The 115,343-nt window shown below is 50.7% G+C and carries 100 protein-coding genes and 1 riboswitch (1 of these 101 running past the window's edge); of the genes, 62 read left to right on the forward strand and 38 right to left on the reverse strand.

All coding sequences use genetic code 11. From position 1 onward, the window contains the following. Positions 1–157 precede the first annotated feature (157 nt). The 4 genes from ACNQKP_RS17870 (at position 158) to ACNQKP_RS17885 (ending at position 2,624) form a co-directional block, all read left to right on the forward strand. Positions 158–589 (forward strand): hypothetical protein, encoded by a 432-nt coding sequence (locus tag ACNQKP_RS17870; protein ID WP_417866596.1) that lies wholly within the window; start codon positions 158–160, stop codon positions 587–589. 80 nt (positions 590–669) lie between these two features. Then, positions 670–1,662: a hypothetical protein gene (locus ACNQKP_RS17875; protein ID WP_417866598.1), complete on the forward strand. Its 993-nt coding sequence runs from the start codon at positions 670–672 to the stop codon at positions 1,660–1,662. After that, a complete protein-coding gene (locus ACNQKP_RS17880; protein WP_038451051.1) occupies positions 1,662–2,051 on the forward strand; it encodes a hypothetical protein in 390 nt (129 codons plus the stop codon). Before ACNQKP_RS17875 ends, ACNQKP_RS17880 begins: the two co-directional genes overlap by 1 nt. A 114-nt stretch (positions 2,052–2,165) precedes the next feature. Beyond that, positions 2,166–2,624, forward strand: a complete 459-nt coding sequence (locus ACNQKP_RS17885; RefSeq protein WP_417866600.1) for a hypothetical protein — start codon at positions 2,166–2,168, stop codon at positions 2,622–2,624. 58 nt (positions 2,625–2,682) lie between these two features. On the opposite strand, the gene ACNQKP_RS17890 is transcribed toward ACNQKP_RS17885, so the two are convergent. From ACNQKP_RS17890 to nrdR, 5 genes are all read right to left on the reverse strand, one after another. Beyond that, complete coding sequence (locus ACNQKP_RS17890) at positions 2,683–3,528, reverse strand: pyruvate, water dikinase regulatory protein (RefSeq protein ID WP_417866602.1); 846 nt, start codon at positions 3,526–3,528, stop codon at positions 2,683–2,685. Next, entirely contained in the window at positions 3,528–4,082 is a 555-nt protein-coding gene (locus tag ACNQKP_RS17895; protein ID WP_417866604.1) for a GTP cyclohydrolase, read from the reverse strand. Before ACNQKP_RS17895 ends, ACNQKP_RS17890 begins: the two co-directional genes overlap by 1 nt. Positions 4,083–4,161: 79 nt before the next feature. After that, the gene (locus ACNQKP_RS17900; RefSeq protein ID WP_417866606.1) at positions 4,162–4,614 is read right to left on the reverse strand and encodes a hypothetical protein; all 453 of its coding nucleotides are present in this window, start codon (positions 4,612–4,614) and stop codon (positions 4,162–4,164) included. After that, the gene (nusB, locus tag ACNQKP_RS17905) at positions 4,614–5,021 is read right to left on the reverse strand and encodes a transcription antitermination factor NusB (RefSeq protein WP_038451055.1); all 408 of its coding nucleotides are present in this window, start codon (positions 5,019–5,021) and stop codon (positions 4,614–4,616) included. The genes ACNQKP_RS17900 and nusB overlap by 1 nt, the downstream gene beginning before the upstream one ends. After that, positions 4,960–5,544, reverse strand: a complete 585-nt coding sequence (nrdR, locus tag ACNQKP_RS17910) for a transcriptional regulator NrdR (protein ID WP_011163623.1) — start codon at positions 5,542–5,544, stop codon at positions 4,960–4,962. The genes nusB and nrdR overlap by 62 nt, the downstream gene beginning before the upstream one ends. Before the next feature lie 147 nt (positions 5,545–5,691). Between nrdR and ACNQKP_RS17915 the strand changes: the two genes are divergently transcribed. The 4 genes from ACNQKP_RS17915 (at position 5,692) to ACNQKP_RS17930 (ending at position 8,959) form a co-directional block, all read left to right on the forward strand. Further along, the gene (locus ACNQKP_RS17915; protein WP_417866609.1) at positions 5,692–6,324 is read left to right on the forward strand and encodes a hypothetical protein; all 633 of its coding nucleotides are present in this window, start codon (positions 5,692–5,694) and stop codon (positions 6,322–6,324) included. Beyond that, positions 6,321–7,508, forward strand: coding sequence for an RsmB/NOP family class I SAM-dependent RNA methyltransferase (locus ACNQKP_RS17920; protein ID WP_417866611.1), 1,188 nt, complete (start codon positions 6,321–6,323; stop codon positions 7,506–7,508). Before ACNQKP_RS17915 ends, ACNQKP_RS17920 begins: the two co-directional genes overlap by 4 nt. 62 nt (positions 7,509–7,570) lie before the next feature. Further along, positions 7,571–8,119 carry a hypothetical protein gene (locus ACNQKP_RS17925; RefSeq protein WP_417866613.1) on the forward strand — a complete coding sequence of 183 codons (549 nt, stop codon included), beginning with the start codon at positions 7,571–7,573 and terminating at the stop codon, positions 8,117–8,119. Between the two features lie 99 nt (positions 8,120–8,218). After that, positions 8,219–8,959, forward strand: a complete 741-nt coding sequence (locus tag ACNQKP_RS17930; RefSeq protein WP_011163627.1) for a hypothetical protein — start codon at positions 8,219–8,221, stop codon at positions 8,957–8,959. Between the two features lie 44 nt (positions 8,960–9,003). Here ACNQKP_RS17930 and ACNQKP_RS17935 read toward each other — a convergent pair whose 3' ends face one another. Further along, on the reverse strand, positions 9,004–9,759 hold the full coding sequence (locus ACNQKP_RS17935) for a hypothetical protein (RefSeq protein ID WP_417866615.1): 756 nt from the start codon (positions 9,757–9,759) through the stop codon (positions 9,004–9,006). Between the two features lie 83 nt (positions 9,760–9,842). Here ACNQKP_RS17935 and lgt point away from each other — a divergent pair, with 83 nt between their 5' ends. Both lgt and ACNQKP_RS17945 read left to right on the forward strand, forming a co-directional pair. After that, complete coding sequence (gene lgt, locus ACNQKP_RS17940) at positions 9,843–10,901, forward strand: prolipoprotein diacylglyceryl transferase (protein ID WP_417866617.1); 1,059 nt, start codon at positions 9,843–9,845, stop codon at positions 10,899–10,901. A 401-nt stretch (positions 10,902–11,302) separates the two neighbouring features. Further along, entirely contained in the window at positions 11,303–11,920 is a 618-nt protein-coding gene (locus tag ACNQKP_RS17945; protein ID WP_038451062.1) for a hypothetical protein, read from the forward strand. 86 nt (positions 11,921–12,006) lie between these two features. On the opposite strand, the gene hisS is transcribed toward ACNQKP_RS17945, so the two are convergent. Continuing rightward, positions 12,007–13,257, reverse strand: a complete 1,251-nt coding sequence (hisS, locus tag ACNQKP_RS17950) for a histidine--tRNA ligase (protein ID WP_038451063.1) — start codon at positions 13,255–13,257, stop codon at positions 12,007–12,009. 100 nt (positions 13,258–13,357) lie between these two features. On the opposite strand from hisS, the gene ACNQKP_RS17955 reads away from it, so the two are divergent. The 4 genes from ACNQKP_RS17955 to ACNQKP_RS17970 are packed head-to-tail and all read left to right on the forward strand — an operon-like array spanning position 13,358 to position 16,260. Further along, the gene (locus ACNQKP_RS17955; protein ID WP_417866620.1) at positions 13,358–13,807 is read left to right on the forward strand and encodes a DUF3299 domain-containing protein; all 450 of its coding nucleotides are present in this window, start codon (positions 13,358–13,360) and stop codon (positions 13,805–13,807) included. A gap of 17 nt (positions 13,808–13,824) precedes the next feature. Next, positions 13,825–14,322, forward strand: a complete 498-nt coding sequence (locus ACNQKP_RS17960) for a ZrgA family zinc uptake protein (protein WP_417866622.1) — start codon at positions 13,825–13,827, stop codon at positions 14,320–14,322. Then, positions 14,309–14,998 carry an ABC transporter ATP-binding protein gene (locus tag ACNQKP_RS17965; protein ID WP_011163634.1) on the forward strand — a complete coding sequence of 230 codons (690 nt, stop codon included), beginning with the start codon at positions 14,309–14,311 and terminating at the stop codon, positions 14,996–14,998. The genes ACNQKP_RS17960 and ACNQKP_RS17965 overlap by 14 nt, the downstream gene beginning before the upstream one ends. Further along, positions 14,998–16,260 carry an ABC transporter permease gene (locus tag ACNQKP_RS17970; RefSeq protein ID WP_417866769.1) on the forward strand — a complete coding sequence of 421 codons (1,263 nt, stop codon included), beginning with the start codon at positions 14,998–15,000 and terminating at the stop codon, positions 16,258–16,260. The genes ACNQKP_RS17965 and ACNQKP_RS17970 overlap by 1 nt, the downstream gene beginning before the upstream one ends. 62 nt (positions 16,261–16,322) lie before the next feature. On the opposite strand, the gene ACNQKP_RS17975 is transcribed toward ACNQKP_RS17970, so the two are convergent. Beyond that, positions 16,323–18,227, reverse strand: a complete 1,905-nt coding sequence (locus ACNQKP_RS17975) for an iron-regulated protein frpA (RefSeq protein WP_417866624.1) — start codon at positions 18,225–18,227, stop codon at positions 16,323–16,325. A 37-nt stretch (positions 18,228–18,264) separates the two neighbouring features. After that, a complete protein-coding gene (locus ACNQKP_RS17980) occupies positions 18,265–18,549 on the reverse strand; it encodes a hypothetical protein (RefSeq protein ID WP_417866626.1) in 285 nt (94 codons plus the stop codon). 315 nt (positions 18,550–18,864) lie between these two features. Between ACNQKP_RS17980 and ACNQKP_RS17985 the strand changes: the two genes are divergently transcribed. Next, positions 18,865–19,080, forward strand: coding sequence for a hypothetical protein (locus ACNQKP_RS17985; protein ID WP_417866628.1), 216 nt, complete (start codon positions 18,865–18,867; stop codon positions 19,078–19,080). Here ACNQKP_RS17985 and ACNQKP_RS17990 read toward each other — a convergent pair. Genes ACNQKP_RS17990 through ACNQKP_RS18000 form a run of 3 tightly spaced genes read right to left on the reverse strand, consistent with a single transcriptional unit; the run spans position 19,077 to position 24,347 of the window. Continuing rightward, positions 19,077–20,906 (reverse strand): adenylate/guanylate cyclase domain-containing protein, encoded by a 1,830-nt coding sequence (locus tag ACNQKP_RS17990; RefSeq protein WP_417866630.1) that lies wholly within the window; start codon positions 20,904–20,906, stop codon positions 19,077–19,079. The two genes, ACNQKP_RS17985 and ACNQKP_RS17990, sit on opposite strands and share 4 nt — an antisense overlap. Before the next feature lie 13 nt (positions 20,907–20,919). Beyond that, positions 20,920–22,506, reverse strand: a complete 1,587-nt coding sequence (locus tag ACNQKP_RS17995; protein WP_417866632.1) for a hypothetical protein — start codon at positions 22,504–22,506, stop codon at positions 20,920–20,922. Positions 22,507–22,535: 29 nt separating this feature from the next. Then, on the reverse strand, positions 22,536–24,347 hold the full coding sequence (locus ACNQKP_RS18000; RefSeq protein ID WP_417866634.1) for a hypothetical protein: 1,812 nt from the start codon (positions 24,345–24,347) through the stop codon (positions 22,536–22,538). Positions 24,348–24,483: 136 nt separating this feature from the next. Between ACNQKP_RS18000 and greB the strand changes: the two genes are divergently transcribed. From greB to ACNQKP_RS18015, 3 genes are all read left to right on the forward strand, one after another. Beyond that, on the forward strand, positions 24,484–24,960 hold the full coding sequence (gene greB, locus ACNQKP_RS18005; protein WP_417866636.1) for a transcription elongation factor GreB: 477 nt from the start codon (positions 24,484–24,486) through the stop codon (positions 24,958–24,960). A gap of 126 nt (positions 24,961–25,086) precedes the next feature. Continuing rightward, positions 25,087–25,596 carry a DUF3465 domain-containing protein gene (locus ACNQKP_RS18010; RefSeq protein ID WP_417866638.1) on the forward strand — a complete coding sequence of 170 codons (510 nt, stop codon included), beginning with the start codon at positions 25,087–25,089 and terminating at the stop codon, positions 25,594–25,596. A 2-nt stretch (positions 25,597–25,598) separates the two neighbouring features. Continuing rightward, positions 25,599–26,603, forward strand: coding sequence for a YheT family hydrolase (locus tag ACNQKP_RS18015; RefSeq protein WP_417866640.1), 1,005 nt, complete (start codon positions 25,599–25,601; stop codon positions 26,601–26,603). On the opposite strand, the gene ACNQKP_RS18020 is transcribed toward ACNQKP_RS18015, so the two are convergent. Beyond that, a complete protein-coding gene (locus tag ACNQKP_RS18020) occupies positions 26,547–27,248 on the reverse strand; it encodes a hypothetical protein (RefSeq protein ID WP_417866641.1) in 702 nt (233 codons plus the stop codon). The two genes, ACNQKP_RS18015 and ACNQKP_RS18020, sit on opposite strands and share 57 nt — an antisense overlap. Before the next feature lie 17 nt (positions 27,249–27,265). Here ACNQKP_RS18020 and ACNQKP_RS18025 point away from each other — a divergent pair, with 17 nt between their 5' ends. From ACNQKP_RS18025 to ACNQKP_RS18040, 4 genes are all read left to right on the forward strand, one after another. After that, positions 27,266–28,786, forward strand: coding sequence for a flippase activity-associated protein Agl23 (locus ACNQKP_RS18025; protein WP_417866643.1), 1,521 nt, complete (start codon positions 27,266–27,268; stop codon positions 28,784–28,786). 5 nt (positions 28,787–28,791) lie between these two features. After that, positions 28,792–31,011, forward strand: a complete 2,220-nt coding sequence (locus ACNQKP_RS18030) for a transglycosylase SLT domain-containing protein (protein WP_417866771.1) — start codon at positions 28,792–28,794, stop codon at positions 31,009–31,011. Between the two features lie 63 nt (positions 31,012–31,074). Next, entirely contained in the window at positions 31,075–32,655 is a 1,581-nt protein-coding gene (locus ACNQKP_RS18035; protein ID WP_417866645.1) for a LysM peptidoglycan-binding domain-containing protein, read from the forward strand. 200 nt (positions 32,656–32,855) lie between these two features. After that, a complete protein-coding gene (locus tag ACNQKP_RS18040) occupies positions 32,856–34,289 on the forward strand; it encodes a methyl-accepting chemotaxis protein (RefSeq protein WP_417866647.1) in 1,434 nt (477 codons plus the stop codon). Here the strand turns inward: ACNQKP_RS18040 and ACNQKP_RS18045 are convergent, their stop codons facing one another. Continuing rightward, complete coding sequence (locus ACNQKP_RS18045) at positions 34,290–35,153, reverse strand: LysR family transcriptional regulator (RefSeq protein WP_417866649.1); 864 nt, start codon at positions 35,151–35,153, stop codon at positions 34,290–34,292. It lies immediately after the preceding gene. A gap of 87 nt (positions 35,154–35,240) precedes the next feature. On the opposite strand from ACNQKP_RS18045, the gene ACNQKP_RS18050 reads away from it, so the two are divergent. Beyond that, on the forward strand, positions 35,241–35,561 hold the full coding sequence (locus tag ACNQKP_RS18050; protein WP_417866651.1) for a hypothetical protein: 321 nt from the start codon (positions 35,241–35,243) through the stop codon (positions 35,559–35,561). Here the strand turns inward: ACNQKP_RS18050 and ACNQKP_RS18055 are convergent. Together ACNQKP_RS18055 and ACNQKP_RS18060 are read right to left on the reverse strand one after the other, a co-directional pair. Continuing rightward, entirely contained in the window at positions 35,558–37,375 is a 1,818-nt protein-coding gene (locus tag ACNQKP_RS18055) for a hypothetical protein (protein WP_417866653.1), read from the reverse strand. The two genes, ACNQKP_RS18050 and ACNQKP_RS18055, sit on opposite strands and share 4 nt — an antisense overlap. Before the next feature lie 111 nt (positions 37,376–37,486). Continuing rightward, positions 37,487–41,965: a tail fiber domain-containing protein gene (locus tag ACNQKP_RS18060; RefSeq protein WP_417866655.1), complete on the reverse strand. Its 4,479-nt coding sequence runs from the start codon at positions 41,963–41,965 to the stop codon at positions 37,487–37,489. A gap of 221 nt (positions 41,966–42,186) precedes the next feature. Between ACNQKP_RS18060 and ACNQKP_RS18065 the strand changes: the two genes are divergently transcribed. Then, positions 42,187–43,254 (forward strand): branched-chain amino acid aminotransferase, encoded by a 1,068-nt coding sequence (locus tag ACNQKP_RS18065; RefSeq protein WP_417866657.1) that lies wholly within the window; start codon positions 42,187–42,189, stop codon positions 43,252–43,254. Positions 43,255–43,412: 158 nt separating this feature from the next. Next, a riboswitch (cyclic di-GMP riboswitch) is annotated at positions 43,413–43,495 on the reverse strand. Positions 43,496–43,931: 436 nt separating this feature from the next. Here ACNQKP_RS18065 and ACNQKP_RS18070 read toward each other — a convergent pair. Continuing rightward, positions 43,932–44,732 (reverse strand): Mrp/NBP35 family ATP-binding protein, encoded by an 801-nt coding sequence (locus ACNQKP_RS18070; RefSeq protein ID WP_088565891.1) that lies wholly within the window; start codon positions 44,730–44,732, stop codon positions 43,932–43,934. Between the two features lie 185 nt (positions 44,733–44,917). Between ACNQKP_RS18070 and ACNQKP_RS18075 the strand changes: the two genes are divergently transcribed. Next, positions 44,918–45,202, forward strand: a complete 285-nt coding sequence (locus ACNQKP_RS18075; RefSeq protein WP_417866659.1) for a hypothetical protein — start codon at positions 44,918–44,920, stop codon at positions 45,200–45,202. A 3-nt stretch (positions 45,203–45,205) separates the two neighbouring features. Here ACNQKP_RS18075 and ACNQKP_RS18080 read toward each other — a convergent pair whose 3' ends face one another. The 3 genes from ACNQKP_RS18080 to ACNQKP_RS18090 all read right to left on the reverse strand — a co-directional run bounded on the left by ACNQKP_RS18080 (position 45,206) and on the right by ACNQKP_RS18090 (position 51,086). Then, positions 45,206–50,083: a hypothetical protein gene (locus ACNQKP_RS18080; RefSeq protein WP_417866661.1), complete on the reverse strand. Its 4,878-nt coding sequence runs from the start codon at positions 50,081–50,083 to the stop codon at positions 45,206–45,208. 52 nt (positions 50,084–50,135) lie between these two features. Next, positions 50,136–50,582 carry an OsmC family protein gene (locus ACNQKP_RS18085; protein ID WP_417866663.1) on the reverse strand — a complete coding sequence of 149 codons (447 nt, stop codon included), beginning with the start codon at positions 50,580–50,582 and terminating at the stop codon, positions 50,136–50,138. Positions 50,583–50,648: 66 nt separating this feature from the next. Then, positions 50,649–51,086, reverse strand: a complete 438-nt coding sequence (locus ACNQKP_RS18090) for a hypothetical protein (protein WP_417866665.1) — start codon at positions 51,084–51,086, stop codon at positions 50,649–50,651. Positions 51,087–51,361: 275 nt separating this feature from the next. Between ACNQKP_RS18090 and ACNQKP_RS18095 the strand changes: the two genes are divergently transcribed. The 3 genes from ACNQKP_RS18095 (at position 51,362) to ACNQKP_RS18105 (ending at position 53,592) form a co-directional block, all read left to right on the forward strand. Further along, positions 51,362–52,147 (forward strand): TIGR02147 family protein, encoded by a 786-nt coding sequence (locus ACNQKP_RS18095; RefSeq protein ID WP_417866667.1) that lies wholly within the window; start codon positions 51,362–51,364, stop codon positions 52,145–52,147. Further along, positions 52,144–52,815: a hypothetical protein gene (locus ACNQKP_RS18100; protein WP_417866669.1), complete on the forward strand. Its 672-nt coding sequence runs from the start codon at positions 52,144–52,146 to the stop codon at positions 52,813–52,815. Before ACNQKP_RS18095 ends, ACNQKP_RS18100 begins: the two co-directional genes overlap by 4 nt. A 159-nt stretch (positions 52,816–52,974) precedes the next feature. Then, positions 52,975–53,592 (forward strand): hypothetical protein, encoded by a 618-nt coding sequence (locus ACNQKP_RS18105; protein WP_417866671.1) that lies wholly within the window; start codon positions 52,975–52,977, stop codon positions 53,590–53,592. 31 nt (positions 53,593–53,623) lie between these two features. Here the strand turns inward: ACNQKP_RS18105 and ACNQKP_RS18110 are convergent, their stop codons facing one another. The 4 genes from ACNQKP_RS18110 to ACNQKP_RS18125 form a co-directional block, all read right to left on the reverse strand. After that, positions 53,624–55,246 (reverse strand): right-handed parallel beta-helix repeat-containing protein, encoded by a 1,623-nt coding sequence (locus tag ACNQKP_RS18110; RefSeq protein WP_417866672.1) that lies wholly within the window; start codon positions 55,244–55,246, stop codon positions 53,624–53,626. Between the two features lie 159 nt (positions 55,247–55,405). Next, positions 55,406–55,819 carry a YbaN family protein gene (locus ACNQKP_RS18115; protein WP_417866674.1) on the reverse strand — a complete coding sequence of 138 codons (414 nt, stop codon included), beginning with the start codon at positions 55,817–55,819 and terminating at the stop codon, positions 55,406–55,408. Then, entirely contained in the window at positions 55,816–58,884 is a 3,069-nt protein-coding gene (locus tag ACNQKP_RS18120; protein ID WP_417866676.1) for an efflux RND transporter permease subunit, read from the reverse strand. The genes ACNQKP_RS18115 and ACNQKP_RS18120 overlap by 4 nt, the downstream gene beginning before the upstream one ends. A gap of 139 nt (positions 58,885–59,023) precedes the next feature. Then, positions 59,024–59,377, reverse strand: coding sequence for a photosynthetic reaction center cytochrome c subunit family protein (locus tag ACNQKP_RS18125; RefSeq protein ID WP_038451098.1), 354 nt, complete (start codon positions 59,375–59,377; stop codon positions 59,024–59,026). Positions 59,378–59,502: 125 nt separating this feature from the next. Here ACNQKP_RS18125 and ACNQKP_RS18130 point away from each other — a divergent pair, with 125 nt between their 5' ends. After that, positions 59,503–60,843, forward strand: a complete 1,341-nt coding sequence (locus ACNQKP_RS18130) for a glycine--tRNA ligase (RefSeq protein WP_011163664.1) — start codon at positions 59,503–59,505, stop codon at positions 60,841–60,843. A 94-nt stretch (positions 60,844–60,937) separates the two neighbouring features. Here the strand turns inward: ACNQKP_RS18130 and ACNQKP_RS18135 are convergent, their stop codons facing one another. Then, the gene (locus tag ACNQKP_RS18135) at positions 60,938–61,441 is read right to left on the reverse strand and encodes a hypothetical protein (protein WP_038451100.1); all 504 of its coding nucleotides are present in this window, start codon (positions 61,439–61,441) and stop codon (positions 60,938–60,940) included. Positions 61,442–61,596: 155 nt separating this feature from the next. Further along, a complete protein-coding gene (locus ACNQKP_RS18140; RefSeq protein ID WP_041583487.1) occupies positions 61,597–61,905 on the reverse strand; it encodes a hypothetical protein in 309 nt (102 codons plus the stop codon). Between the two features lie 290 nt (positions 61,906–62,195). On the opposite strand from ACNQKP_RS18140, the gene ppdK reads away from it, so the two are divergent. Continuing rightward, the gene (gene ppdK, locus ACNQKP_RS18145; RefSeq protein ID WP_417866680.1) at positions 62,196–64,907 is read left to right on the forward strand and encodes a pyruvate, phosphate dikinase; all 2,712 of its coding nucleotides are present in this window, start codon (positions 62,196–62,198) and stop codon (positions 64,905–64,907) included. Positions 64,908–65,165: 258 nt separating this feature from the next. Here the strand turns inward: ppdK and ACNQKP_RS18150 are convergent, their stop codons facing one another. Both ACNQKP_RS18150 and ACNQKP_RS18155 read right to left on the reverse strand, forming a co-directional pair. Then, positions 65,166–66,017, reverse strand: coding sequence for an MlaD family protein (locus ACNQKP_RS18150; RefSeq protein ID WP_417866682.1), 852 nt, complete (start codon positions 66,015–66,017; stop codon positions 65,166–65,168). Next, entirely contained in the window at positions 65,989–66,498 is a 510-nt protein-coding gene (locus ACNQKP_RS18155; protein WP_011163670.1) for a paraquat-inducible protein A, read from the reverse strand. Before ACNQKP_RS18155 ends, ACNQKP_RS18150 begins: the two co-directional genes overlap by 29 nt. 163 nt (positions 66,499–66,661) lie before the next feature. On the opposite strand from ACNQKP_RS18155, the gene ACNQKP_RS18160 reads away from it, so the two are divergent. From ACNQKP_RS18160 to ACNQKP_RS18190, 7 genes are all read left to right on the forward strand, one after another. Beyond that, on the forward strand, positions 66,662–68,149 hold the full coding sequence (locus ACNQKP_RS18160; RefSeq protein WP_417866685.1) for a catalase: 1,488 nt from the start codon (positions 66,662–66,664) through the stop codon (positions 68,147–68,149). A gap of 12 nt (positions 68,150–68,161) precedes the next feature. Continuing rightward, positions 68,162–68,644 (forward strand): ankyrin repeat domain-containing protein, encoded by a 483-nt coding sequence (locus tag ACNQKP_RS18165; RefSeq protein ID WP_417866687.1) that lies wholly within the window; start codon positions 68,162–68,164, stop codon positions 68,642–68,644. A gap of 265 nt (positions 68,645–68,909) precedes the next feature. Further along, on the forward strand, positions 68,910–69,425 hold the full coding sequence (locus ACNQKP_RS18170) for a hypothetical protein (RefSeq protein WP_417866689.1): 516 nt from the start codon (positions 68,910–68,912) through the stop codon (positions 69,423–69,425). A 277-nt stretch (positions 69,426–69,702) separates the two neighbouring features. Continuing rightward, positions 69,703–73,290 carry a chromosome segregation protein SMC gene (gene smc, locus ACNQKP_RS18175; RefSeq protein ID WP_417866691.1) on the forward strand — a complete coding sequence of 1,196 codons (3,588 nt, stop codon included), beginning with the start codon at positions 69,703–69,705 and terminating at the stop codon, positions 73,288–73,290. A gap of 222 nt (positions 73,291–73,512) precedes the next feature. Then, positions 73,513–75,060 carry a hypothetical protein gene (locus tag ACNQKP_RS18180; protein WP_417866693.1) on the forward strand — a complete coding sequence of 516 codons (1,548 nt, stop codon included), beginning with the start codon at positions 73,513–73,515 and terminating at the stop codon, positions 75,058–75,060. Between the two features lie 12 nt (positions 75,061–75,072). Then, a complete protein-coding gene (locus ACNQKP_RS18185) occupies positions 75,073–76,758 on the forward strand; it encodes a twin-arginine translocation signal domain-containing protein (RefSeq protein WP_417866696.1) in 1,686 nt (561 codons plus the stop codon). Between the two features lie 5 nt (positions 76,759–76,763). Then, positions 76,764–77,465: a hypothetical protein gene (locus ACNQKP_RS18190; RefSeq protein ID WP_417866698.1), complete on the forward strand. Its 702-nt coding sequence runs from the start codon at positions 76,764–76,766 to the stop codon at positions 77,463–77,465. A 190-nt stretch (positions 77,466–77,655) separates the two neighbouring features. On the opposite strand, the gene ACNQKP_RS18195 is transcribed toward ACNQKP_RS18190, so the two are convergent. Continuing rightward, entirely contained in the window at positions 77,656–78,297 is a 642-nt protein-coding gene (locus ACNQKP_RS18195; RefSeq protein ID WP_417866700.1) for an NAD(P)H-dependent oxidoreductase, read from the reverse strand. 156 nt (positions 78,298–78,453) lie between these two features. On the opposite strand from ACNQKP_RS18195, the gene ACNQKP_RS18200 reads away from it, so the two are divergent. From ACNQKP_RS18200 to ACNQKP_RS18225, 6 genes are all read left to right on the forward strand, one after another. Continuing rightward, a complete protein-coding gene (locus ACNQKP_RS18200; protein ID WP_041577192.1) occupies positions 78,454–78,867 on the forward strand; it encodes an RrF2 family transcriptional regulator in 414 nt (137 codons plus the stop codon). Next, a complete protein-coding gene (locus tag ACNQKP_RS18205; RefSeq protein WP_417866702.1) occupies positions 78,864–79,418 on the forward strand; it encodes a GNAT family N-acetyltransferase in 555 nt (184 codons plus the stop codon). Before ACNQKP_RS18200 ends, ACNQKP_RS18205 begins: the two co-directional genes overlap by 4 nt. Then, positions 79,408–79,617 (forward strand): DUF5522 domain-containing protein, encoded by a 210-nt coding sequence (locus ACNQKP_RS18210; RefSeq protein ID WP_080558984.1) that lies wholly within the window; start codon positions 79,408–79,410, stop codon positions 79,615–79,617. The genes ACNQKP_RS18205 and ACNQKP_RS18210 overlap by 11 nt, the downstream gene beginning before the upstream one ends. 182 nt (positions 79,618–79,799) lie before the next feature. Further along, complete coding sequence (locus tag ACNQKP_RS18215) at positions 79,800–81,296, forward strand: microtubule-binding protein (protein ID WP_417866705.1); 1,497 nt, start codon at positions 79,800–79,802, stop codon at positions 81,294–81,296. 12 nt (positions 81,297–81,308) lie between these two features. Then, the gene (locus ACNQKP_RS18220; RefSeq protein WP_011163683.1) at positions 81,309–82,214 is read left to right on the forward strand and encodes a hypothetical protein; all 906 of its coding nucleotides are present in this window, start codon (positions 81,309–81,311) and stop codon (positions 82,212–82,214) included. Continuing rightward, positions 82,215–84,599 (forward strand): FHA domain-containing protein, encoded by a 2,385-nt coding sequence (locus ACNQKP_RS18225; RefSeq protein ID WP_417866708.1) that lies wholly within the window; start codon positions 82,215–82,217, stop codon positions 84,597–84,599. Here the strand turns inward: ACNQKP_RS18225 and ACNQKP_RS18230 are convergent. Genes ACNQKP_RS18230 through ACNQKP_RS18240 form a run of 3 tightly spaced genes read right to left on the reverse strand, consistent with a single transcriptional unit; the run spans position 84,593 to position 86,669 of the window. Continuing rightward, positions 84,593–85,213, reverse strand: a complete 621-nt coding sequence (locus tag ACNQKP_RS18230) for a hypothetical protein (protein WP_417866710.1) — start codon at positions 85,211–85,213, stop codon at positions 84,593–84,595. The genes ACNQKP_RS18225 and ACNQKP_RS18230 overlap by 7 nt on opposite strands. A gap of 8 nt (positions 85,214–85,221) precedes the next feature. Next, positions 85,222–85,899, reverse strand: a complete 678-nt coding sequence (locus tag ACNQKP_RS18235) for a hypothetical protein (RefSeq protein ID WP_417866712.1) — start codon at positions 85,897–85,899, stop codon at positions 85,222–85,224. Next, positions 85,896–86,669 (reverse strand): TIGR02147 family protein, encoded by a 774-nt coding sequence (locus tag ACNQKP_RS18240; protein WP_417866714.1) that lies wholly within the window; start codon positions 86,667–86,669, stop codon positions 85,896–85,898. Before ACNQKP_RS18240 ends, ACNQKP_RS18235 begins: the two co-directional genes overlap by 4 nt. 164 nt (positions 86,670–86,833) lie before the next feature. On the opposite strand from ACNQKP_RS18240, the gene ftsY reads away from it, so the two are divergent. Both ftsY and ACNQKP_RS18250 read left to right on the forward strand, forming a co-directional pair. After that, positions 86,834–88,042: a signal recognition particle-docking protein FtsY gene (gene ftsY / locus ACNQKP_RS18245; protein WP_417866716.1), complete on the forward strand. Its 1,209-nt coding sequence runs from the start codon at positions 86,834–86,836 to the stop codon at positions 88,040–88,042. 101 nt (positions 88,043–88,143) lie between these two features. After that, positions 88,144–88,584: a hypothetical protein gene (locus tag ACNQKP_RS18250; protein ID WP_417866718.1), complete on the forward strand. Its 441-nt coding sequence runs from the start codon at positions 88,144–88,146 to the stop codon at positions 88,582–88,584. 9 nt (positions 88,585–88,593) lie between these two features. Here ACNQKP_RS18250 and ACNQKP_RS18255 read toward each other — a convergent pair whose 3' ends face one another. Both ACNQKP_RS18255 and ACNQKP_RS18260 read right to left on the reverse strand, forming a co-directional pair. After that, the gene (locus tag ACNQKP_RS18255) at positions 88,594–89,265 is read right to left on the reverse strand and encodes an oxidoreductase (protein ID WP_417866720.1); all 672 of its coding nucleotides are present in this window, start codon (positions 89,263–89,265) and stop codon (positions 88,594–88,596) included. Between the two features lie 32 nt (positions 89,266–89,297). Beyond that, positions 89,298–90,860 carry a hypothetical protein gene (locus ACNQKP_RS18260; RefSeq protein ID WP_417866722.1) on the reverse strand — a complete coding sequence of 521 codons (1,563 nt, stop codon included), beginning with the start codon at positions 90,858–90,860 and terminating at the stop codon, positions 89,298–89,300. Positions 90,861–91,022: 162 nt separating this feature from the next. On the opposite strand from ACNQKP_RS18260, the gene ACNQKP_RS18265 reads away from it, so the two are divergent. The 12 genes from ACNQKP_RS18265 (at position 91,023) to ACNQKP_RS18320 (ending at position 104,480) form a co-directional block, all read left to right on the forward strand. Further along, positions 91,023–92,657, forward strand: coding sequence for a hypothetical protein (locus tag ACNQKP_RS18265; protein ID WP_417866724.1), 1,635 nt, complete (start codon positions 91,023–91,025; stop codon positions 92,655–92,657). 147 nt (positions 92,658–92,804) lie between these two features. Next, complete coding sequence (locus ACNQKP_RS18270; RefSeq protein ID WP_417866726.1) at positions 92,805–94,040, forward strand: hypothetical protein; 1,236 nt, start codon at positions 92,805–92,807, stop codon at positions 94,038–94,040. After that, on the forward strand, positions 94,040–95,461 hold the full coding sequence (locus ACNQKP_RS18275; protein WP_417866728.1) for a hypothetical protein: 1,422 nt from the start codon (positions 94,040–94,042) through the stop codon (positions 95,459–95,461). Before ACNQKP_RS18270 ends, ACNQKP_RS18275 begins: the two co-directional genes overlap by 1 nt. Before the next feature lie 108 nt (positions 95,462–95,569). Continuing rightward, on the forward strand, positions 95,570–97,306 hold the full coding sequence (locus tag ACNQKP_RS18280; protein ID WP_417866730.1) for a L,D-transpeptidase family protein: 1,737 nt from the start codon (positions 95,570–95,572) through the stop codon (positions 97,304–97,306). A 13-nt stretch (positions 97,307–97,319) separates the two neighbouring features. Continuing rightward, complete coding sequence (locus ACNQKP_RS18285; RefSeq protein ID WP_417866732.1) at positions 97,320–98,333, forward strand: hypothetical protein; 1,014 nt, start codon at positions 97,320–97,322, stop codon at positions 98,331–98,333. A 108-nt stretch (positions 98,334–98,441) separates the two neighbouring features. Further along, positions 98,442–98,936, forward strand: coding sequence for a hypothetical protein (locus ACNQKP_RS18290; protein ID WP_417866734.1), 495 nt, complete (start codon positions 98,442–98,444; stop codon positions 98,934–98,936). A gap of 162 nt (positions 98,937–99,098) precedes the next feature. Beyond that, complete coding sequence (locus tag ACNQKP_RS18295; RefSeq protein ID WP_088566884.1) at positions 99,099–99,407, forward strand: cell division protein ZapA; 309 nt, start codon at positions 99,099–99,101, stop codon at positions 99,405–99,407. Between the two features lie 26 nt (positions 99,408–99,433). Next, positions 99,434–99,997, forward strand: coding sequence for a 5-formyltetrahydrofolate cyclo-ligase (locus tag ACNQKP_RS18300; RefSeq protein WP_417866736.1), 564 nt, complete (start codon positions 99,434–99,436; stop codon positions 99,995–99,997). A gap of 7 nt (positions 99,998–100,004) precedes the next feature. Continuing rightward, positions 100,005–101,570: a ribonuclease Y gene (gene rny, locus ACNQKP_RS18305; RefSeq protein WP_417866738.1), complete on the forward strand. Its 1,566-nt coding sequence runs from the start codon at positions 100,005–100,007 to the stop codon at positions 101,568–101,570. Further along, the gene (gene tyrS / locus ACNQKP_RS18310) at positions 101,567–102,784 is read left to right on the forward strand and encodes a tyrosine--tRNA ligase (protein ID WP_374028089.1); all 1,218 of its coding nucleotides are present in this window, start codon (positions 101,567–101,569) and stop codon (positions 102,782–102,784) included. The genes rny and tyrS overlap by 4 nt, the downstream gene beginning before the upstream one ends. A gap of 25 nt (positions 102,785–102,809) precedes the next feature. Then, on the forward strand, positions 102,810–103,607 hold the full coding sequence (locus tag ACNQKP_RS18315; protein ID WP_417866741.1) for a 2Fe-2S iron-sulfur cluster-binding protein: 798 nt from the start codon (positions 102,810–102,812) through the stop codon (positions 103,605–103,607). Positions 103,608–103,670: 63 nt separating this feature from the next. Then, on the forward strand, positions 103,671–104,480 hold the full coding sequence (locus tag ACNQKP_RS18320; protein WP_417866743.1) for an alpha/beta fold hydrolase: 810 nt from the start codon (positions 103,671–103,673) through the stop codon (positions 104,478–104,480). A 57-nt stretch (positions 104,481–104,537) separates the two neighbouring features. Here ACNQKP_RS18320 and ACNQKP_RS18325 read toward each other — a convergent pair whose 3' ends face one another. The 3 genes from ACNQKP_RS18325 to ACNQKP_RS18335 all read right to left on the reverse strand — a co-directional run bounded on the left by ACNQKP_RS18325 (position 104,538) and on the right by ACNQKP_RS18335 (position 107,793). Next, the gene (locus ACNQKP_RS18325; protein WP_038451152.1) at positions 104,538–104,864 is read right to left on the reverse strand and encodes a HesB/IscA family protein; all 327 of its coding nucleotides are present in this window, start codon (positions 104,862–104,864) and stop codon (positions 104,538–104,540) included. A gap of 104 nt (positions 104,865–104,968) precedes the next feature. Beyond that, positions 104,969–106,162, reverse strand: a complete 1,194-nt coding sequence (locus ACNQKP_RS18330; RefSeq protein ID WP_417866745.1) for a cysteine desulfurase family protein — start codon at positions 106,160–106,162, stop codon at positions 104,969–104,971. Between the two features lie 62 nt (positions 106,163–106,224). Next, on the reverse strand, positions 106,225–107,793 hold the full coding sequence (locus tag ACNQKP_RS18335) for a hypothetical protein (RefSeq protein ID WP_417866747.1): 1,569 nt from the start codon (positions 107,791–107,793) through the stop codon (positions 106,225–106,227). Between the two features lie 197 nt (positions 107,794–107,990). Here ACNQKP_RS18335 and ACNQKP_RS18340 point away from each other — a divergent pair, with 197 nt between their 5' ends. From ACNQKP_RS18340 to ACNQKP_RS18350, 3 genes are all read left to right on the forward strand, one after another. Next, entirely contained in the window at positions 107,991–110,285 is a 2,295-nt protein-coding gene (locus tag ACNQKP_RS18340) for a vitamin B12-dependent ribonucleotide reductase (RefSeq protein ID WP_417866749.1), read from the forward strand. A gap of 89 nt (positions 110,286–110,374) precedes the next feature. Continuing rightward, positions 110,375–111,571 carry a S1 RNA-binding domain-containing protein gene (locus ACNQKP_RS18345; RefSeq protein WP_417866751.1) on the forward strand — a complete coding sequence of 399 codons (1,197 nt, stop codon included), beginning with the start codon at positions 110,375–110,377 and terminating at the stop codon, positions 111,569–111,571. Positions 111,572–111,763: 192 nt separating this feature from the next. Beyond that, on the forward strand, positions 111,764–112,129 hold the full coding sequence (locus tag ACNQKP_RS18350; RefSeq protein ID WP_417866753.1) for a hypothetical protein: 366 nt from the start codon (positions 111,764–111,766) through the stop codon (positions 112,127–112,129). Here the strand turns inward: ACNQKP_RS18350 and ACNQKP_RS18355 are convergent, their stop codons facing one another. Beyond that, a complete protein-coding gene (locus ACNQKP_RS18355) occupies positions 112,130–113,230 on the reverse strand; it encodes a competence/damage-inducible protein A (RefSeq protein ID WP_417866755.1) in 1,101 nt (366 codons plus the stop codon). A gap of 181 nt (positions 113,231–113,411) precedes the next feature. Here ACNQKP_RS18355 and ACNQKP_RS18360 point away from each other — a divergent pair, with 181 nt between their 5' ends. Both ACNQKP_RS18360 and ACNQKP_RS18365 read left to right on the forward strand, forming a co-directional pair. Further along, on the forward strand, positions 113,412–114,620 hold the full coding sequence (locus tag ACNQKP_RS18360) for an acyl-CoA dehydrogenase family protein (protein ID WP_038451159.1): 1,209 nt from the start codon (positions 113,412–113,414) through the stop codon (positions 114,618–114,620). 20 nt (positions 114,621–114,640) lie between these two features. After that, on the forward strand, positions 114,641–115,343 hold the 5' portion of the coding sequence (locus ACNQKP_RS18365; RefSeq protein WP_417866757.1) for a TrmH family RNA methyltransferase. Its footprint extends 14 nt past the window's final position; 703 of the gene's 717 nt are visible here — the first part of the coding sequence; the start codon lies at positions 114,641–114,643; its stop codon lies off the right edge, out of view.

Consider the following 115,343-nt stretch of genomic DNA (forward strand, 5'->3'; position numbering starts at 1 on the left):
GGTGTAAAGGGGTGGGGACTTGATAGGCAAAATTACCATAACTGTCAGGATTGTGACGGGGCATTCTATGGTGTCTGACTGGTTTTTATGTGGTTCAGTGATTTTTCTCGTATTCCTCACGGGGATCTTTAAGGTCACCTAAATGAAAGGACTCTGTATGAAGGCATTGATGGTTGTGATTTTGATGTTATTGGCAGGAGCAGGGGCCCAGGCCGCGGCGGACTCCGTGGCGGTGTTTCATCGCGCGGAAAAGGTCGGCGTTCTGCTGAACGAGCGTGGCGCTTACGGGCGAATCCAGCAGTTCATGGATGCCGTGGGAGCTGAGGGCCGCTATCGCTGGCTGAGTGCCGATGAAAGTGTAAAAATCGAATGCGCTCGGGAGGATGTCAGAGCCACTTGCACCATCCGTTTCCTGCCGTCTGAGATCGTGAAAATCCAGGGACGCAGTGTGAAGGCAGTGGTGGCAACAACTGAGTTCCAGCAGTCCTTTGAAATGGCCTTTGAAAGCTCCATGGAAGACCGCTTCAATCTGGTTCTGACCCCTGAAGGAATAGAACTGTGGGCCGGGAAGCGTGGCCAGCAGCCCTAGCCGTAGTACCAAGGTCTGATTCTGTTTAGGGCCTTGCAACAAACTGGGAAAAATGACGATGCCATTGGATAATAAAACCAATGGCATTTTTTTTAGTCTTCTTATTTTCCTGGAATGTCTTTGCTGGAGAGCCTGACAATTTTTCCGCCCGCCGTGATAAAAACGCGGCGGTGGCCAATGCGGAAATCAACCGCGTGGTGAACGCTCTGTTGACGATGGCACTTGATAACTACAACTACAGCAGCAAATCCTGTGATCGCAAAAGATTTTTGAAATATCTGGAAGACGATCTGGATCGCAACCTTCCGCAAATCACCAAAGCGTTGTATTTCAATGTGCCGCAGGCGGGGCCGAAAGTTCACACCGAGGTCCCATATGGATCCGGCAAGCCTTACACGCAGCTTTATTTTTCCCAAAGCGCCAAAGTACAAGTGAAGGGTCAAACCTTCTTTGTGGGGTTTGATAAGATCGATCACTTCTTTTCTCACGGTTCCATGTATTGGGACATGGTCGGACAGGACCCCAAGCTTCCGGCTGACAAAGTGAAAAAGGCGCTGGAGGTTGGGATCATGCAGGAAAATGCGACGTGGGGGTTGCAGCGTCCCGGTGTGAAATCCTATGCCGATCTGATGGCCAACTATAAAGGCCTTTATTTCTGGCGTGATCTGTTTGATGGAGCTCCCCCCTTGATCGTGTGCAAAGACGGAAAGTTTGTGCAAAACCGCGAATTTGATCTGGCCAATTACTTTGAACCGGCGATGGATGAAACTATCAATTGCAGCAGCTTCGCCACCCAGGAAATTCATGACCGGATCACCGCGGTCACAAAAAAATGGAATATGAATTGTCCGGTGGATGCAAATGCCTGCGAGACGGCCAAAAAAATCCATGCGGACAAAGCCGCCTTGCTGCTGCATCCGAAGTGTCGCGGCACGGGAAATTCCCAAATTGAAAAAGCCTCGCCGATGACCACCAAAGATGTCATTGATACCGCCCAGGCGGCGATGTCGGGTGGTGGGGACTATCTGTTGTTTAAACTTTTCGGTGAAAAGCAAAAGAAAGGGGCGCAGTGATGATGTATCTGTTGTTGCTGTCCCTGGCCTGGTCGGCAGGGGAAAAAGTCGATGCATCCCAAGCCCGCAAAGCATGGAAATCCTTCCGGGCCTGTGAAAAACAAAGAGCCAATGAATCTGACCTTTTACGTTGTGCCAATTATGAACTTTCTGAAAAACTGCTGCCCGCTGAAAAAGCCAAGCTGATTCAGTTCCTGGATCAGGGGATTTCGTTTTCCGACATCAGCGAGTGCGCAGAAAACGCCCCGGTGCAGCCCATGCGTCCGCAGCCGCGCGAATCGGCCTATTGCATGAAACTGGACGGGCTGAAAAAAGAATCCCATGGCTATGTCGTTTTCGTGAAAGAAAACGGGACTGCCAAAATCCAAACCATTAAATTCAAATTTTAAGTGCTTCCAGACATATTCCCAAAAGTTAATCATCAATAACTTTAATGAACTAATAATCGGTGTTCGTTCGTCGTAGTTTGGACGTGTTCTTCAAACTGATGAAAGGACCTGATCATGTTATTTAAGTTTCTTGTATCCTCAGCAATCCTGCTTTTTACCTGCCACGGAATGTCCCAAACCATCACCCCTAAGGTTGTCGACGGTGACTACCGCGTGGAACTTACCATCGGCGACAAAGTCTTTATCGACGAGATGACCTTGAAAGGAAAAGAAAAGCCGATGGAGCTAAGCGAATTTCAAGGCGAATTTGTCGGCATAATGATAGTTCCAGGCGCCTTTACTTCACTCATCACAGGCAGCGGCTATTGTACAAGCCGGGACCAACTGTGCGCTCTGAATTTTTCAATTGTCGCCAATGAAAACGGCCAATCCTACAAAGTGAACTACACAGCCAAAGTGGACGCCCAAAACTACAAAAAATATCAAAGCGACACTGGCCCCTTGATCATCACCGGCACAGCCACTCTCGAGGACGGCTCCGTCCTAGGCGAATACACCGCCACCAAGCAATAATTGAACTTTGCGCAAAGGCCGAGTGAAAGCGCGGGCCAAGGCGGCCCCGGCCGTCGTACTAGAAGATAACGCTGTCGGGAAGTCCCAGACGGGCGGCGATGATTCGCACGATTTCGCTGGCTGTTTCTTCCAACGCTCGTTCTGTGACGTTGAAGACCGGCCAGCGGCGGTTCACCTTAAAGATCTTTTCAGCGTATTCGATTTCCTTGGCGATGTGAGCCATCGAAGCGTAAGATCCACCCGGATCCTGTCCAAATTTTTCCAAACGGCTTTTGCGAATACGCTGCAGGGAATCCATATCGATGATCAAGCCCACAATGCGGCGTTGATCGATCTTGAACAATTCTTCCGGCAGGGGAGTGTCCAATACCAGCGGGACGTTTGCGACCTTCCAGCCCTTGTGGGACAGGAAGATGGAAAGCGGCGTCTTGCTGGTGCGGGAAATTCCCACCAAAACGATGTCCGCCTTGTCCAGTTCGGCAAAGGTTTTACCGTCATCGTGTTTCACGGTGTATTCGATGGCTTCAATGCGTTTGAAGTATCTTTCATCCACCGCACGCAAAGCCCCCACAGTGTCTTCGGAATGCTGACCAAAGAAAGTGTCCAAGGTGGAAAGCAGCGGGCCCAGAAGGTCAAAGTACGGAATGCCTTTGCCGGAAGCCATTTCGCGGATTTTGGCGCGCAGGCCCTGACTGGCAACGGTGTAGGCCAGCATGCCTCGGCGCTCGAAGCATTCTTCGATGACGGCTTCTGCCTGGGTTTCAGTACGCACGTTTTTACAGCGGATGATGTTGACGTCTTTGGTGGTGTATTGAACCAAAGCCGCACGAATCATCGTGGCGGCGGTTTCGCCGGTACTGTCGGAAAGAATATAGATGGTGTAGGTTTTGTTGTCGCCGTCCATCAGTCAGCAAGTCCGTTGATCAGTGCACGACGCACGTTTTCGACATGTTCTTTCAGCCACAGGTCCGCCATGCCCGAGAAAAGAATAAAGGCAAAGTCAGGGCTGGCTTTGATCAAAAGGCAGGACGTTTTGTTGTCCGGATCCAGATGTTGCAGCTGCAGCTTTTCCAGCATCGGCTGGGATGCGGTGGTCATCACTGACAGAAGATTCATCGGCGGAATTTTAACAAAGGACTTGGAGTTGTTTTTCAAAAGGTGAGTCGCACCTTTATGGAAGTAAGCTTGCGCTTTCCACTGACCGTCGTGGTTTTCCAGCATGACGCCGGCATCAAACAACAAGGCCAGGCGCGAGAACACCACAATCGCACGATCAATATGATCTTCCGGCAGACCCAAAGAAAGGCCGCGCACCAAAGACAGATCGCGGGAAGGTTCAAAGTGCGTATGGCGCTCTGACGCTTCCACCTTGGCTTCAAAATCATTATCCAGAACAGACTCAAGTCGTTTCTGAAGGTTTGTGATTGTTGACACCAAAGACTGCGAAAATTTCTCCATGAACGCTCCCACTAAGATGCTCCGCCAAATGATGATGTTGGTGTTGGCGGTTTATTTAATTGTGGGGAGAAACGTTTGTTTAATCAAGGACGACTGTGAATTCCTGAACCGGGTGGTGGGACTGCCAGGCGATCTGCAGGTTCCCGGTACTTTGTCCAGGTGGCATGAAGATGCGCAAAGTGGGTTCGTTCAGATTCTTCCAGATGCGGAAGATCTCGGCGGTCCACTGGGTAAGGTCTTCGTTCCAGGGAAGGATCACGACCCATTTGTTTGGCAGAAGTTTGTCCGAGGCGATCATCAGCGGCTGATCAGACACCGCAGGGATCGCGGGTTTGTTCAGTTCGGTCTGTTCCAATACACTGCCCAAGAACTCAGGCAGTGCCGGGGACTGGTGGCGCGAGGATTTGCACACCTGAAAATTCAGGTACCAATCCAGCTTCGCGGTCCACGGCGACTTTTCCAGATCAGGCACAATCCACAGGTCGGAACCCGGGTTGAGAGCGCTGGCCTGGGAAAGTACGCTAAGAGCCATTAGTGAGCCTTGCCGACTTGATCTAGAAGTCCGTTAACGAAGCTGCCAGAATCGGAAGTTCCGTATTTTTTGGCGATTTCCACCGCCTCATTGATGGCGATGTTTTCTTTGATTGGGTCTGCCGCAAAACGCATTTCGTAAACGGCAATGCGCAGGATGTTGCGATCGATGGTCGCCATGCGTTCCACTTTCCAGTGGGCGCTGGAGGCCTGAATCTTGGAATCAATCGCTTCTTTGTTGGATTTCACACCGGTCACGAGAAGATCAGCATAAGTGATCACTTCGGGGTCAAGACTCTGCTCAAACACTTCTAGGAATGTTTGGTAGCTGATCTGCGGAGCAAACTCAGTTTGAAAGAGGACCTGGAGGGCGAGTTCGCGGGCTTGGCGTCTTGCTGTCAGTTTCATGGTTCGTACTTTTCTCGCTTTCAACAAATGTCATAGCGGTGAGGCTTAATTGTGGATTACTTGCGTCGACAAAATCAAGAAGTTCGGCGTCTTCCAGAGTCTCCACAAATTCCTGAACGTCTTTGAAGGTTCTGTATACACTTGCAAAGCGAATATAGGCAACGTCATCCAGTTGTTTTAGTTCAGCCATGACCTTTTTCCCGATCAGACGGGAAGAGATCTCGGATTCACCACGATTGATCACCCAGGCAGAGATCTTTTCAACCACCGCATCGATCTGCGCCAGGCTGACCGGACGCTTCTGACAGGAGGCTTGAAGACCTTTCAGGATTTTTTCTTTGCTGAACGGTTCGCGGCGGCCGTCTTTTTTGATGATGAACGGGAACGCGAGCATGATCGTTTCTACAGTCGAGAAACGGGCTTTGCATTCGAGGCATTCACGACGGCGGCGGATGCTTCCGTCCTTCTGCACTCGGGTATCCAAAACTCTGTCATCAGCATGTCCGCAAAAAGGGCATTTCATAGTCTTTAGTCCCGTCCAAAAAGCTAGCCGGAGATTAGGGAGGCGCCTGTCTTGAGTCAATGGGTCTAGTGTTGATGACTTTGCGTGTCAACGACTTCCTCGCCAGAGGGAAAACTGAATAGAATAGAAGCCAGAATTGAGGTGCGTGTGAAGACTTTTCTATCGTTGATTTTGCCCTTGTTTTTGAGCTCCATTGCCACAGCCCAAGACTCCCAGCCCGTGGTCGGCCGTGACGCTGCTGCGAAGTACTTCCAACCGCGTGATACGGCTTCATCCTCTTCATTCAATACCGGCGGCGGTCCGTCGGATCATTACCTGGCTTTGCACTTTGGCCGTTACATGGCGTCGCAATCCTATGACTGGGGCAAGAATGGTCAGGAAGACGATGTGGGGAAAAATCAGTTCGGGGTCACTTACCGAGTGGGCGAGTGGTACAACTCCATGGACATGCTGCTAAGAATTGATTACTCCGAATACGATGTCGGCGGCGAAACTACGAATAAACTGGCGTTTGTTCCGATGATCATGTTCCCGGATGCGACCTCACGTTTCCCGCTGTATTTCGGTGCGGGTGCCGGTTTGGGAGTGTTCTTTAAACAGGCCTCTGGAAAATCTGCATTGTCCCTGGATTATCAGGTTGTCGCCGGGGCACGATTCTTCAATATCTTTGAAAACACTGGATTCTTCATTGAAGCTGGTTTAAAAAACCACCTTCTTATTCTGTCCTCCGGGCAGTTCAACGGAACCTTTTTGGCCACTGGCCTGGTGTTTACATTTTGAAAATTCACAAGCATCTCGTATCTGAAATTGTCACCGCTCTGGATGAAATCTTTGAACAGGGTTTCTATGCCGACAAGGTCATCCAGCGCCATCTGAAGGCCAACACCCGCTGGGGTTCCCGCGACCGCCGTTTCTTTGCTGAATCTGTTTACGAAATCGTGCGCTGGGAGCGTCTGCTGTCCCACCTTGCTGATGACAACGATCTTTGGAAAGTGTGGGGCGCGTACTGGGTGCGCGGCGGAAACGAACTTCCTGACTGGGAAGAGCTTGACGGTCTTGATCCGAAAGAAGTCATCGCCCGTGAAAAGAACGTGTCGTCGTTCGCGATTGCTCAGTCCATTCCAGACTGGATGCACGAACGTGGCACCAAAGAGTTGGGTGAAGAGTGGAAGGATGCGATGCGCGCTTTGAACAAGCCCGCGGAAGTGTTCCTGCGCACCAATACTTTGAAAACCACGCCGGATGAGCTGATCAAAACTTTGGAAAAAGACGGCATCAACGCCACGAAAGTTTCTCCGGATCTGCCGAACGCTCTGCGCTTGGTGGAACGTAAAAACGTCTTCATCACCGAGTCCTTCAAACAGGGTTTGTTCGAGGTGCAGGATGCCGCTTCCCAGATGGTGGCGCCACTTCTGGGCATCGAGCCCGGTCACCGCGTGATCGACGCTTGTGCTGGTGCAGGTGGCAAGAGCTTGCACATGGCTTCCATGATGAAGAACAAGGGCAAGATCATCTCCCTGGATATTCATGAATGGAAATTGAAAGAGCTGAAAGTCCGTGCCCGCCGGGATGGTGTGGACGTGATCGAAACACGTTTGATTGATTCCAACAAAGTGATCAAGCGCCTGTACGACACTGCGGATCGCGTGTTGCTGGACGTGCCTTGTTCCGGAATGGGTGTTTTGCGCCGCAATCCTGACACCAAATGGAAGCTGAGCAACGAAGAGATCGACCGTCTGCATGGACTGCAGTACGAGATCTTGAGCACCTATTGCAACATGACCAAAAAAGGCGGGCAGATGGTCTATGCGACCTGCAGCCTTTTGCCGAGTGAAAACGAAAAGCAGATTGAAAAATTCATGGCTGAACACGGGAAAGACTGGACTTTGCTCAAGCAAATTCACGTTCGTCCGGACAAAGAAGGCTATGACGGCTTTTATGCAGCCTTGCTGAAGCGAAATTAAGATTCTGCAACTGGACCCCGACTGGCCTCGGGGTCCTAAGTAAAGGCACCGATAAAGATTCTGTGAAGAAACTATTGGTGGTCCTCTTAGTGCTGTTTTCCGTGAATGCCCATGCCGGCTTTTTGCTGGAACTGGGTGGCACCTACATGTCAGACAATCTGACCACCGACGAAACCAAAACCTCCGCCAAGTACTTTTACAACATCGGTCTGCTGTTCAGTCTGAAAAAGCACATCTGGGGCGGATGGAACTATTCCGGAATTTCCCACACCGACAAAGACGATACGACGATCGACTTCACTGCCAGTGACACCGGCCCTTACGTGAAGTGGCAGTTCGGCCGTCATGAACTCTACAGCCTGAGCATGGCTTACAACATCCTCAGCACTGCCACCTTTGCCAACGGCACGGACCGCGAGAAATGGACGGGGACCAGCATGTGGTTTCAGTTCGGGGTCATGCCCGAGTTCAAAGAGGGCTTCCATATTGGGGCGTCTTTGAACTATTACCTGGCAAATTATACAAAGAAGACCGTCGACGGCACTGAAACCAGCTCCTCCAATTCGAAATCCTGGATTTTCCCGATGCTTACGCTCACCAAAGAGTGGTAACGCCTTGCGAAAGGTTAAATAGTCAGCATCGGGGCTTTTTCATTTGAAAGCTCGTATTTGCCTTGATATGACCCCTGCCAACGAAACAAGGGGGTCCAAATGATTCGTTCTATTATCGCTGCTGCGTTGACACTGGGTATGGCGTCATCCGCATTCGCTACAGACAAAGCTTACTTCGAAATCAAGAGAGTTATCGTTCGTGACGTAACTGCTCAATATCCACAGATGGAAACGTATGCCAAAGGTGCAAACGGTCTTTCTCAGGATTGCAACTCTCAGCGCCCATTGCGCGTGAAATTCACAGGCGAGTCCGCTATCGCTAACGACGTGAATCCATTGAATGCTATTGAGTTGATCGTGGATCAAATCATCAATATCGGTAAAAAAATCTTCGCAGTTATCAACGCGGGTAAATCTGTTGTTAACGTGAAATTGGACACTGCAAACGCTCTTCCTGCTGGTTTGACTTGCTGGTCTGACCTTGCTGGTTGGAACATTCCTCAGTCCAAAGTTTACAACGTAACTTATGAAAACGGCTTCGGTATGTCTGTTGTCGATTTCTCTTACCGCGTGACTTACACTGCGGGTGGTTCAGCTGATGGCGTTGGTAAATACATCACTAACGCGACCTTCATGCCAGCGAACCTGTCTGTTGCATGGGGCTTCAACTTCGACGCTAACGCGATCATCCCGTCTGTGTTCAACACAGGCTCCAAGCGTGATCCTGTAGCTGGTATGCAAATGAACATGGAGTGGAAAGTGACTTCTCCAATGGCTCACGAGCAGGCTACTGAGTCTTACTTCGTAAGCGGCGAAAACAAGCTGATCGAACTAGAGTAGTTTAAATAAAAAAAGGCCCGGCAAAACCGGGCCTTTTGTCTTCTCTAGAAGAAGATCTTAAGTCCTGACCTGATCCCTGTGCGATCGGTGACTGTGTCATCGGCAGCAGCAGGGATTTTTGTTTTCTGGCTCTCCTTGTACCAGTTTCCGAAGATCCGAACGGCTTTAAAGTCTATAAAAAGCCCGGCTTCGGTGCGATTGCCTTCGACATCTCCCAATTCATCCGTGGAGGTGGGAAGGAAATAGCGATATTTCCCGTCAATTCCAAAGTACTTGGTCAAATAAACCTGCAGCGACACCTGTCCAAACTGCTGCGACAGCCTCTGGTCGGCCTCACGCGTGCGCAGCCCGTAGTGCAGGGTCAAAGAGGTGTTCTGGATCGAATTTCCCAGCACGCGGATGTTCAGCATACCAGTCAGGTCGTTGAACTCCTCTTCGCTGTTGTTTTCATATTCCGCGGTCAGGCCCACGAACTGGGCATAGGCCGACAGCTCGCCCATGAACGACACATGAGAATCGCTCACGGCCGTGTTGTCGGGGTCCTCGGTTTTGAATGAATTGTAAGAGCCCCCGAGTGAAAATTCGTACGGTGACGGGGAATTCACCGACAGCCACATATCCATCATGCGGTTGCGGTTTTTCATTTCGAGCCATTCCGACAGGGACCAGCGGCTGCCTTCGCGGGCAGTGGCTCGTTTGGTGAAATCAATACCGCTGCCCCAGCGACTGCCGGTCTGGGCGTGAGACAAGCTCGCGGTCAAAATAATGCACAGTAGAAGTAGAGATGAAAATCTGGACATACCCCCATTTTCTCGCTTTATTACCATAAGGTCCAAAAATTCTCTTATCGAGACCGTTGTATGTCTCAAAGAAGGATGCGTCTGTGGTTCATGATTTCGATCCATTTGCTTTAAGGATTTCCGGAGATTTCGGAATTCGTTGGTACGGCCTGTCTTACATGATGGGTTTCATTTGCGCCTATATACTGATCACTTGGTTGGCTAAAAGGCAGCGTGCCGGTCTGTCTGTCCAAATGGTCGGCGATTTTATTACTTATGCTGCCATCGGTACTTTGGTGGGCGGTCGCCTGGGTTACGTGCTTTTCTATGGCCCGGATTTGTTCATGAAATTCAAATCTGAATTTCCATACTGGGGTGTGCTTGCTGTCAATGAAGGCGGCATGGCCAGCCACGGTGGTATCATCGGGATCGTGATTGCGTGCTTGCTGTATGCGCGCAAGTATTCTGTGAATTCTCTGTACCTGCTGGATCTGGTGGCGGTGACGGGCCCGATCGGTGTGTTCTTTGGTCGTATTGCCAACTTCATCAATGGTGAGCTTGTCGGTCGTCCCTGTGACCCGACCTACCCATTGGCAGTGAAGTTCCCGCAAGACATCGTTTCCTGGCCAGGTCAGGAAGCTGCGAAACTGACGGAACTTGTTCCGGTTGTTGAAAAAGTCGGCGTGGGCCGCGAACAGTGGCTGGAGCTTGTTGATAAGTTCCGCTTCGACATGGCAGCCCGTGAGCAGCTGTATGCAACTTTGAACAAAGTGATTGAATCCATCCAGGACGGCAACACCGCAGCCAAAGAGGCAATTGCGCCATTGTTGACCCCGCGCTATCCGTCCCAGCTGTTCGCCGCTTTCGGTGAAGGTCTGTTGATCTTTATGTTCTTGTTCTTCCTATGGAGAAAACCACGCAAGCCGGGCTTTATCGCAGCTTGTTTCGTGCTGATCTATGCGGTGGTTCGTGTTGTTGATGAACACTTCCGCATGCCAGATGCACACATCGGCTTCCAGGCTTTGGGTCTGACTCGTGGTCAGTGGTTGAGCCTTGCTATGTTTGTTGTCGGGTTGATCCTGATGGTCGTATGGACTCGCGCTGCTTCCCTGAAAATTCCGGGATGGCAGAGAGGGCACTCCATTAAGCTAAACCGTAAATAGATCGCTCCGGTACGCACGGGGGACTGGCTGGGGGCTTTGCAGCCTCCAACGCTCGGACAGTCCTCGCGCTCTGGTTGTTTTGTGATAGCCACCTCAAGGGTGGCTTTTTTGTTTTCTGATTACTGATGCCGCGCTTTCTTGGCGCTGCGGAACTCGGTTGGAGGCTGCAAAGCCCCCAACCATTCCCCCTCATACCGGCTTCTCTAAAAGGTACCTGCTTACTTTTGCAGAAGCTCTGCGTTGGTGGAAAAGGTACCTGCTTACTTTTTCCGAAGCGGTGCGTTTATTTTGTAGGGGTACAGGACGGCTTGCATGTTGAGGGTGGGGTGGCTGAACTCCAAATTTTTTGTTACTGATTTTTTCAAATAAGCGGTAGCCTTTTTCCAACAGGAGAAATCATCATGATCATCAGACTTGCTCTGTCCATGTTGTTGTTGGGTTGTCTTTCGTTGGGATCGGCTACGGCTTGGGCTTTGGATTTTGACAAAGATACCGGGATGTCGCGAGAGGTTCTGGTGGAGTCTTTGAAAAAGAACACCCGCTTGAATCAAGAGCAGATCGATCAGCTGGTTGTTACTTTGCAAAATCAGTTCAATGTGCAACCGGGGGATAAAATTCCTATCAAGGGTTATTTGTATGCCCACGGTATGAATGTCGGTCTGTTTGTGGATCACGATGTGTGGGCTTTTGATGCGGCTTTCCTGGTGCCGGGCACAGATGAAGTGGTGCGTGTTCCAGGTTTGTATCTTTGTGATTTCAAAAATGGCGGCTTGAAGTTTGAGGTCGCCTACAAGTGGATGTTCAGCTTCATCCCAAGTGGAGTGTCATTGAGCGAACTTAACGGCGCGGTCTACGGCCGTGGAGTCGGGGTGGTGGCCGAAGCTTTTCTGGGCCTTGAGGGCTCTTGGTTGCCTGCGCAAAATCGGGTGAATGATCTGTTTCACGTCGCGGTGAAACTGGGCTTTGGCGGCGGGATTGTCTTCCCGAAAATGGAATTCAAGCTGCGTAATATCCAATAAGTGCTTTTGTTCTGAAAATCTGGTCCTGAAATAAAAAACCCGCTCTTTCGAAGCGGGTTTTTTGTTTTTAAATCACATCTGAAAAATCAGATCGAAAACGGGTAGGTCTGAAGTTCCGCACGGGTGATTTCTTTTTGCTCCCCGGTGGTGAAATTCTTCACTGTGACCGTTTTATTAGTCACTTCGTTGCCACCCAAAATCAGAGCATAGTGTGCGCCCAGTTTGTTGGCTTTTTGCATCTTCTTGCCCATTTTGCCGGACAGGAAGTTTTCCGTTTTAAAGCCGCGAACGCGCATTTCGTGAGCGACTTTGACGCTTTCGTCCTCGCCTTGTTCGTCGGCACCCACCACGGCAATGATCACTTCTTTTTTTGTTGCCAGCTCTTTCGGAGTCAAGTCAGCCAAACGGTCAATGCCGGCAGCCCAGCCCACACCCGGAGTTTTTGGTCCGCCCATGGTTTCAATCAGGCCATCATAACGACCGCCCGCAAGCACAGTGCCTTGCGCGCCCAGTTTGGTGGTCGTGAATTCGAAGACCGTGTGGCAATAATAATCAAGTCCACGAACCAGATGATCATTAATCTTGTAAGGGATGCCCAGCTTTTCGATGCCCGCGATGACCTTCTTGAAGAAGTCCTGGGAAGTCTGATTCAAGGATTGTTCAAGTTTTGGTGCGTTGGCATTCAGCTTTTTGTCGCCTTCGTCTTTGGAATCCAGAATGCGCAGCGGGTTTTTCTCCAGACGCATTTTACTGTCTTCGGAAAGCTGATCCTTATGGGCTGTGAAGTAATTCACCAAAGTATCGCGGTAAGCCGCACGGCTTTCAGCATCACCCAGGGTGTTAATTTCCAAAGTACAGTCAGCAGAAATGCCGATTTTTTTCAGCAGGTCCCACGCCAAAGAGATCGTTTCCACGTCGGCCAATGGGGACTCATAACCTAAACACTCTGCGCCCAATTGGTAAAATTGGCGATATCGTCCTTTTTGTGGTCGCTCATAACGAAACATCGGGCCGGAATAATAGAACTTCAGTGGAAGATTCTGCATCATGCCTTCTGAAATAAAAGCACGAGCCACACCCGCAGTGCCCTCGGGTCTGAGCGTCAGACTTTCGCCTCCACGATCTGTAAAATCATAAGTCTCTTTATTCACAACGTCGGAAGTTTCACCCAAAGTGCGGTGAAAAACGTCAGAAAACTCGAAAATAGGGGTTTCGATCTCTCCGTATCCGTACAAAAGTGCCTTTTCATAGGCTGATTCTTCGACAAAACGGAAAAGAATGCTGTCTTCAGGAAGCAGGTCTCGAGTGCCGCGGACGCGTTGAATTTTATTGCTCATGGAATTGGCCCTTTTTTGACTACAAAACATCGTTATATCAGAGGCACGGGCGGTGCGCAAAGCTATTGCTTTTAAAGAGGGGAGCGTCTTTAATGGAATTATGAAGAAGTGGGTATTAGCAGGAGCGTTCATTCTGGTGGCTGTCACAGCTGCCGTCATTTATCAGTTCGCCGGATCCGGTGGCGCCGCATTGAATGGTGTTGAGGTCGACTGGCGTCTGCTGGGTGAGATGGACTATGTGACTGGCAATTCCTCTTCCGAGTTGAAGGCGCTGGACGGGAAGACTGTCAAGATCCCGGGTTTCATGGTGCCTCTTGAAGACAATCAGCGCGAAGTGGTGGAGTTCCTTTTGGTGCCAAGCCCGCAGGCTTGCATCCACGTTCCACCACCACCGCCGAATCAAATGGTGTACGTTAAGATGAAACGCGGAACCGATGCGGCTGTAGGGCCGATCTGGGTCCACGGAACTTTGAATCTAGTGACTAAGAAGTCTATGTACGGGGACGCCTCGTTCGAACTCATCGGTGAGGCGATCGAACCTTACAAATAACTTTCAAGGAGGTCTTTATGTTGAAAGTTCTTCTGTTTTCCCTGATGGCCATGGCGCATTCCGATCACGCTGCTCACAATCAGGCGGCACACGTTCACGGCGCTGGCAAAGTCAGTCTGGCCTTTGATGGCAAAAAAGGAAAATTGGAGTTCCATGCTCCTGCGGAATCCATCTACGGATTCGAACACGCGGCCAAATCCAAAAAGGACAAGCAGAAAAAAGAAGAAGCTTTGTCCAAGCTTGGCGAAAAAATATCCGAGATGGTGGTTTTGGATCCTGCTTTGAAGTGTGAAATCAAACTGGACATGTACGAAGTCATCGAAAAGAAAAACCATTCCGACGTCGAAGGGGAGTTCAATATCTCCTGTGAAGCGCCGGTGGCAGGCAGTACCATCACGTTCAATTTCCAGAAAGTCTTCCCGCGCCTGAAAAAGGTGCAGGTCGAAGTGCTGGCCGACCAGGTGCAAAAGTCCCTGGAGGTTGGCAAGAACGGAGAAACTCTTGAGCTCAAGTGATCTGATCACCATCCGGGATTTGTCTTACACCTATGAAGGTCAGAAAAATCCCACGCTGCACGTTCCTGAGTTTACGGTGAAAAAGGGCGAAGAGCTGTTTCTTTACGGCCCCAGTGGCACAGGTAAAACAACGTTGTTAGAGATTCTGGCGGGCGTGCTTCGTCCGACCAGTGGGACTGTGCAGATTCTGGGACGTGACTTTGTTAAAATGTCCGATTCCGAGCGTGATTCCTTCCGCGCGGAACATATGGGCTATGTCTTCCAAAGCTTCAATTTGATTCCGTATCTTTCGGTTCGTGAAAACATAGAACTTCCGCTGCATCTCAGTCCCGCCCGCAAGGCCCGTCTGGGCAGTGTGGATACCGAAATGGTGATCCGCGCTTTGTGTGGCAATCTGGGGATTTCCGACTTGCTGGAAAAAGGTGTCACGGAACTGAGTGTCGGACAACAGCAGCGTGTGGCTGTGGCCCGCGCCCTTTTGGGGAAACCGGATCTGCTCTTGGCAGACGAACCGACCTCGGCCCTGGATGCAGATCACCGCGAAAAGTTCCTGAAGCTTCTGTTTGAACTGTCCGAGCTTTATGGCACGACTGTCGTGTTTGTGTCCCATGACCGCAGCATTGAAAAACTCTTTACGCGTTCAATCTCCTTAGAATCCATTAACAAGGTTGTGTGATGGTCTTTTTGAAGTTGGCAATCAAATCCCTGAAGAATCGGGCGTTCGCAACAACGCTGACGGTGATCTCCATTGCATTGAGTGTGTCTTTGCTTCTGACTGTCGAGCGTGCCAAGCGGGCCGCGGAAGAGGGCTTCACGCAAACCATCAGCAAGACCGACCTGATCGTCGGTGCGCGCAGCGGTCCCCTGCAGTTGATTCTGTATACAGTGTTCAATATGGGAAATGCGACTCATAACATTTCCTATGAAACCTATGAAAAAGTAAAAGCACACCCGGCGATTGAATGGACTATTCCTTATTCTTTGGGCGATGGCCATCGCGGTTTCCGCGTGGTGGGCACGACTCAAGACTTCTTCAAGCATTATCACTATCGTGGTGACCAGCAGGTGAAGTTTGCTCAAGGCAAAGAGTTTGCTGACATCTGGGATGTGGTGGTCGGTGCGGATGTAGCCCGTAAGCTGAAATACAGTCTGGGAGATCGCATTGTTGTCGCTCACGGTGTGACCAAGGGCGAAGGCATCTTGCAGCACGATGACCGTCCATTTGTGATTTCCGGTATTCTTGAACCGACCGGCACGCCATTGGACCGTGCGGTTTACATGTCCCTGCAGGGGATGGAAGCTTTGCACGTGGACTGGCAAGATGGCGCCGCTCCGGCAATGGACAAAGTGATTCCGCGTGAACAGCTGACGAACGAATTGAAGGTTCACACTATCACGGCGTTCTTTGTGGGGGCCAAGTCCCGCATCGAAACCTTGAAGCTTCAGCGCGAAATCAACACTTATGAAGGCGAGCCATTGCTGGCGATCATTCCGGGGGCGACATTGAGCGAACTTTGGAATGGATTGTCTTACGTTGAAGGCGTGCTTCGCATGATTTCCTGGATGGTTGTGGCCGTGGGCTTCATGGCCATGCTGATTGCCTTGACGACAACACTGAATGAGCGCCGTCGTGAAATGGCGATCTTGCGTGCGGTGGGTGCGAAATCCAATCAGATTCTGGGGCTATTGGTGTTTGAATCCGCACTTTTGACGGCAGTGGGTGTGGCGTTGGGGCTTGTGACATCCTGGGGTTTGATCGCGGTGTTGAAACCGTGGATTGAAACCGAGTTTGGTCTGTATCTGGTGGGCCCATGGGTCACTCGTTATGAATTGATGTATCTGATCATCACTCTGGTTGGCGGGACGCTGATTGGTTTGATTCCGGCTTTGCGTGCGCAGAAGCTGGCCCTGAAAGACGGACTGAGCGTTCGTATCTAAAAAAATAAAAAACCGCAGGCGTTGCGACCTGCGGTTTCATGTCTCTTAGGTTTCGGAATTATCTACTGAACAATTTGTGCAAGCTGGGCACCTCCTACAGCCGGAAGGCCCGTCGTATCAACATTTTCCAGGATCACACCTGGTTTAGCTCTAAAGAAAATATCCACCATCAGACGGAACTCCACATCCTGGCCGTCTTTGTCTTTTCCGGTTGCCAGGCGGGTCAGCAGTTCTTCTTCTGCCAGTTCTGTTTCACCCTGTTTGAACATCAGGAACGGAGAGCGCAATTCAGTGCTGTTGCCGTACTTGTCTTTTTCATTGGCATAAACCACATGGCAGGCATTGATCGCAGCGACTTTCGCATCTGCCAGACTGATCACTTCACCGGCATCCGCCACCGCATTGCGGTTTTTGTCCACCCAGACTTTGATTTTCTGGCTGTACAGTTCACCATCCCAAGGGCCCAGGTAATGCTTCTTTGGATCTTCGGACTGACAGTCTTTTGCCGCCAGCGCCGCCAAAGTTTCAAAACCGTTGGCAAAAGTTTTCTCTTCGCCGTTCACAGACACTTTCATCTGAGAACCAAACAGGTTCTGAGAACTTGTAATGCTGCCATCCCCATTCGGAACCACCAGGAAGCCGTCATCAATTTCACGGCTGAAGTGGGTTTTGTTCACATTGTTTGTGGATTCGCGCACAACCAGGTTACCACCCAACCAAGCCGTCATGTGAGTCACTGGCGCCTGGATATTGGCAAGGTTGAAGAAGCTTCCGCCTTCAAGGCTGGAAGTGCGAACATTTTTTACGCCCAAATCCAGAACCAGCGGAGTGTACTTGGTGCTCATCGCAGTACCCTCGACACCGGAATGAACCAGCCACTGGATCAGTTGCGGCACACCTTCGTAAGCAGACAGGGTGCCGGCTTTGGAAGTTCGCTGGGAGGAAAGCACGTTGGTCACGAAATCACGCTCGGTCCAAATAGTTCTTAAAGAGAAGATCTCTTTGAAGGTCAAACGCACTTCATCACCACGGGTCAGGCCTTTGCTTAGTTTGATAAATTCCGGCGTCAGAATACTGACGGTCTTCCCGGATTTATCGACAACGTTTTCACGCAAGTCAGCGACGTACAGAGAAACGATGTTCGGAGTTCCATCACCCAGTTTCTTGAACAGACGGGGACTGCCAGAGTCAACGACGTCTTCATAGGATTCACCATAGTACAAGTTACGCAGGGAATGGTTTTGCACGGCTAGCACGTCTGCTGGAGCGGTGGCACCTTCTTGAAAGACTGTCACGGCACCCGCGTCATCAACACTGGCAATGGCGCGCACGGTGCTGAAGAAGCATTTTTCACCTGCGATGAATTCACGACGGGCTTGCTGGTGGTCAGCAATATAGTGGAAGTGATTGGTTTTAACCGCCGTTTTATTGCAGTTCGTGGACCATTTGCAGGCATCCGCCGCACTGTCTTTTTTGGCCGCGCCAACATAGAATGGTGTCACACCATTGGATTCTTTACGCAGGATGGATCTTTCGTGAGACCACTGTGCAATTGCGTCTTCGGCACTGCCGGCAGACACGGAAAAGCGCACTGGAATCAAAGAAGTGTCCGCTTTCGCCGCCGCCAGGGCCGCTTGGCGTTCTTCTTCATAGCGGTCACTGCCGTCAGCACGCTGACGCTCGCAGTTTGAAACAGCTTTGCCGTTCAAGCCGTCGTCAGCGGCAATATTGGGTGTCATGGAATCGTCACCCTGGCTGATGTCAGACATGTGTTTATATGGATTGAACGGATCGACTTTCGGTTCTTCAACTTCCGGGATCACCGGCGTCTGACCGAAAACGTTGTCCGTCAAAGAGCTTTGTTCAAGGACTGAGGGGGCAAAACGTACAGGTTGGCTGCAACCTACGACAGCCTCAACAAGCGCTCCACACAGAACAATTTTGGAAAGTTTAGTTACTTTATTCACGAAAATCCCCCCGGATTTAAAACTGAATACTTGCGAACTAGTGATTCTGGTCGCGCAGTGATTTCACTTCGACTTCATCCTCCAGCAGGAAGGGGTTGTATTTCACCGGATTGCGCGTGCTTTGCACGACGGTGATCACTTCACCTTTAAAGGTGTTTTCTGAACTGACATTGCGTGTGATGGTGTTGTTCAGATTCTTGGCAGCAGCGTTGTTTTCTTCAATCATCTGATTAAAGTCACCGGTGCCGATACCATCTTTAGCAAAACTCTTTACTGGTGCGATCAGTGTGAATAGTAAAAGTCCGCCCATTACCTTCTTCATAGCATCCCCCCCCGTGGGAATGTTCCTAAAGCAACGGTCAGGCCAGCACTTAAGTGATTGAAATCGCATGCAGGGGGCTGTTCACGATTTGGTGGCGTTACCGTTCCTTAATTTCTGTGAATGCTTGATTTGTCTGGGATAAACCTGAAAAGCGCCCAGTGTTTAAACATGGGAATGGGATGTACAGTCCGCTAACAGGGGGTGGGGAACGTCAACCAGCTTTTAGACAGTGACCAGGGTATCAACGGCGATAAGCAATAGGTTGCTTTAAAGGCGGCAAGGGAAATGCAAGGGTAGTGGATTCCGGGGGGAATCATGCGTATCAATCTTAAGCTAGTGCTTTTGTGTCTGCTGCTTATTAATGTTGTATCCTGCGCCAGCGTGGGAACGAAGGATCCCACCCGACAGGTTCACGTGACGGAAGCCTTTATATATCCGGAATATAGACAGACTGTTGCTGTGGCAGAAGAGTTCAGCCGCAAGCAGGTGGCGGCGGCAAGCACTTCACGCGCTCCCGCCAGCGTGCCCTAAGCTGCATCTTTGATTTTGACCTTGTCAGCGGCTTCCGCTTCATAGTCAGAATAGGCCGTGCGCACTTCGACCATCGAGCCATCTTCCGCTCGATAACCACGCACCTTGAACATTTTCAAAGCTTCCGAGCGTCCTTTGACCTCGGCGGCACCGGCAAGTTCGGTCTTGAAGTCTTCACCGATTTTTTCGATGACGGTGTCTGAAATCAACAGATCCGCACCGAAAGCTTTGGTGGAGGCTTCAATTCGCGAAGCCGTATTCACCGTGTTTCCGATCACCGTGTACTCCATACGCTCATCAGAACCAATGGTACCCGAAATTGCTTTTCCGGCGTGCAGACCCATACCGATGTTGATCGGCGGCTGTTCGCGGGCGATACGGCGTTCATTCAGGCCTTCCAAAGCGCGGCGCATTTCAAGACACGCACGCACGGCCTGGTGGGAATCGCGGTCCGAACTTTTCGGCGCACCCCAGACAGCCATGATCGCGTCCCCGATGAATTTATCCACAACCCCACCGTGGGAGTTGATGATTTTAACCATCACACCAAAGTATTCATTCAGCATCTCAACGACCTCTTCCGGAGATCTTTTTTCCGAGAACGCCGTGAAGCCACGGATATCCGAGAAGAAGACGACAACGTCCTTGGTCTGACCGCCGACACCGATATCCTTGTTGATCAAGTCTTCCGCAACCGAAGAACCGTGGAATTTCGAGAACAGGCTTTTCACCTTGTCGCGTTCTTTTAAACCCTCGGTCATGTGATCGAAGGCTTCGGCCAGATCACCCACTTCGTCATGGGATTTTACCTGCGCGCGGGCTTTGACGTTGAAGTTCCCTTTGGACACGAGGTTGATCATCTCCGCCAGTTTTTCAATTGGGGAGGTCAGGGTCATAGAGAACAGGAAGATAAAGAAGATCGCCATGGAAATCGCGGAACCCGCGACGAAGATCGCCCGGCGTTTTACTTCGCGGGAAACTTCCAGGATGGTTTCTTCCGATGTCTGGGAAATCACTGTGGCGCCGTAAGATGTTTTTACGGAAGCTCCGAAGTAGTCCTTGTCGTTGTCAGGATTCAGGAACTTGGTTTGGAACTGCGGGGATTTTTGCGTCAGTGCTTTTTGCACGATCGGGTATTTGGCCATGTTCAGTCGCGCCATGGCTTTTTGCTCGTCCTTGTGGGCTAAAAGTTCCCCATGACGGTCAATCAGGTACTGCGTGCGTTCAGACGGGTCGGTGAAGGGCTTTTCAAACGGCGCCAGCGTCACATCGGCCAAAGCCACGTGAGTGATCTTGCCTTGTTCATCGCGGATCAGCGGAATGCCGATCGTGATCATCGCCGGAGCTTTGGGATAAGTGGCATTTTTGATTTCAATGCTTCCCTGAGCCACAGAGCGGATCGGGAACTTCTGCCATGAACGCACGTGAATCATGTAAGTGGAGTTAAGGCCGTAAGGTTTCAGCACGTCCTCTTTCACACGACGAGCCACGGTTTCCACGCTGGTGCCGTCCAGTTTCAGAACTTCCAGGGAAATGAAGTTTTTGTCTTTGGTAAAGTTGAAATCAAAGTTGTCGCCAGTGTCAGCTTGTTCGTTGGTTCGTTTGGTCAACAGGGAAGCGGTGACACGGGTTTTGTCCACCAGATTGGCGATGATGTTTTCGATCTCTTTGGCTTTGGCGGCAGCAGATTCAAGGTTCGCGATATCGACCTGCTCTGCGGCTTTCTTCTCAAAGTAAGAGGATGAAATCCAGGTGATGGTCCCGGTGGCAGCAACCAGGATCAGGATCGTGACTGTAATGAGTTTTGTCGAAATAGGTATTCTCATAGTTCTCTCCTGATCAGAAGCTCCACTCGGCAAAGACATTTAGATAGTTACCAATAATGGTGGACTCGTTGACGTCTCCGTCAGAGGCAAAGCTGTCCGTTCCGGTTTTAGCCTTGTACGACATTTTATCTTCGCGCATGGCATAACCAATCAATCCTGTAAATCGCGGCGTGAAGCGATAACTTCCCAGGAAGCCTACTTGAGTCGACATCTTGGGTTCCATCGGCTCACCATTCGGTGTGCTGATTTTCATCAGGGACATATACAGATGCGCATTCACCTGGATACCCAGTTTCGGGGTCAGGGAATACCAGTACTCAGCACCAAAGTGCGGACCGGCAGAGCTGATTTTAAGATCTTCTGAAGATCCCGAGAATGGATCACCGACAGTTTCAGGAAGTTCCTTGTAATAAGGGCCTGCCTGGAAGCGGACTTCACCGCGATCACCCAAGGCACGACGATAGACGGCATTGGCTTCGGCAGAAGCAAAGGTCTGGGTTTTGCCGTTGAAAGTAAAACCGCTCATATCAATGATTCCCAGGAATCCCCATGGCGTGTGTGGATTGAACCAACCCACACCCAAGCGGCCGGTGCCGCCCAGGGCTTTGTAAGCCACGGACGAGTTCTTTTCTGGATTCACGCCCTGATAGGACATTTCAGTGATCAAATAACTTGCAACCGCATACCATCCGGTGACGCGATCAATGGACTTACGAACCAACGCCGTGTATTCAGCAGCTGGAGAACGATCCCCGCTGCGCACCGAGAAGGATTGTTTTGCCAGTGGGGCCGAAGGGCGCAAGTCTGACTTGGCACGAACCACGACCTGATATTTTCCGCCCGGCAGATTGTCATCGAATGGCAATGTATCCTGCTGATAGTTTTCATACACTTTCAGCTTTTCCCACTTTTTATCAGCTGTATTATATTTCAAAAGATAAACATCATAGCTGGATACGTGATCGGGACGGGTCCATTTCAATTCGCGCACGAAATCGCTTTCCGGCTTTTCGATACGCGGATTTTCAATTGGTTTACCCAGCAGGGTGAACTGACCCACGGCGGTCGCATCACTGGTGATACCCTCGTTGTTGGATGAGGAAACTTTCCACGTGTAGTGCGAAGCCACTGGGACTTTTACTTTAAAGGACGGATCCTTCAAGGTTTCAGTGATCTGGGTTTTGCCGTCATCCGAAGTCAGCACGAAGTGATACTGATCAGCTCCGCCCACCGGAGCCCATTTGAACTCCAGCGAAGTGGTGTCGGTTTCTTTGGTGGCCATTTTCACACGGGCACCGGGGAATTTCAGCACGGCGGTCTCAAGGCCGACGTTGAATTCACTTGGTTCACTCCAATCACCCGGAACACCACGATAGTCTCGCGAACGAAGCTTCATCATGTACTTGCCCGGAGTCAGTCGACCGTTCCAGGCTGCTTCCGTGACTTTGAAGGTGAAGGTTTTGGCTTCCTCTTCCTTGCTGGATTTAACTTGTTTCAGTTCGATTTCATAGGACTTGGCGTTCTCAATGGCCTCCCACTCGAAGTTCACCAGACGGCGATAAGGCGCCGCCAGAACCATCGAGGTCCAGAAAGAGATCATTAATAAAATGAACGCACTGCCTAACTTCATCAGTTAACCTTGATCTTCTTTAAAGTAGGGGCTCGCACATTGGACTTGTCCGGTACGAGCAGTTTTCTTGCCGGGCCGGATTGGCTGTTTCTTCCATAGGTGTCGACAGCTGTCAGTTCCACTTCATATTCACCCGGCAAAAGATTTTTTAATGCCGTGGAGTTTTGCATGTATTTGCTGCGTTTGAGTTCCTTGCCATCTTTGCGAATGGTCAGCCAGTATTCCTTGGCACCTTCCACCGCGTTCCAGGTCAGCTGTGTGCGGCCGTCCATAGAAGCCTGCAACGTTCCTTCGGCTGGGGTGAAGCTTGGTGCTTCCAGCAATGGCAGGGGACTGACGGTCAGGATCTGAGAACTTGTTGCACCCAGAACTTTGCCGTCTTTATTTAAGGCCTCGATCGAAGCGATGTAGCGGCCTGGGCGGGCCACCGGAGCCTGCACTTGCGTGTTTTGAACTTCTTTAACGTCAAAGCTTTGTGCCAGAGCCGGGTCTTCTTCTTCGGTGTGATATTTCACACGCCATGCAGAGACATTCTCAGTCTTATCCACTTTCCAGGAAAGGCCCAGGCGTGGTTTTTCAACATAGTACTGAACCATGTCTTTTTCAGGCATGGTGAAGTTGATCTGCACGGGAACAAATTCGACTTTTGCATTCACTTGGTTTGCTGGCTTGATCGTGAACTTCTGCACTTTGCCCAAAGACGGCTTGTCCGTATCCAGGAAGTACGTGGTCATGCGCCAGTAATAGGAGCCTGCCTTCAGCCCCCGGGCCGTGAAAGAATCTTCCTTGGTGAACGTGTTGGTGGAGATTTTGTTTTTCAACTGCTCATCGGCCCACAGTTCCAACGTCATCTGGCGGGTGTCTTCACCCATTTGCCATTTGAAGGACATATCATAAGGAGTCTGTACCGCTGGCACTTCCGCATCCGCAGTCGGGAAGACCATAGTCGGCGCATAGCGGGCCAGAACTTCTGTTTTATAGATAGGACTTTCGGCAGCCACCGACCCTTGCGGATTTGTCGCTACAAGTTTCCAGTAGTGACGACCGAAGGGCAGTGAAGCCATAAGTTGATTTGCATTTGGAGCAGCCTTCATCAGCGGTTTCAGCTGTTTTCGGCTGGGGCCGACCCACAGCGTGACGTTGGAGTTGGCCGGGAATCCCTGCCATTGGAACGGCACGGCGTCTGGATTTTCAGCATCCATTGCCACCGGTTTTTGTGGCAGTGGAGTCAGGATTTTGACTTCTTCACGGGTGGTCAGGTCTTTGCTTTGACCGTCAGAGCCTTTGATGGACGCTTTACCTTCAAGGACTTGAACGTCGACAGAATCGCCGCGGCCTTTGGATAGACTTGCGGAGGCCTGGGACAGATCGACTTTACCGTTGGCAGAATTAAGAACCAGCCCTGGAGCATCCCCCTCAGCGGCGCCGGTTTTGGCGTTAACGAACAAACTACCTTCCATCAAATCCAGGGCGATTTCGCCTTCGGATTTTTTGATCACGATGAGTGATTCCGGTTCCAGATCCAGATAACGATCAGAATCCACGAACTGAATGCGCACTTCACCGCGTTCACTGGTACGAATGGCTTCACCGTTGTACAAAGGCTCACCCGAATTGACGAGTTGCCACAACAGACGTGAAGCCGGACGGCGCTGAATGTCTTCAACAACTTTTCCGACGTACGCCAGCGGTTTTTCATTGGAATTGGAGGAGCGTGTGTCAGCCGTGGACTGATACCAGAACCACGTCGCAGCAAAAACGGATGACGAGCTTAGTGCAGCGATAAGCAGACGTTTCCACTGTTTTTTCATCGATTCCTCCTCATCCTTTTTTCGGAGTAACTGTCTCAGTATTAAAGGGAGCTAAAGTCTAGGTCCGAGGATGATGTAAAGAAATTGTGGAAAGTTTGCTGGAAGGCTTCTGGAAGATGGTCTAGAGTCTTGCCATATGGATAGCAATAAGAACTACATCACCCCCGAAGGTCTGGCTAAGTTGAAGGCGGAATATCACGCGTTGATGCACGTGGAGCGTCCGAAACTGGTGGAAGTTGTGGCGTGGGCCGCCAGCAACGGGGACCGCTCAGAAAATGCGGATTATCAGTATGGCAAACGCCGGTTGCGTGAAATCGACCGTCGTGTGCATTTCCTGACCAAACGAATCGAAGATGCCGAGCTTGTGGATCCAAAACAGATGAAGGGCACAACGGTGCTTTTCAGTGCCACGGTCACCTTGGTCAATGAAGACGGGGATGAAGTGGTGTATCAGATCGTCGGTGAAGACGAGTTTGATCCTAAAGCGGGCAAGATTTCCTGGAAATCACCTGTGGCGCGGGCGCTTCTTGGAAAAAAACTGGGAGATGAGGTGCGAATCATCAAGCCTGCCGGCGAAGAGTTCGTAACTATCGAGAACGTGGAGTTTAAGTAAATTTTACAGATCGTTTCAGATCAGTTTTTAATGGTTTCAGAGAGGGATGTTTCAATGGCATCCCTTTTTTATTGGTTGTCTTTGTCCGCACATTTTAGCAAACTCCCGCGCATAGCAGGGGGAGCTATGAAATTCATCACTAAAGTCAGTATTTATCTTTTCGCCTTCGCCGTTGTTTTCGCTCACGTTGAAACAGCTGAAGCAAAACGCCACAACAATCGTGAGGAATCCTGGGAAAAAAACCGCCAGAGTGAAGACTCTAGTTACGAGCAGTCCGCGTCTTTGGATGAAACTGCCAGTGATTCCGATCTGGTACGCGCGGTGAATGATCGTCGTCGCGAGGACTTCGTTGAAGGTGGCAGCCTGACAGTTGTAAAGGTTCTGCCTGACGACAACAGTGGTCTGGAGCATCAAAAATGGGTTGTTCGTCTTTCCAATGGCGAGCTGATGCAGGCTGTGTATAATCTGGATATGTGCCCACGTGTGCCTTTGAAAGTGGGCGACGTTATCGCCATGGGCGGGCAATTTATCTGGACGAACAAAGGTGGACTGCTTCATTGGCTTCACCACGATCCCCGCGGCAGACGCCCGGATGGATATGTGTACGTGAACGGGCAGTACTACTGTAAGGAGTAGACTTGCAACGACTGAACCTGATTCCATGTGCAGCGCCTTTTTGGGCCGACAGCGGTCACGGTCAGACATTGTGGGCTCACTTCCTGAAGTCCGCAGAGCTTTCACATTTCGGCAAAAAATTCGAAGTCGATCTTCCTGACGGGGATCGACTTTTTTGTTCCTGGATCGAGGGCCACACGAATTTTGTGGTCAGTCTTTTTCACGGTCTTTCCGGGGATGTCACCTCGGACTATATGCAAAGAACCGCGCTGCTCTGTCAGCAACTGGGACATACGGTGGTTCTGGTAAACCATCGCGGTGCCGGTGAAGGCGCTCCGTTTGCCAAGCGCCCTTATCATTCCGGCAGCGCCGAGGACGTGTCTGTGGTGCTGGGGCAACTTCGTCAGATGTTCCCGAATAAAAAGCACATCTCGGTCGGATATTCGTTGAGTGGCAATATCATGCTATGCCTGCTGGGCGGTTATGGCGGCAAGAACAAACCTGACGGGGCGATCACCGTCAATGCGCCTTTGAATCTGCAATCAGGTTCTTTGCTTTTGAAGACGGGCTTTAATCGCGTCTATGACATGCGTTTTGTTCTGCGGCTGCGCAAGCTGGTGGAAGAAAAACATCGCATGGGTTTGATTTCAGAAAAGTACGAAATTCCCAAGTGGGCCACAGTGTGGGACATGGATCAGATTTACACGGCTCCGGCGTCGGGCTTTGCCAGCCGTGAGGACTATTATCAGCGCTGTTCATCCATCCAGTATGTTTCAGGTATTGATGTGCCAACGTACACCCTGACGTCTGCGGATGATCCGTTTGTGGATGTTGGTGATTACCTGCGCGCGCCGTTTTCCAAACATGTACAGCTGCATATTGAAAAGCGTGGTGGCCACATGGGTTATTTGCACCGCCAGTCATTGCCAGTGGGTGGAACGCGCTGGCTGGATTACTATCTGCACGAGGCTTTAAGAGGTCTTGAAGGCACACTCAATGAAAAGGTTCCAGCGCTGTCTCCAAAGTGAGAAGCCTGGCAACGTCTGTCCTGACTCAAACACCGGAATTTCCAAAACGCGAAGCTGCTGACGGCGAAGGCCCCCCAACAGTTGTGGTCCCAGATACCAGCCGGTGAATTTACCGGGATGGTCGGCGGCCAGCTTTTCAAGCGCAGCTTTTTTAAACAGCAGAATCTCGCTTAAAGGATCATGGGGGCATTGCGGGAATTTGTCGCGTAAAATGCGGTTGAAGCTGTCTTCCATCTGCTGACGCGGATGCGGGCCTTTCAGGAAGGGGCTGTCTTTTTTCTTATAACGATCGCCCCAGCAAATTTCGAAATTTTCTTCGGTCATCAGATTCTGCAGAAGTTTGAAATAATCGCCCAAGGGGGTGTTCATGTCGACAGAAGTGATGGCAGAAAAAGGGGCCAGGCTGTTTTGCAGGCCCTGCCACAAACTGGCCGCACGGCCCAGTTTCTTGGAATTTTGCAGAACGCGAACGGGGCCATCGGTCGGGGGCACCACGCAGCCTTTTTCCGCCACAACGATAACTTCATAGTTCAGCGGGAACTTGGCAAAAAAACCGCGCAGATCGCGCAGGTACGCCGGAAGCATTTCAGGCTGTTCCAAATAAACAATCAGTGAGCAGTGCGGGGTTGACACGGAAGATTCCATCTTTACGATAGTTAACAATGAAATCTCTCAAGGTCACGAACTTCTCTCATGCGGCTTTCTGGGCGGGGCTTTTCCTGCTGGCATTGATCAGTCGTTTTGCTCTTTTGACCAACAAACCCATTCATTTTGACGAAAGCATCAACGGCTGGTTCGTGATGCAGATGTCAAAGCTCGGCTACTATAAGTACGATCCCAACAACTATCACGGTCCAATGTATTTCTATGTGCTGCAGGGGTTTGAAGCTTTGTGGGGACGCAGTTTGGAAACCCTGCGGGCGGTGCCTTCTGTGTTCAGCGTGCTCAGTGTGATGGTGCTGGCCTGGGGCGCGCTTCGCCCCAAAGCGGTCAACATGGTGATGGCGGTGCTGGTGCTGTTTAGTCCGGCATTTATCTTTTTTGGCCGTTCGGGAATCCATGAAATGCCCTTTGTGTTCTTCCAGCTGGTGGCCGGGATGGGCATTTTGCGCTGGATCGGTCGTCAGGATGAGAAAGCATTGGGGCTTTTCCTGATTGGGCTGTGGGGCATGATGGCGCTGAAGGAAACATTCGTGATCACGATGTTTGCCTGGGTGGTGGCTTTTTTGACTTTGGGCTTGGGCCATCTGCGAACGATGTTTTCACCGGAAACAATCCGCCTGGCGTGGAGTGGTCGGCTGACGGTTCTTACTGTATTGCTGCTTTTGATCTTTCTGCAGCTGTTTACCGGCTTTTATCAGAATCTTTCGGGCATCATTGATTTCTTCAAAGCCGTTCTGCCGTGGTTGAAAACCGGAGTGCATGGCCACGGTCATGAAAAAAGCGCCTGGTACTGGTTGCAGGTTTTGTACACAGCAGAGCCTTTGGTTTTGTTCGGGGGCTTACTGGCGATTGTGGGTGTTTTCTCCAAACGCAGGGAGCTGCGTGCGGTGAGTGTGTTTTCACTGGTGCAGTTGCTGGTGTATTCGCTGATTCCGTACAAGACCGTATGGTGTGTGCTATCGCTGGTTTGGGGTTTTTACTTTGTTCTGGCCATGACACTGGTGAATGCTTTTGAAGCCCGCTTTATCGGCCGCCATGTGTTGGCTGGAATGGCAGTCATATTGGCGGCGCTGGGGCTGCGCAGTGTGTGGATCTCGGTTTATCAAAGGCCCATTGATTTGACGCATCCTTATGTTTACGTCAATTCCTCGTATGAGCTGGTACAGGTTTCTGACCTCATCACCGGAAATATCCTGAAAAATCCTTCGTTGGCCCAACAAAGAATGCAAGTCGGCATGAAAGAACAGTGGCCATGGCCGTGGCTTTTGCGCTATTCACATAATCTTTCATATGAGCTCTGCAGCAAGCGCATTCTGGAAGACGCATCTGTTTATTTCTGTGACTACAATGTGGGCGAATATGTTGAACGCCTGCTGAACGAACCGTATTGGAAGCTGGAAGTGGTTTTCCGTCAGTCGCGGGAACCTTCTTTGATTTATCTGCGTAAAGCTGACTTTGATATGAGTGATTACATGGGGCCCAAGCAAATCGTGGGGCCCGAGTTGGAGGAGTCTCCGTGAAGAATATGATCATGGCCGGTGGCCTTCTTGTGGGAAGTGTTGCTTTTGCCCAAGTGCAAAAAGTGGATGTAAAAAAAGAGCTGCCGAAGGCTCCAGTGGTGGATCTTTATAAAATCTCCGACGCGAAAAAAGCCATCAAGCTTTCACCGTTGTCGCAGTTGAAAGATTACGAGATCCATCTGAAATGGGCTGAGTGTGCGCGTCTGGCGCCACAGGTGTTTACTGCCAACAAAGACCTTCGTGGCTGGATCGGTGTCAGCTGGTTGCACTGTCTGGATGAATCTCAGAAAAAGGTGAAAGACCGTGTGGCGGTGGATCGTGCTTTGACCAGTATGGAAGCGCATAAGGATCTTTTCCGCAATGGCCCGTGGTCGGCGAATCTTGAAAAGTACTACCTGGACTTCAAAATGGTGCAGCTGGAAGATCAGGTGACTCGCAAAAATAAAAAAGCGGCGATCAGCATTGATGCTTTGTTGTCTGGTGGCACTTCCCTGAATCGCGAACAGAAATCCAAAGCTTATCAGTTGCTGGGTGATCTGGCGATGCTGGACAATAACTACAACCAAGCACAGTTCTTCTTTGAGCAGGCGCAGGATCAAAAGGATTCCAAGTATCTTCAGGAAAAACTGGATTTCATCGCCAAGACCAAAACCACCGTGATGCCTCCGCCAAAAGCTGCAACCACGGCATCGGAGGTGGCTGGTGATGAAGCCAAAATTGAAGAGCGCATCAGACTTGCGCAAAAGCAGAATGATCCGATCGCTGCTTTGAAAGACAGCGTGCAGATACTGAATGAATACCCGGGCAGCCGCGCGGCTCGTCGTCTGAAAGACAAGCCTCTGGAAATTTACAATTCCTTGAGCGAAAAACTGGTCAAGGTCAAAGCTTTGAATGAAATGGAAGAGGCCGACACCACTCGTTTGATGGAGTGGGCGCACAGCATGCATCGTCGTGCGGATTATTCCGGTTCATTGTCTTTGGCGACAAAGGCTTTGGATAAGAATCCGCAAGCACCTTCCACAACATCGGCCTTGTGGATCGCCAGCCGTTCAGCGCATTTTCTGGGTCAGTACGACAAAGCGCTGGAGCTTTACAAAAAATTGTACACCTATCATTTGGGCTCGGATGAAGCCGCAGAAGCATTGTTCCGCGCAAGTCTGATTTATTTCCGCAAGCAGGACTATACAAGCTCTTCGGCGCTGCTGGAGCGCCTGTTGCAGCAGGGGCGTGATCGCTATGACCTGAACGGGCAGTACTGGCTTGTGCGCTCTTTGCAGGAAAGCAAGTCTGATCGGGCCGCTCAGGCTGCGGCTGATTTGATCGAACGCTATCCGTTTTCTTACTATGGACTTCGTCTGCGCGCAGAATCGCAAAAAGGCAAACTATCCTGGCCCGACAATAAAGACAAAGCTCCAACTTTGGGGAATGAATTCTTTGTCGTGGGCGCGCAAAAAAGTGCGTGGCACCGATTCAAAGTCCTGTCTGAAGCCGGTTGGGTGAGTGAAGCACAGGAAGAACTGTCATCAGTGCCGTTCCTGAAAGATGCGACGCTAAAAGTTCAATTGGCAGAAAAGCTGGTGGAGCGTCATCAGTATGTGACTGCCATTCGTTGGATCAATGAAGCCATGGAAGCCGATCCACGTCTGCGTCGCGAGCAGTTTGTGAAGATCGGCTACCCGGAAGCCTTTGCCAGTCTGTATCAGGCTGAGGCGGAACGTTATGGCATCGACGCGGTTTTGTTTAAAAGCCTGACTCGTCAGGAAAGTGCTTTCAATCTGAAGGCGGTGTCCACTTCAAACGCGCTGGGATTGATGCAGATGATTCCTCCGACGGCTCAGGAAGTGTCCAAGAAACTGGGTATGAAAGTGGAGCTTCCAGACGACATGTTCCGTCCTGAAGTGAACATTCCGATGGGCTCTTACTATGTCTCCCAGATGTTAGACCAGTTCCAGGGCAGCGTCCCTTTCGCGCTGGCCGCTTATAACGCAGGACCCTATCGCATGAAGCTGTGGATTGATGCAAGAACTGAGGTCAGCGAATTACTTGCCAAGCCCAGCTCCGCCCCTGTGGATGAGCTGTGGTTTGATGAGCTGCCATGGACGGAAACAAGCTTCTATGTGAAGGCGATTCTTCGCAACGTCCTGCTGTATCGACTGTCAGAGAAGGGCAATTACGAGGTAAATCCCGTCTTATGGCAGGATTTGCTTAACAAAAAGGCAAAATAAGGGCGATGTTTTATTGAAAAATCCCTCTGAGTTTTGTAGCCTGAAAACTCAGTCGGAGGACTCATGAGGAGACTTTTAACATTGAGTTTGGTCCTGGCCTTTGTGTCAGGGTGTGCTCATAAGGATTTGGGCACAAAAGCTGGCAGACCAGCTACCAACAGTGAAGGGGATTTGAAGGACATTGGCTCGTTCCGTTTGTCTGACCCCGAAGGCCCCAAGGTGGTGGATCAGGAATTGGAATCCATCCCTACTGAAGTTAACCCCCTAGTTGAAAAATGGATTGCCTACTTCCAGGGTCGCGGTCGCCCGCACATGGAACGTTACCTGGCTCGTTCCACTCGTTACGAAAAACTGATGAAGAAGGTTTTGCGTGACAATGGACTTCCTGAAGATCTGTTTTACATCGCTTTGATCGAATCCGGATTCAGCTCGCGCGCGACCTCTCACGCTTCGGCGGTGGGGTACTGGCAGTTCATCCGTGGTACCGGCAAACGTTATGGTCTGGACATCAATGCCTTCGTGGATGAGCGTCGTGACCCGGTCTTTGCAACTCAGGCTGCGGCCGAGTACTTCAAAGGTCTTTATAGCGTGTTTGGTTCCTGGTATCTGGCGATGGCTTCCTACAACGTGGGTGAAAATCGCGTGAAGCGTGAAGTGATGAATCACTACACCCGTGACTTCTGGGAGCTGGCTCGTAAAAAACGCCTGCCAGCGGAAACCATCAACTACGTGCCAAAATTCATCGCGGCTAAAATGATCGGTAAAGATCCGGCGAAGTACGGGTTTGACGATATCGATTATCTTCCGCCGATTGAGTTCGATCACATCACCGTTTCCCAGCCAGTGAACTTGCGTCAGATGGCCGAGAAAATGAACCTGAACTATGAGGACTTCAAAGCGTTGAATCCCAAGTTTAAAGGTGAAGTGGCGATCCTGAAGGGCAGTGACCTGATTCTGCGTATTCCTCCGGGCACGACAGAGCAATCCAAAGTGGCTGCGGCAGAAAGTTTTGTTTCCCGCGTGCAGTTCGTGGCCGACACTGGCGACACTCAGACATACCGCATTCGTCATGGCGACACCCTGAGCACCGTGGCTCGTCGTTATCGCACGACCGTGGCATTCCTGCGTGACCTGAATGATCTGCCTCGTCGCAAGCCCTTGAAAGTGGGCATGCGCATCCAGGTTCCGGATCGCACGCCGCTGAAGGATCGTTCCCAGTCTCGTTCTATGGTGGCAAAGAAATCTGATGCTCCTAAGAACACGGTGACAATCAGCAGTGATGGTCGTTACTACATCGTTCAGTCCGGGGACTCTTTGTTCACGATTGCGCGTAAGTATGCCACCAGCGTTTCTGAGCTTCAGCGTATGAACAACATCAAACGTGGTCGCACATTGAAAGTGGGCATGAAACTGAAAGTCCCAACTCCAGGCAGCTCGTCTGCACGTGAAGTGGCTACTGAAGTTGCTCAAAGTAAAAAAGCGAAATCCAAAGTTCACGTGGTTCGCAGAGGTGAAAACCTTTCTGTGATCGCGGCGAAATACAATGTGGCTGTTTCTGACATCAAAGAAAAAAACAAAATCCGCAACCCGGCTTCCCTGGTTGTGGGCGCACGCATTGTGATCCCGACTGAAGTGAACCAATAAGACTTTTCTCGCAATAGTCTTTAAGTCGACCCCAAAATCATGACTGGTAGTAAGCCGGTCTCAGGTTTTGGGGTCTTTTTTTATCTTCTCTCAGGTTCTATTGTGACATCCTGTCGTCTTCCTCGAACCTTATCTTAGTGTAATGAAGTTTCCTGTTTTGTGGGCCGAAGAACGCTGCACTTATATTAAAGGGAGCGTTCATGAAACAACTGAGTTTAAGTCAGAAAATGAGTCTCATCGTTGCCATCCTCTGCGCCGGAATCGTGGGCGTTGCCGGAGTGGGGTTGTACAATTTGAATCGGGTGGGCGACGTGGTTTCCAATGTCACGGATGTTCAGTTCAAGAGCGTTGTGGAGACACTGAACTTAAAAGACGCCTTTCACGGGCAAATGATCTATGAAAGAAACTATGTGCTTTTCTATAACAATCTGGAAAAGCGCGCCAACAATTCAGCGCAGATCAAAAAGCTCGACACCGAGATCCGCGGCATCATTGAGGGTCGCCTAAAGCAGGCCGATGCGACTGAGAAAAACAGTCTGGAAAAGTTTCTGGTCACTTACGGCCGCTGGGTCGATAACGATCTGGAAATTCAAAAGATCATGGCCGAGGAAGAAGGCCATCAAAAAGCTCTGGGGCTGATTTCTTCTGTGGGACGTGACACGCGCCTGGAAGGCGACAAGGCTCTGGATGAAATTCTGACCCATCATCAATCCCTGCTGGAACAGCAGAAAAAACAGTCTGCCGATGCGATTGCCAGAACTTTCCAGATTCTGATTTGGACCGGAAGTGCGGTGATTTTACTGGGTGTGCTGCTGGCAGCAATGACCTTGCGTAAAATGTCGGCGGCGATCAGCAGTGTTCTTAGAAACCTGGGCGAAAACGCCTTCCAGGTGAATCACACGGCCACGCAGATTGCGACTGCGTCCCAAGGCCTTTCACAAAGCGCCACCGAACAGGCTTCTTCGTTGGAGGAAACTGTGGCGACCATCGAAGAACTGACCGCCATGGTGCGCATCAATGCTGAAAACGCGGCTTCGGCCACGGATCTGGCCGAGGGCACTCGACGAAGTGCGGAAGACGGCGAAAAGAAAATTCAAGGCCTGCTGGAGGCGATGAAAGTCATCGATCTGGATTCCAAAAAAATTCAGGAGATCACCAGCGTGGTTGATGATCTGGCTTTTCAGACCAATTTGTTGGCGCTGAATGCGGCAGTGGAAGCGGCACGTGCGGGCGAGCAGGGGAAAGGGTTTGCAGTGGTTGCCGAAGCCGTGCGCACCCTGGCTTTGAAAAGCAGTGACGCCGCCAAGGATATTTCCAATCTGATCAATTCCAGTGTGGAACGTATTCAGGCCGGATTTGAACGGGCCAATGAAAGTGTTGAATCTTTGACAGAAATTGTGGGCTCGGTCAAAAAAGTTTCCAGCCTGAATTCTGAAATCGCCAGCGCCACCAGTGAGCAGTCCAATGGTATCACTCAGATTGGCAAGGCGATGAATCAGCTCGATACGGTCACTCAGGAGAATGCGGCAGCTTCTGAGCAAGCGGCGGCTTCATCCCAGGAACTGGCTGGGCAGGCCACCGTCTTGAATAAAGTGGTTGAAGAACTTCGCGTGGCCATCAAAGGCAGCGCTTAATCAGAAGCCCTGCTGCGCTAAAGATTTGATAAACACCCGGGCGGGTTTTGCCAATTGGTGCTCGCCCAGGTGAATCAGATAAATCTTATAGCGGATCTTGCCGGCCCAGATATTTTGTTCTTCGGAGGCTTTCAGTCCGCTTTGATTTTCAGCGATAAAGTCCGGAACAAATCCCACGCCCATTCCCAAAAGACTCATCTGGCTGATGACTTCCCAGTTTTCAACCGTGAGAGCCGCACGGGCATCCGTCCCGGTATGCCGACGCCAGGCTTTTTGCAGTTCGGTCCATCCGGGGCTTTCCTGGGTCGCCAAAAAGCGTGGGGCTGCGGGCCACTGTGAACCCGAGCGGATCACGCAAGTGAAACCACCTTCGCCCAGCAGACGGTGTTCAAATCCCGGCAGACGATTTTCTTCGATGATGACTCCGAAATCCGCTTTGCCACTGCGGACCAGTTCGGCGATTTCGGGAACGGAACCAAAGTGAAGTTCGGGCTGAACTTCGCCATGGGCCTTCATAAAGTCTTTCAGGCGGGCGGGCAGCAGATAGTGGGCCACTGCGCTGGAGGTCGCTATACTCAAAGAGCCTGTAACAATTTCAGATCGCCCCTTGAGTTCGGCTTTCAAATCCTCGAGCTGGGCAAGAATTCCCCGGGATTTTTCCAGCAAAAGGCGGCCTTCTTCGGTCAGTTTGAAGCGGTTCTTGGTGTGCAGAAGAAGTTCACATCCCAAAGTGTCCTCGAGCTTGCGTATAGCCTGGCTGATGGCCGGCTGACTGACGTTCAGGGCTTTGGCAGCAGCGGCCAGGCTTTGCAACTCGGCAGCTTTTGAAAAATACTTCAAATGATAAATATTGGGTTCTGACATAATAACAATATCTTATTATTATATTAATAATTATTCAATTTCGATTATGACGCTTGTGCATTATAAGGGGCTTCAAGAGAGGTTCTTATGACTAAAGCTATTCTGTCCTTGTTGGTGATCTTGTCTTCTTCAGTGTCTTTTGCGGCTCCAAGCTGCCTGCTTGAAACCACAAACACCCTGCGCGCCGAAGAGCTGGTTTTGGAAGTAAAAGAAAACACGGATCTGGCGGCTTATGTATTGCGCACTCAAGAAAGCGGCTTCAATGTGTCCGTGGTTTTGGTGGATGGCCGCTATATCGGTACAATCTCAAAGGGTGACAGCTCTGCAAGCACGATTGTAGAAGGGAGTCTGGACCTTTCTTTGAAAAAAGGCAGTGACCGTCTGTCTGTGTCCTGCCCGGCTAACTAATTGTTCTGGATTGTCATCAGCAAGACGGCCTGTTTGATCTTTTTGATCGAGGCGTTCTTGTCTGGTGTTGCAGTGGCGTCGCGGATTTCCCAGCGGCGCCCCTGATAAAGGTAATACAGATAGTCCTGCAGGTTTTCCTCCACAATGGATGGGTGCTGCCAGGATACGTTTCTGAGGTCTTTTAACAGATCCGCACTGAAGGCCAGGGTTGCAATGGCCGCTGACTTTGGATCTTTCAAATCACTTTTTTCCATTTTGTATTTTTCAATGATGACCTGCGGGATGCGTTTGATCTGTGTCGGACCACGGCTGTTTTCATCCGTATCCAGACCGTTTCCTTTAAGCAGGGCAATGGCCACCGGGGCCAGTTCCTTCAAACGGTACTTCCAGTTTTTTCCAAAATTGGTTTCTGGTGACATCACTCCGAAGGCAAATTCCGCCAGCATATTGTATTCGTCATCTTCAATGCTTAGCAAATTCATCAGCGTGGCTTTTTCGTCTTGCAGGGCCTGGGCATAGCTTTGAGCAAAGCTGTCTTTCAGATCCACTTTAATTTGAACTGTTTTAAACGCGCGGTTCATCGGGCTGTAGTTATAGGCCATGCGGTTGCGGAAGACCTTGGCTGCCCCAAATGTCAGACGGTGATTGCGAATGCGGAAGTGATGGTCTGCTGTTTCAGGCAGTACATACACCACCATGTCGCCGGAAAGCGAGGCATTGGTTTTAAAGGCTGCGCGGATCTGCAGGTCGCGTTCTGCCTGCAGGAAGACGAATCCGTCCTGTTGGGAGCTGAAGTTGTAGATGCCAGCGCCACCCGAGTTTAGCTCATCCCCAGGGTAGGTCTCGATGATATTGCGGGACAATTCCTGCCCGTCGGCGCGGAAGAACTGGATGAGTTTTTCTTTCTTGTTCACAACTGCAAATGGAGCATCGCCATATTCAGCGTGGAAGAAACGAATCACTTCCAGATTGTCCTTGCGGTTGATGTCGTGTCTTTTGCCGATGTAAGTTCGGAAGTCCTCGTTGGCATAGGATTTCAAAGGAACTGCGTGGGCAACTCCCAAACGCAGTTTCTGGTCCGGCAAGCGTAAAGCGGGAAGTTCAGCTAGGGTCTGTTGATTCAGCAGTATTTTTGCACCGGCAGCGCGAACTGCCTGTTTGTTCCTCAGTGTCAGCCAGAAGTCTTCGCGCAGTTTTTTTTGCAGGGAGGCCTCGGTGATGTTGGCGCAGTCTTTTCCAAGGGAGCGTAGGGACACAGTATATTCTGCCACGGTCAGGTGACGGCGTTTGTCCAGGGCTCCTGCCAGTTGCGCCAATTGGCGAGTCAGGGACAGGTTGTCCTGGGTGGGCCAGTTCTGGCTTAGCCACAAGGCTTCGACTTCGGCCGTATTCAAATGGATTTCTCCCATATGGCGGGCCAATGCGGCAACCAATGCAACATAAGAGTTCGGCAGACGCAGATTTGATTTCCAGTAGTCGGCTTTTTTGATGATTTGCAGGAAAGCCTCATAGGATTCTAACTGAGCAAAGCGAGTGTATTCGGCTTTGAAGCTTTCGGTTTGTTCTTTGGTTAAGCGCAAAGAGAGGGTGTGGGCATAGGCTTCCACGGTGTTCAGGTTCTCAAGGCTCAAGCGCTGGGCCAGTTTCAGGAAGGATCGCTGATAGAGCATGCCGGTCAGCTGGGGATGCAGAATCTCTTCATCCTGAATGTCTCGAATTGAGACAAATGGTTTTGCGCAAACGTCGGTGGCCGCCCCGGCGATAGCAGGGGAAAGCACGAGCAGACTGAATAGGAATCCAAAATAGCGACGCATGGCCACTTACAGAGCAAAACGATGGCCATGCTGAGTTGAAAGCAGGGGCTTTTTAACAGAGTTTTCGGTGTTTAAGGACTTAACAGGAGCCTTTGCGGGGCTCCTGCGCGGCTATTTGCGGCAGACTTTGGCTTTCGGATTCACTTCGCAGACGGCCTCTTTCAAGGCCTGATTCTGCTGTTCCAATGACTGAACCTTGTGAACCAGAACGGCGTTGTTTTCTTTGAGTGAGGCAATCTCACGATCCTGCTTTTTGTTTTCAGAAATCACGATCTGATAAAGTTCTTTGATGGAATTGATCAGTGGTGCCACCAGTTTTTGGTAGGCCACGGATTTGGATCCATCTTTGTCGGTACGAACGGCTTCAGGGAATACCTTTTCCACTTCCTGCGCGATCAAACCAATTTGTTTTTCTTTGTTTTCCGGATTTTTCCAGTAGTAGCTGTAGCCGTTTAGACCGAGCACCTTATTCAAACTGTCTGGCAGGATTTGGATGTCGGTTTTCAGACGGGCATCAGACGCTTCCGTCAAATTCCCGGCGATCCACATGTTCCCCGCGGTATCAAGATAGAATTTCTGGGAACACACTCCACCTGGACAGTAATAGAACTGCGCGATGTTTGCGGCATTATTGGTCTGGTGAATCGTGAAGCCACGTTTCGTCGCGTGGTTATTATTTACATTCAGCGCTGAATCTGCGCGGGAAAGCAGCTCCAGATAAGAAGATCCGTCGTGGATATAGCCCGTACCACTGACATGCAATGGATAGCCTGGATTGTTGGTGCCGATGCCCACATTTCCGTTGTTCGCAATACGCATGCGTTCGGACACGGTGACGGCGCTTGCCGCAGTTACGGTTTGCACGTCGGAACTGTAGAAGCGAATACCGTCAGTACCACCGACATTGATCGCCGCGCGAGCCAAACCAGCTGAGCTCGAAGAAGAGAGGAAGCTTCCGGGGGATCCAGCAGGATAGACACCATAACCAATTGATGGGGCACCACTGGAGTATTCCGTACCGATGTTGGTTATGTTGCCATTAGAGTAGTTGTCAACGAGCAGTAAACTGCTGGAAACGGAGGAGGCAGTACCAGCACGAATGGCGCCGCCGGAAAGATCCAGTTTCTGCGCGGGATTGGTCACACCAATACCGATGTTACCAACGTTGTTGATGCGCATGCGTTCCGTGCGCGTGCTTCCTGTGGCAAAGATGATAGTGCTGTTTCCAACAGACATTCCCATGCCGTTGGCAGGGATACCGTTGACAGTAGCTCCGGAGAAGTTCACACCGAGCCACAGACCACCGAAGCTTGAGTTCAAAAGATCCAGCGAAGTTACAGAAGAACCGCTGACGGCAATTCCGTTTGTGGCGTCAGAGTTGTTGCCCACATGAAGCTTGTAGCTTGGGCTGGTCTGTCCAATGCCCACATTCCCATTGGAATGAAGACGCATTCGTTCAGAGCGGGAAGCTGCGCCGTTGATGGTGGTTTCAAAAGTCATTGTTGAGCCGCGAGTCGAGGTCGTGTGATTCTGACCTGCACTGACTTCGATGGCGGAGTTCGTTGTGCCTGTGCTGGTGCCGTCGTGAGCGCGGAAGTAGAATCCACCCAGAGTATCGCCGGAAGTAACTGCCGAATTGGAAGCCAGAGTACCGCGAGTACGAGTCATCATTAAAGCTGCACCATCATACTGATTGTTGGATGAATGCCACAGGCGTGCCTGGAAGGCATCGGCGCTTTGAACATCAAGGCTGTAGCTTGGAGACGTGGTCCCGATACCGACAGCACCACCATTGGAAATAGTCATGCGCGGGGAGCCGTTAGTTTCAAAGTTCAATTCATAGTTGTCGTTTGTACCCAAAGTCGCCGCAGCGCCAAAGCTGTTGCCGCCATTTGAGAATAGAGACGTGGCCGAATAGCTTGTGCAACCCATCACGCCCGAAGCATTGAATGTAATTGTCTGGCCGACAGCACAGGTAAATGGAATCACCGCAGATCCCGTGCCATTGGAGACCAGCAGACGATCAGCAGTCAGTGATGTTGCTCCCGTACCACCTTTAGTGACAGGAACCGCAGAAGGGAAGTTCGCCGGATCCGCACTGATCGTACCTGAAGAAACCGCGATACCAGAACCCACTTGAACAACCCCACGAGCACCGGTTGTTGCCGGATCCACAGAGATGACAGGTGTCGTTGTGCCCGTTGCAACTTGAACCGGAGCCGTGCCCGTGACACTGGTCACAGTACCCACAGTCGGAGTAGCCCATCTCAAACCCGAAGCTTGAGCCGAGTCCGCCATCAGCACCTGACCGTTCGTCCCTGCAGGCAGGCGAACGTCGTTGGTGCCGTCATTGGCAAGAACATCCCCTTTGGTTGTTAGCGGGGAAAGACCATTGAAGGCCGCAATCGCTGTTGTTGCTCCGGTACCACCATTTGCAATTGGCAAAGTGCCAGTCACATCAGAAGCCAGATTGATCGCCGCACCACTGGATGCCGCCGTCAAACGGCCTTGAGCATCCACAGTGATCGAAGCGCGAGTGTAAGAACCCGCTGTTACAGCTGTATTAGCCAAAGCAATCGTGCCTGTGGAAGTGATCGGACCACCAGTAAGACCTGTGCCAGTTGCGATGTTGGTTACAGTACCACCGGAAGAAGTGTCAGTGTCAGTACCGCACTCCCAACGATTGTTCGCTGCAATCCATTTCAGAACCTGGCCATCCGTACAAGCCGTGTTGTTCGGACGATAGACAAAGTATTTACCAGCACCATTGCCGACGTCACCCACATCCAAAGTCACAGCGCCCGTGCGACCAGCAACTGTTGTTACAGGGAAAGCGATGGCCGCATTCGAAGCGGCTGTCAGACGACCTTGGGCATCGACAGTGAAAGTGCCCACCGCTGTGGTGGAACCATAAACTGCCGGAGTCACCGTCGTGTTTGCCAGGGAAATTGTACCTGTACTTGTGATCGGACCACCTGACAAACCAGTGCCGGTTGCGATGTTAGTCACTGTACCGCCAGAAGACGTGTCAGTATCCGTATCGTTGGCACATTCCCAACGACTGTTAGCAGCAACCCATTTCAACACCTGACCGTCAGTACAAGCGGTGTTGTTCGGACGATAAGTCAGATATTTGCCAGCGCCGCTGGTGATATCGGCGGCATCTAATACCACAGCACCGGTTCTGCCAGCCACGGTCGTGACTGGGAAGGCAATCGCCGCATTTGAAGCCGCGGTCAGACGCCCTTGAGCATCCACGGTGAAGGTGCCCACGGAAGTAGTGGAGCCATAAGCTGCCGGAGTCACCGCTGTGTTTGCCAAAGAAATAGTTCCAGTGGAAGTGATCGGACCACCAGACAAACCGGTGCCTGTCGCAATATTCGTAACAGTCCCGCCAGAGTTGGCGTCATTGTCCGCTGCCGGAGCCCACTTGGTGCCGTCGTACTTCAGCACCTGACCAGCAACCAGACCCGTGGTATCAACAGTCACACCTTTGATTTTATTGACTGAAGAAGCACCGATCGTGCCTCCAACGTCTCCCGCCAGGGATACGTTGATTGGCTGACAGTTAAAGCCGCCTACGGCATTCCAGTACATCGTTTCATGCGCCGCACAGCCGGCATTGGCGACAGCCGCGCTGAACTCCGCATCTGTCATATAAGAACTTAATGTCGCCGACAGACCCGTGACATCGCTTTGTGCAATGGCCGAAGGCGTCCACGCCGTGCCATTGAATTTCAGGAAGTTTCCATTGGCAGGAGCTGCATTGGAAACAGCCGTGCCCTGAAGTTTTGCGACAGAAGGATTCGGATAAGTTCCATCCAGATCGCCCGCCGCTGCGCCCGTCGGAACACGAGCATCACTGAAGCGGGCATCATTTCCGGCAGCCACTGTGCCAGCGGAAGTCCCCACATTCAAGGTCAGCGCCGGGGTGGAAGTGCCGTTAACAATCGTAATATAAGAATTGGAAGAAGTGACATCCGTCACTGTACCGCCATTGGCGCCGCTAATCCCGGCACACGTGAGCGCAGTTCCATTCCAGGTCAGGAAGGTTCCACCAGCACACGTCGGCAGGCCGGCTTTCAGAAGGAAGTCATCGACAATCTTATCGCCCAGGGATTCCGCCGAAAGAGCATAGGCAGAAAAAGGAACCGAACGGATTTCATTGGACGGAGAAATGACCTTCCAGCCATTGCCGTCATGGAATTGAACTTTCAAAAGTCTCGTATCGCCCGAGGCCGCAGTATAAGTGGAACCACCTGAACAGTTGTGCGCCAAAGAGTTCTTGAAAGAATCTAACATTTTAAAGGTTGGAGAAGCCGGGAACAATTTTGTGCCTGAACCAATCGGAACATCAAATACACCTTTGGAGTTCAGCATATTCACATCATCGACTTGTTCGCGGTAGATAACACAAGTTCCGGTGGGGTTTGTGATTTCAAACAGGAAGCTGACGTGAGCGTACTCCAGTGCGGTCCCATCGGATTTGATAATCCTTCCCTGATAGGTCAAGGAATTAGGGGAGGCATGGCTGAAGGCAGCCATAAAAAGGAGTACTAAGAAAGAGCTCAGCGACGTTCCGTTTCTCATGTACTTCTTATCGGTTTTTTGACCAAAAAACCCAGTTTTTTACAATGACGATTCGTTAATATGCGAGAAGTTCTACCAAGAGGTTCCGCGAGCGTTTCAGAGTGAAACAGTCCGGCCAAAATTTGCAGGGCGTTAGTCGGGAGAAGGTGAGTTTTCTGTTAAAAAGTAAAAAAGCACAATGGATGTTTGACCATTCTCATCATGTTCGATAGGTCCTACCTATGACCACAATTACGAAGAATTTGACCAGCACTCCGAAAGCCCTTCCACCCTCTGATCAACTTGGATTCGGGCAGCACTTTTCTGACCACATGTTTGTGGCTAAATACACTGAAGGCAAGGGCTGGTCTGAAGCCAGCGTCGTTCCTTACGGACCGCTTTCTTTGGATCCCGGGGCTTCTGTGTTCCATTATGGCCAGGCTTTGTTTGAAGGCATGAAGGCCTTCCGCAAGGCAGACGGTGAAGTGGTTTTCTTCCGTCCTGAGTTCAATTATCACCGCTTGGCCGAAGGGGCGGCTCGTTTGTGCCTGGAAGCTCCGCCAATGGATCTTTTCATGGAGGGTCTGCACCAGGTGGTGGCTGCCGATGAGCGCTGGATCCCGAAAGGGCCGAACACGTCTTTGTATATCCGTCCGACCCTGATTGGGTCTGAGCCGTTCCTGGGGGTTCGTCCTTCCCGTGAAACGTTGTTCTTTATTCTCTTGTCTCCGGTGGGTTCTTATTATTCTGAAGGAACAAAACCAATCAAGATTTGGACCGAGGAAAAGTACCTCCGTGCAGCTCCAGGGGGCCTGGGCGCGGTGAAGGCCGGGGCTAACTATGCTTCCAGTCTGAAGGCCGCCTTGGAAGCCAAGAAAAAGGGCTATGCTCAAGTGTTGTGGCTTGATGTCGAACACCAGGGCATTGAAGAAGTTGGCACCATGAATGTGTTTTTCGTCTTTGATAATGAAATCGTTACTCCGGCATTGAATGGCAGTATTCTGTCCGGTGGTACCCGCGATGCGATTCTGCAGTTGTTGCGCTCTAAAAATCTGCCAGTGGTTGAAAGACGCATCACCATCAAGGAAGTTGTGGACCGCCTGGCAAAAGGTGAGTTGAAAGAAGCTTTCGGTACCGGTACGGCCGCAGTTATTTCCCCAGTGGGTGTTTTGCACTATCAGGGTAAAGACTGGACAATCAATAACAACGAAAATGGACCTCTGAGCACGCAGCTTTACTCTGAGATCACGGCGATCCAGCGTGGCGCTCAAAAGGATGCCTTGAACTGGCTTGTTCCTTTGAAGAAATAGTTTTTCAGGGATTTTGTCTTAAGAAATTCGTTCGCCAAAAAAAGTGCTAGCGAGGAATCGTCAGTGATAACTCGCTAGCTAAGGGGAATGAAACCAATCCTTGTATGTATTTGTTCCTTCCATATGCACACCTCTGATTCCTCAGGTGACTCATGACCTTTGGCAGCTGGCTGGCATGGCTTGCGCCGACACCCCTTTAGCTTTGCGTCCCGCCGTTTCCGACGGTTTGCCTTGAGGCAAAGGAAGGATCTATATCCTAACGAGTATAACCCTAGGAACCTCCTTATGAGTTATTCATCAGATCCAACCAGTCCATTCTTCTTTTCAGAGGCATGAACCCAACCTCTTTGTAGTAATCCTGGTGACGCATCTTCACTTCAGTTCGTCATCGTGATGGTCATGTGCTCTCATCCGTGTCCTCCTTCGCTTGGCCCTACTAGCGTTCACTTACCCGAGGTAAGTCTCCCGAGCCTGTGGTTTCAACAAAATCAGGATAGCTCGACCAAAGTTTGATTTTCAAGAGCACCACGTTCGATTCTCAATTTACGTCATATTTGCGTATCAGCGTGGGAAAACAGACGGGGATTTGTTCAGACTTGAAACAGAAAAAGCCCCTCATCGAGGGGCTTTTTTGAGATTGGAAATTGGAAAATTTGAAATTGGAGACGGAAAATTAATTATACCGGCAGCAATTCGCGAATTTCGTCGGCGATTTTCATGAAGGCTTGCGCTTCGGCGCCGTTGCTGTTGGCTTCAACGATTGGAATTCCGGCTTCGCACGCCAGACCCACAGACGGGTTGAAAGGAATCTCACCCAGTTTGTTGATGCCTTTGGATTGGGCGTAGGAATCGATTTCGCCCTTCGGGAACAACTGCATTTTTTCGCCGTTGGCCGGGTTGATCATATAGGCCATGTTTTCAACCATGCCCAACAAAGGCACGTTCACGCGGGCAAACATGTCGACGGCTTTTTTCACGTCCACCAATGCCACGTTTTGCGGAGTGGAAACCATCACGGCACCAGACACCGGAACTTTCTGGGCCAGGGTCAGCTGGATGTCGCCTGTGCCCGGAGGCAGGTCCACAACCAGATAGTCCAACTCGCCCCAGTTTACGTCGCGCAGGAATTGATCCATCGCTTTGAACAACATAGGTCCACGCCAAACCACGGCCGCGCCTTCCTCGACCAGGAAGCCGATGCTCATCAGTTTGATGCCGTAGCGGACCACCGGCTCCAGTTGATTGGTGTCCGGGTTGATCTGAGGTTTTTGTGCAAGCGTACCCAACATACGGGGAATGCTGGGGCCATAGATATCCGCATCCAAAAGGCCGACCTTGCCGCCTTTTCGTCCCAAAGCCATGGCAAGATTTGTTGCCACAGTACTTTTACCCACGCCACCTTTGCCTGAACTTACGGCGATAATATGTTTCACTCCGGGAATCGCGGTCTGCTTTTCAAAAGGATTTGGGGCTGCCATGAATGGGACTCCTTGCTAATTTTGTCCACACAACCAATAATAGAACTTGGATGAATAGCCAAGACTTTTTGACATTGAACCTAGTGGGAGCGGGGGCTTTCATTGCCTGGTATCTTCTTTCTCGAGGAGGCAGCCGTCGGCCGACGCAGCTGAACTTGAATGCGAAGGACAGCGCTCCCCCTCTGATGGAGGCAGCTCCCCCTGAAAAGGCGGATCTTGAACCTTTGCGTCGTCAGGCCTCACCCCCTCAGGTGCATCCTGATCTATCTGGCGCAAAAACCAAGTCTCTGAATGTGATGTTTAATTACAACGGCCATAGCTGGGATGCCTATGAGGTTTTAGGTGTTCCGGCCGGAGCGTCGCTGAAGCTGGTCACTGAAGCCTATCAGACTGCAATTCGCCGCAGCGACAAAGAATCCCTGGAGTTTCTGGAAACAGCTTACAAAGCCATTTTGAATAAGTCCGCCTAGGCTTTACTGTCGTCGGTACGGCATATAGCGTGGGGTTGACACGAAATTTCCATCCCATCTGTTTTTCGAGCACCACAGATGCCCCGACGAATTCATCGTGCAGTACGTATTGCCCTCGCCGTGACCTTTGATGCTGGTGAAGGTCTGGCTTGAAGCGATCGCCAGCGGTGCTAAATCAAATCGGGCAGCGGGCCAATAGTGCAACTTTCCACTTGTGGTCAATCCCAGAGCTGAATTGGTGCCGACCTGAATTTCCAGATAAGATTCACTGCCGTTGACCACCGTCGGGGAGGTGACCGTCATGTTGCCGGTGTAATCACCCCAGTAGCCCCAGCATTTTAAAACCTGTCCGCTGGTGATGGCGCAAACTGCGTTGCTCCCCACGCTCAGCTTCGTGAAGTTTTCTGTTGAGTCGACGGTGTACGGAACACTGGTATTTGTGGTGGTGCCATTTCCAACCTTCCCCTGGCTGTTGGCTCCCCAGCATTTCAGCTTATCCGCTGAAGTTAATCCGCAGATATGCGCATAAGAGACTGCAATAGATTTATAAAGCGTCCCACTATCCAGAACCGTCGGCGTAGCGCGCGAGACCCCGCCCAGATGACCTTTGCCGTCGTCATAGCCGTAGCACTTGATTTGATCGCCGGTCGTGATGGCGCAGGCCAAACTGCTGGCAACAGCCAAAGAGTCCGTTTTGTAAGTGGTGCCCCCATCCACCATGGTTGGGGTTCTATTCGGGCAGTTCGATTCTGCTCCCCAGGCATACAGCTTTCCAGCAGTGGAAAGGCCGTAGCCGCAATAGAAAGTTTCCCGAGCGGTCATGGCGAAGCTTACGGAAGGAGCCACCACCGACATGTATTGAACGGAAGAATCCATGGATTCATTCCCCACGGCACCGAAGCCATTGGCACCAGCGCACATCATGCGTCCACTGCCATTGATGACACAACTGCCGTTGTTGGAAGGCGAGGCCTTTCCACCTGTAAAGTCGGAGCCATTATCCACAACGGCCGGTGTGGAAACGGTGTATCCAGAGCCCGCATAGGCTCCTACGCACACGGCCTGGCCATTGCTTTTGATGGCACAGGCGCCGGACGAGCCCACTCCATAGTGGGTTATCGTGGTATTTGGATCCAGAGGAACCATGTCAAAGATCGGCAGAGGTTCGAACCAGTTGTTGGAATTGTCACCCATGCAGACGATTTGTCCATCAGTGGAAATTCCGCAAGCGCCGTAGGATGCTGCGGAAATTTGTGTGTATTTGATGCCATCATTGACCAGGGTGGGCGTGGTCAGAATAGTGACTTGTTCCGAGCTGACAGTGCCTCGCACTTCACCCCAGCATTTCAAATCATTGGCGGCCGTGATCGCACAGCGATAGCCACTTTCATCCGAGACCGCAAGATAGTCAGTGGCGGCATCGATGGTGGTGGGGCTGACGACTGGATTGGTCCCAGTCAATGCGCCGACAACCGAGTTGCCGTTCCAGCCCCAGCACTTCAGTTTCTGCCCCGTAGTCACACCGCAAATGGTAGAACCGCCGGCGATGGACAGATAACTTGTGCCCGAATCCACAACTGTTGGTGAAAGCACATTGCTGGTGCTGCCTGGAATGATTTGCTGTTGACTGTTTCCACCCCAGCATTTCAGCACTTGAGCATCCGTGATGCCGCACACGGTGGATGATTTTCGGTGAATACTTGTGTAGGTGACGGCTCCATCAATCGGGACCGGGATGCTCCGGTCGATTGTCGTACCGTCTCCGACGCTGCCGGAATTGTTGCGGCCCCAGCATTTGACTTTACCCAGCTCGGTCAAGGCACAGGCACCCATAGACCCAGCAGATACTTTGACATAGTTTTCGCCGCTGTCGACGTCAACCGGACTGGTCTGTTCTGTCGTGTTGCCATTACCCAGCTGTCCATAATAGTTATAGCCCCAGCATTTGAGTTTTTTTGCTGTAGTGATGGCGCAGAAGTATTGGTCAGTGATGGAAACATCCAGAACCGTGAAACCAGCAAGAGGCTCCACCTGGGTGCTGACGCGGTTTTTGTGGCCGACGCCAAGCTGACCGTTGTAGTTGTCACCCCAGCAGAACATTCGTCCGTCAGAATAAATGGCACATTGGTTGTAACGGGCAGAAACGATCTTGGTCACGGTCTTAAAGACAGCATCGTCGTCCTTGATCAGATGATAGACCAAGCTTGTGGTTCCGATGCGGACCGCCGCTTGGTCAGTGTGACTGATGAAGATTCTGAGATTGCGATCATTTTCGGCCAGACCGTTGTCGAAAGTGTCATAAGAAAGAGATGCAGACAGGGAGCCTGCCGGGATCGTGACGAATCCGGGGGCAAGATTGTGGTCGACCATATAGATCTGATCGCCAAAATAATTATAGTAAACTTTCACATCGTAAGTTTTGGTGCCAGACAGTGTAAAGGTCACTGTGTTGTTGGTGGATCCTTCGGTAATGGAAATATTTTTCGAGGTGATCGAAGCCACAACCTCAGAATCTTTTGTCCAGCTGACATTGGTCGCAGAGGCAAAATCCTGCCAAAGTCCGTTCACACCACTTTTTCCGATGGCACAGATGGTGACATTGCCGTTTGAAATGGCGGATATATCCAGCGTGCGGCTGGCTGGTGCAGCAGCTTCGGCGGTATAGCCGGTGGAGGATGAACAATCCACAGAAGTCCCGAATTTATAACGGAAAGCACTGACATTGGTCCCACCGAAATTCAGAGTCACCGAGGTCATTACACTGATGCCCGAAGGCGCGCCTGTGATCTGAATAGTGGGGGGTGCGGTGGACAAAGTGTAGTTCGTGGTTTTGGTTTCCTGAATGGTCGCATTATGCATTAAATGCGCTGTGAATGTGATGGCGGCTCCGTCGGCTCCGGGAACACTGAAGGTCGAAGACCACACGCCACCAGTACAGGTGGTTGAAGCCGTGATTGGACTTGTGATGCTGATGGTGGCTCCTTCAACATTACAGGTTCCACTGAACTGTGTGTTGGGTCCAATAGTGGTTCCACTGGCCGGCGATTGAATTGAAAGTGTGCGGGTGATGGTGAAGGTCTTGCTGTCACTCGCCAGATTGACAGTACTGTCTTTGAGTGTTGCCGTGATATTCAAAGGTGAATTGTTGGCCAGCGCGGAAGTATCGAGGGTGTAGTACCACTCTTGATCCACAGTGCAGGTAGTGGTCGCGCTGAGGGTTCCACTGATTTGAACTTGCTTGTTCGGGACAGAGCAATAGCCCCCCAGCTCCATCGAGTTGCCGATTTTGTCGGTAGTGGCAGGATAGTCGATGAATATTTCGGGAACTTCCAAAGTCACCGTCGCATCAGAGCAAAAAGTTTCGCTGTTAAATGGATCTCGGAATTTGACATAGAGCTCTTTTGGACCCGAGGTGGCGTCAGAAAAAGTCCAAGTTGTGTTAGCGGCAAAAGCCGCCCAGCTTCCACCATTGGCACAGGTGGGGTCTTCAGTCAGATAGGTTTGGCTCATTGAGGCCGGGGCATTGAAGGCCACACTGACAGTTGCACTGACTGCGATCGGATCACCGCCGTTGAGGGTCATGACAGGTGGTGTGGCCGGAGCAGCGCTGGTTGTTTCCCAACGAAGATCAAATCCCGAATCAGTGACGCTGCCGTCGGATTCAAATTCAACGCGAACATTGTTGGACGTTGTATTTACAAGCACCGTTTCAGATGTCCCGGATTCATTGAAGACCTCGGTGCCGTTGTCGTATATTCTTACAAAGTCATATCCGCTTTCTGTATCCAACAGATCGATATAAAAAGTGGTGGGTCCTGTCAGTGTCAGATCCAGAGTACAGAGCTCGTCATTTTGATATCCCGATAGCAATCCACCCGAGTCCACAATACGCCCGCGGGCAAGATTGGAAGTCGTATCAGTGCACATGGTATGAGTGGTGTAGGTTGGCCATTGAATGGAGTCATGGTAACAAGGGGATTCGTCCAGTGCAGCCGTTCGGAATTTGACGCTGACATAGGCCGTGCCGCCTTGAGCGCCTGCATCCAGATTCCAATCCTCAATAAAAGTTGCTGTGCTTATCCAAGTCGGAGCACCCGTACAGGTTTGATTGTTGAACAGGGCCATTTCTGGCAGCGAAGACGGGGCCAGGATGTTCAGATCCTCTATGCCGTTCAATGTTGTGGATTTTATCAGACTGCCAATAAAGATGCGGGGCGATCCCACGTAAACCTGAACTTGCAGCGGAGTTGAAAGGTTTTGGGCCTTGTCGGCGGCTTGAAGGTAAAGGTAACGAATGCCTGGTGTGGTGAGGGTTGTATTATTGGTTCCCGCAAAAGCTTCCGTGATAAACACGAAAGCCGGGGAACTGCTGTCAAGATAGCGGAATTGGCAAAGGTCGGCGGGGTCCAGGCAGCTCCATGTCACGGGCTGGGGGTCTGCCGGAATTAGCAGATTGTTGAGGTTGCTGAGCTGGGGAAGAACCGTATCTTTTAGAATTTGAGCGGTCGCGATCCGGGTTTCACCGGAGGAGAGGACTTCGACTGCCTCGAGGGTTAGAGTGTCTGAGTCTGGCAGTGCGGAAAAATCATAGGTCCAGGACCACTTGTTGCTGACGCAGGTCGCGGTCCCCCGAAGGCTGGATTCAATTTTGATCTGCACCGAGCCTTCGTCGTTTGCACAGGAACCGGAAATGATTCTGTTTGAGAAATTGCTGGCGTTGACAATGATATAGGGATCTTTATCAGAAATTCTGAGTTCGGCCAGAGAAGGCTTTGAAGACAATAGATCCTGAAGTTTTGCCGAGATGTTACAACCGGTCAAAAAAAGAGGCAGCAATAACAATGAAATGCCAATTGATCCAAGACGTTCCGAGTAGTTCATAAACTATTGATCGGAATAACTACTCACATTGTTTAGAGATCCTTAATTTTTATCAATTTGAAACAAAGTGAACCTGATCTTCGGCGATTTTTTCGCCGTTCAACCATACTGTATAGAAAATCGGGCAGGCTTTGGAAAGCATTGCCGCTGTTCCACTGTACTGGTGGGTAGAGCGCTTGGCCGCTTCAACAACCTGAGTGGCTTCAACAGCAGAGCCCTTCACTTGATAACTTAAATCAATGCGCGAAAAGATCTTTGGGTGTTTGTCAGTCAGGGGGGCTTTGGCTTCCAGCTCGAAAGACTCATACTGAACCTGAAACTTGGCCATCAGATCAATCACGTCAGTGCCCGTGCAGCAGCACAGAGCGGCCAGCAACATTTCTTTCGGAGTCGGGCCTTGCGGAGTTTGATCGGGAGCTGTGACGTCGATGTCACCTTCCATGCCACGAACGTTGAATTTAAAGTGGTGACCGTCAATTCGTTTAACCTGTGCGCGCATGAACCCATCCTTTGTAAGGTGCAGAAGATGGGTCTGATTTTAGAGCAGGGATTTGCAATGACAAGACTATTTTGAATAGAGGCAGCTAAACCCACGTCCGTTGCGGCTGTGTTCCCAGAGGAATTTTTCGGGTCCATCCTGAATGACGGTGTCTTCCTGCATAAGGCTCAGCGAATTGTCCTTGTCGATATAGATCGTGGTTTCCTGCTTGCGCACATAGTTGTCGCGACTGACAACTTCGCTCAGGATTTTTTGCCCGGGCTTTTGTTGAACCTTGAAGCCTCTATTGATCTGGCAAAAACGCACACTTTCATGAGCCACGCCATTGGATGATGGATACAGGGCAAAGCCGTCACATTCATTGCTGCGCTCGATTTCAAACGGGCAGTTGTCCGTGCCGCTGTTCAGGCGGAACAAGCCTTCAGATGCGGGGGCTGATTCCTGCGCAAACGCAGAACCAGAAACCATCAGTCCCAAAATGAGAATCAAACAAGACCAGTGCATCCACACTCCTTCATTCTTTTATGAAGGAGCAAGCACCGTGCTCGCTCAGGCACGATAAAGGGGCTCGGCAGAGGGCGATTCCCAAAGTGACATGTCGATGTGCCGATAAGCGGCACGGGGCACTTGTCGACGGGGATGAAATCTCTTCAAAAGGGGGCCGGTTTGCAGTCTAAAAAATTCACGAATGAGGGCCAACCATCAATGGGTGCGAGTTTATGAACCCTCCCTTGGCGGCCCGGTTGCGAAATCGACCTTTTTCTAATACTTTGGCGCGGATGATAACACCCCGAAATTCAGAAATAACTGGAGGAAACCTGTCGCTGGCTTTGTTCCTTCAGGAGTCCTTGGATGCACGCAAAAGAAAAAATGCGAGGTATTCACTGCGGGCTTTTGCCAGGGACCTGGGAATCTCTCCAGGGCGCCTGTCGGACTTTATTTCGGGACGACGGTCTCCGGGAAAGCGTCTTTGTGAGCGTATGATTGTGGCTTTGAAGATGTCACAATCCGAAGAAGCCAAATTCAAGCATCTGATGTCCAGAAACAAAGATGTGTCCGGTGCTCAGAAGGGCGCCCACGTGCTGCGCGAAGACGAATTTTCGTTGATAGCGGACTGGGAGCACTTTGCCCTTTTGATGTTGCTGGGTACGGTCGGTTTCAAAAGTGATGTGAAGTGGATGGCCGATCGACTTCAGACATCTGAATTGAAAATTCAGAATGCTTTAGAGCGCATGGAGCGCCTGCAGCTGATCCGAATCAAAAAGGGAAAGATCGAACGCATGAAGCGCAAGGTCGCTACAACTCACGATATTCCTTCATCGGTTTTAAGAGAATCTCATCGGCAGATTCTGGAGCATGCTGCTGAATCTTTGCAGAAAGATGATATTGCCTTGCGGGATATCACTTCCATCACGATCCCGGCAGATCCTGCAAAATTGGCCATAGCCAAAGAGCATATAAGGGCATTCCGCAGGAAGATGGCGCGGGTGCTGGGGACTGATAACAAAGCCGAAGTGTATAATCTGAACATTCAACTGGTTCCGGTAACGAGAGTAAAGAAATGAATAAAACAGTGATTTTGTTGATTGTGATTCTTTTCCATTCTGTCTCTTTTGCCGGTTTTGGGACTGACTGGGCCGACCGTGGTAACGGTGGCGATGTTATTGTCTGTCAGAAAGATGGATACACAATGTATGACATCTATGAGGCGGAAAAGCGTTACGGGCTGAAACCTCAATTCCTGACGGTCATCCCGGCGGGAGAGGGTGACACTGTCGAGGAGAAATGGGAGATGACGGTTAAAGTCACCCAGAATCTGATCGATCGCCTGAAGGATATCGACAGAGCCCGTTGGGAAAAGTACTCCCAGTGGCTGCAGACTTTCGAAGAAGAATCCCGCTTTGTCGGGAACGCCGAGCTATTTGATGTTCCGGACACAGGCATTGGGTTTATCCCTCCGGGGTGTGAGCTGAAGCAGCTTGTTATTCAGCGTGACCCCAAATTCCCGCACGATCGCCGTTACATCATTGCGATGGATCACTGGTGGTGGCTGGAACCGCAGGATGCTGCCGCAGCGGTCATGCATGAACTACTATACCGTGAAGTCGCGGCCCTAAGACCCGAGGTCCGAACCTCTGAGGCATTACGCTATTTCAATGCTTTGATTTTATCCAATAAGATTAGCGAGCTTACACCTTCTGAGTACCTCGAATTGATCCGCAGGGTTTTTTAGAGGGCAGAGTTCGGTTTTCAGGCGCATATGTTTCACCACTTTAAGTGTTCCCAAATTTTTCGCGGAAAATGCGGAATATTTAGGAACGGAAGAACGCTTCGGTGTGTTGAAACATGGCGGCACTTGTTCTACAAGTCCCTGCAAATCGAAAGGTGATTTATGAAAAAAGCAGCGTTGTTCCTGATGTGTTCTGTTCTTTGTTCTGCATCTGCAGTTTATGCAGAGTCCATGAGCTGTGTTGTTGCAGTTCTTAATGCAGCCAATCTTGTTTCTGAATCCAGTGATGAAGCTTATCAAGTGGTGCAGATTCCTTTGAACAGCAAAGGTGCTGGCGAAGTTGAGGTCATCCTCAATGGCGAGACCGTGTCTATTGATCTTTACAAAAAAGAATTTGCCGATGTTTACAGCATGACCATGGTTCTTAAGACTCCGGTGGCAGATCGTACACAAGGAACAGAGTTTGTTGCTATGGGGCATGACTATCTTGTGAATGAAGGTCCTGCTCGCAGAGGAGATGGCCCTGACGTTCAGCCCGGTGCAATGACTTATGGCTATTTGAATAGAGACGGCGGTTCTGTTTATTTAACAGCCAAGTTGGTGAAGGTTCTTAAATCTCATAACATGTGGGGTCAGCATCCCTTCACATCCAGCACACTGGCGGCTCAGCATGGGTACAGTGTTGCTCAGGCCGTTGAAACTTTGCTGAATAATAAAGCTCTTACGGCATCTGATACGGTGGCTTTCGCTACAGCATTTAATTGTACAAAAAACAAATAAGCTCTTTGAGACGACATTGGGGACAGTCAGGCTACTGGCACAGCACCTGTCCGATGACGTGGCAGTCGCCGCCGTTTTTGTCGTATTCGCGGCAGGAATAGTTCAGATAGGTCGAACCGACAGAAGCCCTCACCGAGGCGCTGCCAGAGCTTATCGCAACGTTATCTATTTGGCAGCGGCCGTCCTTGACGTTATCAGAGGCCCTTTGCACTGACGCCACATTCAGGCTGACGCCGTTGATGTAAGAAGCCGGCACCCGGCCGTTTTCAAGGTTGCAGGCCGCCCGAACTCCAATGATTCTTTGCCCTGAATCGCAGCGCACGGTACCTCCGCAGCCGGAGTTGTTGCCAGAAACCTGACAGTCAAACGGTTTGGTTTTGACACTGACCCCTTGGCAGGTGGCCTTGGAGGTGGAAAGCACTCCGTCGTTACAGGTGTATTTCGTTTCTTTGCAGACCACAGCCCCGCTGACCATGAATTGCTGCGTCGACTGTCCGTGTTGCAGAAGCTCTGACGGGAATGCGGCCTTCAGATAGCACCCGGAGGCCCGCTTGATGTCGGCGGAAACAGTTTCGTTCGCCAGCAGATAGTTTGGGGAATCGTTCAGACGCACGATTTTTTCTGGCTGGAATTTATAGAACTGATTTTGGGCGATCACGTTTTTGCGGGCCAGGTCGTTATTGTCGGCGCTGCTTCCGAAGTTATAGCCGTTATCCGCATTGCAATAGTTGCGGTTGCCATTGCGGGACGCGACCCACACGGCCGGGTCTTTACCGTCATATTTCTTATAATAGAAAATATTATTGATAATGTGATTGCCGCTGGGGGTCTGATGGCGAACGGTGCCGCCCTCGCCGCAGTTGCGGTAAAGGTAAATGCCTCCGTTATCCAAAGCCGACAGCCTGTTGCCAATGATGCGGTTGTTGGCAGATCCGTCCACAGCGATAAGTTCGCGTTTTGCGGTGTCGGTGTGTATGGAATTGTTCTGAATCAGATTGTGCGCACTTTCTGCATCCAGATAGATCGCCACGCTGTTTGAAGAACCACCAATGTTTGAATTGGTCAGGCGAGTGTAAGTCACCCCCGGAGAAATATATAATGGAATGCGTGAGCTTCCCTGAATTTTCACTCGGTCCAGCGTGATACGAGTCGGGGCGGCAGCCTGGGCGCGCTCGGTGTGACCTTCCGAAACGGAAGAGGCGCGCAAGTCAGCGCCTTCACCATTGGTGTTCATTCCATAGATGCGTACTGATCCCAGAACAGAACAGTTTTTAATGGTCACATCCGAAGGACGTTCCCACGCGCTAGCACCATTTTTCTGAACTTTGCGCGAGAAAACCGCAATCATGTCTTTGCCGGCATTAACACCGGCCTCATTCAAAATGCTGCCATTACAGTCAAAGGTGACGCCCGAAGCCTGAGTGCCGCGGAACTGAAGTCTTTTGGAAATACTTTTTCCCTTGGGCAGCTGGGCGGAGCAATCCACAATCACGGCACTGGATTCAGCCGTGGCAGGCGCCAGAATTTCATTTATTTTGGATTCACTGCAGACGCGTGAATTCAAATTGCTGGGAGTAAAGTTCTGATAAGCAAACAACAGAATTGAGCCAATGCATATCGCTGCCAGCTTGTACAAGTGCGTGAATTTGGGCATTCAGATTCCCCCTGGATGATGCTCTTCGGACGGTTTCAGTTGGGAGAACAGGGGTTTGGCTGTAATCTTGAGAAAAAATTAAGGAGCTTTTTTGACTGTCAACGAGTTGTCCAGACGATAGTGTGCAGCGTGAAGACTCGGGTTTTTTCGCTGTAAAACTTATGAACGTGTACCCATCTGAGACCGGCTGGATTTGGCCTGGGAAGGCCTGGTCCAGATGAAAATCAGAACGCAACTGCACACAACAGCCGCTGACACTTTCGCGTAAATGGGAACATTACCAAAGAACAATGACAGCGACACCAGAGGCACCATTAATCCGGTGGCCATCAGTTTTGCGCGAGTGCGAATCACGCCATGCTTTTGCCATTCTAAAATCAAAGGCCCCATATGAGGTTGGGCCAAGAGCCATTTGTGCCAGCGGATCGAGCTTCGCGCAAAACAGAAAGCGGTCAAAAGCAGAAATGGGGTTGTTGGAAGCAGCGGCAAAAAGATGCCGATAAATCCCAACCCCAGAAAGATCCAGCCTGCAATAAAGTAAGCGGTTCTTCTTGTCTGCTTGATCAGCTTCACAGTTCGACCTCTTTCTTTTTGCTTTCAAGCGGGGAAAGCATCAAATACAACGCCGGAACCACAAACAAGGTCAGCAGTGTTGAAACGATCGTACCACCAATGATCGACAGGCCCATTGGCACACGGGTTTCTGAACCGATGCCGTGGCCGATCACCAGCGGTGTCGCCGCAGCAACGGTCGCCACGGAAGTCATCAGAATCGGGCGCAGACGGATCGGGCAGGCTTTCAGCAGGGCTTCGGAAATGTTCTTTTCCCCGTGATAACGCATTTGATTCGTGAACTCGACCAGCAGGATCGAGTTCTTTTTCGCAATACCCATCAGAACGATCAAACCGATAAAACTGAATAGGTTTAACGATACGTCAAACATCCAAAGCGCAACCAAGGCACCGGTCACGCTGAATGGCAGGGCGACCAGAACTGAAATCGGATGGATGAACGAGTTAAACTGCACCGCCAAAATCAGATAAGCCACCAGTATACCGACCAGCATCGCTGAATAAAGACTCTTGAACGAGTCCGCGAACCCGGCAGAAGCCCCTTCCAGCGCGAAGGAGTAACCCGTCGGCAGAATCTCTTTGGCAATCGCACTGGCACGTTCCAGAACCGCCGCCTGGGACTGGCCCGGCGCCAAGTTTCCGAAGACAGAAATCGCACGCTGACGATTTACACGGCTGATACCCTGAATGGCGGATTGTTCTTCGATCTTCACCAGCTGTGAAAGCGGGATCAGGTTTCCGAAGTTGTTGCGCACGTAAAGTTTTTTGAAATCTTCCGGCTGCTGGATCTGGTCTTCCAGGAATTTAAAGCGGATGTCATAGCGGCGGCCATCGGCTGTGTAACGGCCTTCCCGCAAACCACCGACGCCGGCAGACAGGATGCGGCCGACATCTTCAACCGACACACCACGAGCCGCCATGGCTTTGCGGTCCGGGGTCAGAACAAGTTCCGGAATCCCTTTGCGGAAATCCGAATCCAGATCCACCGCCAGGTTTTCTTTTTCCAGACGGTCCATCAGCTCCTGGGATTTTTCAGACAGCACATTCAAATCCGGTCCACGCAGATTGATTGCCAGGGGATTTTGACGACCGGAAGAAAGATTTCGCGCTGAAATATCACGCATGGAAACACGCATGTCTTTCAGTTTGCGGAATTCGGCGCGCCATTTGTTCATGATCTCAAGGTGACCTTGTTGGCGGTCCGCACGGGCTTTCAGTGCCACCGGCAAGAAGACCTGATTGACGTTGGATCCACCGCCACCGCCGCCGACAGAAACGACAAAGCCTTCCACCGAAGCATCCTGTTTCAGGATGGCTTCAATCTTTTCAGCCTCACGACTGGTTTTTTCCAAGGAAGTGCCCGGAGGCATCTGCGCACTGATGATGATAAAGTCCTGATCCTGCGCTGGCACGAACTCCTGACGGACTTTCGCCACCAGGAACAGGGACACGACGAAGAACACCAAAGACCCGATCACCACCACATATTTGAATCGCAAAGTCCCGTGCAGAACCTTCTGATAGGAGTGAGCGAACTTTTCAAACAATTCATCCAGCCAGTGTTCCAGTTTGGAAACTTTCGGTTCGCTGGACAGCAGGGCCGCGGCACGCATCGGGGTGATGGTGACGGCTTCAAGCAGGGACAAAGATACCGCGGCACTCATGGTCACACCGAACTGGAAGAAGAACTTCCCGATGATACCATCCATGAACACGACCGGTAGGAACACGGCGATAACCGCCAATGTCGCGGCGACCGCAGCGGGCAGAACTTCTTTGGATCCATCCGAGGCGGCTTTGGCCGAAGGTTTTCCCATGCGATAGTGGCGCACGATATTTTCCAGCAACATGATCGCATCATCGACCACGATGGAAATCGACAGTGTCAGGGCCAGCAGGGTGAACAGGTTCAGGGTGAACCCTGAGAAATACAGGATGACGAAGGTTCCCACAATTGAAGTCGGAATCGAGAACAGGATATTGACGGCGGCAGAAATGCTTCCCAGGAACAGGAAACACACCAGGATGGTGATCAAGGCCGCGACCCATAGTTTTTCAATGGTCAGATTTACGGTCGCGTCGGTCGGACGGGTGAAGTCGACGTTGACGCGATAGTTGAAGCCTTTCGGGAAGGTGTCTTTGATGCTGTCAAGTTTTGCACGGACTTCGTTGGCAACGGTGACCTCATTGGTGCCACGCTGCTTACGAACTTGAATGGAAACAGCCTGACGGCCGTCAACGCGGGCGACACGGCGGATGTCTGACAGACCGTCTTCGACGCGGGCAACATCGCGGATAAAGATCTCGCGATCATGGATGCGCTGACCGCCCCGGCGCAGAATCTGAATGTTGGCGACATCGTTGACGTTGGTGGCTTCGCCCAGCCAGCGCACACGCAGTTCGCGTTCGCCTTCGGTGAATTGACCCGCAGCACTTTCAAGGTGCTGTGTGCTGATGGCATCAACCACGTCCGTGAGGGTCAGATATAGTGAAGATAATTTTTTGGTATCAACCCAGATACGCAGGTTGCGCTGACTGAAGCCCCCGATACTGACTTCGCCGACGCCTTCCAGGAAGCGCACTTGATCCAGCAGATAGTTTTCAGTCCAGTTGATCATGTCGCGAAGTTCAGCTTCGCCATAGATGGAAAGGATGATGATCGGGTCTTCTTCAGGATTTTGTTTGCGGATGGTGGCAGGGTCCACACCCGGCGGCCAGCGCATGCGGCTTAAAGCGGTTTGCACTTCCTGCAAAACCACGTCGACATTTCGATTGATATCAAACTCCAGAGTGACAGAGCCTGAACCCTGACGGGCGGAAGAACGCATTTCCTTGATACCCTCGATGGCGAGCAGTCGTTCCTCGATAGGATCCAACAGCTCGGCTTCGACGATTTCAGGAGCGGCTCCTTCATAGTCCACAGAAACACTGACGATAGGGAAGTCCACGTCCGGCAGTTGCGAGATACCCATGCGGTTCATGCAGATGGCACCGAAAACAATTAAGGCAAACATGAGAACCCATGCAAACACCGGGCGTCGAATCGAGAGGTCAATCAGGTTCATAGTGGTCCTTTCGCACAATACATTTTTCCCCAATTGGCGACGGAGTCAATGCGGGGACATTAAGGCATGTCAGTTTAGACGAAATGAAGGAGGGTGAGGTTCACACCCTAGGGTCTTTTTTGTGAAAAAGCGGGGAATTCTAGAAAGCTTTCGCGTTAGCGGGTTCTTTGTAGTCAGGCATCAGTTTGCCGCGATGGCACATGTAGCAGGTGGCTTTGGCGCTCTTCTTACCGTCCATGCCGTTTTCACGAAGCATCTGAGTCAATTTCATATGCTCCTTGCCGACTTTAAAGGCCTTTTTGTCATCTGCTTTGAAGTTTTGAACATTGTGGCAGGCATTGCAGGTCACACCCAGTTCGCGGGAGATCACGATCATCTCTTCGCGGATTTTTTCTTCTTTTGTCACAAATTTGGACACAGACTCGGAGTGAGCCTGTGGAATCAGAAGGACCAGCAAGAAGGGAAGGAAGAACCATTTTCGGATGCGCTGCATAGGAATAGCTTGTCCGAGGACCCGCCCTCAGGCAAGGCAAGACCCTGATTTCTTGACTGGTTCTGGACCCAAGTGTAACGATAAGCACCGGGACTTTGTCCCTTTTTCAAAACTTGGAGCCCTGCATGAAAATTAAGCATCTTGAGGACCTAAACACTCTTGTGAGCCTCAGCAAACGTCGTGGTTTTGTATTCCAATCCAGTGAGATCTATGGCGGTCTTGGAAGTTGCTGGGATTACGGTCCTCTGGGCTCTTTGATGAAATTGAATGTGAAGCGTGCTTGGTGGAATGCCATGACCCGCAGACCTGATATCGTGGGTCTGGATGCCGCGATCCTGATGCACCCGATGGTGTGGAAAGCCTCCGGTCACGTGGATGGTTTCTCCGATCCATTGGTGGACTGTAAGGAGTGTAAAACACGCTTCCGTGCGGATAACACGGATTCCTATATCAACGAAAAGAAATGCCCGAACTGCGGCAGCAAGAATCTTTCTGAAGAAAGATCCTTCAACCTGATGTTCAAAACTCACATGGGTCCTTTGGAAGATTCCGGCAGCGTGGTGTATCTGCGTCCGGAAACTGCTCAAGGTCACTTCGTGAACTTCCAGAACTGTCAGCAGGCATCCCGTTATAAAATTCCATTCGGTATCGCGGCGATTGGTAAATCCTTCCGTAACGAAATCACACCAGGAAACTTCATCTTCCGTACCCGTGAATTCGAACAGATGGAAATGCAATATTTCGTAGAGCCAGGCACGGACGAACAGTTCTTCAAAGAATGGAAAGAGCGTCGCTGGAATTTCTATATCAAGTTCGGTATCAAACCAGAGAATTTGAAATTCAAAGATCACGACAAGCTGGCGCACTATGCGAAAGCGGCTGTGGACGTGGAATTCAAGTTCCCAATGGGCTTCTCTGAATTGGAAGGTATCCACAATCGTTCGGACTTCGATTTGTCCCAGCACATGAAGTTCTCCGGTAAAAACCTGGAGTACTTCGACGAACCGAACAAAAAGAAATACATCCCTTATGTGATTGAAACAGCCGTGGGTTGTGATCGCCTGTTCCTGGCGTTCCTGTGTGATGCTTACCGTGAGGAAGTGACGACAGACGAAGCGGGTAAAGAAGACGTTCGCGTGGTGATGGGTCTGCACCCGGAAATCGCTCCGTTCAAAGTGGCAGTTCTGCCTCTGTCCAAAAAAGAGGAGCTAAGCTCTATCTCTGAAAAACTGCGTGACCAATTGGCTGAAGACTTCGACGTGAACTATGACGAATCCCAGTCCATCGGTAAACGTTACCGTCGTCAGGACGAGATCGGCACACCGTTCTGCGTGACTGTGGACTTTGACACCATCAATGATCAGGCGGTGACCGTTCGTCACCGTGACAAGATGACTCAAGAGCGCGTGGCGATCACTCAGTTGAACGCATATATCGCAGCCAAGTTGAAGACCTTTAATCAGTAGCCCGACAGGGGCAGAGCTGAAGCTGCTTTAAATTAAAAAGGGAGTGCATCGCACTCCCTTTTTTTATTTCCATGATATCACAAGCTCGGTGAGCTTATTTGTCCAGTTCCCAGCAACTGTAAGAACCGTTGTTGGTCAGAAGCACGATGCTGCCGTCACCATTGTGAGCCACGGGCTTCAAAGTTTTGTTATCAAAGATCAATCCATAAGGATTGTCGCCCGGATAGGTTTTCACGTGAGTGTAAACGCGGCCGGTGGTTTTGGATTTGAAAGTGATGACGTACAGATCGTTGTAGGCCTGGTCGCCACCAGGACCGAACAAAGCTTTGAGCTCTGCAAAAGTCAGGGCATTGGCTGTGTACTCATGATCCACCAGGTGAGCGTTCACCATCGCCAGATCTTTGTCGCTGATGGATTGAACTTCCTTGATGTCAAACTCGCTAACGTCCGCGAAGGCTTTTTCAAAAGCGAATTCATCTTCGTTGCCAGCGTCCATTGCGCAAAGCTCTTTCAAAGCAGGCAGGGAATAGGATTGTGGTGCCGCAAATGCAGATGCGGAAGTCAAAGTCAGGGCTAAAGCCAGGATCTGGTGTTTCATAGTCTCTCCGTGTGTTTCGATTTCGAGGGTATTCCTATCAAGCTGATTCGTTTGTGTGAAGTGCATAGAATCAAAGTTAATATGCTTTTTAGGAATACCTGCTGCTTCAGCTTGCGGGGGCTGCCGCCCCTTCTGCTCTGCCCGGCGGGGCCGGATTAGTACAGATAGATGTTGGAGTCGTTTTTGCCGTTGTCGCGATAGAAGATGCCGTCGATGCGGCCTTCATGCACGCGATTGCAATTGATGATCACGCCGGAAACCAGAACTTCATCCAGGGAAAGCGGGCAGTTGTAAGCCGGACTGAACATCTTTACGCCGTTGATTTTGGCGCGGCACTGAGTTTCGTTCAAGACTTCAACGGAAGAAACCAGAGCGATGCCTTGAGCCTCTTCAAGAGTGCAGTCTTGAGCGAAAGAGCTGCTTACGGACATCAAAACAGACAGGGCAAGAACGGCCTTTTTCATGAATTTCTCCTTGGGTTTTTGGGATGCGCGATTTTCTAGCACAGGCCCTGCCGAAAGACCCGTTAGGATTTAGTCGGGAAGGGCTTCCTGTAAAAACTCCTAAGTGCTCGATAAACGTGTGGTTTTTTAAGGGAAGCAGAAGTCCCCGGAACACCCTTCCGGGGGTGGAATGGAAGCTCTATAACTCAGAGCATATTGGGCCCCAAAATTTCATTGATATTAAGGGCTTAGGGATGTTCTATGTCTACTAGATAGGACAACTAATTTTACTTTTCCGGTGGGGGAGACTAATGCACCAGAATGTAAACTCTGACAAACAAGCATCCAAAACAGCCGTTCCACAGAAGTTCGTCTACTTCTTTGCTGCCGGGGATTCCGAAGGCAATGCAGGCATGAAGAACATCCTGGGTGGTAAAGGCGCCAACCTGGCCGAGATGACCTCTTTGGGCATTCCGGTTCCTCCGGGCTTCACGATCTCCACTGAGATCTGCGCTCACTTCTATGAAGCCGGTGGCAAGCTGCCTGACTGGGTTCGCCCGGCGGTGCAGGAGTCCATGAACAAAGTGGAATCCAAGATTGGCAAAAAATTCGGCGATGTGAACAACCCACTTTTGGTTTCTGTTCGTTCCGGGGCTCGCGCTTCCATGCCAGGCATGATGGATACGATCCTGAATCTGGGCTTGAATGATCAGACTGTGGAAGGCTTGGCGAAGTCCTCTAACAATCCGCGCTTTGCGTGGGACTCTTACCGTCGTTTCATTCAGATGTATTCTGATGTGGTGATGGGGATGAACTCTTCACTTCTGGAAGTGACTCTGGAAGACATGAAAGAGGAAAAACACTACAAACTTGACACCGAAATGACGGTCGATGACCTGAAGCTTCTGGTGAAAAAATTCAAAGACCTGGTTCATCAGATGACCGGTCAGTCCTTCCCGGCAGATCCTTGGGAGCAGCTGTGGGGCGCGATTTCCGCGGTCTTCCATTCCTGGAACACGCCGCGTGCGATCACTTACCGTGAATTGCATTCGATCCCGGCGGCTTGGGGTACGGCTGTGAACGTTCAGTCCATGGTCTTTGGTAACATGGGTGATGACTCGGCAACGGGTGTGGCATTCACGCGCAATCCATCCACAGGTGAAAAAGCGTTCTACGGCGAATTCCTGATCAACGCTCAGGGTGAAGACGTGGTGGCGGGTATCCGCACTCCGCAGCCGATCACCAAGATCGCAGCGGCCGCTGCGGGTGTGTTGTCTTTGGAAGAAGCTTTGCCAAAGGCTTATGGCCAGCTGGTTGATATTTATAAAAAACTGGAAGGTCACTATCGTGACATGCAGGACATCGAGTTCACTATCGAACGCGGTGTTTTGTGGATGCTGCAAACCCGTAACGGTAAAAGAACCGCAGCGGCAGCATTGAAAATTGCCTGCGACATGATCGATGAAAAGTTGATCACGCAGGACGAAGCGATCCTGCGTCTGGATCCTTCCTCTTTGGATCAGCTTCTGCATCCGACTTTGGATCCGAAAGCAGCGAAGACCACTTTGGCCAAAGGTTTGCCAGCGTCTCCGGGCGGAGTGAACGGCCAGATCGTCTTCACTTCTGAAGAAGCGGTTGAATGGAAAGAACAAGGCAAGAAAGTCATCCTGGTGCGCATTGAAACCTCTCCGGAAGACATTGCCGGCATGGTGGCAGCACAAGGGATCCTGACAACTCGTGGTGGTATGACATCACACGCGGCCGTTGTGGCGCGTGGTATGGGTAAGTGCTGTGTGGCGGGTTGTGGTGACATCGAAGTCGACTACCGCAATGAAACCATGAAAGTGAAAGGGTACGTTCTGAAAAAGGGCGACGTGATCACTTTGGATGGTTCCACGGGTGAAGTTTATCTGGGCGAAGTTAAAACCATCGAGCCGAAACTGGATGGCAACTTCGAACGCATCATGAAAATCGCTGACGGCATCCGCAAACTGAAAGTTCGCACGAATGCCGACACGCCAAAGGACGCGCAAACGGCGCGCAACTTCGGTGCGGAAGGTATCGGCCTATGCCGTACTGAGCACATGTTCTTCGGCGCAGATCGCATCGATGCGGTTCGTGAGATGATCATTGCTGACAACAAAATGGACCGTGAAAAAGCTTTGGCGAAACTTTTGCCAATGCAGCGTGAAGACTTCTATCAGCTGTTCAAAATCATGGACGGCCTGCCAGTGACGATCCGTTTGTTGGATCCACCTCTGCATGAGTTCGTTCCGCACACGGATGAAGAAACCAAGGAATTGGCAAAACGTCTGAACACGGACTATGAGCGCCTGCGCTCAAAAGTAAAATCCCTGCACGAATTTAATCCGATGCTGGGTCACCGTGGCTGTCGTCTGGCGATCACTTATCCTGAAATTTACCAGATGCAGGTTCGTGCAATTGCGGAAGCTGCGGCTCAGTTGATGGCTGAAGGCAAAACCCTGGCGCCGGAAATCATGATCCCGCTGGTGGCGACAGACAAGGAACTGGACACTTTGCGCGGTCAGGCTGTGGCTGAAGTGAACAAGGTTCAATCTGAAAAGAACGTGAAGTTTGAATACACAGTGGGCACGATGATTGAGCTTCCAAGAGCTGCGATCACCGCGGACGCCATTGCAGAACATGCGGACTTCTTCAGCTTTGGTACGAACGATTTGACTCAGACGACTTTGGGCTTGTCCCGTGATGACTCCGGTCGCTTCCTGGGCACTTACGTGTCTCATGGAATTCTGCCGAAAGATCCGTTCATGTCCATCGATCAGGTGGGTGTGGGGTCTTTGGTGAAAATGGGTGTGGACCTGGGCCGTCGCACGAAGCCTGACTTGAAAGTCGGCGTGTGCGGTGAGCACGGTGGTGACCCTGAATCCATCGAGTTCTTCCACAAGGTGGGCCTGGATTACGTGTCCTGCTCTCCGTTCCGTGTGCCTATCGCCAGACTGGCGGCAGCCCGCGCGGCCCTGATGGGTAAGAAAATCCACTAAGCAAAAAACGAAAAAGCCCTCTGATGAAGAGGGCTTTTTTTGTTTCACCGGTTCACTTTGTAAAATAGGTGACCAGAATTCCTAACACCATGGTGGTGAAAAGAATGCGAAAAGCAATCTCGCCATTGGTGGCGGATGCTTTGTATCCGACCTCTGTCTTTTTGTATTGCATAGGTCCTCCTTGGTAAAGACATCCTAGCGTCTTTAATCTCAAGGATTTCTTAAATCCTGTGTGGACCAGATAAAGATTTTATAAAACTACCTTTCTAATGAAGGATTCCACTTCTGCCAGTCTTTCGGGGCTGAGCCCTGCAAAGGGAACCGCGCATTGTATTTGGCGATGTCGCCAGGCGGGTCGGGTGTGAAGAACTCAATCCCGCCGTGAAGCAGAGTTTCCAGTGAATTGATTTTTAGTTCTGATTTAAACAGACCCAGTTTGGCCTGCACGCCGACCTTGCGCCAGAACTGGGTGTTGGTGCGCACCAGGCGGGCGTACTTGCTTTGCAGATTGATCTGCACATACAGGGATTGGGCGGTCTTGCTTAAGGACACCTTCGTGACGGTGCCGACATTCATGCCACGAAAGCTGACGTTGTCTCCGGGGTTGATGGACTCGGCGTTGTTGGTCTCAAGCCGGTAAGTGACCGTGTCTTCCAAAGGATCCTGCGTGGCGCTTTCCTGTTTGCCTTCGAACTCTTTCGTCTCGGAGCCTTCTCCTGGTTGGGCCGCTATGTAAGGACCTCCGATTAAAGTTTCAAGGCCGGTGATGCCCTGGATGCTGACTTTGGGGGTGACGATCCAGAACTTGGCACCTTCCTGGGCGAAGCTTTTTGCACCTTTATCCAGGCGGGCGTGCACCAGAACCTTCTTTTGGTCTTCAGACAGGGCCACTTCTGTGACTTTGCCGACGGTCACACCGCGATAGCTCAGGCGCGTTTTTTCCGCTTCAATGCTGCTGCCTTCATCAAAGGAAATGATGATCTCTGGCCCCAGCGACGTCAGATACTGTACCAGCAGCCAGGCGGAAATCGCCACGGCAAAAGCCGGGAACAACCAGACATACCAGTGAGAACCGATCTTTTTAGCCCTCTGTTTCAGATCTTTTTCCATCACGGTCCTTTTCGTTAAAAGCACTGCGGTCGAAGTAAGCCGAAGCCAGCATTGTAAATATCACCACCAGAGCAAATAACAGCGCTCCGGGTTTGGGTTCCACCGTGGCCCATTTTCCAAGTTTTAGAATTGCGATCATGATCGACAGCAGGAAGATGTCCAGCATGGACCAGCGGCCGATAGCCTCCACGATTCGGTACAGATTGTCTTTCAGCCGGGGCTGACGGTCCGAGGAATCCAGTGACAGATAGAAAAGAATAATGAGTTTCAGCAGCGGGATCAGAATACTGGCCAGGAATACGATAATGGCGATGGGCCATGAACCCGCTTTCGCCAGCGAGACAATTCCATCCCAGATGGTCGCTGTGTTTCTGCGTCCATAAAGTTCGATGCTCATAAATGGGAACAGGTTCGCCGGTATGTAAAGCACCAGTGCGGTAATAGAAAACGCCAGGGTCAGAGGCTGAGCTTGTGTATTCATTTCGTCATCTTACCCCCTTGATGCAGGCAGGATATTTGTATTTCCACAGCCAGGGAGGACCCGCAGATTTCGTCTGACACAGCTGAAAAATACAACTCACGGCGGAATATTCTTTGTCCTTATGCTTAAGGGGTCGTTCAAAATTCAAGAAAGGATGCATGATATGGCTCAATCAAAGAAGGGTTTGACCACCAGTGCTGGTGCGCCGGTTTCAGACAATCAGAATTCGTTGACGGTGGGGCCTCGTGGGCCGTTGGTACTTCAGGATGTGGCGCTGATTGAAAAGCTCGCGCACCAAAACCGCGAGCGGGTGCCGGAAAGAACAGTCCATGCCAAGGGCTCCGGCGCTTTTGGCACGCTGACGATCAACGGAGATATTTCCAAATACACCCGCGCAAAGTTCCTTCAGCCGGGAACAAAAACAGATCTGCTGATTCGTTTTTCAACGGTGGCCGGCGAAAGGGGCGCTGCAGATGCTGAACGCGACGTGCGGGGATTTGCGCTGAAGTTTTACACCGAAGAGGGCAACTTTGATTTGGTCGGCAACAACACGCCGGTTTTTTTCGTGCGTGATCCTTATAAATTTCCCGACTTCATTCACACACAAAAACGCGATCCGCGCACCAACTTACGAAGCCCCACGGCAATGTGGGACTTCTGGTCACTAAGTCCCGAGTCCTGCCACCAGGTGACAATTCTATTCTCTGACCGTGGTTTGCCGGCGTCATATCGGCACATGCACGGATTTGGTTCGCACACCTATTCCCTGATCAATAGCAAGGGGGACCGTCACTGGGTGAAGTTCCACTTCAAAACCCAGCAAGGGATTAAAAATCTGACCAATGATGAAGGGGCAGAGCTTGTGGGGCGCACGCGCGAAAGCCATCAGGAGGATCTGTACAATTCGATCGAAGAAAAAAGCTTTCCGAAATGGCGCATGTATGTGCAGATCATGAGCGAAGAGCAGGCCAAGAAAACCTGGTACAATCCCTTTGATCTTACCAAAGTGTGGCCGCACGGAGAGTTCCCGATGATCGAGGTGGGCACCATGGAGCTCAACCGCAATCCGACAAACTATTTTGCTGAAATAGAGCAGGCGGCTTTCAACCCGAACAACATGGTGCCGGGTGTTTCCTGGTCGCCGGACAAGATGCTGCAGTCGCGCACTTTTGCGTATGCTGATGCCCATCGCTATCGCATCGGCACTCACTACGAAATGCTTCCTGTGAACAAACCCAAAGTGGAAGTGAACCACTATCATCTGGACGGGGCCATGCGGCTGGATGTTCCTGAATACAATCATGCCTATTATGAACCGAACTCTTTCGGGGGGCCTGCTCAGCAGGAACAGTACCGGGAACCGCCATTGAAGCTGGATGATGCCACCATGGACCGGTTTGATCATCATCAGGGCAATGATGATTACCGTCAGGCAGGGGATTTGTTCCGGTTGATGGACGCCGATAAAAAAAGGCAGCTGCTGGATAATATCGCCGAACATATGAAGGGCGGAAATGTGCCTGAAGAAATCGTACGCCGTCAGATCGAGGTCTTTATGAGGTGCGATCCTGCTTACGGTGGCGGCTTGGCCGAGCGCATGGGTGTAAAGGTTTATTCAGACAAATATGAAAGTGGCAGTGCCCATCATTAGGGCGGGGGATGTATGGCGACCTGGGAAGAATATAAAAAGACAATGGTGGTGGAACCACTGATTTTTGAAGAGGCTCGTAACGGCAATTGCGAGGCCTTGAAGCAGTACCTGGATTTTGGCGGAGGTTTGGAAATTCGTAATTTCAAAGGGCACACGCTGTTGATGCTGGCTGCGTATAACAATCAGGAGGACGCCGCCGAGTTTCTGATCGAACGCGGGGCGGATGTGAATTCCACCGATGATATGGGGAACTCGGTTTTGATGGGGGTTTGCTTTAAAGGTCACACGCGGCTGGCGGAGCTGTTGTTAAGTAACGGAGCCCGGCTGGAGGATAAAAACCCTCATGGCATGACGGCCCTGGATCTGGCCCGGGTGTTTGGGCGTAAAGAGGTGGTGTCCTTGTTAAGTGATCGTCCGGCCTCCTGGTTGGATCCAATGGAGGTCGCCTGCCGTCTGATCTCGCGCAAGCTGTCGCGGCCGACTCCGGAAGCTTGATATTATATATAGAGAAGGCACTGCCAGATTGTGTAAACACTGTGCAGTGCTAAGTGCTTTGTTTCATTGTGGTACGTGATAGTTTTGTAGAGACGCTTTTCAGAAAGCCAATTGTCGTCACTGTCTAACCTAAAGACAGTGTGAACTTATTCCATGATCCTTCCTGATTGCTGTAAGTGTTCGAAATTCGTTGGTGAAACGCGTGCCAGGGGTTTTTGGCCGATGAATTGCTTTAAGGAACAGCATAGAGAAGGAAACAAATTTTATGAAATTCAAAAACTATGTTCTGACGATCCTGAAAGCTCTTGTACTGACTGCCATGACTGTAGGTTTGGCGAACTGTAGCAAGGATGACAATAACAGCGGTACCAGCAATATCTATTACTGGGGTGCCAACAACATCTGTTATCAGAATGTAAACGGGCAGGCGGTTCAGGTGAACCAGACGTACTGCTCTACGAATTCGACTTACGCTTACAACTCTGCCGGCGTGTGCACGATCAAGTCCACAGGTCAGCAAGTGGCGCAATCCTACTGCACGAACAGTGGTACAACTGGACAATACGTGATGAGCGGCAACCAGTGCTACCAAGTCAGCGGTACACAATACATCCCGGTGAACTACACATACTGCATGGGTAACACAGGTGGTGCGACGACTTCCCAGACTTGCTCCGGCGTGTACTACTACGGTGGTCAACAGTACAACTGCGGTGTGACTCACAACTGTTCTGGTGTGATCATGCAAAACCAGTACGGCCAATCCGTACAGTGTTTGTAAGATCCCGCGGAAAAATTCCTTCTTAATTCCGACAATCCACGGCGCCCCGGTTACCCGGTGCGCCGTTTTGCATTTGGCGCCATGCAAAATAACTAGGCAGCATTTCATGATGCAGCAAGTAAATCGGTTGTAAGTCTGCTTAAGTTTTCAGCGTTAGGCCTTCTTTTAAGAGCCTATGGTTGACATGCTTCCCAACACTCGCGAAATTCTAATGGTCTTTGGTCTAGCTAGACCAAGGGCTTGTGTTTGAGGGGAAGTACTCAAGAGGGGATATACCTTGAGAATTAAGAAGATTGAACTAATTGGTTTTAAATCGTTCAAAGACCGCACCGTCATCCATTTTGATGCCGGTATCACTGGTATCGTCGGACCCAATGGTTGCGGTAAATCCAACATCGTGGATGCCTTGATGTGGGTTATGGGTGACCAGTCCGCCAAGGATCTGCGTGCATCCCAGATGACTGACGTCATCTTCGGTGGAGCTGAAGGTTATGCTCCGCTGGGCATGTGTGAAGTGTCCCTGACACTTGAAAATGACGGTGGTCCATTCCCGGCAAAATATATTAAACATTCTGAAATCATGGTGACCCGCCGTTTGCACAGAAACGGTGAAGGTGAATACTTCATCAATAAAGAACCTGCTCGTTTGAAAGACCTGCAGGAGATCTTTATGGATACGGGTGCCGGTTCCAAAGGTTTCTCCATCATCGCTCAGGGTATGATCGGTAAGATCATCACTGCGAAACCTGAAGACCGCCGCATGCTTATCGAAGAAGCTGCCGGTATCACCAAGTTCAAAGCCCGTAAAAAAGAATCCCAGCGCAAACTGGTTGCGACCGATCAGAATCTGGTGCGTTTGCAGGACATCATCGGCGAGTTGAAACGCCAGATCGATTCTTTGCAAAGACAGGCTCAGCGTGCAGAACGCTATCGCAATATCAAAAATCAGATTGAAGATCTGGATCTGTGGCTTTCCACCGCTCAGTACGTTGAATTGAAACGCGCTGCGGACGAAGCTCAGGCGATCTTCAACGAAGCGCAAAGCATGGAAGTGGAAGGCGAAACCAACCTTTCCACTTTGCAGGGCCAGCTTGAAGTTCTGAAATTGCAGATCCTGGAAAAGGAAAAAGCGGTTGAAGAACAGCAGACTGAGTACTTCACAAAACAATCCACTGTTCAAAAGAAAGAGATGGAGATCCAGGAGCTTCGCTTCGAGATCGAACAGGCTCGCCGCAATGAACAGATGACCGGCACCATCCTGCAGGAGCAGCAAGCCCGTAAAGAGCTTCTTGCCCGCGACAAAGCTGCGTTGGATGAGCAGGTGACTGAGCTGAAAGAAGAGTCCGAGTCTCTGTCTGCAGCCTTCACTGAAAAAAATGAAATCTTCCAGAACTTCAATTCCCGCATCGGCACTGTGGACGAGGACCTGACGACGAAACGTCGTGAGCTGTTCGCCGTCGGTCAGACCGAATCCTCTTTGGATGCGCGTGTGAATTCCCTGTCCTCTCAGATCGCGGACCTGACAGACCGTCAGGACAACGAGCAGCAGGTGTTGAACGAACTTCGTGAAAAACAAGTTGAGTTCGAAAACCGCCGTAAAAAAGTGATCACTGAGCTGGATAAAGAGCGTCAGATGCAGCTGGATCTTGCCAGCGATGTGGACTCTTTCGAAGCCAATAAAAAAATCCTTCAGGATTCCGTGGCGACTAAAAAAGCCGAAGTGGATTCCTTCAAGGATTCCCTGAACGAAGTGGCGTCCCGCCTTTACGGTCTGGAAAACCTGCAAAATAACTTTGAAGGTTTCCAGGAGGGTGTGAAGCAGGTCATGCTATGGCAGAAGACCCGCACTCAGGAAATGATGGCGGATGGTTCTGTTGTATCTCACTTCCAGCCGGTTTCTGAGGTTGTTGAAGTTCCGGCTGAATACGAAGTGGCGATGGAAGCGGCTTTGGGTTCTCGCTTGCAGATGTTGTTGTCTTCTGACGCCAATATCGCGGTGGACGCTGTTTCCCACTTGAAAGAAAATAAATCCGGTCGCTCCAGCTTTATGGCTGCTGACGGTCAGGGGCTTACTTTCAATCGCGCTGAAGCACCAATGGGTCAGGACGGCGTTCAAGCCATCCTGAAAGACGTGGTTCAGGCGGCAGACAAATTCAAAAATACAGTGACCTACATGCTTGATGGCGTTGCGATTGTGGATTCCATCCGCACCGCTTTGAACTTGCGCCCAAGATATGAAGGCTGGACATTCGTGACTCTTGACGGTGACACGCTGACAGCTGACGGTGTTTTGACAGGGGGCTCTTCGGAGTCCGCTGATTCTGGCATGCTGAAGCGTCGTCGTGAAATCAAAGAATTGTCCGAGAAAAAAGACGAATTCGCAGGAAAACTGCAACTGGCTCAGATGGCTCTTAAAAAGACCGAAGAGCAGCTGGCCAACGTATTGAATGACTTCGAAGGCGCGCAAAAACGCAAGATCGATCAGGAGATCAAAGTTGCCGAATTGAGAAAAGACGCTGAACGCGCTGAAAATGAAGTTCAGAACGCTTTGGCGGCAGTTGAGCGCCAGGAACGCGAAGTCAAAAAACTGACAGAGCAACTGGAAGTTCAAGAGCAGAAACTTGAAGAACTGAACGAGGCTCTGATCGAGGCTCGTGAAAGAAAAGTTCTGCTTGAGACTGAAGTGGAGACTTTGAACTCTGAAATGAACTCTGTTCGTCTGGGCTTTGACGGTCTTCAGGCGGAAGTGACGGATCTTCAGGTGAAGTCCGCTTCCAAAACCCAGGAATACACTGGTGTTTTGAGACAGCTTGAAATGGTGACCAAATCCCTGACGGATCTGGAAGCTCAGTTGGCACGTATGAGTGAAGAGGCTGAAGGGTACAACTCCCAGATGACCGACACTCAGGTGACTCTGGAAGAAAAGAAAATTGAATTTGAACGTCTTTTGGACGAAGTCGAGACCCTGAAGCTTCAGGCGGCTCGCGCGAAAGACGAATACGAAGTGATGTCTGAATCAATCCGTGCGATCGAAGATGAAGCTTCCGCTTCTCAGCGTGCACGCAATGAAAGACAGCACAAAATGAACGACTCCCAGTTGAAGCTGGAGCAGGCGAAGATGAAAGAGCAGTACCTGATTGATCAGGTGCGCGAGCGCTACATGCTGAACCTGCCTGACGTTGTTGAGAAATACGTGAACCGCGAAGGTGACTTCCTGGAAGCGGATGCTCAACTGAAAGACCTGCGTGAGAAACTGGCGAAGATCGGTGAAGTGAACCTGTCTGCGATCGAAGAGTACGAAGAGACTGCTCAACGTTACGAATTCCTGACCAAACAGCACGCGGACCTGACCGAGGCCAAAGATCAGTTGCGCAAGGTTATCGAGCGTATTAACAAAATCTGCTCCAAGCGTTTCAAAGAAACCTTCGAGCTGGTTAACGACCGTTTCACCCGCGTATTCCCGGTCTTGTTCGGTGGCGGTGAGGCTTGGTTGGAGCTTGTTGAAGAAACTGAAAAGAACGAAGCGGGTATCGAGATCATCGCACGTCCTCCAGGCAAAAAGACCCAGAACGTGTCTTTGATGTCGGGTGGTGAGAAGGCGTTGACTGCGGTGGCGCTGGTGTTCTCGATCTTCCTGGTGAAACCATCTCCATGGTGTTTGCTGGATGAGGTTGACGCTCCACTTGATGACGCCAACGTATTCCGTTTCAACGACCTGGTTCGTGAAATGGCCAAACGTTCTCAGATCATCGTTGTTACCCACAACAAGCACACCATGGAAGTGGCGGGCAAGTTGTACGGCGTGACGATGCAGGAGCGCGGTGTTTCCACGATGGTTTCTGTATCCATCCAGGACATCAAATAGTCTGAAGAAAACAAAACGAATGCCAAAGACCCCGTTGATGACCTCAACGGGGTTTTTCTTTTTCCGGGGTGTTGCGGGTTGAGACGTTCCGCCGATTCCCGAAATTCACGATACATTTTTTTATCCTGATTACGTTTTAAGGCGTCTCAATGTGAGAACCCAGGTCGTGTTTTTGATGATTCCTCCGATAAGATAAAGGAACAACGGAACTTCTTTGGGGGAATGACCGTGACCAAGTTAATCTTTGCACTCACGTTGCTGATGGCACCGTTTGCTTCTGCTCAAGTTTTGAGTGAGGCAGGCTTGTTCAATCGTTGCTACTCCCATTTGACCGGGAAACCGGTGCCTTTGGGGCACGCGACGATGGCGCAGATCCGTGCCGGTAAAATCAAGGCGCTGGACGCCTGTAATTCTTTGTTGGACAAGGCCGAACTGGATGCCTCCGGTCCGTTGGTCAATCGTGCTGACAAAGAAGCCCGTGCCGTTCTGAATACTTTCTATAATTTCCACCGCACCTGGTTCACCGCCAACACGATTGAACAAATCCAGGAATACAATGAAGAGATGTCCCGCGGGACCATGGATATTTATGATTCCACAGAGCCGGGTCTGGCGCTGACGCGTGCGATGTTTGCCCGCAATGCCCAGTACCGTGATGTGCTGACTCTGGGGCAGGGGGTGCGTGCCCAGCGTGAAGAAGACATGGCCGTGCGCAATCGCATCGGCTTTAATGTGACTTTCCCGGGCCGTCGTATTGCTGGCAACAACGGGGGGCTGGATCAGAATCTGTTCAACTTCCGTGCGATGTCCGGAGGTTTTGACGGCAACTCGGACACCACTCAAGCAATGTTTGTGACGTTGCCAAAAATTGAGGTGGGGGAGCTGGTTGGTGTGCGCATCGCTACTGATAATGCGACCATTCCCAACCTGTCTTTGCAGCCGTTGGGGGCGGACAAACGCGGCAGCGATCAGCCGGGTTTGAATTTCAGTTTCAATCTTTTCCAGACTCAAGGTGGCGGTGTGCTGGGCACACCTATTTATCTGATGCTGAACTATGGACATGGCCGCGGTCTTGAGGCCAACGGTACCACCAAGGTTCCGCGCCGCTGGTCCCAGACCAACATGGAATCCTTCCTTTGCGCTGAGCTTCCGGCTTTGCGTGAAAACGATATTCGTCAGTATGTGGTGGGGAATTCTTCCGCACCATTCAGAAACTCCAGTAGCTGCGTGATGTGCCATGCGACTTTGGATCCGATGGCGTACACTGCCCGCAATGTGGTTGTGGGGAATTCTGACTATGCGGCATTGAGTGCCGGCGGCAGAACTCATTCCAAAACCGCTTTGCATCTGGCCACTTACCGTGCCGAGTTTTCTTCGGTAGCGGGTTGGCCGTCAGAACCAGTGGCGAACTTCCATCGTCAGACCCCGACGGGACGTCTGTTCTTCCGCTCCATGACGGGATCTTTGATTGATCGTCCGGTGACGGGCATCGCTCAGTTGGGTGCGGCGATGGCTGAAACCAAGGACTATTACTATTGTGCAGCTAAAAGATACTTCCAGTATTTCACCGGAATCACGGTTGCTCTTTATGACCGTTCCAATCCGATGAACGAAGAATTGAATAAAAAACTATCCACGGAGGCCGTGGAAGACCGCAAGTTCGTTGAAGCTCTTGGGGAAGAGCTTCAGCGCAACCAGTCTGTGCGCCATATGGTGAAACAGATCATGTCTTCCAAGTACTATCGTGATGTGAATTATCGGGAAAAATAATCCGGGGGCATTATGGGGGACGGAAAAAATCTGACTCGCAGGGGCTTTATCGCAGGTGGTGCGGTGGCCGGGGCAGCGGCCCTGGTGGCAACACCTTATGAAAGACTTCTGAATGCTCTTAGTACAGGCTTTATTCATCAAGCCCAGGCTGAAGCAACCGGAAATCTGGGGGCCCGCAACTATATCAACATTCTGATTGCCGGTGGTCCGATGCGCTACACGTTTGATGCGTGGATGCGCACAAATCCGTCCGATGCACCTTTGGAGTTTAATCCGATGGTGGCAACAAAGTTTGTTCGTTCTGGCAATAATGTCGTTGGAACTGAATACGCGACGTTCAACTATAACGGCGTGATGGTTCCGCACATGTTCTCGCAGTCTGTGACGACATCAGCAGGTGCCAAGGCTTTGACGGAACTATTGAACAACATGCTGGTGATCCGTGGATTCGGCACCGGTTTTGACGGTCACCCCTTCAATGCCACGGTTCAACAAGCACCGGTGGGCGGGGTGTCCTCGGTCATGGGGCTTGCGGCGGACTATTCTCAGAAGACTTTCGAAGCAGTCGAATGGCCGCAGCGGGGCGCTTATGGGAACTATGCGTCCATGAACGGCAAGGCTTTGAATATTCTGACCGACAATCCGTTGAAGTCTTTGCTGGAGGGGTTCGGTGGTCCTGCGGCAGATCGTGCCAAGGGGCGCAGCCTGAAAGACCGCAACCGTGAAGCTTTTGATCTGGCTCAGGCGCGTTTGCGCGCTTATTCGCAGTCTGAATTTGCGGGCTCGACCATTCTTTCCAAAAATCTTTCCAATGCTTCTGATCTGATGAAAAAAGGCATTGGTAATATCGGTTCTTACTGGGATGGGGCCGTGGCCCGTTATCGTTCCGTGATTGAAGCCAGTATGCGCCAACAGGGCCTGGTGGGTATCAATGACGTGGCGATGATTTCCAGTCAGAATGAACTCTGGCGTGTTCATGTGGCTGATGGCAACCGTGGTCTTGTGGTCAGCAGTGACTCCGATCTTCGTGATTCGATCAAAACGATGACATCTCCGGGCTCATTGGCGGAAGGTTTGGCTTTGGCTGAATACGTTTTGAAAGAAGGCCTGGTCAGCACCATGAATCTGCAGATGGGTGATCCGGACAGTCTTATGTTTAAAGACGCAAGCAATGGTGTGACGGCCAGACATATGGCCATCAAAGACATGCACGAAACAGGGGCTATCCCGGGTGTGTTGATCACGACAGCGTACTATCGCGGCCTGTGTGCCGGCATGCTGGAGCTTATCGAACAACTGAAAAAATCCAAAGTGAACGGTGTGGACCTGTGGTCTGAAACCGTGATTCAGGTGATTTCTGAATTCAACCGCACGGCAAGAACCAACGGTTCAGGCAGTGACCATGGTTTCAATCAGATGGTGACCAGTGTGTTCTCGGGCGCAATCCAGCGCGGTCCATTTGTTGTGGGTAACATCTATCGTGCTGGTCACGGTGGCGGCTACGTCGGCACTCAGGGACGTGCGGCACCGATTGATGGTTACAACCAAAAAGGCATGCCGTCTCCGACCATGGCGGCATCCACAGTGACAGCACTGTTGCGAGTTCCAAAAAATCCATATGAGAATCTGGCTGAACCACTGATTCGCCTGAATGGCGATCAGCTGCAGATTCTTAAAGCGGCGAAGCTGGTGGGGTAAGAATAATGATCACAGCCAAGAACAAAATATTTGTGCTGCTATTATTTGGAACCGTCCTGACTCAGATGTATCAAAACTGTGGTCAGATGGGCGAGTTCGCTGTTCTGGATCAGGCGTCATTGAATCTGGATATGGGTTCAACCGGCGGCACGGATCAGTCTCACCCCAGTCAAAAAGATGTGACCCTGCCGACTCAGAAAGTTCAGGTGGTGAACCGCGAATACGTGGCTTCTCTGATGCGCGAGGTTTTCACCCGTTCTTCCGGGCCGGTCCCGAATCTTGAAAGTCTGCTGGAGCAGTGGATTATCAGGCGCGGAGCGCAGTATGGTTTGGGCTGCAATCCTTACAGCACTTACAGCGGCCGTGATTGCGGTGGCGACATTTCAAATGCGAATCTGCCGATTAAGACCGATGACAACACTGTGCGCGAATCCTTCCGTGTCCAGTTTTGTGAAAACGTGCTGGGAATGGATGAAGGTGTGAACGCGATTCTGGAAAAGATCTCGAATCGTCCGGCAGCGCCAACGGCGGATGCCGTTCGCCAGGTGTACGGATTGTTCTATCGCGGTGATGGAGCGTCGGACATTATCGTGGCTAGCTTGCTCGACTATGACAAAGCTTTGGCGCTGAAAGGGGAGTCGGCGATGGAAAGATGGCGGGCTCTGGCTCTGCAAGTGTGCGAATCACCCGGTTGGCAGCTGCAATAGAATCTTAAAATGCTAAAAAAGACGATCCCCGGGATTCCAAAGAATCCCGGGGATTTTTTTTAAGACAGCCTTTGAAGGGATCACAACAAAGGCACCTTGGAGGAGGAACCTCCGCTGCCGATGGAGACCTGCAAGGGAAAATCTGGGGAGACTCTTTGCAGATCCACCGAGAGCAGCGGAAAATCCGGAATTACTTGATGTATTGGATCAGGTCGTCTTCAGCGAAGCGGACCTTCTTTTGATTTTGTAAAGCATCTTCCTGGTGGCGGTAACCCAGAGCCACAGTGGCCACGGATTTCCAGCCGGTGCCCTCAAGGCCCAGGATTTTGTCGTAAGCTGCGGGATCGAAGCCCTCCATCGGAGTGGCGTCAATTTTCAGCAAGGCTGCGGTTTGCAGCAGGAATCCCATGGCAATGTAAGCCTGACGCTGGGACCAGACACGGATTTTTTCTTCCGGTGCTTTCACCAGATTTTCAATCAGCATGTTTTTGTATCCGTCCAAAGCTTCCAGAGGGGCGCTGCGGACGTCGGCCACGCGGTTTATGAACTTTTGTACGAAGTCAGCATCCATCTTTTCTTTGTAAAGGAAGACCACATAGTGGCTGGCGTCAGTCACTTGAGTTTGATTCCATGAAACCGGCTTTAGTTGATTTCGAACTTCCGGGTTTTCAATGACCAGGAACTTCCACGGCTGTACGCCGTAAGAGGAGGGCGCCAAAGTCAGGGAATTACGCAGGGTTGTCCAATCGGCGTCCGAGATCTTTTTGGAGGCATCGAACTTTTTAGTGGCGTAACGCCATTCCAGGGCATCTTGAATCGTTTTATGGGTCATGGGAGGGGCTCCTTTAATTGTGTCAGATACAGGCACAGTATGCCGTGGTTGGAATTTAATTGCAACAGTAAAAGATACATTTAAGGAAACCTCGGGTCTTATGGGACTTAATTCCTTGATATTGTTTATTTTTGAGGCTTAAGGTAAGATCTAGACATGGTTGATCAAAGGTTTTCTGTCTCAGTTCATATTATGACCGCCCTGGCTTATCACAAGGGCGATCTAATGACGTCTGAAGAATTGGGCGCGAGCATTCGCACCAATCCGACGGTGATCCGCCGTTTGATCTCCAAACTTGTTGATGCCGGACTTCTGACGTCCTTCAAAGGCAAGGCGGGCGGCGTGAAGCTGGCCAAAACCCCGAAAGAAATTTCTCTTCGTGATGTCTATGTGGCGATCACTGACAAGAAGCTGATTGCGACTCCGGACAAAGAACCATTCAAGAACTGCGTTGTCAGCTGCTCAATGAAAAAGCTGATGTGCGAGCTGGTGGATGGAATTGAAAACAACTCTATGGATTATCTGGGCGGGATCCGTTTGTCTGATCTGACGTCCAAAATCGCCAAATGAAGTCCGTCTATCCTGCCGAAGAAATTCGCGCCGAACGGATCACTCTGAAAAAACACAAAATTGAAATGGCTGAAACCATGTTTCAGTATGTCGACCAGGACCGCGAACGCCTGGGGCGCTTTCTGCCATGGGTGCCATTGATCGGTGGAGTTCACGATGAACGTGATTACATCGAAATGACTCAAGCGCAGTGGCAGGACTTCAAAATGTTCGACTATGGCATGTACCTGAATGATGGCGACATCTACATGGGGAACGTCGGCGTGCATACGATCAGCTGGGACAACGACCGCTGTGAACTGGGGTACTGGATCCTCGGGAAATTCGAAGGCCACGGATATGTGCGCGAGGCAGTGCTGGCTTTGGAAAAGGTCCTGTTTGAGCTTGGATTTTATCGAATTGAGATTCATTGTTCAGGTCTTAACAGCCGCAGCAGCTCTGTAGCTGAAAATTGTCAGTACAAATTCGAAGCCCGGTTGCGGCATCACGCTGTTGAAAACGGCCAAAGACGAGACACTCTGGTGTTCGCCAAACTCCGTGATGAACGATAAAAATCGCGAAATCGAAGAACTTCATCGCAATGCTTGCGAGTCCGGAAAGGACTCCTATGTCGATCCTGCGACAGGATACACTGTTTTTACTGAGTATTTTCACCTGAAGCGCGGTCACTGCTGTGGTTCAGGCTGCAGACATTGCCCATGGAAAAAGAATAGTCAGAAAAATCCAAAAGAACCCACCGACCGGACGTAAGTGTTGAAACCTTCGGCATTTTCGCCGAAAGAAAAACACTCAATTCTGTTTTTGAGCCACCGAAAAGAAGATCGTCACTGTTATGATTTGTGCAGGTGGGGTGCGTTGGTATGTCGTTTAATTATCAAAAAAACAAAGAACATTCGAGCGACAGTTTTTGGACGTCGTATTCGGATTTATTCTTGGGTTTAAGCACGATCTTCCTTCTTTTGTATGTCACATCCAGTTTGCGCACGGGCACTGATGCTTTGCGCGGCCAGGTGGAAAACCAGAAGCTCTCCATGAAAGTGGAAGAACTGGAAAGCCAGCTGAAGATGTACGAGAACGTGAAGAATGAGTATCTGGCCGGACAGGCACCTAAAGATGAGGTGCAGGAGTATGAAGAGCTTATGGACAAGCTGACATTGCTTCAGGAGGACGCCAAGACTGAAAAAGAGCGTCTGATCCAGGAAGCCCGTGAAAACGGGGAAAAGGTCAAGGCTCTGAACAAGTACCAGCAGATGGTGCGCAATGTTCTTAATGCCAACAAGATGGCCAAGTCCAAGCTTATCAATCGTGATGATCTGATCAAAGAGCAGGACGTGGAAATCGAAACCCAGGAAACCGAAATTGCTGATCTGAATAAAGACATTCAGAACAAAAAGCAGCTGATCGCGCAGGGTGAACAAAAGATCGCAGTCACACAGGCGCAGTTGCAAAAGCGTCTGACCGAACTGCGTGTGGCCTACAAGAACAACAAGCTGTCCAAGCAGTTGTTTGAACAAAAGATGGCGCAGGCCCGTGCTGACGGCAACCAAAAGGTGGCCCAGCTGAATCAGGTCAATGCTCAATATCAAATGCAACTGAACCAGGCCAATGTGCAATTGGGTCAGGTGCAGGGTGAACTTTCCAAAACTCAGGGGTTGCTGGCGCAGAAGGAAGACGAAGCGACCCATCTGGCGGGCGCTTTGTCCCGCACCAAGGCTGAAGCCGGTGCGAAAATCGCAGGACTGCAACAGGGCTTTGCGGAAGAAAAAGCGGCTTTGGCTGCTGGCTTTGGCAAGGAAAAGGCAAAGTTGCAGGGTGCTTTGAGCGACACCCAGGGGCAGTTGGCGAAAGCACGTGCTGAAATTGAAGCGCGTAAATCCGTGGCGGGTGAGATTCAAAAAGGTTTCGCCAAGGCAGGGATCAAAGCTGATATTGATATGCAGACGGGCGACGTGGTTCTGGATTTCGGTCAGGCTTACTTTGACAGTGACTCCGACCGCCTGAAACACGAGATGAAAGGTGTCCTTGAAAAAGCGATGCCGATTTATTCCCGCTCTTTGTTCGGCAACCCAAAGGTGTCGGATAAAATTTCTGCGGTGGAGATCATCGGTTTTGCGTCACCAACATATCAGGGCCGTTTCGTTGATCCACACAGTTCCAAGCCGGCGGACAAAGCCGCTTTGAAGTACAACATGGATCTAAGCTATCGCCGTGCGAATTCCATCTTCAGTTACATGCTGGATGAAGGAAACATGAGATTTGAACATCAACGCGAACTATTGGCCCTTATGAAGGTTTCCGGACGAAGCTTCCTGGAGGTCATGAAGGTGCAAAATCGCAACGTCGCCACAGCAGCCGAATTCTGCAAGCAGAACGACTGTAAGAAGGCGCAGCGGGTAATCATCCGCTTTAACATGGATCAGAAGAAATAAAAGGGGTGGGTTGTGACAACGAAGGCATTTGCTGAATATTTTATTATAAGTTTGCCGTATGTGATGGGCGCCGTCTTTCTGGTCGGTTTGTTCTTCCGCGCGGTTATTTACTACACGGTCCGCCGCCATGAATCCTTCGCGCGTGAATTTGAAAAACGTGTGAATCGTTTCATCGAAGCGGAAGTTCCCGGTAAAGTCGAGAACGTGTCTTTCTATGTGCTGACCAAAAAGCTTTTGGAAAGAACCTATTACGAAGTATTTGAAATCCGCGACCGCATGAAACGCAGAAAGCCCGACAATGTGATGTCCGCCAGTGACCGTGTGTTCCTGGTTCGTCAGGGCTGTGCCTGGCTGGTGAAAGACATCCTGAAACAGGTGAAGTTCCTGCGCTGGACGGATGACAATCCAAAACTTTTGAATATCACCAAGGCGACTTTGCAACATAATCCTTGTTTCAATAAGGTGTTTGGCGTGATCCCGATGGTGGGTATGAACGACTTGATCTCTATTTTGCCAGGTCTGTTTGTCGTGGCGGGGATCCTGGGTACCTTCATCGGTATCGCGGGTGGTTTGCAGGAACTGGGCACGATGAATCTGCAGGATCTGGAAAACACCAAAAACATCATGGATCGTTTCCTTCACGAGATCTCTTTCGCGATGAAAACATCCATTGCGGGGATCATCTTCTCGTTGATGGCCCACGTGGCGAACGTGATTCTTTCCCCGGAAAGAGCTTACGTGTCCATGATCGACCGTTTCGAGAGCTCTTTGGATTTGTTGTGGTATCGCGCGGACAACAATAATTTCCCAGCTCATGAGCGCCCATTTGATGAACATCGTGATGCCGTTGAAGCTTTGGCCGAAGATGCCCTGAACAAGGAAATCGGAAAAACTGCGGCGGTGGTCAGAGGAGCTTAATTGAACAAGTTTATAGTCACAATCCACAGGAAGGATCAGGTGCTAAGCCGTGAGGTGAACAAGGACTCGTTCACCATGGGCCGCTCTTTGGACTGTGACTTGTCCTTGAACGACAACAATATCAGCCGGGTTCATCTGGTTGTGAGCCGTCGTTGGAATCAGATCTGGATTGAGGATAAAAACTCCTCCAACGGGACCTATATCAATGGCACCCGTATTGTGCAGGGGACCCCGGTGAACGTGGTTCCCTCGGATCGTATTCAACTGGGCCGGTCTGAATACATTCTGAACCTGGATCTTTTCGTCGAAGAGCCAGCACCGGAACCAGAACCCGAGCCGTCGATTTCTCAATCCGCGGCAACCGTGCCGGAAGAAGAAGACGCCCCACTGGAAGCCACGGTGGCCATGCCGGCACCTAACATGGCACCTTTCCAGGCGGAAAAAATCCTGCACGAAGCCAAGCGCAAAGCCGCGCAAATCATCATGGAAGGCGAAACCCAGGCTGAACGCCGGGTGCAGGTCATCTATCAGAAAGCCCGCGAAGCTCAGGCTCAGGCTGAGCTGTTCTATCAGACCCGCATGGCAGAAGCGCACAAGGAAGCGGATGCCATCTTGGCGGACTTCCAAAAGCAGGGGCAAAGCCTGCTGCATGAGGCGCGCAATATGTCCCAGGAACTGCGTGAAGAAGTCGATTCTTACGTTCAGAGCCTGCGCCAGAAGGCTCGCAAAGACACTGAAGACATCATTTCGGAAGCCACACTTGCGGCCGAGAAAATGAAAGACGAAGCCATTGCCCACGGTCGTGAGCTGGCCCGTCAGGAAAGCGAAGCGCTGCTTAAAACCAGCCGCGAGGAAGCGGACCGTATTCTGGATTTCTCGAAACTGCAGATCGAGGAAACTCAAGCCCGTATTCGCACGGATCTGGAAAATGCCCAGGAACTGAATCAGCGGACTTTGCAGGAGGCCCAGGCTGAAGCCGAAAGACTGCTGAATGAATCCCGCATGCAGATTCGCGATGCGGAGGCGCGCTTGCGCGAAGAATCTGAACAAGCCCGCAATGACAATGCTTCTTTGATAGCCACAGCCAAGGAAACCGCCGACCAGCTTTTGCAGAAGGCCAAGTCCGACTGTGAACAGCAGATTCAAATGGCGAACGAAAAAGTTCAGGAAATCACGGCTGTCAGCAATGAAAAGCAGGCCGTTTTGAACGAACTTATGAATAACGTTGCGGCCCGAACGGCGGAACTGCAAAAAGCCACTGAAGATTTGAGCAAAACCCGTACTGATAATTCCGATCTGCTGTCGCAGGTGGAGAAAGGCCAGGCTTTGCTGAAAGAGCTTCAGACCTCCCATGCGGATCTGGAAAAGCAAAAAACCGCCTTGGAAGCTTCTTTGAAAGGTCTGCAGGAAAAGCAGGCCCATCTGACCATGGACGTGCATGACATCGAATCCAAAAAGAATCATCTGTTTAAGGAATACGATGCGCAGAAGATCTTCCTGAACGAAAAGCTGGAAAAAGAAAAGACCCAGATGGCGAAGTCCGAAGAGGAGCGTCTGGAAGAAATGCGTCTGGATATGTCCAAGCGCCTGCAAAAGATGGAGCGCGATCTGCTGGATGACGTGATCCGCAAGAAGAACTCCCTGGTGAAGGACATCCACTCGGCTATTGAAAAAGAGATCGTGATGCTGATGGAGCCTGAAAAATGGCGCAATATCAGTCAGTCCGTTGAAAACCATATTGCCGAAGCCATCGACGGCAAAGTGGCGACCTTGTCCCAGTCCTCAATGAGTGAAAAACCGGTCGATCTGATGAAAAAACGCAAAAGCGAAAAGCTTCGCTGGGTCACCATGGGTCTTGCCATGGGAGCGGTAGGGTATTTCGTCAGTCAGATTGTCGTGGACCGTGTGGTGAAAGACCAGACGCCGATGCAGACGATGGTCAGCAACGAAGCGAAGAAACGTCAGGACGATCTGGAAAAACGCAAATTCAATCCTCCGCAGGCGGAGGAGATCAAAGACTCTTATACAGATGCGGTTATTTACACGCGTAACTATATGGATATCTATACCGATGCCCAGTTCCAGCAGAAGCTTTACAAGGCGGCTTCCCAGTATCTGCTGAAAACCTGGCGTGTGGATGAAGACAAGTCCATTCAGGTCATTTCATCCGCCAATGCCCTGGTGAAGGAACTGGCCGACAAGAAATCAAAAATCCATCCGGACTTTATCAAAGAAGGCATCGAAAAGATGCGCGAGCTGGAAAACCAGACTTTGTCGCGTATGAAGGATGTCCTGGGTACCGAAGTCCGCCTGGAATCATATCGCCGTTTCGAGCGCAATTTCTATAAAGAAGAAGTCCAACGCCGCCGCATGGCCAACTATTGATATAACGGCACTTTCATTTGGCGGATGATCTTCCAGTACTCGGCAGGTTTGTCTTTCTGGGCATTTTCACTGAAAAGATATGCATTCAGCTGTCGGGCCTTGATGGAGTCATCCTCGCCCAGCTTATAGAAATGTTCATAGATGATCTCGTGCAGAATCAAGCCCGCTTTGCCGCGCTCGGATAGTTTGTTCCACAGATCCTGATCTACCAGGAACCGTTTGGAGGCGGCGGACGCCTCTTTTTTGCGGATCGCAATCTGCTGTACTTTGCAGGCTTCATCTTTGGGCTGGAACAGATGTCGGGAGTCTTTGATGTCCGCCAACGTGACTTCTGATTTGAAATCACTTTCATCGATAAACTGACCCAGACGACGGACATAGTTTCGCGACTGGGTCGGGCTGAAGCGGGACAGATTCTTCAGAACTTGCTCTGCAATCTGCCCGTAACTTGCGGTGCTTTCAAAGTCGTGCAGGACTAAAGAGGACTCGTAAAAGTCCAGCAGCTCTGTTTTTTCGGGACAGGTGACAACGTCACCTCCGTTGCCGACGCGGTTGCCACTGGAAAAAGCCGAAAAAGAAGTTGCCAGAATCAGGAAGAAAAAGACTATTTTCATAAATCACTTCACCAAAAAGTAAGTTTGTAATCCAGGGTCTGGCCTTCGATGGTCTTCAGCTTCAGATGTGCCTGCTTGCTGATGCGACCACCGGGCACATTGATCAGAACCCAGCGTTTGGCCAGACTCATGGACGGGACGCTGAATGGGGAGTACAGATGAGTTTCGGGAACGCGCGCAACGCCTTGAGCATTGGCTTTTGCTCCTTGAACTCCGTCGACTACCGAGTAAATCGCTGCACCCGAGTAGGCGGCGGTGCCCACCGCGGTCAAAGCATCGCTATTTGAGATAACGCCCGCAACGATGAGGGCGCCTCCGGTCAAAGCAGTTAAACCGACACCGACACTTTTATTGTGCAGACCCATGCGGCGTTCTTCAGCTTTGGCTTCGGCCCAGGTCACCAGGTCCTTGCCGACTATAATATTGAAGGGTTCGTTGTCAGCATTGGACAGATCCAGCTCGGCATTGTCCACTCGCAGCCATTTGCCATCTTTGCTGACAAAATTGATTTGCAAAAGCAGATTATAGTCATCGGAAAATTCACGAATGATATCGGCAGACACTTCCACATTATAGGGATTGGCCTGATCGACCGCATCTGCTGTGGCCATTTTTTCGCCCTTGATGGCAAGTTCCTTACTGGCGCAAGAAGCCAGCAGAAGGCAAAGAAGAATGTACTTTTTCATGATTGAGTCCTTTCAAGTGAGAACAGCTGACATGCGATAATAAAAATCTCTTTTGAATTCGGGGTCTGCAGAAACTCAGCCAACTGATCCTGAAATTCTTCGACCATTTTACGGGCCTGAGGAATTTTGGCGGGATCGGCCGCGAAGGTCATTGCCGAAAAATCTCTTTTGTCTAAAGGGGTCTGAGGCATCTTGGTCAGGGCCAGTTCCAGAACACTTTGGTGATAGCTTTGAATCGCGCGAGACGGGACTTCGCTAACCACATTCAACGGTGCAGATTTTTGCTTCAGAGCTTTGCCGTCTTCGATGATATCCATTCGGCGCAGACGCTCCAAGGCTGCGCGGGCGTCACTGACTGAAATCCCCAGGCGATCGGAAATCCAGTGAGGATCTGCCTTGGCTCCGCGAATTTTTCCCAGGCTGAGAATCGCGAAGTGATACCATTCCGAAATCAAACGGAACTCATCTTCCTGCAACTGTCTTTTGGCGCGTTCTTGGGGAGGCGTCTGCGCTTTTTCCAAAAGTGTCCGGGTGAGTAGCGAACGCTCTTCTTCGGGGGACAGGTGCAGGCTGCGGGAAATCGTGCCCAGAACTTCAGTCGTGAAGTTACGTTTGCCGGAAAGAAGCTGCGAAAGCTGCGCTGGGCTGATGCTTAAGCTCTGAGCAAAAGCCCGCAGCGAATAGTTGCTGTTGCGCTCTTTGCGGCGAGCCAGTTCATCTTTCAGAAGCGTGATCGCATCGTTTGTGTGTTTGTTGGATTGTGTTTCCATAGACCCAACCTATTTTAGGGCAGTTCCGGCGGTCAACGACATGTTGTAAACAGTGTTTCAGACTTTGAAACGCTGGGAAAATGCTCTGGTCTCGGCTTCTAAAATGCGGTACATAGGTTGTGTTTTCTTATCTTAATGACGCACATTGTTGCGGAGGTTCATTTATGATGTCACCTGGGCATGCTCAGCAGATGGAAATTTTGGTGGGGGCTATCGTTCTTATTTTCGCGGTGATTGTCGGTGCTCTGATCTTGGGCATGATGAAAAATGCGAAAAAACGTGAACAGCTGCGCGCACAGGAGCTTTCTCACGAAGCCAAACGCGAGATGCCGACAACTTCTGAACAATCAGAAGAACATGCGCTGGCACACATAGATTCCACGGGCAATGTGGTTTCTGATTTGTCCGTGCCGGATCTGCATGATGCGGCGGTGGTGATTGAAGAAAAGGCCGTGGACCTGGCCGTGGCACTGAAGAAAACCGAAGAAAATCTTTTCGGCCGTATTCGCAACCTGTTCAAATCTGAAACCAGCAACAAACATCTGGAAGAGATCGAAGAGATCCTTTACACCAGCGATCTGGGCCCGGCGACAGTACAGCGTCTGATGGGTGCAATTGAAGACAAGCTTTCCAAAAAAGAGCGTGCGGATTACGACACTGTTCGTGAAGCATTGAAGGAAGAAATCAAAAACATCTTCCAGGGTTCTCATTCCACTTCAGTGGGGACAGGCATTCTTTCCAAGATTCAGTTCGCGGCGGAAGGCCCGACAGTTCTGATGATTGTTGGTGTGAACGGGGCCGGTAAAACCACTTCCATCGGGAAAATTTCCGCTCAGCTGGCGGCAGAAGGCAAAAAGGTTCTGGTGGCGGCAGGCGATACGTTCCGTGCAGCAGCTGGCGGGCAGTTGAAAGTCTGGACTGACCGCGCTCAAGTTGAGATTTTCTCTCCGGAAGGTGTGACTGATCCAAGCGCGGTGGCCTTTGATGCCGTAGCCAAGGGCAAAGGTCAGGGCTATGACGTGGTGATCGTGGATACAGCGGGTCGCTTGCACACTCAAGCCAACCTTATGGAAGAAATCAAAAAGATGAAACGTGTGATGTCCAAGGTGATCCCGGAGGCTCCACACGAGACCCTGATCGTTTTGGATGCGAACTCGGGCCAGAATGCCTTGATGCAGGCTAAAGAATTCCATAACGCCCTGACTTTGACCGGAGCAGTCCTGACTAAAATGGATGGCACGGCGAAGGGTGGCGTGGCTGTGGGCCTTGCGCAAGAACTTCATATTCCGATCAAATTAATCGGCGTGGGTGAGCGAATTCAGGACCTGCGCACGTTTTCTTCGCAAGAGTTCGTAAACTCTCTGTTTCAATAGCGTGGCTCGGGGGATTGCCCCCGGGATCTGACCAATTCCTGACGTAATTCCCGGAACAATTCGGTTATAAGAAGAGCCTCAAAACCTAAAAGGGGGCTCTTATGAAATCCGTCGTTCTTGCTTTTGTTCTTTTGGCATTGCCAGCTGTTTCCCAGGCTCAAACCTGCTTCCGTGCCACTGAGGCTTTACCTGACGGTGTTGCCTCTGTTCTATGCGTTGATAAAGTCCTGCTGACGTCTGATGAAAAGCAACTGGAGTTGGTGGGCCAGGATTATTCTGTACCGGCATTCCTGGATGTGGTTCATACCAGCCGTCACAATGAAGACAAATTGAATTTTAAAGCTCAAGGTGCCTTGGTCGATATCTGGCAGAGCGGTTGTGGTGAAGGATTGTCAGTAAAGCTGATGGTGAGTGGCCGAACTGAATACGGAGAAATTTATCCTCAGTCCCTGAATGTATCTGTTGAAGTGGCACAAACCAATGACACCTGTCACTCCGAACCTTCGAAATACACAGTTCCATTTGCTCTGATCACTGAATAGTCTTAACGACTATTTCTGATCAGCGATGCGCTGAATATGATCTGACTTGTAAACATGAAAGCCCGGGTGGAAGTTCAGGGTGGCAATAGCCATGGCCCGGGCAATTGTGTTGGCTTTGATGGCTCGGTACTTTTTCAGCGGTCCTACCATCAGTTTGTTCAGAATTGGACTGAGTTTCTGGGCGATGTCTTCGCCGGTGCGTGATTCTTTGCGTTCACCCAAAATCAATGAAGGGCGGAAGATCTCAATCTGCGGGATTTTTAATTTTCGCAGTTCGTTTTCCATTTCTCCTTTGACCCGGTTATAAAAGATCCCTGACTCGGCGTCAGCACCCATGGCTGAAATCACCAGGAGTTTCTGGGCGCCACAGGCTTCGGCGACCTTCGCAAAGCTGACCACATATTCGTAATCCACTTTGCGGAAAGCCTCTTGCGAGCCCGCTTTTTTGATGGTGGTTCCAAGACAGCAGATAAAAACCCCGGCCTTCAGCAGATCCTTGCGCTGGTCAAGGCTGTCAAAATTCAGAATGATATTTTCGACGTGGGGAGGAATGCGGCCCATTGGGCTGCGCGAGACAGCCTTGATGGAGCTGACTTCATCAAGGTGGGCTAAAAGCAAAAGGAGCTCGTGTCCCACGAGCCCCGTTGCACCTGCAATGCAGATATCTGTTGGATAATTCATTTGCCGGTCATCTCCTGATTTTCAGAGGACGACTAGTTGTTGCCGCCTCTTCTTGTTGTATCAGATTCGTTTTCAGTTCTGTAGACGATCTTCGGAGGATTGTGTTTGCCTGAAGTTGCCAGGAACTCAGGAACAGAATCTCTGAAGTCCGCCAGACCGCTCACACGGATCACGCCTTTAGTGCGTGTTCTGTCCGGATGTTTGTAGTCGATGAAGCGACCTTCGTCCACCAGGAAGTAACCGGTGAAGTTTGTTTTCGCAGCGTCTTTTTCCCAGCCGGAGTCAATTTTGTAACGGTCACCGGATTTGCCGGAAGCCGCTGATCTGCCATAGTTCAACTCGTTGGCATTTGGGTACTGGTCCACATCATATGTACCGCGTTCGATCACGTTTTGGCCATCAATTACTGGAATAGCCTTGTCGATGATGTTTTTCGCGTCAGCTGACAAACCACCGCTTCTTTGAGCGCCATCAGTCAACAGGATGTAATTCCAAACCATTGGCTTTTCAAAGTTGTGCGCATAACGTGGCAATGGAGTTGTCTTCTTTTTGAAGATACCAGTGATCACTTCCGCCTCACGAGTGGATTCACGAGCATAGACACGGTAAATATCAGTGCCCGGAACCAGGATGGATCGCAAGTAAGCGATCGCACGGTTTTCCAGACGAGTACAACCAGCAGAACCCGGGTTGGAGAACATGTTCATGAAGAAGCCGCGAGTCAGCTCAATCGCTGCTGCGCCGTCTTTACCCCAGCCCATTGTTCCGTGCATCCACTGATAGTTCATACCGTTGATTTCATCAGCCGGAGTGATCTTGGCAGCATACCAGCCGAAAGCTCCATAAATAGTGGAGTTGCCCTGAGCGTCGTCAACCATCCATTTACGGGAGCTGACCAGCTTGGACATGCCATCTGTGATCGGACCTGGAATCGTTTTCAGATCCTGACCGGCTTTATACCAGTGAGGATAGTGACCTTGACCATCCTGATAGAATTTAATCCACTCAGAGATACGTGCGTGGCCCAGCCAGGTTTTGAATGCATGAGGATCTGTTTTAGTACCCTCTTCCGGACGACCAACAACCATTTCGGTTTCCATCACCAGCTTATGGGCGCAGCTTGGGGATTCTGTGCAGCGCTCATAAACACGGGTCTTTTCCGTAGCGACATTCTGAATCACAAAGTATTTGGAAGCTGCAGTCTGCAGTTGTTTCGCGCTTAGATAGTCTTTTGAAACGAACAGTTCTGCAGCGGCATCCGCTTTAACAGAGGCGGACTTGATGATTTTGATCTGAACCAGCGGCGTGGCTTCATTCAGCAGATCATAGATTTCAACTTCATCATTAATAGACAACTTGCCAACAATGTTGGAGGCCGTGGTCGAATTGCTGCTACGAACATTCAGTGCATCCGCAGAGATAAAGTATCTGCCACCCACTTGCAGGCTGGCTTTGGATAAGCCTACCGCAGCGGCATTAACACTGGCATTGGCATCACTGGAACTGATTTCCTGTGCAACCCCCAGCATAGGAGAGCTGGCAATCAACAAACTCAATACTGCAGAGCAGAGTCGGCGTGTAGTAATTTTTGTCATGAACGTCCTCCAGAAACGTATATCTATTAAACTTATGTCATTGACTCAAACCCTCTCAGCAAGAAGCGTGACAGCCCCCAGACCTGCGGTATTTTTGAAAGGATTGTTTTCAGCCGTCAAACTGTTTATCAACGGAGCCCTTTTTGGGCACATGGAGGTTTCATGAAGATGAGAAAGTTTTTGCTGTTGAGTTTGATTCTTCTGCCAGGATTGGCGGAAGCTCAGACGACTTCCAAAGCATGGCGCATTACCAAGCCATCGTGGACAGCTGCCGATGAACAGCGTTTTGGAGAGTTCGTCACCCGTTTGGGCAATGCCGTGGAAAATCGCGAATGTGAGACGGTGGATGCGTGTCTGCGCAGCACAGCCAATCCTTATGCGGGGACAGATCCGGCGGATTTGCGCCTGTTTGCTGACTGTGCGGATCTGCCATATTATCTGCGCTCTTACTTTGCATGGAAAAACGGGCTTCCCATGTCTCTTGTCAGCAGTGTTAATACGCTGCCGGGATCTGAAAATAAAGACCCTCGCTATTCAAAATTTGGTAATGCCGTCAGCGGTCGCTATGACATCATTCCAAGTCGCACCAGCAATCCCAACGCCGTTCAGTTGTTGAACCGAACTATTGTGGATATGACTTATTCGGCGACCTTCCGTATGATGGGTGACAAAGATGCCGCTCGTTTTACTGATTTCTATCCGGTTAAGCTCAATCGTGAAGGCATTCGTCCGGGCACGGTGATCTATGATCCCGCGGGACATGTGGCGATCATCCATCGCGTTTCTGATGACGGACGGATTTTCTATATCGACTCTCATCCGGACAACACTCTGACTTCGGGAATGTACACGCCGAAATTCACTCGCAGTTTCCCGGGTCATGGTGCCGGATTTAAAAACTTCCGTCCGTTGGCATTGCAGGGGGCAACCCGCAGAGCCAATGGTGAATACTATGGTGGTAAAATCGTCGGGGCTTTGAATACGCAGCTTGCCAATTTCAGTGTTGAACAGTTCTATGGCAATTCACCGGACCCAGCCGGGGAATGGAACAAAGGTAAATTCCTGTATCGTGGAGCGCAGTACCCGTACTATGACTATCTTCGTATTGCGATGGCCAGTGGTGATTTAAAAATTGATCCGCTTCAGGATATGCGCGCGATGGTGGCAGATATCTGCGTGAACTTGAAGGACCGCGTGGTGGCGGTGGATATGGCAGTGAAAGCCGGCGTGGATCGCAAGCCGCATCCAGAGCGTCTGCCGACGAATATCTTTGGGACGACAGGAGAATGGGAAGACTATGCTTCTCCGTCCAGAGATGCCCGTCTGAAAGTGGGCTTTATGGATATCTTGAATCAGTCGCGCACGCTGGTGCAGCGTCAGCGTTCAGGCGATCCGGCGATTGTATATAGCGGCGCCAATATCGCCCTTGATCTTTTGGCGACTTACGAGCGGGAATCCCGCGCTTGTCAGTTCGTCTATCGCAATTCGGCGGGTGGTTCTGTGACGTTGAATCTGGAAGAAGCTCGTCAGCGTGTCTTCGACATCAGCTTTGACCCGTATCATTGTGTGGAGCTTCGTTGGGGGGCAAAAACCCCGCAAGAGCTTGCGACATGCATGGATGATGAAAACAAGCGTCTGTGGTACGACCGTGAAAGATGGTTGCGCAATCAGTGGGAGCGTCGCTATGACGCCCGCATGGACTATTCTTTGGATGAATTGACCGGCCCGAAACCAGGTGCCGGGATCGCCCAGCCACCGGATGTGGATATCATCCGTTTGCTGAATTCCCTGAGATAGCCACTTAAAGGGCCCGGTTCCGGGCCCTTTCTCATCTTGAGACACTTTCAAAGTGGCCGCCCTTAAATGTCTCTTTGGATAGTGTCTTGACGGCCAAAGGCCTTTCAAAAGCTCATATTACGGGTATAGGGCTTGCAAATATCGAAGATGATGGAAGTGTCACTTCGTTTTGCCATGTCTGGATTGCTTTGCCTGTTGCTGATCGCAACGGGAGGGTGTTCCTTTAAAAAGGACCCGGCAAAGGGGCATGCTCCAGTGACCTTTATCGAAGAACAGGCCCTGCCTGAACACGTGGCAAGCCTGGATGAGGTCATCGCCGGGGATGACGAGGAAAAGGCCATTGAAGCCCTGGTTCAGCGTAAAGACGAGCTGGCAGCTCTGTCCCGCGGTGGTGCGGTGAGTGCGCTGGATCTGGCGATTAAACACGGAAAACAGAAGGTCGCGCAATTCCTGCTGATCAGCGGGCAAAGTCCGTTCGTGCTGAATCAGGAAAGCCGAGAGAAACTGACCTACGATGCGGCGATGGGAAAGCTGATTGAATCAGCTCAGCTGGACGGGATGATGGATATTCTGCGAAGCTATCCGAAGAAAATGCAAAGTGGGCTTGCTCCAGAGACCTCGATGCAGAGGTTCCGTGATCGTATTAACGAATACAAGCTTGGATATCGTGGTTGTGAGAAATTCGCGAATATGCTTATGGAGCGTGAGTACCTCAATCGAGATCCGTCCATGCCGGGTCTTTATTACGAAGTCTTTGATCAGATGAAGCCCCGTGAAGTATTTAATACCTTGTTGAAGGATACCTCCTGCTCGGATGAAACTCAGCGTTTCTCGACTGAGTTAATTAATAAGTGGGTGGGGTATGAATATCTTTATCAGTTCCAATCAAGCTTCAAGTCCATCGACTTTATCAAGTCTTTGGTGTCCATGCGCAAAGGGGCTTCGTTGGCCGTGGTTGTACCTTCTGGTGGCTGGCATCAGGATCATCTGGGTTTGATTTCAAGTCAGGTGAAAGTCAGTCCATTGGCTATGCTGATGCTGAAGCGTGATTGCTTTGCCAATGAAGGCCAGCGCGACGAGTGGGTGGAGCTCGTGCGCGAGCTTATGCAGCAGTCTGGAGAGGACTATTCCCATCCTTATTATATGACCGACAACAATCCGGAGGGGGAGAACGCCTGTCAAGGGGAGTCCAAGTATTGCTCCCACTATTATCGCAATGTGCAAAGTCTGTATGCGATCTTCCGTTTCGCCAATTCGCAGAGCAAGCTGATCGAGACAGACTTTTACTCTCTTTATACGGGCGAGCGTCGCGAGTTTGTGAACGTCCCTTTGGATAAATTCAAAGCAGAAATCTGCACTGAACCCAAGAGGAGGACCTACTGATGAGGCACCTTCTGGTTCTTAGTGTATTGATGTTTTTAGCGGCTTGTTCGTTCGACAACGGCAAGTATGCACCGATGGCTAAAACGGTTTCCGCTGAAAAAGAGATGACCCAAAACCAAAAAGACCTCGTGGCAGCAGCCCGTCTGGGCAATTTGGCCCTGGTTGAAAAAGGTATTTCCAATTTAAAAGTGCATGAGTTTTCCTTTGCTGGCTTTGCAGAGACACCCATGGGCGTTGCCATCGCGGCCGACAACCTGGAAGTGGTTAAGATGCTGTGGGCCCATTCTGTGGACGCCTTTAATCTGGGGGCAGAGCAGGAAAAATTTGAAAGGCAGGTATTGAAGTCCCGCCTGCAGGAGCAATTGCGATCTTTGAAGCACGTCAAACGTGCTGAGTCAGTTGGATCGGCACTGAACAAGTCCGCGTCTTTGCTTGCAGCGGAGTATGGTAAAAAGACCCAGTCAATCCTGGAACAGGTGACAAAGTCAGATTTCGCGGCGGCACAGGGCTTGATGACTCGCACAGGGATTTCTTGTCAGTTTGTGCGCAATCATATTGTTCAGGATTTGCAGGCGGATATGATCAAAGAATCTGCGCTGATGGTGAAGTTCCTGAAGCAGATGAAGTGCTCTGCTGAGATTTCTTCTTCAGAGGTTCAGCTTCTTTATGAAACTGAACTGATTCGTCAGTTTCAAAGATTGTTCAATGATCCAATTTTGTTGGGGTATTTGAGTCACAGCCCGAATTTAAAAACGACTATGTGGAATATTGATGACTCGGGTCTGTGGATGTCTCCGACATTGTTGATGCGGATTTCCTGGTCTCCGGACAATCTGGACCGTGCGGAAGGCGTGTGTCCTCCTCCATCAGTGGAGGGTCAGAAAAACTGTGATTTCTTTGATGATCTTGAGTTTGGTCCCGCAGACTATCTCGCTGAAAAAGCCGGTATACAGAAATCGCGTTTTGAATTGGTATATACAAATAAGGGTGCCATTGTCGGCAGCTATCGCCGCTTTGCTCGGCAGGTGCGTCGCGTGGAAGGGAGTCATGATCCGGTTTTTGAATATGCATCTATGTACTTGAATCGCGTGCCTTACTATGGTGTTTTGGGCACTCCCTATCAAGATGAAAATGGCGTTACTCAGTACAGGGAAGAGAAGCTTCCGTGGACCGTCGGGTTGCAGCAGCTTCTGGAAAATCGTTTCTATGAAAGCGACAGTTTCGATGAGTCCCAATGGGAAGAGATTCAGGAAGCTCGGCGCAAGGCTAAAGAACAAGAGGAAGCTGAGCGCGCCCAGCAGGCTGAAGGCAATGAGGAGTCTGACGAGAAATCTCCAGAAACCGGTCCGTTTGACAATATGCCTGATTTGCCAAATCCGGATGCCCCAGGCGATCTTCCTCCGCCGTCTGTCTCAAATTGAGACGGGTGACAAATTGGGGCCCCTGTCTAGTAAACATTTCCCGTACGCAAGTATAGGCCCCGTACAGCTGGCACTTTATTTGGATATAAAAGACCTGAAGAGGTTTCTATGTCTATGAAGAGCTTGTTTAAAAAGACTTTCCTGATCGGTATGTCCATGATGACTCTGGCGCCCCAGTTTGCCTCTGCGGCACTGGAGTCGCAGCTCAGTGGCTATCTGAATAAGGACCTTCAAGAAATTCCGGTTATCTTTGTCCGTGGATCCAATTTCTATCTTCATAAAGCGCCTTTGATATCTTTGTATGAAAAGCGTGGTTATTCTGCGATCTGGGTCGACGCGAATGGCAAACCCAATGCTATGGCGGCCGCCGCTCGCGAAGCTCTTCGTCAAGGAGCATACCTGCAAGGTCTGAATCCCGATGACTATTGGGATCGGATCATTGAAAACATCTATACTTCAAATACAGATGGCAGATTCGGAGCTACATTTGAGCTGGCTGTGTCTGAAGCCGTTATTCGTTATGTAACTCATTTGTCTACGGGCCGCTTCGACCCGATGGAGATTGATACTGACATTAAGATCGCCAAGAAAAAATTCACAGAATATACAGAGTTGAATCAGGTTCTGGGAGCGGTTCAGTCCAATATCAGTGCAAAAGCGCTGGTCGCAGGATTGGATAAATTTGCACCGACTCATCTTCGTTACGTGGATTTAAAACAGCTTCTGGCCTACTTCCGCAGCATTCAAAATGCAGGCGGATGGTCTCAGATCAAACTTAACAAAAAGAGCCTTCGTCCCGGCGACAAGGATGCTGCGATCCCGGCTATCCGTGGTCGCTTACAAAGTCTGGGTTATGCTGTGACGTCTACGGGTGACGTTTATGATGCGGATCTAAAGCGTGTGATTGAGGATGTTCAGGGTGTGAATAACATGGGAGTGGATGGGGTCATCGGGAATGAAGTAATGACCTTCCTGAATACGACTGTGGCTGACCGTGTTTTCCAACTTGAAGTAAATATGGAAAAGATTCGTTGGTTGCCTAAAACCATGGAGTCTCGCCATGTGTTCGTGAATCTGGCGACAACAGAATTCCAGATGTTTGATGAAGGCCGCAAGGTCATGCATTTCAAGACCATCAATGGCCAAAGCTATCGTCGTACGCCAGTGCTTCGAAATATGTTGAGTTTCGTTGAGCTGAACCCAACATGGACGGCGCCGGACTCTATTGTATTTAGAGACAAGCTGCCAATTCTGCGTCAAGGGCAGCCAGGAATTGACTACTTGAAAAAGCATCGTATGCATCTGGTGGATCGAGTTAAAAATACGGTGGTGACGCCAAGTGTGGCTATGTTGCAGGACCTTTCCCGTAGTAACTTCCCTTATTATCTGCGCCAGGAGCCATGGCGAAAGAACGCGTTGGGTTCCATTAAGTTCCCGTTGCCGAACGAGTGGTCCATCTATTTGCACCACACGGAAGATCCCAAGTTGTTCCAGGATAGCAAGAGACACTTGAGTTCCGGTTGTGTTCGTTTGGAGGATCCGTTCACTTTTGCAGCTTATATCCTGCGTGACAACGTGGCGGTGAAGTCCAATCAGACGGATGACTACTGGCCAAAAGAAAAGTTGGAATCCTACGTTCCGCCAGAAGATTCAATTGACTACGTTCCTAAGGAAAACTGGGAAAAGCGCATTCACTTGAAAGTGCCAGTTCCAGTTTACTTGATGTACCTGACAGTCGATCGCGCCCAAGACGGTGCGGTGAGATTCGTGAAAGATGTTTATGGTCAGGACGAGCGTGTGGCAAAAACAATGAAAACAGTGAGACATGGCAATGAATTATTCTAAAGGAGCCATGAATATGAAAAAGCAGCTTTGGACAGCATTGTCTGTGATTTTGTTTGCGGGTTCGGCCTGGGCGCAGGCTATGGGATCGCTGGCTGTGAATGGTGTGGGTGGTGAAAATCAGGGCTTCCGCAAAGTAAAAGCCGTTCGTTGCGACACCACCAAACGTGGGAGTTGTGATAACCCTGTGTTCTTTGATTTGAATAAACCCACTGCAGTGCCGGCGGGAATGTACATTGTTGGTTTTGAAAACTCCATCAACCCGGACTTGGTTCAAGTGCGTGAAGGTTCAACTACAACTTTGCAGTTGGAGCGAATTGATATCCCAGCAGTAATGAAGAACAACAACGTCCGTGTCTATCGCGACATGGGTAAGCTTGTTGAACAACAGAAGATCTACATGTCGATGTATCATATGAAACGTCACTTCTTCTTCTTGGATAAAGACAACTTCGATGATCTGTATTTGGCAGGCGCGTGGGAGCGTGACTATGTTCAGCGCTTTACTTATGAGGCATGCGACAACTTTGTAAAACCTTACGATGCTCCTTCGTCAGTTCTTCGTGCTGAGCAGATTTGTATTGCCTGGAATAGCGCCAGATCACCAATGGACCTTCGCGGTTTGTTCGATTTCGGAGTTGGCTACGGTGAAAAAGACGGCTCCTTCAAGCAAATGTGGGTCTCTCAACCTTCCGACATGCTGGTTATGAAACACCCTCGCTATCTGGTCGCAGTTCCAATCAAAGGCTCGACCTTTGTGTCAGTCTTCCCAGGAGCGTATCGTATTTCAGCAGAAGGCAAAGACGCCAAAGGCAACACAATCAAGAACGTCTCAATTGAAGTCGGAAACTACTCCAAATCCGGCAGTACTTTGGGTTTTTCATTGAACGTGGATGGCCTTTTCACTAACCTAGGTGAAGGGGATTGCGCATCGGCACGTACATGGGAAACTGAATCCCGTGCGTATTGCACGAGTGATGATCAGGAAGGTTGCGACCGTTCTGCCGCATCAAGCTGCACTCCCATGTAATGGGAAAAGGGAATGCATAAATTTGTTGTAAGTTTATTGTTTGTTTTTGGGCCTCACTTTGCTGAGGCTCAAGGCGTTAAGCCAGTCTCCGTTTCGTATGAAAACCTCATGCGTTGCTTCCCTGAGCTTCAAGATGAAAAGCTGTCGTTCAAAGTCGACCTCAATCGCCTGAAAGAGATCATGGACGAAAAGTTTGTGACCTCCCAGTCGCAGCTGCGTCAAAGGAAGATCCATTATCTGAATGCTGACAAAGAGCTGATGAACCTGATCCTGCGAACCAAGTTCGCCGGGGCTAAGAAGGTCGAGACCGAGCTTATTCTGCAGCAAGTCGACGAAAAGGGTGTCATTACCGATATCAAACTGACGAACAATCAGCGTCTGAACCCTAATCAGGACACGATCAACAACTTCCTGCTTAATGGAGTGATCAAATCAGACGAATACTCCTATAATGACACGAAGCTTAATAATGTGATCTCGACCTACCGCCGGAACTTTAAAGACATTCAGGAGATCGACCTGAACGACCGGGAAGGCAAGCGCACCGTACACTGTGAAAACCAGAAGAATCTCGGCATTATTTGCACCTGTTCTAAAAAATAAATCTGTTGAATATCGACCTTTTAGATATATACTTTTCCTTGTGTTGATCTAGGATTTTTCTAGAGTTTTAAAAGGTTTAGGCATTCGAGGTCGAAAAAGTTCTGAAGACTTAAAGGTCCCAAGAAATACAGACCCATAGATTCTGCAGCTGTTGAGGTGCTAGTGACATCTGAGAAAAAAACCTACAATTTCCTAATTGCGGGTGTTCCTTACAAATTAAAAACCTCTCATGACGACGCGACTGTTGAAGAGCTCGTTGAATTTGTAAATTCCAGAATGAATCAAGCCCTTGGTGTCACCAAGAATGGCTCCTATCAGAATGCAGCCGTGCTGACGGCGATGAATCTTGCCGAAGAACTTATTCTATTGAAACGCAAAGCCCACCGCGAGTTGGAAAAACTTGAAGAGAAGGCCTTGCAACTTTCAATGGATCTGGAAAATTCCAAGAACAACAAGGTTTTGAACAACTGACTTTGTTTTGATTTCTTGGAGTGTCCATGCCAGTTTCCTGGAGCTCTAAAAAGGACTGCCGGTCCTTCTTTAAATCTCTTTGTGCCCAAGAGTTTGCACAAGGTCTAGTTCAACAACAACAGCAGCTCGACGCCCATCTGCGTGATTTTATGAAATCACAGACGGGGGTTTGGGGAGCCTACCGGGCCTTGCCCGAAGAGGCTCAGGTCGAAGAGGTGTTTCACATTCTTCACCTGAGATGGGCCTTCCCCAAAATGCGCGAGGGTCTTTTGGAATTCTATGAGACCCGGGATTTTGATCTCGGGCCCTACGGAGTGCGGGAACCAAAACCCGGCTCTTTCCAAAGATCCCTGGCCGAAATGTCCGGTCTGCTGGTTCCCGGTTTGGTTTTTAATAAGAATGGCAATCGCCTCGGTAAAGGAAAAGGGTTTTACGATAAAACCCTGGAATCCTTCCCGGGGGTGAAAGTCGGAATAGGCTTTGATTTTCAAGTCACTGCCGATCTGCTTCCCACCGAGCCTCATGATGTGAAAATGGATTTCCTCATCACAGAATCAGGACTGGTCGATTGCAAGAAGCATCAGGAGTAAATGAATCATGGAGATCGTAATCAGCGCCATTATCGGCCTGCTCATCGGTGGAACAGTCGTCTTCGTTATCAAACGTCTGCAGGACAACAACAAAAAGAAATCCGCACGTTTCGAAGCAGAACGCATCGTCAACAAAGCCAACTCTGAAGCTGCCAAGCTGAAGAAGGATTCCGAAAACAAGGCCAAGGATTTCGAATCCCGCGCCCGCAAGAATGTCGAGCAGGATATTCACAAACAAAAATCCACTTTGAAAAACAAAGAATCCCAGCTGGAGCGCCGTTTGAAAGAGGTCGAAGACCAGTTCAAACAAAAGATGGAAGAAAACGAGCGCTATCTGAACTCTTTGAAAGACCGCGAGGAAAAAATCGCGATCTCTGAAAATCGCATCAAAGATCTTGAGAAAAAAGGAGAGGCTCACATTGGGGAGCTGAAGCAAAAGCTTGAGTCCGTAGCCGCCATGAGCCAGGACGAAGCGCGCCGCCAGTTGCTGACAGCTTTGGAAGACGAAGCGAAACAGGAAGCGGCGAAGAAGATCGCCCAGATCGAAGAAGAAGCAAACAAAGAATCCGAGAAAAAAGCCAAGCGCATTCTGGCAACAGCTTTGTCCCGCTTTGCTTCCGAGTACACTTCTGAAAGAACTGTCAGCGTTCTGGCTCTGCCAAACGACGAGATGAAGGGTAAAATCATCGGCCGTGAAGGTCGTAACATCCGCACATTGGAAGCCCACTGCGGTGTGGATCTGATCGTTGATGACACTCCAGAGGCGGTGGTTATCTCTGGTTTCGATCCGGTTCGCCGTGAACTGGCTCGTCGTACCATCGAAAAGCTGATGGAAGACGGTCGTGTTCACCCGGCACGTATCGAAGAAGTCGCTGAAAAACAAAGAAACGAACTGATGAAATCCATGAAAGAGGAAGGCGAGCGCCACGTGATGGAGCTGGGCATTCCGAACATGCACCCTGAGCTGGTGAAAATCATCGGTGGTTTGAAATACCGTTCTTACCAGGGCCAAAACGCCTTGAATCAGTCTTTGGAAGTGGCGACGATCGCCGGTCTTCTGGCGGCTGAACTGGGTGTCAGCGTGAAGCTGGCTCGCCGTGCAGGTCTTTTGCACAATATCGGTAAAGCGATCGATCACACCGTGGAAGGCAGCTATGCTTTCGTAGGTGCTGAAGCCGCTAAGAAATACAATGAATCCGAAGACGTTTGCCACGCGATCCGCGCTCACGATGAAGAGGAAAAACCTCACTCCATCCTGGCTTGGATTGTTCATGCAGCGTACACTCTTTCCAGCTCCCGTCCGGGCGCACGTCGTCCGCAGATGGATACCTTCATTCATCGTTTGGAAGACCTGGAAAGCATCGGCAACAGCTTCGACGGCGTTTTGAAAACATTGGCGCTGCAAGCCGGTAAAGACATCCGCGTGTTGGTTGAATCCAGCCGTGTGACCGATGATCAGGCCGTGATGCTGTCCCGTGATATCGCTCGTAAGATCGAACGCGAGATGCCTCAGGCCGGTCAGGTGAAAGTCACTGTGGTTCGTGAAACCCGTTCTGTGGAGCATGCAAGATGATGAGTCCTCAGGAGCAGCTGGAAAGAATCAAATTCGGCACGGCCGACTTCATCAATGACGAGGACATGCTTAAAAAACTTAAGCGCTCGATCGAGACGAAGAAACCTTTGAATATCAAACTGGGTGCAGATCCAACACGTCCGGATATCCATCTGGGCCACACCGTTGTGATCAACAAACTGAAAACCTTCCAGGATCTGGGGCACAAGGTGTCCTTCCTGATCGGAGATTTCACGGCGATGATCGGGGATCCCTCCGGTAAAAACAGCACACGCCCGATGCTGACTCGCGAAGAGATCGAGGAAAACGGCCGCTCTTACGCAAAACAGATCTTCAAGATCCTGGATCCGGAAAAAACCGAGATCGTGTACAACTCCAGCTGGATCATGAAAATGACACCGGCGGAATTCATCACCATGACTTCCAAGTACACCGTGGCTCAGCTGCTAGAGCGCGAGGATTTCACCAAACGTTACAGATCCGGCACTCCAATCGGTATTCACGAATTCATCTATCCTCTGACTCAAGGTTACGATTCCGTGGCTTTGAAAACGGATGTTGAGCTGGGTGGTACGGATCAGAAGTTCAATCTTCTGGTGGGCCGTGCGATGCAGGCCGCTTACGGAATGGAAGCACAGTGCGTGCTGACCATGCCGATTTTGGAAGGTATCGACGGCGTGAACAAGATGTCCAAGTCTTTGGACAACTATATTTCTGTGGTGGATACACCGAAAGACATGTTCGGAAAAACCATGAGAATTTCCGACGAGCTGATGTACCGCTGGTACGAGCTTTTGACTGACGTCGGTGCTGCTGGTTTGAATCAGCTGCGTGCGGATGTGGCCGAAGGCCGCAAGCACCCGCGCACAGTGAAAGTGGAGCTGGCAAAATTCCTTATCAAACGTTTCCATTCCCAGGCTGAAGCGCAAGCGGCGGAAGACGAGTTCAACCGCATCTTCGTGGAAAAAGGTCTGCCGGATGAAGTACCGGACTTTGAAGTCGAAGCCGAGACCCAAGTGGGGCTGGCGGCATTGATGGTGAAAGCCCAGCTGGCTGCTTCCAACAGTGAAGCCGGTCGTTTGATCCAGGGTGGTGGGGTGCAGATTGATGGCGAGAAGGTTTCCGACCCTCGTTTGAAAATCGACCTGAAGTCCGGCGCAAGCTTCGTGCTGAAAGCCGGTAAAAAGAAATTCGTTAAGATTGTTGTTAAGTAGTCAGAACTGATCGGGGATCCGAGTTATGAAAATCAAATTTCTTCCGCAGAATATCGAAGTCGAAGGAACTCCTGACAAGAGCCTTTTGCAGATTGCAACGGAGAACAAACTGGAAATCCGATCCATCTGCAAAGGTGTTCCATCCTGTGCAGAATGCCGGGTGCGTATCGCCGAGGGCGAGTCCAACACTCTGCCCCCGACGAAAGCCGAGTTGAGCCTGATCGGAACGAGTCACTTTATTGATGGCCGCCGTTTGAGCTGCCAGGTGCGTTGTTATGGCGATGTCACCGTGGACCTGACTGAACAGGTTCAAAAGAGTGAAAACAAAGTCAAAAAAATCAGGGGCTTCCGCGCCAACAAGCAGGTTGAATCCAAGGCCGTCAACGACACGATGCTTTTGACTGAAAAGCCGGAAGACCGCCCACAGCATCAGCAGGCAGACCGCAGTGCTGACTCAGCTGAAACTTCCACTGAGGTGGCAGCTGAAGGTGTGGCGGCGGAACAAACTCAAAATCAGCCAAAACAGCAACAACAAAAGCAGCGTCAGCAGCAACAGAACCGCCCGCAGCAGCAAAAGCAGCAGGGTGGTGGCGGTGGCAATCGCAACCAGCAGCAGAATCAAAAGCAAGGTCAGCAGAAGCAAGGCGGCCAGCAACAGAAGCAAGGCCAGCAAAAACAGGGTCAGCCGAAGCAGCAGCAAAATCAAAAGCCGCAGCAACAGCAGAACCAGAATCGCAATCAGAATCAAAACCGCAATCAGCAGCAGGGCCAGAAGCCTCAGCAAAATCAGCAGCCAAAACAGGACCGCAAGGATAATCAATAATCCGAGCGGTCTGGACCTGTGGGCAGTGTCCTGTAAACAGATCTTTACCGATAAGTTTCACGGATGTCACACAAGATCACTTTCCGGGAACGGGGACAAGGGCCGCTGCTAATACTTCTTCATGGTTATGGAGGAAGTGTTCACCATTGGGAGTCCATCGCGGAAACCCTGTCGGCTCATTATCGGGTGGTTGTGCTCAATCTCAGTCACATTTATATGAGCAGCGATAAGCTGTTCTTCACCGTGCAAATCGAAGCCGTCGCCAAGTTCATTCGTGAAAACTTCCCGGGTGAAAAAGTCAGTCTTGCGGGGCTGAGTTACGGTGGTGCTTTGTCGTGGGGTTTGGCCACGCAGCATCCGGATCTGGTTGAAAAAACCGTTTTGATCAACCCGATGGTGACAGATCCCATTCGCCACTTCCTTCCAAAGGAATTGAAATTCTTTTTTGCCATTCCGCTCAACTTGAAAAGTGTCTATGTAATGCTTTCGACACCGATGGGTCGTGCTTTCCTGAAACGTTCAGCGCAGATCTTCCGCGATGAACGCAGTGAAGGAAACGTGTCAGTGGAAACACTGAAGGGCCGCAAGCTGCAGTTTGTGGCGCACATGATTCATCACTTCGCCTGGATCCTGCGTTCTGAAGACTGGGCTTACTGGCATACGCGTTTGTACACGTACCGTGGCGAATGCCGGTTGATCTTTGATGAAAAGGATCTGCTTTTTGATCAGGCGGCCTATCGTCATTTTGCCAACCATATCGGCTGTGAGGATGTTGTGATTTTGACGGGTGCAGGGCACCTGGCAATTAAAACGCAGCCCGAAGAAGTCTCGCGTCTCATACGTGAGTTTTTAAGCGAATCCGTTGCCGCATGAAAAAGAAAAAGGGAGTCGTGAAGACTCCCTTTTTTGTTTTTGCATGTAAGGATAAAACTAAACGTTGAAGCTGGAACCGCAGCCGCAGTGTTTGTTGGCGTTCGGGTTGTTGAACACAAACCCTTTGCCATTCAAGCCGCCGGAATACTCCAGCGTCATGCCCAAAAGATAAAGCATGCTTTGAGAATCCACCGCGACTTTTTGGCCTTGGGATTCAAAGAACTTGTCTCCATCCCGAGTCACGGTATCGAAATCCATTTTGTAAGACAGGCCTGAACAGCCGCCTTTTTTCACCTCAACGCGCAGAAAAGCCGCGTCGTCTTTTCCTTCATCTTTTTTTAGGGAAGCCAGTTTAGTTGCTGCTTCAGGTGAAATAGTGATCATAGAAAGCTCCTTTAACGTCGCAGCTAGTATAACACAGCTGTCAAGGGCTGGGGAGCCCCTGGTAGGCCCTCCGGGGAGATTGTTCAAATATATGAATTTATTAACTATTTTTGAATAGCTTGCTTAAGGATCTGAGCCGCACGGCTTAATTCATCCTGAGTCGTCCAACGGCCCAGGCTTAGGCGCAGCGAGCACTGAACCTCTTCCGTGCTCAGTCCAAGGCCTTTCAGTACGTGGCTGACCACCATCGCGCCGGTGCCGCAGGCTGAGCCCGTGCTCACGCCCAGCTTCTGCAATCGAGGCAGGATCTGTTCAGTTTTGATGCCAGGTAAAGTGATGTTCAAATTTGCCGGTGATCTGTCGGTCGGGTGACCGTTCAGTTTTACGCCCGGGATGTTTTGCTGAAGTTCAGACCACAGGAAATCACGCAGATCTTTCATGTGCTGGACTTCTGCGGTGAAGTTTTGCTGGCAAAGCTCGCAAGCCGTGCCGAAGCCAACCACCGCTGGCACATTGACGGTGCCTGAGCGAAGACCACGCTCCTGACCGCCACCATAAATCAATGGATTCAGTTGAACCTTCGGATCTTTCCCGCGGATGTAAAGAGCACCCACACCTTTGGGGCCATAGATTTTGTGGCCCGAGAAAGACATCAGATCGATGCCCATCTCGGTGACATTCACCGGGATTTTGCCGACCGCCTGAGTGGCGTCGGTGTGCAGATAGATTTGGTTCGCTTTGCAAAGAGCGGCGATTTCCGGAATCGGGTTGATGGATCCGATTTCGTTGTTCACCCAGATAAAGCTCATCAGTTTCGTGTGTGGTTTGATTGCCGCTTTCACCGCTTCAAGTTCAACCACGCCGAATTTATTCACCGGCAGGAAGTCGACTTCCACACCCATTTTCTGAGCAGCGGCCATGCCCTTCATAATCGAGCTGTGTTCAATATTGCTGGTGATAAAGTGAATCGGGCCGTTCGGATTTTCTTCACGCAGTTTGGAAATCAAACCGAAGATGACCCAGTTGTTGGATTCTGTGGCGCCACCAGTGAAGGTGACCTCCATGCCCTTGCAGCCAATAAAGCTTGCCAATTGGGTGCGGGCTTTGGAAACGGCATTTTCCGCGATCCAGCCCCAGTGATGACCGGCGCTGGCCGGGTTGCCGAAGAATTCTTTGAAGTAAGGTTCCATGGTGGCATAAACGCGCGGGTCCACGGGTGTCGTGGCGTTGTAATCAAGATAGATGCCGTTGTCCTGCTGCAAAGTCTTTCCCATAGGGCGTTCGGTGCTCATTTCCATAGTGCCTATGAGCTAAACCTTGCCCGGGCTTGGGGTCAACGAAAAACGCCGGAACGACGTCTTTAGGCAACGACTTTGTCTTTTTGTTTTGACTCAAAATCCTGGATTTTGTCGTTCAGGAAGTTCTGGGCCCGGTATTTGTCCAGATCCTGGATCTCGGCTTTCAATATATGCAGGTTGGACACGCCCTGATTCTGCAGGCGCTGCTTTTGCACATTGAAGAATTTTGATCCCCGGGGAGTGTAAAGGACGTATTTGTTGTTCTTGGGAAGGTAAATATAAACGTTGAATTCCACGGCCACGTCGCCCGCCAGCTCATTCAAGTCAATGCTGGCCATTTCCTCGTCGGCGGATTCACCAAAAGTGGTTTTTACATCGTGGCGAGGGAAGAAGGCCATGGCGACCTCGTTTCCATCGTGCACGGACTTGCGCAGGAATTCGGCTTGTTCCAAAGCCCATTCCTCGAAAGGGACCTCTTTGATTTTCAGCTGCATGGATTCGCTGTCCTCGATGTTTTCGCCATTTTCTTTCAGGAAACGGAACAGGCGTTCACGCACTTTTCCCAGGAAAATATCATCCAGCTTGCGATCTTTACCCATGGCGGTGATCAAATAGCCGGAAAAACGGGTGGATTCAATGACGATGCAGGAAATGTTGGTGGAATCTTCAATGGCCTCGGATTCCTCAAAGTTGGTCTGAAGGCATGATTTTTCCAAAGCGTCCTTGGTTCCACGCAGGATGATCGAATCCTGCTTTGATGCCAGCGGATTTTTTTCAATCTGCTCGGGTGTCGGACGATCCTTGCGGCGCACTTTGGGGGGCATTGGTGCCCAGCCCGAACCGGCTTTGTTGCCGCCGTTCTGACGCATCAGCATCGCATTCAGAGTTTCGTCGCTTTCATCGGCGCCATTTCCCATACTGTTGCCAGCGCCGTGACCTTGTTGTGCCCAGCTGGGACCGAGGCCGTTATTCTGAGTTGACGGTTGCATCAGCCCCAGATTCAGTTCTGAATTGGTGCCCGGCATGTAACCGATATTTGAGGCATGCTGAGGGCCACCGGCCGTGGCGGAACTGTCGGCTGCCGTCATTCCTGTGAACTGATTGTTGCCTTCGTCGCCGGCCAGCAGTTGTTGCAGAATGCTTTGCGCACTTTGTGCGCCCATGGTGCCGCCTTCGCCCTTGATGGCGATAAGCCCATCACCTTCAGCACCTGCGGCGCCATTTCGTTGAAACGGGTTGGTGACACCTTTGGCCTGCTGGTCTTTATAGAATTTGTTGACGGTTCTTTCGACCGCAGGGCCGGTCACCGGGGGATACAGCACGTATTCGCAGTTGCTGGTGTTCAGCATATTGAAGCTCGCGGCTGAATTTTCCTCGCCGAATATAATCACGCAGCAGGGAAAGGCCTGCGCCAGAATTTTGGGAAGATTTCTAACTTTGCGGTTGGGATGATCAATGCTGATCATCACGAACTGCGGCTGTTCCTGAACCAAAAAGATCAGAGCATCTTTAAGGTTCGTTGTGGACTTGATGGTCCAGTCGCGGTTTTTTAAAAAACCTTCGACGGTTCCAAGACCTGCCGGTTTGGATTTGATAATGAGGAGCTTTTTCTTGATCGAGCTTTGATCCATTCCCCACGTCCTTTGAAACGTTCTCATGTTTCTCTTAACGGCTTGTTGTTCTAAACAAACAAGCCGTCGGTGTTACACAAGGGATAGATTGCCAAGGCTTAACACAATACAGGCCCTTGGACCATGGTCTTATCGCACATCTGTATTGTTGAAATCGTGGGCTTGGCTCGGAAGAAAAGAATCTCTAGACTGAATGTATGAAAAAACAAACTCTGCACAGCCCGTCGTACTTTGTTTCTGGAGGCAAAAATCCAGAGAGTCTTTTCACGTGGAAAAAAGTGAACAGCGAGATTCGCAACCGCAAGGGCGAAGTTTTTTTTGAAATGAAAAATGTCGAAGCTCCCGAGGGATGGTCCCAACTGGCAATTGATATTGCTGCCAGCAAATATTTCCGCAAAGTCGGCGTGCCGGTGACGGGTCATGAAACTTCGGTGCGGCAGATGGTGGATCGGGTGGTGAAGGCGATTGTGGCATCAGCGATTCGCCAGGGCGGTTACTTTGCCACTCGCAAAGAGGCCGACATCTTTGCCAAAGAACTGAAATTCATTCTGCTGTCCCAGCGCGGGGCCTTTAACAGCCCGGTGTGGTTCAATGCCGGTTTGTGGGAAGCATACAAGTCCCAAAGTCCCAGTGAACATTTCGCCTGGGATGAAAAAAAGAAATCCATTCAAGCCACCAAAAATGCCTATGAGCGCCCGCAGTGCTCGGCGTGTTTCATTCAAAGCGTGGACGACAGCATCGAGGGCATTTTTGACCTGGCGAAAACTGAAGCCAAACTTTTCAAATACGGCTCCGGCACGGGCAGCAACTTTTCAAAAATTCGCAGCAAGTACGAAGCCACGAGTTCCGGCGGAAAAAGCTCGGGCCTGATTTCTTTCCTGGAAGTTCTGGATAAAGGCGCTGGCGCCATCAAATCCGGCGGCACGACCCGACGGGCGGCCAAAATGGTGGTGGTCGACATCGATCACCCCGAAGTTCTGGATTTCATCGACTGGAAAATGCGTGAAGAGCAAAAGGCGCATCTTTTGATCGCGGCCGGATTGAGTGCGGATTTCGAGGGCGAAGCCTATCGCACAGTTTCAGGCCAAAATGCCAACAACTCGGTTCGTGTCAGCGATGCTTTTATGAAAGCTGTCGAAAAAGAGAGCCCGTGGAAACTGAAAGCACGACTTAGCGGTAAAGTTTTGCGTGAAATCCCCGCCGCCGAGGTGTGGGGGCGTATCACCCGGGCCGCATGGATGTGCGCTGACCCGGGGATACAGTTCCACGACACCATCAACAAGTGGCACACCTGCCCAGAAACTGACGTGATTCATTCCAGCAATCCTTGCTCTGAGTATATGTTCCTGGATGATTCCGCCTGCAATCTGGCGTCAATCAATCTGGTGAAGTTCCTGGGTGATACCGGTGATTTTGATTTTGAATCCTTTATTCACACAGCGCGAACTTTGTTCGTGGCGCAGGAAATTCTGGTGGATTATTCCAGCTATCCGACACAAAGAATTGCACAGAATTCACATGACTATCGTCCTTTGGGCCTGGGTTTTGCCAATCTGGGAAGCCTGTTGATGCGAAAAGGTGTTGCCTATGACAGCGACGAGGGTCGTGCATGGGCGGGGGCCTTGACCGCGCTGATGTCGGGGGTGGCGTACCTGACCAGTTCCGAGATGGCGCGGGCCAAGGGGCCATTTGCGGGGTATCGCAAAAACAGCAAGTCCATGCTGAAAGTGATGAAGATGCACGAGCGTGCTTTGAATCAGGTCGCGTGGAAGATGCTGCCATCAGGGATCGACAAGGCCGTGAAGAACCTGTGGAAGGGTGTTTTGTTTAACGGGGAAAAACACGGTTTCAGAAACTCTCAAGCCACCGTCATTGCACCGACAGGAACCATCGGTCTGTTGATGGATTGTGACACCACCGGAATTGAGCCGGACTTTTCTTTGATCAAATTCAAAAAACTGGTGGGCGGGGGTGAGATTCAGATTGTGAATCAGTCCGTCGACGCCGCCCTGGAGGCTTTGCAGTACACCGAGGAAGAGCGTCAGGGGATCTTGAAGTACGTGGAAGAAAACAACTCGGTGGTCGGGGCTCCGCAAATGCACCCGGAAGACCTGCCGGTCTTTGACACCGCCACGGCAATGCCGGGCCAGCGGGTTTTGTCCCCGGAAAGTCATGTGAAGATGATGGCGGCAGTGCAGCCGTTTATCAGCGGGGCCATTTCCAAAACGGTGAATATGCCAAGTTCGGCCACCGAAGAGGACATCAGCCGCATTTACTTCCTGGCCTGGAAACTCGGAGTGAAGGCTGTTGCAGTCTATCGGGACGGCAGCAAGCAAAGTCAGCCTCTGAATCTGAAGGAAAAGGCCAAAGCCGTGGAAGAGGTCAGCGTTCCAAATTTCACCATGAAATGCCCGGAATGCGGGAGTGACACAGTGCTTACGAGCGGCTGTTACAGATGTCCAAACTGCGGCACGACGGTGGGTTGTTCCTGAAGACTTGAAGGGCAACTCGCTGCGGCGGTGCTGGTCAAACTTTGGAGGGGCCTTTATTCTCTCTGTTCTCTTTAACTAAGGACTGCTTTATGTCTAAAAAAGATATTTTTGGTGATGATATTAACGAGACAAAAGACTTCGCAAGTTTCGAAGAACTTTTTGCTCAATCTGAAAAAGGGATGAAGACCAAACTTTCCGTGGGCGATCAGGTTCATGGCGAGATTCTTTCCATCGGTAAGGAAGAGGCTTTCGTAGCCACGGGCACTCCGACAGACGGCATGATCCTGACCAAGGATCTTTTGGATGAAAACAAAGAAGTAAAATACAAAGTCGGCGATTACATCGACTGCGTTGTCACTTCCATCAAAGGTGGCGAAGTTCGTCTGGCTAAAAAAGGCTCGATGAATGCCTCCACAGATTCTTTGGAAGACGCTTTCGACATGGAACTTCCAGTGGAAGGCCGCGTGACTGAAACCTGCAATGGCGGTTTCCGCGTGAACATCCAGGGTAAAACGGCGTTCTGCCCGATCAGCCAGATCGACAGCCGCTTTGTTCAGGATGCCAATGAATACGTGGGTAAAAAATTCGACTTCATGATCACTCAGCTGGATCCAAAAGGGCGCAACATCGTTGTCTCCCGCCGCAAGGTTCTGGATCTGCAAAAAGCTGAAAACGAAGGCACGTTCATGCTGAAACATCAGCCGGGCGCTTTGCTGGAAGGCAAGATTGTTCGTCTGGAAAAATTCGGTGCGTTCGTGGAGCTGGAAGCAGGTATTGAAGGTCTGATCCACGTTTCTGAGCTTTCCTGGTCCCGCGTTCATGACCCTAAAGAAGTGGTGATGGCCGGTCAGCCAGTGACAGTGAAACTGATCAAAATGGAAGAAGTCGACGGACGTCTGAAAATTTCTTTGTCCCTGAAACAAGCTGATGGCGCTGGCAATCCTTGGATGACAGTTCCGCAGAAATTCCCAGTGGGCACAGTGGTGCAGGGGAAAGTGGAAAAGAAGGAAGCTTTCGGTCTGTTTGTGACTATTGCTCCAGGCGTGACGGGTCTTTTGCCTCGCTCCAAATGGCGTGATTCTGTTGATGCCGCTCAATACGAAAACAAAAAACGCGGTGACGATGTGACCGTTCAGGTGGACCAGATCATGTTCGAAGAAAAGAAAATTTCTTTGGCGTTGCCTGGAGAAGCGGAAGACCACAGCTGGAAGTCTCACTCTACGACCTCATCCGGTCTGGGGGCGATGGCAGAGGCTTTAAAAGGTCTTAACATCAAGAAGAACTAACGGATCTTCTTCGACAATTTGAAATTATGGAAAGCCCCTTGGAGCAAATACTCCAGGGGGCTTTTGTTTTTACTTTAGGACTTAAATCAGTTTTTCATCAATTTTCTGGTTAATCCTAAATAAAAGTGTTCCACGAGCCGATAAGAGATGCAGCTTTATGCCCTATCAGAACGTCCATCAGGGTGAGGGAATATGAACAGCAACATTGTGTCTTACATTGAGACAAAAATTCTGGAAAATGCCAAGGAACGCTGGTTGTTTCAGAACTTCAAATTTGAAGGACTGAAAGCCCGACCGCTTGAACAACGCAAGTACTTCGATTTCGGAGTGATTGAGGTGTTCCTGAATTCCAACGGCAGCATAGATGTGGCCGGTGATTTCTATCGTAATGCGATCACACCGAAAGAGTACAACTCCGTGCAGGATGCCTGCGCGATGGTGTATGACCATCTTCGCTATGCTGACCAGAACTATCACCGTCTGGTGCAGGCGCCGGAAGACTGGACGAAGAAAAGCTTCTTCGGCAAGCTTTTCTCGGGCTTTAAAAAAGCCGGCTAGTCACAGATTACGAATCCAGAAAATCAGAGCCATTTCGGCAAAGTACTGATGACGACGCTCTTTCATATTGGCTGACTTGTATGGACTGGTGATAAAGTCCTTCACCTTGCGGCCTTTGTATTCCAGACTGACTTCACAGCTGTGCTCATCCTTCGGCAACACATGCAGGTGCAGCCCGGCAGGGCTTTTCACCTCGCGGGATTTTGAAAAACTCCACATTTGATTCGTCATAAAACCACGCAGCACAGGCATCAGTCGGTTCATCAAAAACTGGCCGGTCACTTCATCAATCACACAAAGTGAGGGAATCTGCTTCAGTTTGTCGGCAAAGATTTCAGCCGCGTCTTCACCGTCGCGGGCCAGGGTGCAAAACTGCAGGGCCTCGGTCAGCTGGTCAAAGGCCGCCTGCAAGTCAGATTCTTGGCTGCGGTAGTAAGAGGCCTTCACTTCCACATAAGGCAGATGCACGCGGTAACCCTTGTCCACGGCAACGCCTTTTAGCACTTCTTCGACAATCACAGCCACGTCGGATTCACCAACGCCCAGGGTGTCCCACTTGCGGGTCAGGTAAGGATCCAAACTCTGCGCCTGCTCAGTAAGCCAGTTCTGAATGCTCGCATCCCACACCGCTTCGATTTCGCGCGGGGGGCCGGGCAGGACAAAAACTTTTTTTCCGTGAGCTTCTACCGAAAAACCATTGGCCGTACCTTCGCGGTTGGGAAGAATGGTGGCGCCTTCAGGGAAGTAACACTGCTGGCGCTGGATGTCCTTCACGATATATCCGCGGGAGGTCAGGCGGTCGGTGACATGCTGCCAGCTCTTTTCGTCAAACAGCAGTTTTTTACCAGCCCAGTCGGCCACTACATCACGGGTGAAATCATCAGAGGTGGGGCCAAGGCCGCCGGTAACAAAGATCAAATCTGCTTTGGCGGCACAAAACTCGATTCCCTCAAGCATCAAGGGGCGTTCGTCCGGAACCACAAGGTGGGCTTTGGTCGTCAGTCCCAGGTCTTTGAGTTTTTTGGAAATCCAGGAGGCATTTTTGTTTACTATCTGACCGTCGGTCAGCTCGGTTCCAATGCCCAATACAGCGGCTTTCATATTCTGCGGTCTCCCTCGAAGAAATTTAAGGTATTCCACCCCCGGATTTGCGTCCAGAACCAATGCCGGGCCCCTTGTTAAATGGCACAGATGCGACGCATTATTGTGGTCAAAACCTTGCCCCGAAGGCAGTCACTACATAGATTCACCAGACTGTACTGCACCTTTAAGGAGTCCTAATATGTCTTTCAATTGGAAAGAATTCGATCTGTACAATCCAACCCCTGAACACGCAATGTTGCGTGAAACTTTGAAGTCTTTCACTGAGGCTGAAATCGAGCCGCAAGCGCACGAACATGATCGCAGTGAAAAGTTCAATCTGGAGCTGTTCCGCAAAGTGGGTGAGTTGGGTCTTTTGGGAATCACCGTTCCTGAGCAGTTCGGCGGTGCAGGGATGGATGCCACAGCGGCGACCATCGTTCATGAAGAGTTCTCTGCCGCGGATCCGGGTTTCTGCCTGGCGTATCTGGCGCACTCCATGCTTTGCGTGAACAACATTGCTGTGAACGGCAGTGATGAACAGCGCCACCGTATTTTACCAAAGCTTTGCTCTGGTGAGTGGGTGGGCTCCATGGCGATGTCAGAGCCTGCTATCGGAACAGACGTTCTGGGCATGCAGACGACAGCGGTAAAAAAAGGTGATGAATACATCATCAATGGCCGTAAGATGTGGATCACCAACGGTACCATCGATGAAAACAACACACCTTGTGACCTGGTTCTGGTCTATGCCCGCACTGGTGAAAAACACGGGCGTGCTTTGATCTCCACTTTCCTGGTTGAAAAAGATCACAAAGGCTTCGCTGTCGGTCAGAAGATCAAAGACAAGCTGGGCATGCGTGGTTCCAACACCGCAGAACTTGTGTTCCAGGACTGTCACGTTCCGGCAAGTGCACTGATTGGCCACGAAGGTGACTCCATGCTGCACATGATGCGCAATCTTGAAATCGAGCGCCTGACACTGGCTGCGATGAGTTTGGGTATTGCCCGTCGTTCTATTGAAATCATGAACCGTTACGCGACAGAGCGTGAGGCTTTCGGCAAATCCTTGAATCACTTCGGTCAGATGCAGCGTTATATCGCGGATTCCTATGCTGAATACAAAGCGGCTCGTGCGTATGTTTACGAAACAGCTCGCCGTATGGATTTGAACAAAGAAGGCAACCGTCTGGATTCTGACGGTGTGAAACTTGTGGCAACCACGATGGCAAAAAATGTGGCAGACCGTGCGATCCAGGTTCTGGGTGGTTACGGCTACGTGGGCGAATACGTGGTGGAAAGACTTTGGAGAGACGCGAAGTTGCTTGAGATCGGTGGCGGTACTTTGGAAGCCCACCAGAAGAACATCACTCGCGACCTGGCAAAAAATCCGGAAGCTCTTTACAAATAGTCCAGTCTACAGAGGTCAGAATGTTCCCATATGGGCCCGAACTTGAAATCAATGCCAATCTTCGCGTGAACTACCAGCTGGTGCTGGAGAAGATCGGGCCCCTGCTGACTGATGAACGCCGCCAGAAGATCGAAAAAGTGGTGGCGCTTCGCAATTTTGACACGGCCGTGGTGCTTGAGGGCATCTATGACCGTGGCAATATCTCGGCGGTGATGAGATCTGCGGAAGGTTTGGGCTTTGGCAATTTCCACGTCATTGAAACCCAGGAAAAATTCAAAGAAGCCAACCGTGTCACCCAAGGGGCTGACAAATGGGTCGAAGTCAAAAAATGGAAAAAGACTGCGGACTGTGTGAAGGCTTTGAAAAATCAGGGTTACAAAATCTATGTGACCCATCTGGATGCGAATGCCAAACCTCTGCACGAAGTTGATTTCAGTGGGAAGAGCGCCCTGGTGCTTGGTAACGAGCGTGACGGTGTGACCCCTGAAATGATTGCGGCCGCAGATCAAACGATCATCATTCCCATGACGGGCTTTGTGCAAAGTTTCAATATTTCCGTGGCCGGGGCTCTGGGGCTTTATCATATTTCCCAAGACCGCTTGAAACGCCGTGGAACCAACGCATCCCTGACGGAAGAAGAGCAGGGGATCTTGCGGGCTCACTATTACATGAGAACCCAGGACAGCGCGGCCCAGTATCTGGAAGAGATGTTTTCCCGGGGCA

Origin of the sequence: Bdellovibrio bacteriovorus, from assembly GCF_048286975.1 — a bacterium.
Classification (GTDB): domain Bacteria; phylum Bdellovibrionota; class Bdellovibrionia; order Bdellovibrionales; family Bdellovibrionaceae; genus Bdellovibrio; species Bdellovibrio bacteriovorus_H.

Bases quoted from the DNA above. Each gene is read 5' to 3' on its own strand.
- ACNQKP_RS18000 (WP_417866634.1), bottom strand. From the start codon at position 24,347: ATGAAAAAACAGTGGAAACGTCTGCTTATCGCTGCACTAAGCTCGTCA.
- ACNQKP_RS17980 (WP_417866626.1), bottom strand. From the start codon at position 18,549: ATGAAGAAGGTAATGGGCGGACTTTTACTATTCACACTGATCGCACCA.
- ACNQKP_RS17880 (WP_038451051.1), top strand. From the start codon at position 1,662: ATGATGTATCTGTTGTTGCTGTCCCTGGCCTGGTCGGCAGGGGAAAAA.
- ACNQKP_RS17930 (WP_011163627.1), top strand. From the start codon at position 8,219: ATGATTCGTTCTATTATCGCTGCTGCGTTGACACTGGGTATGGCGTCA.
- ACNQKP_RS18025 (WP_417866643.1), top strand. From the start codon at position 27,266: ATGAAATCTCTCAAGGTCACGAACTTCTCTCATGCGGCTTTCTGGGCG.
- ACNQKP_RS18030 (WP_417866771.1), top strand. From the start codon at position 28,792: ATGATCATGGCCGGTGGCCTTCTTGTGGGAAGTGTTGCTTTTGCCCAA.
- ACNQKP_RS18210 (WP_080558984.1), top strand. From the start codon at position 79,408: ATGAACGATAAAAATCGCGAAATCGAAGAACTTCATCGCAATGCTTGC.
- nrdR (WP_011163623.1), bottom strand. From the start codon at position 5,544: ATGAAATGCCCTTTTTGCGGACATGCTGATGACAGAGTTTTGGATACC.
- ACNQKP_RS18315 (WP_417866741.1), top strand. From the start codon at position 102,810: ATGAAAATCAAATTTCTTCCGCAGAATATCGAAGTCGAAGGAACTCCT.
- ACNQKP_RS17990 (WP_417866630.1), bottom strand. From the start codon at position 20,906: ATGAGAATACCTATTTCGACAAAACTCATTACAGTCACGATCCTGATC.
- ACNQKP_RS18060 (WP_417866655.1), bottom strand. From the start codon at position 41,965: ATGAGAAACGGAACGTCGCTGAGCTCTTTCTTAGTACTCCTTTTTATG.
- hisS (WP_038451063.1), bottom strand. From the start codon at position 13,257: ATGAGCAATAAAATTCAACGCGTCCGCGGCACTCGAGACCTGCTTCCT.
- ACNQKP_RS18045 (WP_417866649.1), bottom strand. From the start codon at position 35,153: ATGTCAGAACCCAATATTTATCATTTGAAGTATTTTTCAAAAGCTGCC.
- ACNQKP_RS18260 (WP_417866722.1), bottom strand. From the start codon at position 90,860: ATGACAAAAATTACTACACGCCGACTCTGCTCTGCAGTATTGAGTTTG.
- ACNQKP_RS18230 (WP_417866710.1), bottom strand. From the start codon at position 85,213: ATGAAAATAGTCTTTTTCTTCCTGATTCTGGCAACTTCTTTTTCGGCT.
- ACNQKP_RS18340 (WP_417866749.1), top strand. From the start codon at position 107,991: ATGAAAAAACAAACTCTGCACAGCCCGTCGTACTTTGTTTCTGGAGGC.
- ACNQKP_RS18335 (WP_417866747.1), bottom strand. From the start codon at position 107,793: ATGGATCAAAGCTCGATCAAGAAAAAGCTCCTCATTATCAAATCCAAA.
- ACNQKP_RS18290 (WP_417866734.1), top strand. From the start codon at position 98,442: ATGCGTTGCTTCCCTGAGCTTCAAGATGAAAAGCTGTCGTTCAAAGTC.
- ACNQKP_RS18270 (WP_417866726.1), top strand. From the start codon at position 92,805: ATGATGGAAGTGTCACTTCGTTTTGCCATGTCTGGATTGCTTTGCCTG.
- ACNQKP_RS18205 (WP_417866702.1), top strand. From the start codon at position 78,864: ATGAAGTCCGTCTATCCTGCCGAAGAAATTCGCGCCGAACGGATCACT.
- ACNQKP_RS18235 (WP_417866712.1), bottom strand. From the start codon at position 85,899: ATGAAAAAGTACATTCTTCTTTGCCTTCTGCTGGCTTCTTGCGCCAGT.
- ACNQKP_RS18035 (WP_417866645.1), top strand. From the start codon at position 31,075: ATGAGGAGACTTTTAACATTGAGTTTGGTCCTGGCCTTTGTGTCAGGG.
- ACNQKP_RS18250 (WP_417866718.1), top strand. From the start codon at position 88,144: ATGAAATCCGTCGTTCTTGCTTTTGTTCTTTTGGCATTGCCAGCTGTT.
- ACNQKP_RS18150 (WP_417866682.1), bottom strand. From the start codon at position 66,017: ATGGAAAAAGATCTGAAACAGAGGGCTAAAAAGATCGGTTCTCACTGG.
- ACNQKP_RS17960 (WP_417866622.1), top strand. From the start codon at position 13,825: ATGTTGAAAGTTCTTCTGTTTTCCCTGATGGCCATGGCGCATTCCGAT.
- ACNQKP_RS18085 (WP_417866663.1), bottom strand. From the start codon at position 50,582: ATGCGCGCACAGGTTAAACGAATTGACGGTCACCACTTTAAATTCAAC.
- ACNQKP_RS18075 (WP_417866659.1), top strand. From the start codon at position 44,918: ATGGAGGCAGCTCCCCCTGAAAAGGCGGATCTTGAACCTTTGCGTCGT.
- ACNQKP_RS18265 (WP_417866724.1), top strand. From the start codon at position 91,023: ATGAAGATGAGAAAGTTTTTGCTGTTGAGTTTGATTCTTCTGCCAGGA.
- ACNQKP_RS17995 (WP_417866632.1), bottom strand. From the start codon at position 22,506: ATGATCTCTTTCTGGACCTCGATGGTTCTGGCGGCGCCTTATCGCCGT.
- ACNQKP_RS18355 (WP_417866755.1), bottom strand. From the start codon at position 113,230: ATGAAAGCCGCTGTATTGGGCATTGGAACCGAGCTGACCGACGGTCAG.
- ACNQKP_RS17945 (WP_038451062.1), top strand. From the start codon at position 11,303: ATGATCATCAGACTTGCTCTGTCCATGTTGTTGTTGGGTTGTCTTTCG.
- ACNQKP_RS18240 (WP_417866714.1), bottom strand. From the start codon at position 86,669: ATGGAAACACAATCCAACAAACACACAAACGATGCGATCACGCTTCTG.
- ACNQKP_RS18125 (WP_038451098.1), bottom strand. From the start codon at position 59,377: ATGCAGCGCATCCGAAAATGGTTCTTCCTTCCCTTCTTGCTGGTCCTT.
- ACNQKP_RS18105 (WP_417866671.1), top strand. From the start codon at position 52,975: ATGAAAAAAGCAGCGTTGTTCCTGATGTGTTCTGTTCTTTGTTCTGCA.
- ACNQKP_RS18320 (WP_417866743.1), top strand. From the start codon at position 103,671: ATGTCACACAAGATCACTTTCCGGGAACGGGGACAAGGGCCGCTGCTA.
- ACNQKP_RS18350 (WP_417866753.1), top strand. From the start codon at position 111,764: ATGAACAGCAACATTGTGTCTTACATTGAGACAAAAATTCTGGAAAAT.
- ACNQKP_RS18155 (WP_011163670.1), bottom strand. From the start codon at position 66,498: ATGAATACACAAGCTCAGCCTCTGACCCTGGCGTTTTCTATTACCGCA.
- ACNQKP_RS18095 (WP_417866667.1), top strand. From the start codon at position 51,362: ATGATAACACCCCGAAATTCAGAAATAACTGGAGGAAACCTGTCGCTG.
- ACNQKP_RS18140 (WP_041583487.1), bottom strand. From the start codon at position 61,905: ATGAAAAAGGCCGTTCTTGCCCTGTCTGTTTTGATGTCCGTAAGCAGC.
- ACNQKP_RS18200 (WP_041577192.1), top strand. From the start codon at position 78,454: ATGGTTGATCAAAGGTTTTCTGTCTCAGTTCATATTATGACCGCCCTG.
- ftsY (WP_417866716.1), top strand. From the start codon at position 86,834: ATGATGTCACCTGGGCATGCTCAGCAGATGGAAATTTTGGTGGGGGCT.
- ACNQKP_RS18110 (WP_417866672.1), bottom strand. From the start codon at position 55,246: ATGCCCAAATTCACGCACTTGTACAAGCTGGCAGCGATATGCATTGGC.
- greB (WP_417866636.1), top strand. From the start codon at position 24,484: ATGGATAGCAATAAGAACTACATCACCCCCGAAGGTCTGGCTAAGTTG.
- ACNQKP_RS17985 (WP_417866628.1), top strand. From the start codon at position 18,865: ATGCGTATCAATCTTAAGCTAGTGCTTTTGTGTCTGCTGCTTATTAAT.
- ACNQKP_RS18040 (WP_417866647.1), top strand. From the start codon at position 32,856: ATGAAACAACTGAGTTTAAGTCAGAAAATGAGTCTCATCGTTGCCATC.
- ACNQKP_RS17895 (WP_417866604.1), bottom strand. From the start codon at position 4,082: ATGGAGAAATTTTCGCAGTCTTTGGTGTCAACAATCACAAACCTTCAG.
- ACNQKP_RS18070 (WP_088565891.1), bottom strand. From the start codon at position 44,732: ATGGCAGCCCCAAATCCTTTTGAAAAGCAGACCGCGATTCCCGGAGTG.
- ACNQKP_RS18050 (WP_417866651.1), top strand. From the start codon at position 35,241: ATGACTAAAGCTATTCTGTCCTTGTTGGTGATCTTGTCTTCTTCAGTG.
- ACNQKP_RS17955 (WP_417866620.1), top strand. From the start codon at position 13,358: ATGAAGAAGTGGGTATTAGCAGGAGCGTTCATTCTGGTGGCTGTCACA.
- ACNQKP_RS18185 (WP_417866696.1), top strand. From the start codon at position 75,073: ATGGGGGACGGAAAAAATCTGACTCGCAGGGGCTTTATCGCAGGTGGT.
- ACNQKP_RS18275 (WP_417866728.1), top strand. From the start codon at position 94,040: ATGAGGCACCTTCTGGTTCTTAGTGTATTGATGTTTTTAGCGGCTTGT.
- ACNQKP_RS18135 (WP_038451100.1), bottom strand. From the start codon at position 61,441: ATGAAACACCAGATCCTGGCTTTAGCCCTGACTTTGACTTCCGCATCT.
- ACNQKP_RS18055 (WP_417866653.1), bottom strand. From the start codon at position 37,375: ATGCGTCGCTATTTTGGATTCCTATTCAGTCTGCTCGTGCTTTCCCCT.
- ACNQKP_RS18360 (WP_038451159.1), top strand. From the start codon at position 113,412: ATGTCTTTCAATTGGAAAGAATTCGATCTGTACAATCCAACCCCTGAA.
- ACNQKP_RS18345 (WP_417866751.1), top strand. From the start codon at position 110,375: ATGTCTAAAAAAGATATTTTTGGTGATGATATTAACGAGACAAAAGAC.
- ACNQKP_RS18170 (WP_417866689.1), top strand. From the start codon at position 68,910: ATGAAATTCAAAAACTATGTTCTGACGATCCTGAAAGCTCTTGTACTG.
- ACNQKP_RS18090 (WP_417866665.1), bottom strand. From the start codon at position 51,086: ATGCACTGGTCTTGTTTGATTCTCATTTTGGGACTGATGGTTTCTGGT.
- ACNQKP_RS18065 (WP_417866657.1), top strand. From the start codon at position 42,187: ATGACCACAATTACGAAGAATTTGACCAGCACTCCGAAAGCCCTTCCA.
- ACNQKP_RS18120 (WP_417866676.1), bottom strand. From the start codon at position 58,884: ATGAACCTGATTGACCTCTCGATTCGACGCCCGGTGTTTGCATGGGTT.
- ACNQKP_RS18300 (WP_417866736.1), top strand. From the start codon at position 99,434: ATGCCAGTTTCCTGGAGCTCTAAAAAGGACTGCCGGTCCTTCTTTAAA.
- ACNQKP_RS18195 (WP_417866700.1), bottom strand. From the start codon at position 78,297: ATGACCCATAAAACGATTCAAGATGCCCTGGAATGGCGTTACGCCACT.
- ACNQKP_RS17870 (WP_417866596.1), top strand. From the start codon at position 158: ATGAAGGCATTGATGGTTGTGATTTTGATGTTATTGGCAGGAGCAGGG.
- ACNQKP_RS17970 (WP_417866769.1), top strand. From the start codon at position 14,998: ATGGTCTTTTTGAAGTTGGCAATCAAATCCCTGAAGAATCGGGCGTTC.
- ACNQKP_RS18280 (WP_417866730.1), top strand. From the start codon at position 95,570: ATGTCTATGAAGAGCTTGTTTAAAAAGACTTTCCTGATCGGTATGTCC.
- ACNQKP_RS18100 (WP_417866669.1), top strand. From the start codon at position 52,144: ATGAATAAAACAGTGATTTTGTTGATTGTGATTCTTTTCCATTCTGTC.
- ACNQKP_RS18160 (WP_417866685.1), top strand. From the start codon at position 66,662: ATGGCTCAATCAAAGAAGGGTTTGACCACCAGTGCTGGTGCGCCGGTT.
- ACNQKP_RS18020 (WP_417866641.1), bottom strand. From the start codon at position 27,248: ATGGAATCTTCCGTGTCAACCCCGCACTGCTCACTGATTGTTTATTTG.
- ACNQKP_RS18010 (WP_417866638.1), top strand. From the start codon at position 25,087: ATGAAATTCATCACTAAAGTCAGTATTTATCTTTTCGCCTTCGCCGTT.
- ACNQKP_RS17935 (WP_417866615.1), bottom strand. From the start codon at position 9,759: ATGTCCAGATTTTCATCTCTACTTCTACTGTGCATTATTTTGACCGCG.
- ACNQKP_RS17900 (WP_417866606.1), bottom strand. From the start codon at position 4,614: ATGGCTCTTAGCGTACTTTCCCAGGCCAGCGCTCTCAACCCGGGTTCC.
- ppdK (WP_417866680.1), top strand. From the start codon at position 62,196: ATGCACCAGAATGTAAACTCTGACAAACAAGCATCCAAAACAGCCGTT.
- ACNQKP_RS18325 (WP_038451152.1), bottom strand. From the start codon at position 104,864: ATGATCACTATTTCACCTGAAGCAGCAACTAAACTGGCTTCCCTAAAA.
- ACNQKP_RS17885 (WP_417866600.1), top strand. From the start codon at position 2,166: ATGTTATTTAAGTTTCTTGTATCCTCAGCAATCCTGCTTTTTACCTGC.
- nusB (WP_038451055.1), bottom strand. From the start codon at position 5,021: ATGAAACTGACAGCAAGACGCCAAGCCCGCGAACTCGCCCTCCAGGTC.
- ACNQKP_RS17890 (WP_417866602.1), bottom strand. From the start codon at position 3,528: ATGGACGGCGACAACAAAACCTACACCATCTATATTCTTTCCGACAGT.
- ACNQKP_RS18165 (WP_417866687.1), top strand. From the start codon at position 68,162: ATGGCGACCTGGGAAGAATATAAAAAGACAATGGTGGTGGAACCACTG.
- ACNQKP_RS17875 (WP_417866598.1), top strand. From the start codon at position 670: ATGGCATTTTTTTTAGTCTTCTTATTTTCCTGGAATGTCTTTGCTGGA.
- ACNQKP_RS18180 (WP_417866693.1), top strand. From the start codon at position 73,513: ATGACCGTGACCAAGTTAATCTTTGCACTCACGTTGCTGATGGCACCG.
- ACNQKP_RS18255 (WP_417866720.1), bottom strand. From the start codon at position 89,265: ATGAATTATCCAACAGATATCTGCATTGCAGGTGCAACGGGGCTCGTG.
- rny (WP_417866738.1), top strand. From the start codon at position 100,005: ATGGAGATCGTAATCAGCGCCATTATCGGCCTGCTCATCGGTGGAACA.
- ACNQKP_RS18190 (WP_417866698.1), top strand. From the start codon at position 76,764: ATGATCACAGCCAAGAACAAAATATTTGTGCTGCTATTATTTGGAACC.
- ACNQKP_RS18285 (WP_417866732.1), top strand. From the start codon at position 97,320: ATGAAAAAGCAGCTTTGGACAGCATTGTCTGTGATTTTGTTTGCGGGT.
- ACNQKP_RS18330 (WP_417866745.1), bottom strand. From the start codon at position 106,162: ATGGAAATGAGCACCGAACGCCCTATGGGAAAGACTTTGCAGCAGGAC.
- ACNQKP_RS18080 (WP_417866661.1), bottom strand. From the start codon at position 50,083: ATGAACTACTCGGAACGTCTTGGATCAATTGGCATTTCATTGTTATTG.
- ACNQKP_RS18130 (WP_011163664.1), top strand. From the start codon at position 59,503: ATGAAAATTAAGCATCTTGAGGACCTAAACACTCTTGTGAGCCTCAGC.
- tyrS (WP_374028089.1), top strand. From the start codon at position 101,567: ATGATGAGTCCTCAGGAGCAGCTGGAAAGAATCAAATTCGGCACGGCC.